Annotated in this window: 111 protein-coding genes (2 of these 111 cut by a window edge); 65 read left to right on the top strand and 46 right to left on the bottom strand. The window is 38.2% G+C overall.

Features of this window, described 5'->3' with window-relative positions; all coding sequences use genetic code 11:
- A protein-coding gene (locus tag ABJH90_RS02760) for a hypothetical protein (RefSeq protein ID WP_348142113.1) crosses the window boundary here: on the top strand, positions 1-62 show its final stretch. It extends 160 nt beyond the left edge of the window; 62 of the gene's 222 nt are visible here — the last part of the coding sequence; its start codon lies off the left edge, out of view; it ends in the stop codon at positions 60-62.
- A gap of 58 nt (positions 63-120) precedes the next feature.
- Here ABJH90_RS02760 and ABJH90_RS02755 read toward each other — a convergent pair whose 3' ends face one another.
- On the bottom strand, positions 121-729 hold the full coding sequence (locus ABJH90_RS02755) for a hypothetical protein (protein ID WP_348142110.1): 609 nt from the start codon (positions 727-729) through the stop codon (positions 121-123).
- Between the two features lie 134 nt (positions 730-863).
- Positions 864-2,108, bottom strand: a complete 1,245-nt coding sequence (locus ABJH90_RS02750; protein WP_348142107.1) for a mechanosensitive ion channel domain-containing protein — start codon at positions 2,106-2,108, stop codon at positions 864-866.
- A 255-nt stretch (positions 2,109-2,363) separates the two neighbouring features.
- Between ABJH90_RS02750 and ABJH90_RS02745 the strand changes: the two genes are divergently transcribed.
- The 4 genes from ABJH90_RS02745 (at position 2,364) to ABJH90_RS02730 (ending at position 4,852) form a co-directional block, all read left to right on the top strand.
- A complete protein-coding gene (locus ABJH90_RS02745) occupies positions 2,364-3,113 on the top strand; it encodes an SDR family oxidoreductase (RefSeq protein WP_348142104.1) in 750 nt (249 codons plus the stop codon).
- A 136-nt stretch (positions 3,114-3,249) separates the two neighbouring features.
- Positions 3,250-3,783 carry a BLUF domain-containing protein gene (locus tag ABJH90_RS02740; protein WP_348142102.1) on the top strand — a complete coding sequence of 178 codons (534 nt, stop codon included), beginning with the start codon at positions 3,250-3,252 and terminating at the stop codon, positions 3,781-3,783.
- 186 nt (positions 3,784-3,969) lie between these two features.
- Positions 3,970-4,470: a hypothetical protein gene (locus ABJH90_RS02735; protein ID WP_348142099.1), complete on the top strand. Its 501-nt coding sequence runs from the start codon at positions 3,970-3,972 to the stop codon at positions 4,468-4,470.
- 10 nt (positions 4,471-4,480) lie between these two features.
- Positions 4,481-4,852 (top strand): GerW family sporulation protein, encoded by a 372-nt coding sequence (locus tag ABJH90_RS02730; protein WP_348142096.1) that lies wholly within the window; start codon positions 4,481-4,483, stop codon positions 4,850-4,852.
- 97 nt (positions 4,853-4,949) lie between these two features.
- On the opposite strand, the gene ABJH90_RS02725 is transcribed toward ABJH90_RS02730, so the two are convergent.
- Positions 4,950-6,443 carry an aminotransferase class V-fold PLP-dependent enzyme gene (locus ABJH90_RS02725; RefSeq protein ID WP_348142093.1) on the bottom strand — a complete coding sequence of 498 codons (1,494 nt, stop codon included), beginning with the start codon at positions 6,441-6,443 and terminating at the stop codon, positions 4,950-4,952.
- Positions 6,444-6,710: 267 nt separating this feature from the next.
- Here ABJH90_RS02725 and ABJH90_RS02720 point away from each other — a divergent pair, with 267 nt between their 5' ends.
- Entirely contained in the window at positions 6,711-9,503 is a 2,793-nt protein-coding gene (locus ABJH90_RS02720) for a prolyl oligopeptidase family serine peptidase (protein ID WP_348142090.1), read from the top strand.
- A 10-nt stretch (positions 9,504-9,513) separates the two neighbouring features.
- Here ABJH90_RS02720 and ABJH90_RS02715 read toward each other — a convergent pair whose 3' ends face one another.
- Entirely contained in the window at positions 9,514-11,706 is a 2,193-nt protein-coding gene (locus ABJH90_RS02715; RefSeq protein ID WP_348142087.1) for an amino acid permease, read from the bottom strand.
- 230 nt (positions 11,707-11,936) lie between these two features.
- Here ABJH90_RS02715 and ABJH90_RS02710 point away from each other — a divergent pair, with 230 nt between their 5' ends.
- From ABJH90_RS02710 to ABJH90_RS02690, 5 genes are all read left to right on the top strand, one after another.
- On the top strand, positions 11,937-12,863 hold the full coding sequence (locus ABJH90_RS02710; RefSeq protein ID WP_348142084.1) for a nuclear transport factor 2 family protein: 927 nt from the start codon (positions 11,937-11,939) through the stop codon (positions 12,861-12,863).
- A gap of 313 nt (positions 12,864-13,176) precedes the next feature.
- Positions 13,177-14,055, top strand: coding sequence for a DUF4382 domain-containing protein (locus tag ABJH90_RS02705; RefSeq protein WP_348142081.1), 879 nt, complete (start codon positions 13,177-13,179; stop codon positions 14,053-14,055).
- Between the two features lie 186 nt (positions 14,056-14,241).
- Positions 14,242-15,279, top strand: a complete 1,038-nt coding sequence (locus ABJH90_RS02700; protein ID WP_348142078.1) for a zinc-dependent alcohol dehydrogenase family protein — start codon at positions 14,242-14,244, stop codon at positions 15,277-15,279.
- 110 nt (positions 15,280-15,389) lie between these two features.
- The gene (gene lpxD, locus ABJH90_RS02695; RefSeq protein ID WP_348142075.1) at positions 15,390-16,379 is read left to right on the top strand and encodes a UDP-3-O-(3-hydroxymyristoyl)glucosamine N-acyltransferase; all 990 of its coding nucleotides are present in this window, start codon (positions 15,390-15,392) and stop codon (positions 16,377-16,379) included.
- Between the two features lie 97 nt (positions 16,380-16,476).
- Complete coding sequence (locus ABJH90_RS02690) at positions 16,477-17,901, top strand: arylsulfatase (RefSeq protein WP_348142072.1); 1,425 nt, start codon at positions 16,477-16,479, stop codon at positions 17,899-17,901.
- A gap of 95 nt (positions 17,902-17,996) precedes the next feature.
- On the opposite strand, the gene ABJH90_RS02685 is transcribed toward ABJH90_RS02690, so the two are convergent.
- The 5 genes from ABJH90_RS02685 to ABJH90_RS02665 form a co-directional block, all read right to left on the bottom strand.
- On the bottom strand, positions 17,997-18,830 hold the full coding sequence (locus tag ABJH90_RS02685) for a sugar phosphate isomerase/epimerase family protein (RefSeq protein WP_348142069.1): 834 nt from the start codon (positions 18,828-18,830) through the stop codon (positions 17,997-17,999).
- A gap of 80 nt (positions 18,831-18,910) precedes the next feature.
- Positions 18,911-19,708 (bottom strand): SDR family oxidoreductase, encoded by a 798-nt coding sequence (locus ABJH90_RS02680; protein WP_348142066.1) that lies wholly within the window; start codon positions 19,706-19,708, stop codon positions 18,911-18,913.
- 6 nt (positions 19,709-19,714) lie between these two features.
- Entirely contained in the window at positions 19,715-20,740 is a 1,026-nt protein-coding gene (locus ABJH90_RS02675) for a zinc-binding dehydrogenase (protein WP_348142064.1), read from the bottom strand.
- A 36-nt stretch (positions 20,741-20,776) separates the two neighbouring features.
- Complete coding sequence (locus tag ABJH90_RS02670; protein ID WP_348142061.1) at positions 20,777-21,469, bottom strand: orotidine 5'-phosphate decarboxylase / HUMPS family protein; 693 nt, start codon at positions 21,467-21,469, stop codon at positions 20,777-20,779.
- 6 nt (positions 21,470-21,475) lie between these two features.
- Entirely contained in the window at positions 21,476-22,294 is an 819-nt protein-coding gene (locus tag ABJH90_RS02665; RefSeq protein WP_348142058.1) for a DUF1080 domain-containing protein, read from the bottom strand.
- A 386-nt stretch (positions 22,295-22,680) separates the two neighbouring features.
- On the opposite strand from ABJH90_RS02665, the gene ABJH90_RS02660 reads away from it, so the two are divergent.
- The 3 genes from ABJH90_RS02660 to ABJH90_RS02650 all read left to right on the top strand — a co-directional run bounded on the left by ABJH90_RS02660 (position 22,681) and on the right by ABJH90_RS02650 (position 24,350).
- The gene (locus ABJH90_RS02660) at positions 22,681-23,136 is read left to right on the top strand and encodes a cold shock domain-containing protein (protein WP_348142055.1); all 456 of its coding nucleotides are present in this window, start codon (positions 22,681-22,683) and stop codon (positions 23,134-23,136) included.
- Between the two features lie 437 nt (positions 23,137-23,573).
- Positions 23,574-23,699 (top strand): hypothetical protein, encoded by a 126-nt coding sequence (locus ABJH90_RS02655; RefSeq protein WP_348142052.1) that lies wholly within the window; start codon positions 23,574-23,576, stop codon positions 23,697-23,699.
- Positions 23,700-23,705: 6 nt separating this feature from the next.
- The gene (locus ABJH90_RS02650) at positions 23,706-24,350 is read left to right on the top strand and encodes a head GIN domain-containing protein (RefSeq protein WP_348142049.1); all 645 of its coding nucleotides are present in this window, start codon (positions 23,706-23,708) and stop codon (positions 24,348-24,350) included.
- On the opposite strand, the gene ABJH90_RS02645 is transcribed toward ABJH90_RS02650, so the two are convergent.
- Positions 24,340-24,945 (bottom strand): pseudouridine synthase, encoded by a 606-nt coding sequence (locus ABJH90_RS02645; RefSeq protein ID WP_348142046.1) that lies wholly within the window; start codon positions 24,943-24,945, stop codon positions 24,340-24,342. The two genes, ABJH90_RS02650 and ABJH90_RS02645, sit on opposite strands and share 11 nt — an antisense overlap.
- A gap of 190 nt (positions 24,946-25,135) precedes the next feature.
- On the opposite strand from ABJH90_RS02645, the gene ABJH90_RS02640 reads away from it, so the two are divergent.
- From ABJH90_RS02640 to ABJH90_RS02615, 6 genes are all read left to right on the top strand, one after another.
- Positions 25,136-26,263, top strand: a complete 1,128-nt coding sequence (locus ABJH90_RS02640; protein WP_348142044.1) for a nickel-binding protein — start codon at positions 25,136-25,138, stop codon at positions 26,261-26,263.
- A 240-nt stretch (positions 26,264-26,503) separates the two neighbouring features.
- Entirely contained in the window at positions 26,504-27,901 is a 1,398-nt protein-coding gene (locus ABJH90_RS02635) for an FAD-binding oxidoreductase (protein ID WP_348142042.1), read from the top strand.
- Positions 27,902-28,093: 192 nt separating this feature from the next.
- Positions 28,094-30,034 (top strand): hypothetical protein, encoded by a 1,941-nt coding sequence (locus ABJH90_RS02630; RefSeq protein ID WP_348142039.1) that lies wholly within the window; start codon positions 28,094-28,096, stop codon positions 30,032-30,034.
- 315 nt (positions 30,035-30,349) lie between these two features.
- A complete protein-coding gene (locus ABJH90_RS02625) occupies positions 30,350-31,417 on the top strand; it encodes a uroporphyrinogen decarboxylase family protein (protein ID WP_348142036.1) in 1,068 nt (355 codons plus the stop codon).
- A 69-nt stretch (positions 31,418-31,486) separates the two neighbouring features.
- On the top strand, positions 31,487-32,479 hold the full coding sequence (gene mgrA / locus ABJH90_RS02620; RefSeq protein ID WP_348142033.1) for an L-glyceraldehyde 3-phosphate reductase: 993 nt from the start codon (positions 31,487-31,489) through the stop codon (positions 32,477-32,479).
- Between the two features lie 111 nt (positions 32,480-32,590).
- Complete coding sequence (locus ABJH90_RS02615) at positions 32,591-34,144, top strand: amidohydrolase family protein (RefSeq protein WP_348142030.1); 1,554 nt, start codon at positions 32,591-32,593, stop codon at positions 34,142-34,144.
- 81 nt (positions 34,145-34,225) lie between these two features.
- Here ABJH90_RS02615 and ABJH90_RS02610 read toward each other — a convergent pair whose 3' ends face one another.
- The gene (locus ABJH90_RS02610; RefSeq protein WP_348142027.1) at positions 34,226-34,726 is read right to left on the bottom strand and encodes a hypothetical protein; all 501 of its coding nucleotides are present in this window, start codon (positions 34,724-34,726) and stop codon (positions 34,226-34,228) included.
- Between the two features lie 418 nt (positions 34,727-35,144).
- Here ABJH90_RS02610 and ABJH90_RS02605 point away from each other — a divergent pair, with 418 nt between their 5' ends.
- Genes ABJH90_RS02605 through ABJH90_RS02595 form a run of 3 tightly spaced genes read left to right on the top strand, consistent with a single transcriptional unit; the run spans position 35,145 to position 37,942 of the window.
- Positions 35,145-36,242, top strand: coding sequence for a Re/Si-specific NAD(P)(+) transhydrogenase subunit alpha (locus ABJH90_RS02605; protein ID WP_348142025.1), 1,098 nt, complete (start codon positions 35,145-35,147; stop codon positions 36,240-36,242).
- 12 nt (positions 36,243-36,254) lie between these two features.
- The gene (locus ABJH90_RS02600) at positions 36,255-36,563 is read left to right on the top strand and encodes an NAD(P) transhydrogenase subunit alpha (protein WP_348142023.1); all 309 of its coding nucleotides are present in this window, start codon (positions 36,255-36,257) and stop codon (positions 36,561-36,563) included.
- The gene (locus ABJH90_RS02595) at positions 36,563-37,942 is read left to right on the top strand and encodes an NAD(P)(+) transhydrogenase (Re/Si-specific) subunit beta (RefSeq protein ID WP_348142022.1); all 1,380 of its coding nucleotides are present in this window, start codon (positions 36,563-36,565) and stop codon (positions 37,940-37,942) included. Before ABJH90_RS02600 ends, ABJH90_RS02595 begins: the two co-directional genes overlap by 1 nt.
- A gap of 23 nt (positions 37,943-37,965) precedes the next feature.
- Here ABJH90_RS02595 and ABJH90_RS02590 read toward each other — a convergent pair whose 3' ends face one another.
- Genes ABJH90_RS02590 through ABJH90_RS02555 form a run of 8 tightly spaced genes read right to left on the bottom strand, consistent with a single transcriptional unit; the run spans position 37,966 to position 46,568 of the window.
- Positions 37,966-39,912, bottom strand: coding sequence for a glycoside hydrolase family 3 N-terminal domain-containing protein (locus ABJH90_RS02590; protein ID WP_348142020.1), 1,947 nt, complete (start codon positions 39,910-39,912; stop codon positions 37,966-37,968).
- A gap of 17 nt (positions 39,913-39,929) precedes the next feature.
- Positions 39,930-41,051: an ABC transporter permease gene (locus tag ABJH90_RS02585; protein WP_348142018.1), complete on the bottom strand. Its 1,122-nt coding sequence runs from the start codon at positions 41,049-41,051 to the stop codon at positions 39,930-39,932.
- Positions 41,051-42,157: an ABC transporter permease gene (locus tag ABJH90_RS02580; protein WP_348142016.1), complete on the bottom strand. Its 1,107-nt coding sequence runs from the start codon at positions 42,155-42,157 to the stop codon at positions 41,051-41,053. Before ABJH90_RS02580 ends, ABJH90_RS02585 begins: the two co-directional genes overlap by 1 nt.
- Before the next feature lie 13 nt (positions 42,158-42,170).
- Positions 42,171-42,899 (bottom strand): ABC transporter ATP-binding protein, encoded by a 729-nt coding sequence (locus ABJH90_RS02575; protein ID WP_348142014.1) that lies wholly within the window; start codon positions 42,897-42,899, stop codon positions 42,171-42,173.
- On the bottom strand, positions 42,899-43,801 hold the full coding sequence (locus tag ABJH90_RS02570; protein WP_348142012.1) for an ABC transporter ATP-binding protein: 903 nt from the start codon (positions 43,799-43,801) through the stop codon (positions 42,899-42,901). The genes ABJH90_RS02575 and ABJH90_RS02570 overlap by 1 nt, the downstream gene beginning before the upstream one ends.
- Positions 43,801-44,703: an HlyD family efflux transporter periplasmic adaptor subunit gene (locus ABJH90_RS02565; protein ID WP_348142010.1), complete on the bottom strand. Its 903-nt coding sequence runs from the start codon at positions 44,701-44,703 to the stop codon at positions 43,801-43,803. The genes ABJH90_RS02570 and ABJH90_RS02565 overlap by 1 nt, the downstream gene beginning before the upstream one ends.
- Complete coding sequence (locus ABJH90_RS02560; protein ID WP_348142008.1) at positions 44,700-45,953, bottom strand: TolC family protein; 1,254 nt, start codon at positions 45,951-45,953, stop codon at positions 44,700-44,702. Before ABJH90_RS02560 ends, ABJH90_RS02565 begins: the two co-directional genes overlap by 4 nt.
- A 3-nt stretch (positions 45,954-45,956) precedes the next feature.
- Positions 45,957-46,568, bottom strand: a complete 612-nt coding sequence (locus tag ABJH90_RS02555; protein ID WP_348142006.1) for a TetR/AcrR family transcriptional regulator — start codon at positions 46,566-46,568, stop codon at positions 45,957-45,959.
- A 140-nt stretch (positions 46,569-46,708) separates the two neighbouring features.
- Here ABJH90_RS02555 and ABJH90_RS02550 point away from each other — a divergent pair, with 140 nt between their 5' ends.
- The 22 genes from ABJH90_RS02550 to ABJH90_RS02445 all read left to right on the top strand — a co-directional run bounded on the left by ABJH90_RS02550 (position 46,709) and on the right by ABJH90_RS02445 (position 69,782).
- Positions 46,709-47,749: an MBL fold metallo-hydrolase gene (locus ABJH90_RS02550; protein WP_348142005.1), complete on the top strand. Its 1,041-nt coding sequence runs from the start codon at positions 46,709-46,711 to the stop codon at positions 47,747-47,749.
- A gap of 49 nt (positions 47,750-47,798) precedes the next feature.
- Positions 47,799-48,170 carry a TfoX/Sxy family protein gene (locus ABJH90_RS02545; RefSeq protein ID WP_348142004.1) on the top strand — a complete coding sequence of 124 codons (372 nt, stop codon included), beginning with the start codon at positions 47,799-47,801 and terminating at the stop codon, positions 48,168-48,170.
- A gap of 31 nt (positions 48,171-48,201) precedes the next feature.
- On the top strand, positions 48,202-49,113 hold the full coding sequence (locus tag ABJH90_RS02540; RefSeq protein ID WP_348142003.1) for a sugar phosphate isomerase/epimerase: 912 nt from the start codon (positions 48,202-48,204) through the stop codon (positions 49,111-49,113).
- 111 nt (positions 49,114-49,224) lie between these two features.
- Positions 49,225-50,031 (top strand): DUF6503 family protein, encoded by an 807-nt coding sequence (locus ABJH90_RS02535; RefSeq protein ID WP_348142002.1) that lies wholly within the window; start codon positions 49,225-49,227, stop codon positions 50,029-50,031.
- Between the two features lie 205 nt (positions 50,032-50,236).
- The gene (locus ABJH90_RS02530) at positions 50,237-51,157 is read left to right on the top strand and encodes a M23 family metallopeptidase (protein ID WP_348142001.1); all 921 of its coding nucleotides are present in this window, start codon (positions 50,237-50,239) and stop codon (positions 51,155-51,157) included.
- Positions 51,158-51,333: 176 nt separating this feature from the next.
- The gene (locus tag ABJH90_RS02525; RefSeq protein WP_348142000.1) at positions 51,334-52,251 is read left to right on the top strand and encodes an EamA family transporter; all 918 of its coding nucleotides are present in this window, start codon (positions 51,334-51,336) and stop codon (positions 52,249-52,251) included.
- Between the two features lie 194 nt (positions 52,252-52,445).
- Positions 52,446-54,668, top strand: coding sequence for an adenylate/guanylate cyclase domain-containing protein (locus ABJH90_RS02520; RefSeq protein ID WP_348141999.1), 2,223 nt, complete (start codon positions 52,446-52,448; stop codon positions 54,666-54,668).
- Complete coding sequence (locus ABJH90_RS02515; protein WP_348141998.1) at positions 54,665-55,852, top strand: hypothetical protein; 1,188 nt, start codon at positions 54,665-54,667, stop codon at positions 55,850-55,852. Before ABJH90_RS02520 ends, ABJH90_RS02515 begins: the two co-directional genes overlap by 4 nt.
- Positions 55,853-55,971: 119 nt before the next feature.
- Positions 55,972-56,517: an RNA polymerase sigma factor gene (locus ABJH90_RS02510; RefSeq protein ID WP_348141997.1), complete on the top strand. Its 546-nt coding sequence runs from the start codon at positions 55,972-55,974 to the stop codon at positions 56,515-56,517.
- 5 nt (positions 56,518-56,522) lie between these two features.
- Positions 56,523-56,909, top strand: a complete 387-nt coding sequence (locus ABJH90_RS02505; protein WP_348141996.1) for a hypothetical protein — start codon at positions 56,523-56,525, stop codon at positions 56,907-56,909.
- A gap of 136 nt (positions 56,910-57,045) precedes the next feature.
- On the top strand, positions 57,046-57,912 hold the full coding sequence (locus ABJH90_RS02500; RefSeq protein WP_348141995.1) for an AraC family transcriptional regulator: 867 nt from the start codon (positions 57,046-57,048) through the stop codon (positions 57,910-57,912).
- A gap of 90 nt (positions 57,913-58,002) precedes the next feature.
- On the top strand, positions 58,003-58,521 hold the full coding sequence (locus tag ABJH90_RS02495) for a DUF1772 domain-containing protein (RefSeq protein ID WP_348141994.1): 519 nt from the start codon (positions 58,003-58,005) through the stop codon (positions 58,519-58,521).
- Positions 58,522-58,546: 25 nt separating this feature from the next.
- The gene (locus ABJH90_RS02490) at positions 58,547-59,392 is read left to right on the top strand and encodes an NAD(P)H-binding protein (protein ID WP_348141993.1); all 846 of its coding nucleotides are present in this window, start codon (positions 58,547-58,549) and stop codon (positions 59,390-59,392) included.
- A 42-nt stretch (positions 59,393-59,434) separates the two neighbouring features.
- On the top strand, positions 59,435-59,830 hold the full coding sequence (locus tag ABJH90_RS02485; protein WP_348141992.1) for a DUF5367 family protein: 396 nt from the start codon (positions 59,435-59,437) through the stop codon (positions 59,828-59,830).
- A gap of 171 nt (positions 59,831-60,001) precedes the next feature.
- Positions 60,002-61,648 carry a tetratricopeptide repeat protein gene (locus tag ABJH90_RS02480; RefSeq protein WP_348141991.1) on the top strand — a complete coding sequence of 549 codons (1,647 nt, stop codon included), beginning with the start codon at positions 60,002-60,004 and terminating at the stop codon, positions 61,646-61,648.
- A 391-nt stretch (positions 61,649-62,039) separates the two neighbouring features.
- On the top strand, positions 62,040-62,984 hold the full coding sequence (locus ABJH90_RS02475; protein ID WP_348141990.1) for an aldo/keto reductase: 945 nt from the start codon (positions 62,040-62,042) through the stop codon (positions 62,982-62,984).
- Between the two features lie 96 nt (positions 62,985-63,080).
- Complete coding sequence (locus ABJH90_RS02470) at positions 63,081-64,151, top strand: SMP-30/gluconolactonase/LRE family protein (protein ID WP_348141989.1); 1,071 nt, start codon at positions 63,081-63,083, stop codon at positions 64,149-64,151.
- Between the two features lie 173 nt (positions 64,152-64,324).
- The gene (locus ABJH90_RS02465; protein WP_348141988.1) at positions 64,325-64,516 is read left to right on the top strand and encodes a cold-shock protein; all 192 of its coding nucleotides are present in this window, start codon (positions 64,325-64,327) and stop codon (positions 64,514-64,516) included.
- Between the two features lie 215 nt (positions 64,517-64,731).
- Positions 64,732-65,487, top strand: coding sequence for a LytTR family DNA-binding domain-containing protein (locus ABJH90_RS02460; RefSeq protein WP_348141987.1), 756 nt, complete (start codon positions 64,732-64,734; stop codon positions 65,485-65,487).
- A 151-nt stretch (positions 65,488-65,638) separates the two neighbouring features.
- A complete protein-coding gene (locus ABJH90_RS02455; RefSeq protein ID WP_348141986.1) occupies positions 65,639-66,103 on the top strand; it encodes a (2Fe-2S)-binding protein in 465 nt (154 codons plus the stop codon).
- Positions 66,103-67,599, top strand: a complete 1,497-nt coding sequence (locus tag ABJH90_RS02450; RefSeq protein WP_348141985.1) for a CRTAC1 family protein — start codon at positions 66,103-66,105, stop codon at positions 67,597-67,599. The genes ABJH90_RS02455 and ABJH90_RS02450 overlap by 1 nt, the downstream gene beginning before the upstream one ends.
- Positions 67,596-69,782, top strand: a complete 2,187-nt coding sequence (locus ABJH90_RS02445) for a molybdopterin cofactor-binding domain-containing protein (RefSeq protein WP_348141984.1) — start codon at positions 67,596-67,598, stop codon at positions 69,780-69,782. Before ABJH90_RS02450 ends, ABJH90_RS02445 begins: the two co-directional genes overlap by 4 nt.
- A gap of 217 nt (positions 69,783-69,999) precedes the next feature.
- On the opposite strand, the gene ABJH90_RS02440 is transcribed toward ABJH90_RS02445, so the two are convergent.
- Positions 70,000-72,195, bottom strand: coding sequence for an amino acid permease (locus tag ABJH90_RS02440; protein ID WP_348141983.1), 2,196 nt, complete (start codon positions 72,193-72,195; stop codon positions 70,000-70,002).
- A 184-nt stretch (positions 72,196-72,379) separates the two neighbouring features.
- Between ABJH90_RS02440 and ABJH90_RS02435 the strand changes: the two genes are divergently transcribed.
- The 4 genes from ABJH90_RS02435 to ABJH90_RS02420 all read left to right on the top strand — a co-directional run bounded on the left by ABJH90_RS02435 (position 72,380) and on the right by ABJH90_RS02420 (position 77,307).
- A complete protein-coding gene (locus tag ABJH90_RS02435; RefSeq protein WP_348141982.1) occupies positions 72,380-72,793 on the top strand; it encodes a c-type cytochrome in 414 nt (137 codons plus the stop codon).
- 154 nt (positions 72,794-72,947) lie between these two features.
- On the top strand, positions 72,948-74,303 hold the full coding sequence (locus tag ABJH90_RS02430; protein ID WP_348141981.1) for a DEAD/DEAH box helicase: 1,356 nt from the start codon (positions 72,948-72,950) through the stop codon (positions 74,301-74,303).
- Between the two features lie 87 nt (positions 74,304-74,390).
- Positions 74,391-75,944 carry an FAD-dependent protein gene (locus tag ABJH90_RS02425; protein ID WP_348141980.1) on the top strand — a complete coding sequence of 518 codons (1,554 nt, stop codon included), beginning with the start codon at positions 74,391-74,393 and terminating at the stop codon, positions 75,942-75,944.
- Positions 75,945-76,032: 88 nt separating this feature from the next.
- Positions 76,033-77,307, top strand: coding sequence for a DEAD/DEAH box helicase (locus tag ABJH90_RS02420; RefSeq protein ID WP_348141979.1), 1,275 nt, complete (start codon positions 76,033-76,035; stop codon positions 77,305-77,307).
- A gap of 32 nt (positions 77,308-77,339) precedes the next feature.
- Here the strand turns inward: ABJH90_RS02420 and ABJH90_RS02415 are convergent, their stop codons facing one another.
- A complete protein-coding gene (locus tag ABJH90_RS02415) occupies positions 77,340-77,543 on the bottom strand; it encodes a hypothetical protein (RefSeq protein WP_348142792.1) in 204 nt (67 codons plus the stop codon).
- Positions 77,544-77,790: 247 nt separating this feature from the next.
- On the opposite strand from ABJH90_RS02415, the gene fabD reads away from it, so the two are divergent.
- The 3 genes from fabD (at position 77,791) to ABJH90_RS02400 (ending at position 81,100) form a co-directional block, all read left to right on the top strand.
- On the top strand, positions 77,791-78,666 hold the full coding sequence (fabD, locus tag ABJH90_RS02410) for an ACP S-malonyltransferase (RefSeq protein WP_348141978.1): 876 nt from the start codon (positions 77,791-77,793) through the stop codon (positions 78,664-78,666).
- Positions 78,667-78,914: 248 nt separating this feature from the next.
- Positions 78,915-80,006 carry a type 1 glutamine amidotransferase domain-containing protein gene (locus ABJH90_RS02405; RefSeq protein WP_348141977.1) on the top strand — a complete coding sequence of 364 codons (1,092 nt, stop codon included), beginning with the start codon at positions 78,915-78,917 and terminating at the stop codon, positions 80,004-80,006.
- Between the two features lie 176 nt (positions 80,007-80,182).
- The gene (locus tag ABJH90_RS02400; RefSeq protein WP_348141976.1) at positions 80,183-81,100 is read left to right on the top strand and encodes a helix-turn-helix domain-containing protein; all 918 of its coding nucleotides are present in this window, start codon (positions 80,183-80,185) and stop codon (positions 81,098-81,100) included.
- 91 nt (positions 81,101-81,191) lie between these two features.
- On the opposite strand, the gene ABJH90_RS02395 is transcribed toward ABJH90_RS02400, so the two are convergent.
- Positions 81,192-82,193 carry an aromatic ring-hydroxylating dioxygenase subunit alpha gene (locus ABJH90_RS02395; RefSeq protein WP_348141975.1) on the bottom strand — a complete coding sequence of 334 codons (1,002 nt, stop codon included), beginning with the start codon at positions 82,191-82,193 and terminating at the stop codon, positions 81,192-81,194.
- 160 nt (positions 82,194-82,353) lie between these two features.
- Positions 82,354-82,569, bottom strand: a complete 216-nt coding sequence (locus ABJH90_RS02390; protein ID WP_348141974.1) for a hypothetical protein — start codon at positions 82,567-82,569, stop codon at positions 82,354-82,356.
- Between the two features lie 498 nt (positions 82,570-83,067).
- Here ABJH90_RS02390 and ABJH90_RS02385 point away from each other — a divergent pair, with 498 nt between their 5' ends.
- The 5 genes from ABJH90_RS02385 to ABJH90_RS02365 all read left to right on the top strand — a co-directional run bounded on the left by ABJH90_RS02385 (position 83,068) and on the right by ABJH90_RS02365 (position 87,392).
- Positions 83,068-83,559 carry a MarR family transcriptional regulator gene (locus ABJH90_RS02385; protein WP_348141973.1) on the top strand — a complete coding sequence of 164 codons (492 nt, stop codon included), beginning with the start codon at positions 83,068-83,070 and terminating at the stop codon, positions 83,557-83,559.
- Positions 83,556-84,293 (top strand): hypothetical protein, encoded by a 738-nt coding sequence (locus ABJH90_RS02380; RefSeq protein ID WP_348141972.1) that lies wholly within the window; start codon positions 83,556-83,558, stop codon positions 84,291-84,293. Before ABJH90_RS02385 ends, ABJH90_RS02380 begins: the two co-directional genes overlap by 4 nt.
- A 30-nt stretch (positions 84,294-84,323) precedes the next feature.
- Positions 84,324-84,713 (top strand): RidA family protein, encoded by a 390-nt coding sequence (locus tag ABJH90_RS02375; RefSeq protein WP_348141971.1) that lies wholly within the window; start codon positions 84,324-84,326, stop codon positions 84,711-84,713.
- 415 nt (positions 84,714-85,128) lie between these two features.
- Complete coding sequence (locus ABJH90_RS02370) at positions 85,129-86,838, top strand: GMC family oxidoreductase (protein WP_348141970.1); 1,710 nt, start codon at positions 85,129-85,131, stop codon at positions 86,836-86,838.
- Positions 86,835-87,392, top strand: a complete 558-nt coding sequence (locus tag ABJH90_RS02365; RefSeq protein WP_348141969.1) for a gluconate 2-dehydrogenase subunit 3 family protein — start codon at positions 86,835-86,837, stop codon at positions 87,390-87,392. Before ABJH90_RS02370 ends, ABJH90_RS02365 begins: the two co-directional genes overlap by 4 nt.
- Before the next feature lie 5 nt (positions 87,393-87,397).
- Here the strand turns inward: ABJH90_RS02365 and ABJH90_RS02360 are convergent, their stop codons facing one another.
- Positions 87,398-87,784 (bottom strand): hypothetical protein, encoded by a 387-nt coding sequence (locus ABJH90_RS02360; RefSeq protein ID WP_348141968.1) that lies wholly within the window; start codon positions 87,782-87,784, stop codon positions 87,398-87,400.
- 635 nt (positions 87,785-88,419) lie between these two features.
- On the opposite strand from ABJH90_RS02360, the gene ABJH90_RS02355 reads away from it, so the two are divergent.
- Both ABJH90_RS02355 and ABJH90_RS02350 read left to right on the top strand, forming a co-directional pair.
- The gene (locus tag ABJH90_RS02355; RefSeq protein WP_348141967.1) at positions 88,420-88,881 is read left to right on the top strand and encodes a hypothetical protein; all 462 of its coding nucleotides are present in this window, start codon (positions 88,420-88,422) and stop codon (positions 88,879-88,881) included.
- Positions 88,882-89,176: 295 nt separating this feature from the next.
- Positions 89,177-89,632 carry a hypothetical protein gene (locus tag ABJH90_RS02350; RefSeq protein ID WP_348141966.1) on the top strand — a complete coding sequence of 152 codons (456 nt, stop codon included), beginning with the start codon at positions 89,177-89,179 and terminating at the stop codon, positions 89,630-89,632.
- A gap of 139 nt (positions 89,633-89,771) precedes the next feature.
- Here ABJH90_RS02350 and ABJH90_RS02345 read toward each other — a convergent pair whose 3' ends face one another.
- The 7 genes from ABJH90_RS02345 to ABJH90_RS02315 all read right to left on the bottom strand — a co-directional run bounded on the left by ABJH90_RS02345 (position 89,772) and on the right by ABJH90_RS02315 (position 96,328).
- Positions 89,772-90,341 carry a DUF4251 domain-containing protein gene (locus tag ABJH90_RS02345; protein ID WP_348141965.1) on the bottom strand — a complete coding sequence of 190 codons (570 nt, stop codon included), beginning with the start codon at positions 90,339-90,341 and terminating at the stop codon, positions 89,772-89,774.
- A 93-nt stretch (positions 90,342-90,434) separates the two neighbouring features.
- Positions 90,435-91,292, bottom strand: coding sequence for a DMT family transporter (locus ABJH90_RS02340; protein ID WP_348141964.1), 858 nt, complete (start codon positions 91,290-91,292; stop codon positions 90,435-90,437).
- An 87-nt stretch (positions 91,293-91,379) separates the two neighbouring features.
- On the bottom strand, positions 91,380-92,597 hold the full coding sequence (locus ABJH90_RS02335) for a hypothetical protein (protein WP_348141963.1): 1,218 nt from the start codon (positions 92,595-92,597) through the stop codon (positions 91,380-91,382).
- Positions 92,598-93,110: a redoxin domain-containing protein gene (locus ABJH90_RS02330; RefSeq protein WP_348141962.1), complete on the bottom strand. Its 513-nt coding sequence runs from the start codon at positions 93,108-93,110 to the stop codon at positions 92,598-92,600.
- 81 nt (positions 93,111-93,191) lie between these two features.
- Positions 93,192-93,512, bottom strand: coding sequence for a hypothetical protein (locus ABJH90_RS02325; RefSeq protein ID WP_348141961.1), 321 nt, complete (start codon positions 93,510-93,512; stop codon positions 93,192-93,194).
- 142 nt (positions 93,513-93,654) lie between these two features.
- Positions 93,655-95,955 (bottom strand): FdhF/YdeP family oxidoreductase, encoded by a 2,301-nt coding sequence (locus ABJH90_RS02320; protein WP_348141960.1) that lies wholly within the window; start codon positions 95,953-95,955, stop codon positions 93,655-93,657.
- 4 nt (positions 95,956-95,959) lie between these two features.
- Complete coding sequence (locus ABJH90_RS02315) at positions 95,960-96,328, bottom strand: hypothetical protein (protein ID WP_348141959.1); 369 nt, start codon at positions 96,326-96,328, stop codon at positions 95,960-95,962.
- 151 nt (positions 96,329-96,479) lie between these two features.
- On the opposite strand from ABJH90_RS02315, the gene ABJH90_RS02310 reads away from it, so the two are divergent.
- The 4 genes from ABJH90_RS02310 to ABJH90_RS02295 all read left to right on the top strand — a co-directional run bounded on the left by ABJH90_RS02310 (position 96,480) and on the right by ABJH90_RS02295 (position 99,968).
- On the top strand, positions 96,480-96,668 hold the full coding sequence (locus ABJH90_RS02310; protein WP_348141958.1) for a hypothetical protein: 189 nt from the start codon (positions 96,480-96,482) through the stop codon (positions 96,666-96,668).
- Positions 96,669-96,709: 41 nt separating this feature from the next.
- Complete coding sequence (locus tag ABJH90_RS02305) at positions 96,710-96,847, top strand: hypothetical protein (RefSeq protein WP_348141957.1); 138 nt, start codon at positions 96,710-96,712, stop codon at positions 96,845-96,847.
- 79 nt (positions 96,848-96,926) lie between these two features.
- Complete coding sequence (locus ABJH90_RS02300) at positions 96,927-98,138, top strand: multidrug effflux MFS transporter (RefSeq protein WP_348141956.1); 1,212 nt, start codon at positions 96,927-96,929, stop codon at positions 98,136-98,138.
- Positions 98,139-98,309: 171 nt separating this feature from the next.
- A complete protein-coding gene (locus tag ABJH90_RS02295; RefSeq protein ID WP_348141955.1) occupies positions 98,310-99,968 on the top strand; it encodes a hypothetical protein in 1,659 nt (552 codons plus the stop codon).
- 105 nt (positions 99,969-100,073) lie between these two features.
- Here ABJH90_RS02295 and ABJH90_RS02290 read toward each other — a convergent pair whose 3' ends face one another.
- The gene (locus tag ABJH90_RS02290; RefSeq protein WP_348141954.1) at positions 100,074-103,316 is read right to left on the bottom strand and encodes a glycosyl hydrolase; all 3,243 of its coding nucleotides are present in this window, start codon (positions 103,314-103,316) and stop codon (positions 100,074-100,076) included.
- A 253-nt stretch (positions 103,317-103,569) separates the two neighbouring features.
- On the bottom strand, positions 103,570-103,935 hold the full coding sequence (locus tag ABJH90_RS02285; RefSeq protein ID WP_348141953.1) for a hypothetical protein: 366 nt from the start codon (positions 103,933-103,935) through the stop codon (positions 103,570-103,572).
- A 137-nt stretch (positions 103,936-104,072) separates the two neighbouring features.
- Here ABJH90_RS02285 and ABJH90_RS02280 point away from each other — a divergent pair, with 137 nt between their 5' ends.
- Positions 104,073-105,029 carry a TerC family protein gene (locus tag ABJH90_RS02280; protein WP_348142789.1) on the top strand — a complete coding sequence of 319 codons (957 nt, stop codon included), beginning with the start codon at positions 104,073-104,075 and terminating at the stop codon, positions 105,027-105,029.
- A 9-nt stretch (positions 105,030-105,038) separates the two neighbouring features.
- Here ABJH90_RS02280 and ABJH90_RS02275 read toward each other — a convergent pair whose 3' ends face one another.
- Positions 105,039-105,380: a hypothetical protein gene (locus ABJH90_RS02275; RefSeq protein WP_348141952.1), complete on the bottom strand. Its 342-nt coding sequence runs from the start codon at positions 105,378-105,380 to the stop codon at positions 105,039-105,041.
- Positions 105,381-105,641: 261 nt separating this feature from the next.
- Positions 105,642-106,001: a hypothetical protein gene (locus ABJH90_RS02270; RefSeq protein WP_348141951.1), complete on the bottom strand. Its 360-nt coding sequence runs from the start codon at positions 105,999-106,001 to the stop codon at positions 105,642-105,644.
- A gap of 150 nt (positions 106,002-106,151) precedes the next feature.
- Between ABJH90_RS02270 and ABJH90_RS02265 the strand changes: the two genes are divergently transcribed.
- The gene (locus tag ABJH90_RS02265) at positions 106,152-106,658 is read left to right on the top strand and encodes a YceI family protein (RefSeq protein WP_348141950.1); all 507 of its coding nucleotides are present in this window, start codon (positions 106,152-106,154) and stop codon (positions 106,656-106,658) included.
- A 47-nt stretch (positions 106,659-106,705) separates the two neighbouring features.
- Here ABJH90_RS02265 and ABJH90_RS02260 read toward each other — a convergent pair whose 3' ends face one another.
- From ABJH90_RS02260 to ABJH90_RS02210, 11 genes are all read right to left on the bottom strand, one after another.
- Entirely contained in the window at positions 106,706-107,137 is a 432-nt protein-coding gene (locus ABJH90_RS02260) for a hypothetical protein (RefSeq protein ID WP_348141949.1), read from the bottom strand.
- Between the two features lie 2 nt (positions 107,138-107,139).
- Positions 107,140-107,394 (bottom strand): phosphopantetheine-binding protein, encoded by a 255-nt coding sequence (locus ABJH90_RS02255; protein ID WP_348141948.1) that lies wholly within the window; start codon positions 107,392-107,394, stop codon positions 107,140-107,142.
- A gap of 9 nt (positions 107,395-107,403) precedes the next feature.
- A complete protein-coding gene (locus tag ABJH90_RS02250; protein WP_348141947.1) occupies positions 107,404-108,678 on the bottom strand; it encodes a beta-ketoacyl-[acyl-carrier-protein] synthase family protein in 1,275 nt (424 codons plus the stop codon).
- Positions 108,668-109,123, bottom strand: coding sequence for a hydroxymyristoyl-ACP dehydratase (locus ABJH90_RS02245; protein ID WP_348141946.1), 456 nt, complete (start codon positions 109,121-109,123; stop codon positions 108,668-108,670). The genes ABJH90_RS02250 and ABJH90_RS02245 overlap by 11 nt, the downstream gene beginning before the upstream one ends.
- Before the next feature lie 3 nt (positions 109,124-109,126).
- Positions 109,127-109,918 carry an SDR family oxidoreductase gene (locus tag ABJH90_RS02240; protein WP_348141945.1) on the bottom strand — a complete coding sequence of 264 codons (792 nt, stop codon included), beginning with the start codon at positions 109,916-109,918 and terminating at the stop codon, positions 109,127-109,129.
- An 18-nt stretch (positions 109,919-109,936) separates the two neighbouring features.
- Positions 109,937-110,992 carry a type III polyketide synthase gene (locus ABJH90_RS02235; protein WP_348141944.1) on the bottom strand — a complete coding sequence of 352 codons (1,056 nt, stop codon included), beginning with the start codon at positions 110,990-110,992 and terminating at the stop codon, positions 109,937-109,939.
- Entirely contained in the window at positions 110,985-111,713 is a 729-nt protein-coding gene (locus tag ABJH90_RS02230) for a methyltransferase domain-containing protein (RefSeq protein WP_348141943.1), read from the bottom strand. The genes ABJH90_RS02235 and ABJH90_RS02230 overlap by 8 nt, the downstream gene beginning before the upstream one ends.
- Positions 111,710-112,858: an NAD(P)/FAD-dependent oxidoreductase gene (locus ABJH90_RS02225; protein WP_348141942.1), complete on the bottom strand. Its 1,149-nt coding sequence runs from the start codon at positions 112,856-112,858 to the stop codon at positions 111,710-111,712. Before ABJH90_RS02225 ends, ABJH90_RS02230 begins: the two co-directional genes overlap by 4 nt.
- A 58-nt stretch (positions 112,859-112,916) precedes the next feature.
- Positions 112,917-113,591 carry an OmpA family protein gene (locus ABJH90_RS02220; protein WP_348141941.1) on the bottom strand — a complete coding sequence of 225 codons (675 nt, stop codon included), beginning with the start codon at positions 113,589-113,591 and terminating at the stop codon, positions 112,917-112,919.
- 27 nt (positions 113,592-113,618) lie between these two features.
- Positions 113,619-114,128, bottom strand: coding sequence for a hypothetical protein (locus ABJH90_RS02215; protein WP_348141940.1), 510 nt, complete (start codon positions 114,126-114,128; stop codon positions 113,619-113,621).
- Positions 114,129-114,208: 80 nt separating this feature from the next.
- Positions 114,209-115,343, bottom strand: partial view of a dehydrogenase E1 component subunit alpha/beta gene (locus ABJH90_RS02210; protein WP_348141939.1) — the 3' portion only. The gene runs 842 nt beyond the window's last position; the window shows 1,135 of its 1,977 coding nt (coding positions 843-1,977); its start codon lies off the right edge, out of view — the gene reads right to left on this strand; its stop codon occupies positions 114,209-114,211.

Here is a 115,343-nt window from a genome sequence, read left to right as displayed (position 1 = left end):
AGCGTTTAACAGTTCTTAAGAAAAAGCTGGAAAAGCGACTTAAAGGCAGACCAGATGTTTAATATTTCTCATTTTTTCGATCTGCCACTGCAATATTGAATCTGTAATCAGAATCCAATTTCACTCTTTATACATTTGTTCTATTAGCAGTTGATAGGTAATCAAATTAGTATACAGTTTTCCGGCGAGATTTACGATTGGAGAATTAAGTGAATCTATTGGTGTTTCCTTACCAAATGCAACTTGTAGTTGCTCCTGTAATTCCGGTTTTTCATCGAGTTTAATAAGGTTGAAAAGGTATTTGCTTTCACTCAATGGAATTACCAGACTATCACATTGCTCACATTTATTAGGAACATAAACCGTTATTTGTTTAGGAGGCTTTATCTTGATTTGTTCAGATTCCTTAACTAACGCTCTGGTTGAAAGACTATCGTTCACTTTTAACTCATAGGTGTATGAAGGACTCTTTCCTCTTAAAAGAACTATAGTCTTCATATGTACTTTCGAAGTGGCCGGAACCCTTATATATCGAGGTCTTGCGCTGCTTTGCCTAAAATTGGTTCCGGATAAGGTAAACATCACATCTAGATCCTGTTCATTTTCGTTAATGGCATAAAATGAGATCCGGTTAGGAATATCTTCGGTAATTATTTTTATTTTCTTTTCTTGAGTATAACCATACACTATGGTAAACAGCAAGGCCAGGAAGAGTACTTTTTTATACACAGAATTTTTTTTGGATAAACAAGATAGACAAATATTCTCGTTCACTTGATATTGCATCTATAGATTTGGTTTTTGGCACTAAGTTGTCCTAACCAATTCTTTAATAAACTCAATATTTTTATTAGTACTATGCATCAACTTTTTTGGAGTGAAGTGGGCAGCTCAAATACTTCGAGATCAAAATAGGAAACCGCCGCTAACAAATGATCAAAAATATCCGACATAATATATTCATAGTTCTTCCATCGTTTATCACTACTAAAGACGTATACCTCAATGGGGATCCCTTGAGGAGTTGGTTCGAGTTGTCTGGTCATCATTGTCATGTTTGTGTTCAAAGCACTATGATTACTAAGATAAGACTCAATATATTTACGGAAAACACCAATATTGGTCAGATTTTGACCATTCAAAAGCAGGGTTTTATCAATATTATTTTCTTGGTTATAAGTTAATATTTTTTCATTTCGCGAATTCAAATAATTAGTTATGAGCTGTATTTTTTTTAGCTTTTCAATTTCTGCACTGTTTAAAAATTTTATATTCTTCTGCTTAATAATCAATGCGCGTTTTATTCGCCGACCACCGGATTCCTGCATTCCCCTCCAATTTTTGAAGGAGTCTGTAATTAGGGCATAAGTGGGAATTGTTGTAATTGTCTTATCAAAATTCTGAACTTTTACAGTGGCAAGATTAATTTCTATTAGGTCGCCATCGGCACCGTATTTATCAAAAGTGATCCAATCCCCAATCCGAACCATATCGTTCATACTTACCTGAATACTGGCAACCAGGCCAAGGATAGAATCTTTGAACAATAATAACAAAACCGCTGAGGCGGCTCCCAGTGCCGTAATAAACTTCCAGATAGTAGTATCTGTAATAATTGCAAAAATGGTCATTATGGTCAGTATCCAGCCAATAATCATAAAGACTTGTATATAACTGTCAATAGGCTTATCATTATAGCGTGGAAGTGTTTTTAGGTAATCCCGCACGCTGCGTAGAATACTTTTTGTAATGTTCAGTATTAGAATGATAGCTATAATATTTCCAAACTTCAAAGCCATGCTACCCAAATATGCAAAGTCTGTAAAAACAACTGGAATTAGTTCAATAGCTAGCAGCAGAGGAAAGATATGCGCTAATAGTCTTGGAAGTTTATTAGTTATGGCGATATCGTCCAAATTGGTTTTGGTCTTACGGGCAAATAAGATGGAGGTTTTTCGGATGACCTTTTTTATAATGTAGTCAAGAAGACCTACGACAATAAGCATCGCAAGAAATAATCCGACGAGATTTATATATCTCGCTAATGATTCGGACATCCCCAGTTCAATCAAATAATTATATAAGAGGTGAGCAATATTTTTATTCATGACATTTGGACATTTGTGCAAAATTACAGCCAAAATTTTATTTAATGCCCCAAATAATCATTCTTTGAACTACTAATCCCGGAAGCACCTAATCCATGCATGTTCAAAAAAAGTATACATCGCCATTTTAACTCCTTTGAATAAAGAGGCGTAAACTTCTAAAATGTTAACGACTAAAAATGGTGAAGGCAGCTTGGAAAAATTGGAATTCTTTGAGATTCTCAATACTTTCACTTGTAATTCGTATAAACTATAATGAATCTAAAAGGGCAAAACATTTTGGTCACTGGTGCCTCCAAAGGCATAGGAAAGTCAATTGCCATTCATTTACTTAAAGCAAATGCACAGGTAGGGGTGCATTTCAATAAAAGCAGAACAGGTGCTAATAAAATAAAGGATAAATATCCTCTTTCGGAAACTTTTCAAGCAGACCTTGCCCAGTCAGATGAGGTTCAACTACTTTTTAAGAATGCAATTGAACATTTTGGAAATTTAGATACTATTATTCTGAATGCCGGCGTATTCTCTCCACAGCCTATTGAAGATTCCACCGAGAAATGGCTTGAAATATGGCGACAAACAATGGCTATTAATCTTGAAGCGGCGGGACTAATAACCAAATTGGGTATAGAACACTTTAAAACTCAAGGTGGGGGCCGATTAGTTTACATTGGTAGCAGGGCAGCATTCCGTGGAGAAACGGAGGAATATCTGGCATATGCCGCCTCTAAAGGCGGACTTACATCCCTTGCGCGAACAGTAGCCAGATCTTTTGGCAAATACAATATCAAATCTTTTGTTATAGCCCCGGGATTCACTCGAACTGAAATGGCAGAGGATGTTATAAATAAAATCGGTGAAGAAAAAATACTGAATGAAATGGCCCTAAAAGAGTTAACCACTCCTGATGATATAGCCCCACTTGTAGTGCTAATGTGCAGTGGACAGATGGACCACGCCACAGGTTCCACAATAGATGTCAATGCAGGAAGCTATATTAGATAATTTAAAGAATTAACTGTGCTACATCGACAATTATTCCAGATTTTACCCCAAAAATTATTTACTTGGTCCTGGACATGTAAAAAGCTAAAAATATTTTTATATACGACAAGATATATCAGAAAAACCCTACATATAGATGGTTGCAGCGATTTTTCTCAACTTAATTGTAGAATATGAAACTTTAAATAATTACTTTCAATTACAAACAGTACACCACCATATGGTATTTCAGATTACGTACAGTTCGGTAGCTAAGACAGGACTTTCCATTACAGAAATTGAAGAAATCATTTCACAGGCAAAACAATATAATACAGCTCACGACATAACGGGTTGTCTGATTTATAATAAGGGATATTTCCTGCAGATTCTTGAGGGAGAAAAGCAGCTTGTTATGAATTTAATTAATAGTATAAAATTGGATGATCGCCATGATCACTTTACTGTTCTTTCAGAGGGTCAAACGAATACGCGAACATTCAAGGAATGGGCAATGGCCTATTATCACAATCCCTTAAATGCCCAATTGAATAATGAGGTGCAAGAAATTAAGGAATCTCTTTTGGAGCTTTCATCCAGTTCAAAAAAACCAAATTTTGCTTTGAAAGTTTTTTGGTATAATGTTAAGAATCTTCTGACTGAGAAGGGATATTATAAACCTAACTTATAATATAATCACGACCCGAAGCAGGTGCTAGTATTATGTTAAACTTCACTTATGCTGGTTTACGCTAGCTTAGCCAGTGACCATAGACAGTAACTGCTCATCAAACTTTTTATGAGATAGTTGCATTGCACTGATTCAAATCATTGCCAAAAAATGTTCTTTGTATTTCCTTTGCATAAAAATTAAATAATGCTCTGGACTGTTTTCGGGATACTTCTATTTCTGTTTATACTGTATCTTTTATTTGTCCCTCTGGACATCGTAATAAACATTACTAAAAACCAATACTTTGTTCGAATTCGGGGTTTGGCCAAAGCCGCCGTAGAAGGTCATGATAAAGAATTCTTACGAATAAAGCTAAACACATTATTTACCAGGTTTTACTTCTATCCTTTAAGAAAAAAGAAAAAAGAACAGAAGAAAAAGATTGAGACAAAATCTAGGAAGAGGAGAAATTTTAAGTCAAATTTTAAACGAGGGTTACAAGTAATAAAAGCGTTTGAAGTAAAGATATTGATATTAGATTTAGATACCGGTAATTGTATACAAAATGCAAAATTATATCCTGCATTTGCTTTTTTAAATCACCATCTGGGCACTTTTCACATAAATTTTGAAGGCAGAGTGAACATGGTTTTACACATGCAAAGCAGGCCTATAAACATTATAAAATCATTTATTAACTTTTAAAAAATTTACCATGGAATTACATTTTGAAGAATTTTTAGGTAAAATCACAGATTTTATCAAAACAGAAGCAAAAACTGAAACTGTTGTTGGCGAACAATTTCAATTAGGAGAATTTAAATGTGTACCTGTTATTAAGGTAGGCATGGGATTTGGATCTGGTGGAGGAGAAGGTATGGAAGCAAAAGCTAAAAAAGGTCAGGGCATGGGTGCCGGAGCCGGCGTAGGAATTGAACCATTAGGCTTTTTGGTAACAAAAGAAAATGAAATTTCCTTCCTAGAGGCGGGAAAAGCTCATGGTTTAGCCGCCGCTTTTGAAAAAGTACCGGATTTAATAGATAAGTATGTCGAAACCATGAAAAAGAAAGAAGAAGAATTGGTTTAACATAGTCTAAACAGCTATCAACCGAAACATTTGCTAAGTCTGACTTAGTGCTGAAACTGGGTAGGTTTCCATTTTATATTGAGAATCCTGCTCAGTTTTATTTTATATTAAACCATTCAGCTGTAATTTTTCTTTCTACAGGTTCTTCGTCCTTATATATAAATTCATTCTTCAGGTTATCATACTCATAATCCTTGCCCCATTCGTTATGATTTAAGGAAACTTGCTTAATAGCCTCACATATAAAATCTATTTCCATATCAGTCATTATCGGATGGACAGACATGCGCACCCAACCTGGTCTCTCAATGAGGCAACCTTCCAGAATCTTTTGTTCAATGGCTTTTGAAGTAAGCAGGTCAACATTTAACAAATAATGGCCATATGTGCCGGCACAGGAACATCCACCACGGGTCTGTATTCCATATCGATCATTGAGCAATTTAACGACCAAATTATAATGGGCATCATCTACAAAAAAAGAGAATATCCCTAATCTGTTTCTATGCCTTTGGGCTAGTATATGTATATTCTGAATATTTGACAATTTTTCAAATATTCGGTCAACGATCTGATGTTCCCTCGCCATTATATTTTCTGTTCCCATTTGCTCTTTCAAGCGTATAGCCAATGCAGTCTTTATGGTTTGAAGAAAACCTGGAGTACCTCCATCTTCTCTCGTTTCAATATCGTCTATATAATCATGGTCCCCCCATGGGTTTGTATAGGCTACCGTTCCGCCTCCGGGATTATCCGGAACCAAATTTTTATACAATTTTTTATTAAAAATTAGAACCCCTGAAGCTCCAGGTCCGCCAAGAAATTTATGTGGAGAAAAGAAAATAGCGTCCAAATAAGCATCTTTCTCCTTTGGGTGCATATCAATTGGCACATAGGGCGCAGAGCAAGCGAAGTCGACAAAACATAACCCATTATAACTATGAATAAGCTTAGCAACTTCATAGTAATCCGTAATAATACCAGTAACATTTGAGCAGGCTGTAACAGATGCTATTTTTATTGGATGCTGCTCATATTTCAAAAGAAGTTCCTGAAAACTATCTAAACAAATAAGACCTTCAGAATTACATGGTATTACCTCTACCTTAGCTATAGTTTCTAACCAAGAAGTTTGATTAGAATGGTGTTCCATGTGTGAAATAAAAACTATCGGTTTAATAGCATCAGGTACCTTTGTATGTTCTTTGAGATTTTCTGTAACCTTCAATCCTAAAATTCTTTGAAATTTATTTATCGCTCCTGTCATTCCCGTCCCAACAGTTATTAGAATATCTTCTTCTGAAGCGTTTACATGCTCTTTAATAATGGTACGGGCATCTTTATAAGCCAGAGTCATAGCCGACCCGGTAACAGAGGTTTCCGTGTGAGTATTGGCTACAAATGGTCCAATTTGATTAAGTAACTTTTCTTCAATTGGACGGTATAGCCTTCCACTTGCAATCCAATCTGCGTAAATGATTTTTTTAATTCCAAAAGGAGATTCAAAACTTTGATCTATGCCAACAACCTGTTTTCTAAAAGGTTGAAAATAAGCTTCTAAAGTACTTGATGTTGAAAGAGTCGCTTTCATTTTATATTGCTATTATAACACTTTGTGCTCTACCATTAAATAATAAACCTCTTAAATTCTGAGAATTAAAGATATTAAAACAATCCTACTTCAAAGAGTACTGATCATATTATTAGTCTAATTGGATAGTTTTCGGATGTAATAAGATATTGTCTCGTTTTCCATAAACAATTTTTAAGCATTTAAGCAGAGACACAGGAAAACTTGATCTACCAATAAATAAAAGAATTTTCCTAGTATATTTAAGCTTCGAACTTAAACCAGATTATGAAATCAATTCTCACTATTTTATTAATATTATCCTGTTCTGTAATTCTAGCTCAAAAGAAGGTTTTGGAGCATTCAGATTTTGAAATCTGGAATTCTATAAAAAACAAATCTATTTCCCCGGATGGTAATTATATTATGTATTCCCTTGAAATGGGAGAAGCGGATCAGTATTTGAAAATAAAGGACAGTAAGGCAAATATTGTGTTTCAATATGACCGAGGTTCAAAAGGTCGGTTTACCTATGATTCTAACTATGCCGTTTTTACCATTAATGCCTGGAAAGATAGTGTGCTGGCAATGAAAAAACGCAAAATAAAAAAGAAGGATTTGCCGAAGGACAGCCTGGGTATATTAGATCTAAAAAATAATTTGCTCATCAAAATAGGCAATGTAAAATCGTACAAGATACCTGAAAAATGGGATGGCTATTTAGCTATTCAATTGGAGGAAATAAAGAAAGAAAAGGACACTACAGAAGAAAAGGAAAAGGATGTTAATGATAAAAAGAAAAAGGTTGGGAAAAAGAATGGCTATCACTTGCTGGTTCAGAATATACAAACAGCGCAAAAGGATACCTTTAAATTTGTTACAGATTATGTATTTGCAAAAGAGGGTAAGCGATTAGCTTTTACCTCTACTGGAGAAGATAAAAAAGATAGCTCCAGCGTTTATATACTAGATTTTGAAATACCCAGCCTGGCACAAGTTCATACTGCTAAAAAAGCAAAGTACTATCAGTTAAATTTTAGCGAATCTGGTAATAATCTGGGTTTTATTGTTGACAATGATACTACCAAAGTACAGGAAAGACCAACTGAGTTATATCTATGGCGTAAAGGGCAGGATAAGGCCCAAAGAATAGCCGAAGCCTCTTTGACTCCGAACGCATACCATCCCTCTTCTAACGCAGAGCTTTTATTTTCGAAAGATGAATCGAAATTGTTTTTTGGCTTGTCGAAACCACAAATTATTAAGGATACAATGCTTACAGAAGACGAAATTGTAAATGTTGAAGTATGGACATATAATGAGCCCAGGCTATATACTGTGCAAGAATTGCAACTTAAAAAAGATACTATCCAGTCATTCAAGTCGGTAGTACTCCTAAAAGATGATTTCAGAATTGTCCAACTGGGTTCAGAATCATTTCCAGAAGTCGAGCTAGGAGATGAAGGAAATGCGAAGTTTGCATTGATAAAGAGATCAGAGCCTTATGACCTGGAAAGGCAATGGACTGGAAGAAGGGCACGTGATTACACTATTATAAATACTTTAACGGGTAAGTCTAAAGAGGTACTTACCAAAGTTTCGGGAGAAGTAAACTTAAGCCCGGGAGGTAAATTTATTTATGGTTATAATTCTATGACGGAAACCTGGTTTGTTTACAACATTGAAAGAGACGCTTATTTGGATTTGACCAAAGGCAAAGTTTTTTATGATGAACTACATGATTCCCCCAGTCCCCCTGAACCTTATGGTGCTGCTGGTTGGACTGAAAATGATCAAGCTTTACTTCTGTATGATCGTTTTGATATATGGAAATTTGATCCTAACTCTGGTTTAGCTGATCGATTAACAAATGGCAGGGAAACTGTGACCAGGTATCGTTATGTGTCACTAGACAAAGAAGTAAGGTATATGGACACCAATAAAAAATGGTTGTTTACTACTTTTAAAGAAACCGATAAGAGTGGTGGATATACCAAATTTAGCCCCAAAGATAAAACCTTAAAAACTTTACTAAAAGGGCCTTTTCGTTATAGAAATCCAATAAAAGCTCAATTAGATGATGCGCTTATTTATACCAGAGAGTCTTTTAAAGAGTTTCCTGATATTCGTTTCTCTGATCTCAGCTTTAAAAACGTAAAGATTATTTCCGATGCAAATCCCCAGCAAAATAATTATAATTGGGGTACTGTAGAATTAGTTAACTGGACCTCTTTGGATGGGGATGAATTAACAGGGATGTTGGTAAAACCTGAAAATTTTGACCCGACAAAGAAATACCCAATGATCGTAAATTTTTATGAAAAGAGTACTGACAGGTTAAATTATCACAGGGCGCCAAACCCGGGACGTTCCACTATAAACTATAGTTTTTACGCCAGCAGAGGATATCTTATTTTTAATCCGGATGTGAACTACCGCATAGGTTATCCGGGAGAAAGTGCATATAACTGTGTAATACCCGGAATTACATCCTTAATAGAAAAAGGTTTTGTGGATAAGGATAATATTGGTGTACAAGGTCACAGTTGGGGAGGATATCAAATAGCCTATCTGGTGACAAAAACTGATATTTTTAAAGCAGCTGAAGCAGGAGCTCCAGTACCTAATATGATTAGTGCCTATGGTGGAATCCGATGGTGGACCGGCTTAAGCAGACAGTTTCAATATGAACATACGCAGAGTAGGATAGGAGGGACACCATGGGAATATCCGATCAGATATATGGAGAACTCACCCATCTTTAATATTGATAAAATTAATACTCCTCTTTTAATTATGCACAATGACGCGGATGGTCATGTACCATGGTATCAGGGTATTGAGTTCTTTGTAAGTTTAAGACGATTGGGTAAGCCATCCTGGTTCCTCAATTATAACGGAGAACCACACTGGCCGCTAAAATTACAAAACCGCAAAGATTTTAATATTAGAATGGCCCAGTTTTTCGATCATTATTTAAAAGGCGCTGAATTGCCCGTATGGATGGATCGAGGAGTCCCGGCAATAGAAAAAGGGGTAAACCAGGGATATGAATTAATGAAAAGTTCTGATGGAAATTAGATAAGAGTATTTAGGCAAGTATGCTTTCATGACCGGAGTCTTTAACAAAAAGACAGGAACTGTTGGTGCTTAAGGTCATTTCCTTAACAAATTCAAATCTTAGATTTTCGTCCATCCCAAAAATATTAAGGTCCGCCGAAGGTGCGTTTGCCACCGTATCCTTAAAATTTCCGACTCTAACTTCAGTAAGTGTTTCGGGTAAACGGGCCAGGTTAATCAACAATTTCAGAAACTTCTGGGCATTCTCTCTTTCTTCTTCGTTTTTTATAACAATAATCAATCGAATTTTTGCCTCCCAATTTTTTTTAAGTTTATACGCAATTAAGACAGACAAGTCTAAATTACCAATATCCCATCCCATATCCCAGTTGTTAGTCCGGTCACTGACCCAGACGTTAATCATGTTTCTTCTACCTAATAATGCCGTAGGGTGCGATGAGTATAATAAAACCCCAATTTCCAGACGGATAGATTCTTTAATAACTGGTCTAATCTCCGTTTCATAATTGTCATGCTGCTGTAGATTCAAAAAAACAATATTAGGTCTAAAGAAAGCTCCTTTTAAAGCCTGATTACCATAATTAACCCCTTTTGCAAAATCATCAGTTTTAATTACTGTCCATGAAGAAAAAACATCTTTAATTCTAAAGGCTTCTGAAAGAGAAGAAAGTTCTTTGTCCAACTTACTATCTGCCTCGTTTGGCTCTATTCCCAAGAGCTTTATAGATCCTTTGGGTCTGGCAATATTCCTTAAAAACTGAAAATTCCCTTTTGCACCTACCACATCTCTTACCGGGACCATCAGGTTTGGTTTCCATGCCCTTTGCTGCATGGTTTTCATGCCCCAGGTATGCTTGGCCGCCCATTCTGCAAATGAAACAAAGAGCCCCGACCTAACATCTTCAAAAGGCGTTTCAATGTTTTGTCGGGATAAAAACCAATAGACCACGAAAACAATACTGATGGATATAAGACTAATCGTTGGGTTAATAATAAACATTGCTAATACCGAGGATGCTAAACCTATCCAGGGAACCCATTTATTTATCTTAAACAGCGGCCTGTAACTTATTAACCCCAAATTTTGTTCAATAATTACAACAACATTTATCATTGCATAAGTAATAAGAAAGAATAGCGTTACTAGAGGTGCCACTGCATTAAGGTCGCGAAGTAACATGGTAATAAAAATCATAATACCGGTTACTATCATTGCGTTTCTGGGCTGACCGTTTGCACTTTGCCCTGCAAGAAATTTACCATAGGGCAATACCCGGTGTTCCCCCATAGCAAAAAGGATACGAGAGGAGCCAACAAGAGAGGCCAGGGCAGAAGAGAAGGTGGCACCAAGGATACCTGCAATTATTAAGGGTCCAAAATAAGCCTTGTCAATTATAATATTATAGTTAGAGATTAATTCCTGTTCGGTAGCAGATCGAGCTAACCAAAAGGCTAAAACCATATAGATTACAAAGCTTATCCCAATTGCCCATAAAGTGCCCAAAGGAATACTCTTATTGGGATGTTTTAACTCACCAGACATATTGGCTCCGGCCATAATACCGGTTGAAGCCGGAAAAAACACGGCAAACACAATCCAGAAAGTACTGCCACTAAAATCATTTTCGGGTGAGCCCTGAAATGTTCCCCATCTGATAGCATCTTCCGTTGGAATGGTCATGGATCCATAATATGCAGCCATAACTATAGATATGAGCGAAAGAATAATAATACCCATTATAAAGAATTGAGTTTTAATTGCGAGGTCTGCACTTATGTATGCTATGGTTAGTAAAATTCCAAACACAATTATATCAATCAAAAAAGGGATATGATGTGGAAAAATACCAAGCCAGCCTTCTCTAAAACCAAAGATATACATGGTAACAGCCAGGCCCTGGGAAACATAACGCGGAATACCAAGGCTTCCACCCACTTCCAGTCCCAGTGCCTGCGAAATTATAGCATAAGCACCACCCGCGCCGATACGAATATTGGTTGTAATCGCTGACATGGATAAGGCCGTAGTCAAGGTAATAAGAAATGAAACAATAATTATTAACCAGGCCCCCAGAAGTCCTGCATTACCAACAACCCAACCCATTCTCAGGTACATTATTACACCAAGAATAGTTAAAAGAGTGGGGGTGAATACACCTGCAAATGTCCCAAATTTCTTACCGTTGGTTGGTTGTGTTTCCATAGTACAATAAGTAATTCATAATTTGTGCAGAAGATAACAATTATGCACCAATTATGGATAAATTTTATAAGGCAGAATACAAACTATAAGTTTCAAAACAAAGATTGATATTTTCTTTCGATCAGTAAACAGCGATATTCGGACAGTTATTCGCTATGTTCGTCCTTTTGGTGTTGGTACTTCTTAACGGATTATTTTTATTCGCAGCCATAACCATTTAAATTTCAAATATGAAAAATGTATTACTTATTGCCCTGATGCTTTTTGTAGCTATGGGTTTTTCTCAAAAAAACAACGGCAAAGTATTTAATGAACATCCGGCTATTGATATAGTCAATGGTATGCTTGAAGCATTCTTTGCGGGGGATACCGCTAAAGTGGCCTCATACCTGGCAGAAGATTTTAAATCTTATAACGGTACAGGCATTAATAAAGATAACAAAGGTAACTCTAAGAAGCAGTTTGTGGGCCAATCTAAATTTTGGAAGGAAAACCTTTCCTATATTTCGTTTAAACCCACTAGTGGTGCCTATCCTGACGCTATTGAATATAAAGATGGTGGAATCTGGGTTCAGACTTGGAATCATTTAAAGGCCATGCATAATACAACCGGAGTAAAAATTGATATGCCAACCCACCGGTTGTTTAAGTTGAATGATGACAATAAAATAGAAACCATGATCAATTATTTTAATGAACGTGTTTTCTCGGAAATAAGACAAAGCTTTGAAGATAGAAAAAACGGGACCATTTATAATCATCATGACAATATTAATTCAGTTCGGAAGATGATGAATGCCTTTGAAAATATGGACCTTGAAACTGCCTATAGCTTTTTTAAGGAAGATGCCCGCTTTAATTCTTTAGAATTGCCTGATGGAGAAACCATGAGCCTTGAAGAAGTAAAAGAACGCAATAGTAAAATCATGGAAGATTTTGAGATAAGCAGTATAGACGTTGTTGGCTATCCGGATTATCTGGAATACGATTTGCGTGATGGCAGAGCGGTACAATCCTGGTGGAAATTTAGAATGACAAGAAAAGCTGACGGCAAAAAAATAATTCTCCCTGCCTTATATATTCACGACTTTGATGAAGACGGTAAGATTGTCAGATCTAGTTCATATATAAGTACCAAGGTTCTCGAGGCAAAGTAAATTAACCTACCTAAAAAACCCTTAAAAGAGCGCTATATGCGCTCTTTTTTGATTTCTGTACTCCTGAAGGTAAAAACGTAAAAAAATCTATTCAATTTTAAATTATAAAACACTTATAACCAGTATTTTATACATTAGACACAACCCTATAAAAATTGCATTGAATAGGCTTGACACGTCATGTATTACATCGAAAAAATAACGAAAAATGCAATTCTTACTTTTAAAATAAGGAAATTAGCACTTTAAAATGGTATGGATTAATAGAAAATAATTATTTCATAATACTTCTCATACAAAATCATATCCCCTTATGAAAATTAAACTTTTATCCACTTTTATCGTTCTGGCGTCACTGTTTTATTTAGGTTGCTCTGAAGACTTGAGCACGGAGGAAAACATGGGCAGACTTACAGTGCATTTAACGGATGCTCCATTTCCCTATGATCTAATCGCAGAGGCTAATGTTACTATTTTTAAGGTAGAAGCACGTTATAAAGGCGATTCGATGGAAGGTGATGAGAATACTGAAGATGATGGTAATTCTTTTATAGTTTTAATGGAAGAAGAAAGGGACTTTAATCTGTTAAGCCTAACTAATGGAATTACTGAGACATTAGCAGATATTGATGTTCCTGCAGGTTCATATGATCTTATCCGAATTTATGTCAAAGGGGTTAATGTTGTCCTTAAAGACGAATCTAAATATGATTTAAAAGTGCCTAGTGGGGAACAAACTGGTATTAAGGTATTTATTAAACCTTCAATTGTAGTAAGTGGGGAATTAAGTTCAGATTTACTTTTAGACTTTGACGTAGGCAGATCTTTTATACCAAAGGGAAATATCAAAAACATTTCTGGTATTAATGGGTTTAACTTTAAACCTGTTATCAAAGCAAGTAATCTGTCTTTTGCAGGTACTCTAACAGGATTGGTTTCAACTATGATGGAAGGCGAGATAATTGGGTTAGAGAATGCTACGGTATCTGTATTTGAAACAGGCACTACAGTTGATCCTATTATGACCGCTCCTACAGATGAGAATGGTAATTATACCGTAATGGGGCTTAATGCAGGTTCATATGACGTGATGGTAGAACTCGAAGGGTATGAATCACAAATTGTGGAAGAAGTAACTATTGTGGCTGGGAATAAAATAATTCAAGACTTTGATTTGGTTCCTGTGCCATAAGGAACAGTGGTTAAGTCCGAAAGGCGGAATAGTGATATTCCGCCTTTTTTATTAGAAACACCTAACTAAGCGTTTACTTCAAATTCAGAATTCCATTCTTTATAATTGGTAAAAATCACTATTTTAGTTTGTAAAAGGCTGTAAACCCATGAATTAAGTTCTTTGGTTTTGCTTATATTTTCAATTATGAAAGTTGCTATATACAACGAATTTCAGGGGCCAATTTCAATAGCAAATGTCAGTGATCCAAACCCTTCAGAGTTTGGTGTGGTTATTAAAGTAGAAGCCTGCGGTTTATGCCTTAGTGACTGGCATGGCTGGATGGGACACGACCCGGACATTGTATTGCCGCATGTTCCGGGTCATGAGTTGTCTGGTACCATAATTGAGATAGGCAGGAATGTCAAAAATTGGTCTGAAGGTCAACGAGTCACTGTCCCCTTCGTTGGTGGATGTGGATCCTGTACTTATTGCCTCGAAGGTAATCAACAGGTTTGTGACTTTCAGTTTCAACCGGGGTTTACAGCCTGGGGCTCTTTTGCGGAATATGTTGCGATTGATTATGCGGATGTAAACCTGGTAGAGTTACCCGATGAGATGAATTTCCTTGAAGCTGCAGGATTGGGCTGTAGGTTTATTACCGCATACCGCGGTGTTAGGGAGCAGGGTAAATTAACCTCAGATCAAACTATTGCAGTTCATGGATGTGGTGGGGTAGGACTTTCTGCAATTCAAATTGCGAAAGGTATTGGAGCAAGGGTCATTGCTATCGATATAAGTGATGAAAAATGTAAGCTGGCCAGGGAACTTGGTGCCGACTTTATCATTAATGCGACTACAACGGATGTAGTACAGGCCATAAAAGAATTAAGCAAAGGAGGTGTGCATGTCTCTATGGATGCCTTAGGTCATAGTACAACCTGCTTAAATTCTATCAACGGACTTCGGAAGCGAGGGAAACATATCCAGATAGGGTTAATGACAGAATCACATGCTGCACTTCCAATACCAATGCCCCTGGTTGTGGCAAACGAATTGGAGATCCTGGGAAGTCACGGGATGCAGGCCCATAAATATCCGGAAATGTTTAATTTTATTAGTACAACCGGAATTATTTTGGGTAATATGATTACGAAAACTATTTCCCTGCAAGAAGTACCTTTTCACTTACCAAAGATGCATCAAAATAGTTCATCAGGAATTACAGTAGTCAATTCTTTTTAATATAGTTTGGCGTGCATTTGTTAAGTCCATTAAAATAAATCCTCTCAATATAAATTCTATCTTTGTCAAATCCGATATATTGTCACATAAAAAGCTAACTGCCATAACATATGAAATCATTTACAATTCAGGAAATTAATGCGATTCTCGAAGGAGAACTTGTGGGAAATACAGATCAAAAGATATTAGGTTTAGAAGAAATTGATAAAGCAGGAAATTCGCAAATCACTTTCATTGGGAGTAGAAAATATGCTCAAAAATGGGAAAATTCCAAGGCAGCAGCGGCAATTATTAACGAAGGACTCAAAGCTGAGCCACGAGAAAACAAGGCGCTGATTAAAGTCAAAAATGCCGATTTAGCAATGGCGAAGTTATTGGAAGTTTTTATTAAGGAAACACCGCATTTTGATGTTGATATACATCCTACTGCTGTAATTCATGAAACAGCCATAATAGGTGAAGGAAGTAAAATAGGAGCAGGGTGTTATATAGGAAAAGATGTTGTTTTGGGAGCAGCGGTTATTATATATCCTAATGTTACTATTCTGGATGAAACTACAATTGGTGCTCATACAGTTATATGGTCTGGTACAGTTATTAGGGAACGGACTGAGATAGGTGCTTACTGCATTTTTCAAAATAACGTTAGTATTGGTGGTGATGGCTTTGGATATCGTCCGAGGGAAGATGGACGAGGGCTGGTAAAAATTCCACATATCGGGAATGTGGTTATTGGGAATGACGTGGAAATTGGAGCAAATTCATCGGTTGACCGTGCAAAATTCAGTTCCACTATATTAGGCGACGGTTGTAAGATTGATAACCAGGTTCAGATTGCACATAATTGTATTTTAGGGCGTTCTTGTATCATGGCAGGTGCCAGTGGATTAGCCGGATCTGTGACCCTGGGAGATGGAGTAGTTATTGGCGGTAGTGCATCGATAAAAGATCATACTACCATTCATTCCGGTGCGACAGTAGGTGCAGGTTCTGGAGTTTTGGCAGACGTACCGGCCGGCAAAACTGTATTGGGCTATCCCGCTGCAGATGCCCGGGAGAAGCTTAAGGAATGGGTAGCCACCCGTAATTTGATTAAGTAAAAGGCGAAGCTAATTTTTGGTATATAATGAATACCTGAAGAAATTATTTAAGCAAGAAAAGGTACGAGCTGTTGTAGAGAATTAAAAAAATCTCGACATGAAAAAAATTGAACTATTATTCTTGATAATGCTGCTTGTTATTAGCAATATCCTGTTGGCTCAAGAAAAGCCAAATGTTGTGCTAATTTTTATGGACAACTATGGTTGGGGAGAACCTGGTTGCTATGGTGGAGGAATACTAAGGGGAGCACCTTCACCTAACATTGACAAACTTGCAGACCAGGGAATGAAACTACTTAACTTTAACGTTGAGGCGCAGTGTACTCCAAGTCGTGCCGCTATTCTTACAGGACGCTATGCTATTCGAACAGGGAATGCAAGTATTCCCATAGAAACTCCTGTATATGGACTAACACAGTGGGAATATACAATGGCAGAGTTATTTTCTGATGCAGGTTATTCAACAGGGATGTTTGGCAAGTGGCATCTCGGACATACAGAAGGAAGATACCCAACTGACCAAGGATTTGATGAATGGTACGGTATTCCAAATTCTAGCGATGAAAGCGCTTGGCCGGATGACACTAGATTTAGAGATGGAGTTCATCCATTTGCTGTTTCTGAATACACAATGGAAGGAAAAAAAGGAGAACAACCTAAAAAAATTAAAAAATACAATACTGAAGCACGCAAATCTATTGATGGTGTAATAACACAAAAATCTCTTGATTTTATGGAAAGAAAAGCTAAAGCTAAAGAGCCTTTCTTCGTTTTCATTCCTTACACTCAAACGCACATGCCTGTGATCCCTTCTGATGAATTCAGGGGCATCTCTACTAATGGTGATTTTGCCGATGTGCTTGTGCAAACAGACAATTACGTTGGCCAATTAATGAAAAAGGTTGAAAACTTAGGAATTAAAGAGAATACAATTTTCATTTTTACATCTGATAATGGTCCTGACCCAACAACGCCACATTCGAGTTTTTCTGGTCCTTGGAGTGGTTCTTACTTTACTGGAAAAGAGGGATCCCTAAGAGTTCCATTCATCATCAGGTGGCCAGGAAAAATTCAAGCAGGGAGTTCATCTAATGAAATTGTCCACGAAATGGATTTAATGCCTACGTTTTCAAATATCATTAATCACCAATTACCCGAAGACAGAATTATAGATGGTATTGACCAAACTGATTTTTTCATGGGGAAGCAAGATACTTCAAACAGAGAATCCGTGATAGTTTATGTGGGAAATGAATTATATGGAGTTAAATGGAGAAACTACAAAATGATGAGCAAAGAAATAGATAAAGCCTTTGCTGACCCAACCAGAAGCTATGGAGTTCCATTAATTTACGATTTGCACGTTGACCCAAAAGAAGAAAATCCTTTGAACTCTCAATGGTATCACAATGGCTGGATACGTTGGCCTGCCGGAGATGTGTTGGTAAAACATCTAGCAACCTTTGCGAAAGAACCACCTATTAGAGCAGGAACTACTGACCCATATCAACCAAAGAAATAAAACTATCCATAACATTGTATAAAGGGCAATAAAACGCCCTTTTTACATACCGTTATTTATAATAGCCGGTAATGCCCCATTGTTAAGATGTTTACTTATTCTAATTCAGGCCAGTACACCGCGATCTTTTTTCTTAGAAAAGCTACACTTCGCACTAACTGATCCATTCCGTCCACGCCGTCTTCTATGCTGATCCACCCATCAAAATTTACTCTTTTCAACTCTGTGAAAATGGCGTCATAGTCATTTAAACCTTTGCCAATTTCTCCATGACGAAGTCTTTTAGCATAACCCAAAACACCGTCTTCCTCATTTCGGAGATCATCTAAGGTTCCTTCAAGAAGATAGCGATCACTTGCATGCATGGTTACTACTCTGGAGGAAACTCTTTTCAATAATTCCATAGGGTCTTCCCCTGCCAGAAAGGCATTACTGGGATCATAATTAACCCCAAAATTAGGATGGTCTAGATAAGACACAAGCTTACAAAAAACCTCCATTTTCTGTGCAAATTCAGGATACTCCCAAAAATCATCTTTGTAGTGGTTTTCTAAAATTAAAGTAATTCCTAGTTCGCTGGCATAGGGTAAACAGGCTTCAATACTTTCTGCAGCCAACTTTATTCCTTTTTCCATAGATAACTCCGGACGTTTTTGGCCAGAAAGGACCCGACAATAAGATGCGCCCAGGGCGTGTGACATTGCAATCCAGTTTTTTTGCTTTTTGATTTCGTTTTGCCGGAAAGATTTATCAGGGTGAGTAAAATCTGGCGAACAACAGAGCATTGGAATCTCTTTTCCCTTTTCTTCCACTCTTTTTCGGAATAATTCCCAATTAGAGTTATCTGCCATTTCCAGGAAACCCGCATACCATTCCAAACCATCGACCTCCAAAGACGCAGCTAAATCAATCCACTCCGCTACTTTCATAGCACCTGTTTTACAAAGATCTTGCATATAGGCTTTAGGGAATACGGCTAATTTCGGCACTTTTTGTTTTATTTATGATGCTATTTATTGCGAAATCCGCTCCAATTCTTTGGTAGATTGCGGCCTATCATAGGGAATTGTTCCAGCTCTAGTACCTGACCACTAACAGGGCCGCATTCATCGGATAATAAATAAATAGCTCCGGATGCTATCTCTTGTGGCTCAAAAATACGTTGGGCTGGCGCAAACAGGTTTGGTAATTCTTTATACCAATCATCATTCATTCCCTGTTGCTTCTGGTTTATTTTTTCGTTTTCTGTCAACACCCATCCCGGATTAATTTGATTCACACGTACCCCGTGATCACGAAACAAACTATCCCCAAGATTTCGACTTAGGGTCATCAAAGCACCTTTAGATATGCTATATGCCAATAAATTAGGTTCTCCGCTCCAGGCGTTTATAGATCCAATATTTAGCACACAGCCATTGGTTTCCTCAAGGTGTGGTAAAGCAGCCTGAATTATTGCAAATGGCGCCAGGGTATTTATGGCCAGCATCTTTCTCATAAAAGAAAGATCTGTAGTATTAATATTTGAAGAAACGATCATTGCAGCATTATTGACCACAGCATCCAGTTTGCCAAACTTCTTAACAGCCTCATTTACCAAAATTTGTGGAGTATCCTCTTTTGTTATATCCATGGTAATTGCAACGGCACTGTTAATGCCTAATTCCTCCACCAATTCCTGGCCCTTTTCATTGCGTAATCCATTTAAAAGGACTTGAGCACCTTCTTTCACGCATGCCCTTGCAATGGCTCGCCCAATGCCGGTATAACCTCCGGTAATTAGAATAACTTTGTTCTTTAAACGCATACTTTTTTAATTAGGTTTCAAAATACTCTTTACCACTTTTCCGGAATGCATGGCTTCAAAGGCTTCATTCCATTGCTCCAAAGGCCATATGCCGCCAATTATTGGTTTTACATCCAATCGACCTGTTGCCATTAAGGAAAGTACCTTCTCCCATATGGGCCAGTTATGGCTAAAACTGCCTTGCAAAGTCACATTTTTTTGTACAAGGGGATCAAGCGAGTAATTAAAAGGTTGGGGCCCCCAACCAACTTTAGTGATATGTCCATTAGGCCTTACCCATTTTAGCGCCAAATTAAGGGTTTCGCTTACCCCTGCTGCATCAATAGCACAATCCACCCCAAGGCCATCACGTTCAAGTGCCCATTGAGTAGCATCACCCACAATTATATCAAAACCGTATTGCTTGGCAATTGATAATCTCTCAGCGTCTTTTTTCAGACCAACCAAAGCCACATGGGCTCCACATAATTGAGCCATAGCCGCACACAATATTCCTATTGTCCCGGGGCCCAAAACAATAACACGGTCGCCGGGACGTATTTTTGAATTGGTTATTACAGCATTATAGGCAACCGAGCAGGGCTCAGTTAAACAAGCCTGTTCAAAAGATAGATTTTCAGGTACGCTATGAAGACATCTTGCTGGAACCTTAACAAATTTGGTCATTGCCCCGTTGACTCCGTACCCAAACCCCTTTCGATCTGGGTCCAGATTGTAGAGCCCCTGTCTGGACAGTGGACTTTGGGCATTTATAACTGCAGCAGTTTCACTCACTACGGCATCACCTTCTTTCCAATCCTTGATACCTTTACCAATTTCAGCAATATGGCCTCCAAATTCATGTCCAAGAACGACAGGGTAATTTACAGGCCAGCTGTGATCTGCTGTCCACTGGTGCAAATCACTCCCGCAAACCCCTACATTAGCCACTTCAAGGAGAACTTCGTCATCACTGATAGCAGGCCTGTTTATTTCTCTGATTTCTACACTACCTTTTTCCGGAGCATAGTTCACAACGGCAATAGAGTTCATTTAACTATTTATTTATCTTTAATATACGGTTGATTATCATATATCCTCGTATGCGTGTATTCTGTCACATATTAGTTTTAATGATGCTTCAAGATCTCCATCGGCGGTTCTAAATGATTCGGCATCTATGGTTAAAGGAGCTCCCAGAACAACAAGGGGAGCCCCGTATTCGGGACAACGAATGGCTTGCTCCAAAGATAGGCCACCTACCGCTTGCACAGGTACATTCACTGCAGCTACCACCTCTCGCAACTGATCAAGAGGACTTGGCATGGAAAAACCCTGAGCGGCTATCCCTCTACGTTCATCATAACCGATGTGATGAATGACATAATCGCAACCAAGTTCTTCCAATCGTAGGGCACCAGCCACCATATCCGGACAGCCAAGATTATCGCCCATTATTTGTATTCCAAAATCTTTTCCTGCTTCAACAACAATCTTAATGGTTTCTTCATGTGCCCTGGCCATGACCACTACATGGGTAGCGCCGGCCTTTGCCATCATTTCGGCCTCCAGGTAACCCCCATCCATAGTTTTCAGGTCTGCCACAATGGGTACACCCGGAAAGTTTTCACGTAATTTTTTTACGCCGTGCAACCCTTCAGCCAATAGTAGGGGAGTCCCTGCCTCCAGCCAATCCACACCAGCCCTCATTGCCAATGCGGCAGTTTCTAAAGCCTCATCAATATTTGTAAGATCTAAGGATATTTGTACTATGGGTTTCATATCTGCTTAGAGTTCCTTTAATTTTATATTTCTGTATTCTACCTTCATTGGTGGCCCCACGTGTACCTGTAAGCCTAGAAAGCCAGAAGATTTCCGGTTAATTGAATCCAGATCAGTTACCTCACTCATTAATATTTCATTTATAAAATGCTGCATACGATTGTCTTTAATTATTAAATGGCAGCTATTCCAATCTTCTGTTTTAATCTTGGATTTTAAACTGTCTGTGTTCCCAAGATATTCTGTTACCTCCCTGTTCTGCCAGGCATTGTTTTTCACATTTGCCCACAGAGAACCTGGTTCATGTGGGCTTTCTTGCGATTTAATTAACACTTTTTCTCCCCTATAAGCGAGGGTGGTGCGTTTTCTTTCTTCATAATTCTGACCCGTATAGGTGTTTTTGCCATCAATATCGGCCTGATATCCCTTTAGGGCATAAGGAATAGTGTCAAGGCGTTCACTTCGATAATTAATACCACTGTTCCCGGCCTCAGCAATGCGAAATTCCAACTTTAGTTCAAAATCTGAAGGCTGCCCGCCCTGCCAAATAATAAAAGTATTGCTTTCCAAAGGTGTTTCGGGCGTGACTTCTCCAATCAGTACGCCATTAGATGCACGCCAGTATGCCGTGTCTCCTTCCCAGTTATCTAAAGACTTACCATCAAATATTGGAATAAACTCCTCCATTGAGTTTGAAAGAAATATGGCTTCCTCTTTGGACTGTTGGTGCTGTTTTTCTTTACAGGAATGAAAACACCATGACAAACATAAACATAGCAATACGGTCAAGGATAAACGATGTAATCTAGTGGTTATAAAACTCATAAGGCTACTTAAATTAACTAAATAAAACTAGTGCCTAAAAAATATCAGTCTGTGGCTTAAAAGTTGTATTTAAAAATACACATTTACAAAACAATATGCATTCTGTTTTTCAATAAACAAATAGACTATGGAATATCTTTAAATGCCAGCTAATTTATGAGCGATATTTGCAGTAAAGAACAAGCTTTCCATCCCTTTTAATTGTAAATTAAAATGCAAGGTGTTATCTTCGCAATAGTTTAATGAGATGACTACCGACCTATAGTAACTATCGCTCTGGCTAATTTTTTGGAGTATTCACAGTTCCACACTTACTTTTCCAAGCGCTCATTTCTTAATCAAGCTTCTTTTTAAACTAAACTATAATATCCAAATAAAAAATATTAATGGCAAGATCGCAACAAACTTATAGCAAAGGCGAAAAAGAAAAAAAGCGTCTCAAAAAGCGGGAGGATAAACAAAAGAAGAAAGAAGCACGCAAAGCAGCCGCCAAAGAAAAGGGTGGTGGTATTGAATTTGCTTATGTAGATCATAATGGGAATTTAACAGATACTCCTCCGGATCCTTCTCTGAAAGTGGAAATTGAGGCTGAAGATATTATCCTTGGTATTCCAAAGAAGGAAGAAGGCGATATAGAGGAGGTAGATCCTGTAAGAAAGGGCAAAGTGTCATTTTTTGATTCATCTAAAGGGTTTGGCTTTATCATTGATTCTGAAAACAATGAAAAATATTTCTGTCATGTAAGTGGCTTGATCGATGAGATTGTAGAAAATGATAAGGTGTCATTTGAACTGGAAAAAGGGATGAAAGGGCTTAATGCCGTTCGGGTAAAGAAAGTTTAACTTCAGACTTTCTTCTAAAAACATCCATTTCCCCATTTATTTTTAAATTTTCTTGATTTAATTGTGATTTTTTAGTGTTTGGCTTTACTAATAGTTAAATAGTAAATACAACACAAGATGAAATCAAACAATAAGTATTCAGATTTTATAGAATTGATCTGTAAGTTCTATCAATGTGAGGTTCGCATGTTTAAAAGAATCTTAGGTATAAAATAGGCTCTTCACATTTTGCCACCTCTTTCGCGGGCATATTCGGTATTCTTTCTTCAAGATTTATTCAGCAAATACCAATAATTAACTTCTATCCCATTTTTGTAGTAGCCCATATTAAGGTCTAAGGTCATTGCAAAACAATTACTTCGATTTATGTTATGATGTTGTAACAAAAAAGAAACCTGGACGTCTATTAAGTGTACATCAATCAAAAAACGATCATCATGAGAACACTTGACATGAATTATATTAAACGGACCTTAAATTATCATATGGGTTATGGATGGAGTATGAGTAGAAGTCATTCTTCAAAAAGAACAAAAAGAAATAACATTACTTCTTATATCTAATATATCATGAGAAGATTATTTCTAATAGCTATCACGGCAATAACAATAGCCTCCTGTTCCAAAGATGATTATACGGGATCAGGAAATGCGATTTCAGAATTCAGAGACGTAAATCTATTTACCAAAATTAGTAGTGAAGGGACTTTTGTAGTTAATATAACTCAGGGGCCGACACAATCTCTGGAAATTATAGCTGATGACAATATTATTAGCAGAGTAAGAACCACAGTTTCCGATGGCCGATTAAAGATATACCTGGAAGATGGTAATTACAAAAACACCTATTTGGAAGCCAATATTACGGTGGCAGATCTAAATGAAATAAAAAACGAAGGTACAGGAGATATTACTGTATTCGAATTACAAAGTTCCGGGACTATGGAAATTGAGAATATAGGGACTGGAAATATAGCCGTTGCCGGTTACACAGATAACTTAACTATTCTCAATGTAGGCTCCGGAACCATTAATGGCGCAGAGTTTATGGCGGCCAATGTAGAATTACGTATTGAAGGCTCAGGAGATTGTGAAGTCTATTGCACAGAGAGTTTAAACGTGAATATTGAAGGCAGTGGTAATGTTTATTACAAAGGCAGTCCCTCTGTAACTATAGATATATCCGGCTCGGGACAGGTTATTCCTATGAATTGAATTGTTCACATGTCGCAGTGAGATTTGTCAAAAGTTTTACTTCCCCCGGCGACAAATTTTCTAAAGACATATCCCCTATACGGATCCTGATTAGACGTAGAGTTGGGAAACCAACTGCCGCGGTCATTTTACGAACCTGCCTAAATTTACCCTCAGTAAGCGTAATACTAATCCAGCTGGTTGGCCTGTGCCGTCCTATTCGAAGTTTCTTATCGGCCTCAGGAAAGTTTGGCAGCGTACTTAATTTCTGTGTCTTACAAGCTTTGGTAAGGTATCGTTTTCCTTCAAATCCAATTTCAACGCCTTTACGCAAAAGAGTAAGCGCTTCAATTGTTATTTCCCCGTCCAGTTGTGCATAATACTCTTTTTCTAAACCGGAGCGATTTATATCATCGCATAGTTTGCCATCTGTGGTAAGAAGAAGCAGACCTTCGGATTTCTCATCTAGTCGACCTATTGGCATCACGCCTTTAGGAAAATCATAAAGCTCATTTAAAAACTTCTTTTTCCGTAATTCCCTTGGGTTTTTAGAATTAAGCTGACTTATTATACCACAGGGTTTATAAAGCTTAAAGTGTAGTGCTATATTATCCATTTGAGTTGGCAAGGTAACAAAGTCTTGTTGCACGTGTGTCTCGTCTCAATTTATTATTGAATAATTAAGTGACTTTTATAATACAATCTCTGTTGGTTTATTTCCCCCAATATGATTTCTTTCACTTGGGTTTAGTTGAATTGGCTGGCCGAAATAAATCGGTAAAATTTAATTATTTTTCTTAAATTGTATGAAAACAAAGCCGATGCCAATATACATGGACCGTCATGATATCCCGAAAGAAATTACTGCAGAGCACGTTGCTCAAATGCACCAGGAAGATCTGAAAGTAGAGCATTTATATGGGTGTAAGGGTATGACTTATTGGTGTGATACTAAACGGCATACTGCTTTCTGTTTGATAGAAGCACCTAACAGAGAAGCCATTCAAAATATGCACAACCACGCACACGGCGAATTTCCTCATGATATCATTGAGGTAGATGCGCATTTGGTGGAATCATTTCTTGGGCGAATTGAAGATCCTCAAAAGGCTGAAAATGAGGAATTAAATATTATAGATGATCCTGCCTTTAGAGTGATCATGGTTCTGGAAACTTCCGATTATCTTCACAGGCTGGATACTCATCAACTAAGCATGTTCACTCAGAAATTTCATCGTAGTGTTGCGAAATCTGTTAAACATTTTGAAGGAAGCATCATTCGGGAAAATGATAAATCATACTTAATCTCTTTTAAATCGGTCACCAATGCAGTATTATGCGCCTTAAAGATTCAGGATAGTTTTAAGTACAGTTATCCTAAATTGGAAAGGGATAATCAGAGACTTAAAATAGGACTAAGTACGGGTATACCTGTGACTTCAAATGATGGTGATGGTATTTTTTCAGAATCCATTTTCCTTGCAACGCAGATGTGTGAAATTATCAGGGGCCAAATCGTTATTTCTTCTTCTATTAAGGCATTGTATGAAAACGAAAATCGAAATGCTGTTATTGATGATCAATTAATCCGAACCTTGACCCCTCGGGAAGAGCTATTCGTTACTCAACTGGTACAATTTTCTGAATGTACCTGGAATAAATCAAATTTTAATATTAACACTCTAAGCAAAGAACTTGGACATAGTAAATCCCAATTATATAGAAAAATTAAGAAACTTACCGGTAAATCACCTATCACCTTCATTAGAGAATACAGGTTACATAAAGCATTGGAACTTATCCATGACCAACAGGGGAATATTTCTGAGATTGCCTTCGAAAGCGGATTTAATAGTCCTGCTTATTTTTCAAAATCCTTTTTCGAGAAATTTGGTATCCTGCCTTCAAAATATGCCCAAATGTATCAGAGTTAAAACCTTTTTCTTTTAAGATCAGGATGAATTAAAAGTGTAATTTTTTGAATTAATAGTAGCTATTAGCCTGTTTTGGTCTATCTAACTTTACGTTAAATCCTTAATACAAGTAATATGATTACAACACCTTAGGCAAGAAAACACCAAAAAAGAGGTACTCCCCACTCTTTGTTCCTTAAAGGAAATATGCTATCAAAAAAATATAACAACCTATTAATAACTAAAACAATGTCGAATACAATGGAAAAAAAAGAAACTATTAAAGATTTATCAACTTCATTAATCGAAGACTTTAAGTTGAACCTTAGGGGAGAAATTGTACAAGCTTCGGATTCAGACTATAACGATGCCAGAAAAATTTTCAATGGAATGATTAATAAACACCCAGGAATGATCGTTTACTGCACAGATGTTGCAGACGTGATAGCCTGTGTTAATTTTGGCAGGGAAAATAATCTTCTAGTTGCTGTCAGGGGAGGTGGACATAACGGCGGAGGCCTTGGCCTATGCGAGGAAGGTTTGGTTATTGATTTATCTGGACTTAAGAGTGTACGGGTTAATCTAGCGGATCAAACAGTACGGGTCGGAGGTGGAAACCTCTGGGGTGAAGTAGATCACGCAACACATCCATTCGGGTTGGCAGTTCCGGCTGGTATCATTTCATCAACAGGAGTTGGAGGATTAACCCTTGGGGGAGGTGTAGGCCATCTATCCAGAAAATACGGTCTTACCATTGATAATCTTTTAGAAGCTGACATGGTTTTGGCAGATGGTTCCTTTGTTACGGTTAATTCAAATAACCATCCAGATTTGTATTGGGCTATACGCGGTGGTGGTGGAAATTTTGGAGTGATAACCTCATTTAAATTCCAGGCACATCCTGTGAGTACCGTTATTGGTGGCCCCACCTTATGGCCTATAGAAAAAACAGAAGAAATTATGTCATGGTATCATGATTTTATTTCAAATGCACCAGATGACTTAAATGGTTTTATTGCTACCATGGTTATCCCGGGACCACCTTTCCCTGAAGAACTACACAATAAAAAGTTTTGTGGTATTGTATGGTGTTATACCGGAGAGCCGTCAGACTTTGATAAACTATTTCAAGAAGTCAGAGACAAAAATCCTGTATTTGAGCATGTTGGGGAGATGCCATACCCTGCCATTCAAACTCTTTTTGACGGATTATTTCCTTCGGGCTTACAGTGGTATTGGAGAGCAGATTTCTTTAATGACATTAGGGAGGAAGCAAGGGCAGCTCATTTAAAATATGGATCCATTATTCCAACCCCATTGTCGCAAATGCACTTATATCCCATAACTGGAGCAGCTAGTAGAGTGGGCAACGAGGATACTCCCTGGGCTTATAGGGATGCCAAATACGCCGGAGTCATTGTAGGGGTTTCCCCCGAGCCGGAAGACGCTCCGAAGATCACCAAATGGTGTAAGGACTACTGGGAAGCATTGCATTCATATTCTGCCGGGGGGGCATATTCCAATTTTATGATGGAAGAGGGACAGGAAAGGGTTCAGGCTAGTTATAAGCACAACTACAAACGTTTGACCGAAATCAAAAAAACCTATGATCCAAATAATCTCTTTAGGGTAAACCAGAATATAAAACCTAAAGAGTAGCATCCTTATTTAAAATTCCTCATATCTTCTTTGATAGAACAGTAGGGATTTAAGATAACCAGGGGAAGATAAAGTGCCAGTTACTTTACTTCCCCATTTTTGATGTATAAACTCAACACCTTAAGTTTACAATAAATTGGAGATGGAAGCGTTTTTATTCCACAAGTAAAATCAACCCAAATACCTACCAAAATGCTTAAAAAAATTATTGGATACACATTCGTTTTAATCAGCTTTTCCTTGTTCGCTCAATCGGAAGAAACATGGACCTCAACTTTTGATAATGAGGTTAATTGGCAGACTGTTAGTGCACTGGGAAATTATATAGTACAAACAAATTCTGGCTTATTCGGAATTGATAATAACAGCGGGGAGGTGATCTGGAGCGATATAACTTTTGGCCGTTTGGATGAAAATTCATTCATGGAACTTGAAAATTCGCCCTTTGCTAAAATTGAGACAGAAAAAGGGTTATTTATAATTAATCTGTTTGACGGGACTAAAGTATTCAACTCTTTTGAGCATGGAATTAAAAATGTGAAACAGCACTTTGTCCTGTACCAATCTAATGCCATAGTTGTAACAGGGAAATCTGTATCAGGTGAAGATATGGCTCTTTCAATTGATATTTCTTCCGGTAAAGTACTCTGGAGTAAAGAAGGTAGTTTTGGTAAATTAGTAAATCTGGTTGAGTTAAATGAGGATGAATTGTTGGGTATAACTTTGCTGAAAAATGTAAAAATTAAATCAAAAACGGGTGATGTTATCTGGAGCAATGAAAATTCAAGTGAGGCCAAACAACTTAGTAAAATGGGGGCCTTTGGCAATCTGTTGAAGGAAGTAGCCGAAGTTGCCGCAGAAGGCATCGAGATTAAACTTGATTTTAAGATGCATCCATCAGGAAAGTATTTTATCATAGGCACAGAACAAAGAAATGAAAGTCAATCCATGACCTCCAATGGTAATGCCCTTATAACCTATACCTCTTCCTATAGAGCATATGATGTTGCAAATGGAGAACTATTTTGGAAAGATCCGATTCAGGTTAAGGGAGAGTTGGGGCTTACAGCTTGGATAAGCAACAATCTATTGGTTCTGCCGTATGGAAAGCAAAATTCCAGAGTAAATCTATATTCTATGGAAGATGGTTCCGGATTATGGGGTAAAAAAGGAAAAGGCATCAGTATAAAAGGAGGAATTTATGATTACACTCCTACCGAAAACGGAATGCTGGTAATCACCACTAGAAATGAGAAGCATTTTTTAAATTATCTCGATACCAAAAACGGCCTCTTCACATTTGATAAAACTATTAAAGTTAAAGGTCATGTAGGCTATACACTTACCACAGAGCTAGGAATACTTTATGCCACTGCTGAAGAAATGAATATTGTAAATACTGGTACCGGAGAACTTTTATGGGACAAAGATCTAAAAACCCATTATAAGTTAGTAAACCATAATGGGAACCATTTATACACCTATGATTATAAAGCCGGGGCTGTAATAAGTGTTAATCTTGCCAATGGGGCAATTGATATGTCTGGTTTAGAACCTGTTAAATTTGAAGAAAATGAATCCCCTAATACTTTGGAGTTAAGAGAAAAAGGTATCCTCTTAAGCTCTGATCAAAATTTTGCTATGTACGATTATAACGGGGCTCTTTTATATCAAAAATATTACGCCTCACCAAGAGAAGAAGGATGGAAACGAGCATTGCTTTTCGCAGGTGCAGTTTATGCTGGTTATGTCTCTGTAGCAAGTACAATGGCTTCGGGAGTGCTGCAGGAAGCAGGAGCTCAACAAGGACTGGATACTGTTGAAGGGCAAACATTTGCGGAGTTGGGAGCTGCCTACAATGAAATGGGTAAATCGGCAGGTAGTGCAGCTGGATTGGCTTTTAATGCTGCTAATAAAAGATTCAAGGCCACAAAAGAAGCAAGAAATTATTGCATGGTCCTTACTAAAAGTGAAAATGGAATTGAACTTTTAAAAATTAATAAAGATACCGGTGAAAGTGAAAGCAGTATTCCTCTTGGAAAAAACAGGAAGCCAAATTATGCCATTGACCTGGTTGAAGGTGAAGTCTTTCTAAAACATGATTCCAAGATGGTGAAACGGTTTATTTTATAGTTTACTTTTAAAATACCTCTCTTACTATTTTTTTGATGCTGCTTTTTTGTTTTGAAGTGGCAAAATCATATATGACCAGACTTCTAATTGACACCATATAATCTTTGAACATTTTGCACTATATTTATTGAGATTTGCATAATCAACTCTGTAAGTATAGATGAATCAAACCATCCTCGAAAAAATATTAAATTCCACTTTTGAGCAAATCTTCTATTTGTATACCCTTGATAAAGGACAGATGAATTATGATTATCTTTCCTTTGAACTTAAAAAAACAACTAGCAAGAATTCATAATTTTAAAATTCTGATTTATGGACATACAAACTATTAAAAGAAGGGATTTTGTCAAATCTCTGGGTCTTATCTCAGCTGGAACATATGCAGCAGGTCTGGGAGCTTTTGGCCTTGGTTCCTGCCAGCCTTCGCCTGTATTCAACAAAAGGGAAGCTGTTTTAAATCTGTTGACATCAACCGGAAAACAGGACTATATCCCTAGCGGATTTTTCGTTCATTTTGGTGAAGGGTATCAATGGGGTGATGCCGCAGTAGCCAGGCATCTCGAATATTTTAAAGCTATTGATATGGATTTTATCAAAATCCAGTATGAAGCGCTGTTTCCGGCTATCGATACCATAAAAAAACCTGAAGACTGGGCCAATATGCCATTTTACGGGAAAGATTATTACGAAAAGCAGCTTTATGTGGTTAAGGAACTTGTAAAACAGGGTAAAAAGTTAGCTCCTGTCATTGCCACTTTTTATTCGCCATTCATGTGCGCCGGTCATAGTGTTACAAGCCAATTGGTTACCGAACATTTAAAACAAGATCCTGAGAGTGTTAAAAAGGGTCTTGAAATTATCACAGATAGTGTAATGATCTTTTTGAAAGAATGTAAAAAACTTGGTGTCGATGGATTTTTAGCACCAACACAGGGCAATGAAGCTTTTAGATTTCAGGATCCGAACATATTTTTGGATTATATTAAACCTACAGATATGGTGGTACAGAATGAAATTAATGATGGCTGTATCTGCAACGTACTACACATATGTGATTACGAAGGTCCTTATGACGATGTGAGCCCGTTTGTTGATTATCCGGGTCATATTGTAAATATGAGTGATGTGATAGCAGGTAAAAGAGTTCCCTTAAAAGAGTTGTATACTATGTTTGGCGAACGGCCTATAATGGGTGGCCTGGAGAAAAGAGGCCCAATCCTTACCGGTACAGATCAGGAGATTCAACAACAGGTAACTGCAGTTCTTGAAGAAGCTCCGGATCGTTTTATCTTAGGCGCGGAATGTGCTTTATTAGGCGAGGTGGATTGGAAGAAAGTACGAACCGCTGTAGACGTGGGTCATACAATTACTAACAAGTGATGCTTCCATCTTTTTTAGAATTACCTCGAAATTTAAGTCAAAAATTACACCGATAATAGGTTTTTACATATGAAATATACAGCGGACAACGAAAGATATGACAAAATGAAATACAATCGTTGTGGTAACAGTGGTTTATTACTGCCTGCAATATCTCTGGGATTGTGGCATAACTTTGGAGGGATAGATGTTTATGAAAATGGCAGGAATATGGTGCGGAGGGCATTTGATCTTGGGATAACTCATTTTGACCTTGCCAACAACTACGGGCCCCCGTATGGCTCTGCAGAAGAGACTTTTGGCAGAATTCTAAAGGGGGATTTAAAATCCTATAGAGACGAATTGATTATCACTTCCAAAGCAGGTTATGACATGTGGCCCGGGCCATATGGTGAATGGGGTTCCAGGAAATATCTGATTGCCAGTTGTAATCAAAGTCTGAAAAGAATGGGGCTCGACTATGTGGATATTTTTTATAGTCACAGGCCCGACCCAAATACACCTCTTGAAGAGACCATGATGGCCCTGGATCAGATTGTACGATCTGGAAAAGCGTTGTATGCAGGTATTTCTTCCTACGACCCGGAACAATCTCAGAAAGCAATAGATATTTTGAAAGAACTGGGTACACCATGCCTGGTTCATCAACCATCGTATAGTATGTTCAACAGATGGGTAGAGGATGGTTTATTGGATGTGCTCGGAAAAAATGGTGTTGGTTCGGTAGTTTTTAGTCCCTTATTTCAAGGGTTATTGACGAATAAGTACCTAAATGGTATTCCAGAAGGTTCCAGGGCATCCAAGGCGCATAGCTACCTGCAATCCTCAGATATCACACCAGAAAAGATAGCCAAAGTTAAAAGGCTAAATGAAATCGCTGAATCCAGAGGTCAAAAAATGGCTCAACTGGCACTTGCGTGGGTTTTAAGAGACAAAAGAGTTACTTCAGTAATAATAGGTGCCAGCAAGGTATCGCAAATTGAGGATGCAGTTGAGATTCTGGATAATATGGAATTTACCCCGGAGGAATTAAAATCAATTGAAAATATTTTACAAGACTAATGGCTAATCTTATCTGATTAATTATTGATGTAAATTTGTCTCGGGCCTAATTAAATGAATAGTTAATTTACTTCCACCCGTAACAAAAATTTTCTTTTGAGACATATAGGCATGACCAGAATATTAATTATTGCCTTATCACTATTTTGCACCCAAATTCTAGCACAAAGTGATCCCCAGAAGTTGCTGATAAAGAATATCACCATAATTTCCGCTAATAATGGAGGTGTGACCAGCCAGGTAGGCCATGTCGTAATTGCAGATGAAAAGATCAATTACGTGGGTACGAAAAAACCAAAAAAGTCAACCCTTTATGAAGTTATAGACGGGAGAGGAAAATTTCTTATCCCGGGCTTGATAGATTCTCATGTTCATCTGGCCAATACTGCGGGATTTAACGGATCCTTGAAAAGCAAATACCCTGAGTTAATGCAGCTTTATTTTGAACAATTGCCCAGAAGTTATCTGTACTTTGGTTTTACTACTTTAATCGATGTAAACAACTACCATCCCAAATTAATCAACCAGCTATTGGATGCGAATATCCGTCCAGATATTTATACCTGTGGAGAACAGGTTGTGGTGATGGATGATTTCAATATGGAAATGGAAGGTTATTCTAGCCAAGAAAGATATGATTCTAATTTTTTGAACGATACTTACAATTCCAAAATAAACTTGCCCGATACTATTTCTCCTAATGAGCATACTCCGCAAAAAATTATTGAAAATATCAGGGAACAATCAGGTATCTGTGCCAAATTAGTTTATGAAGATGAGGCATCGGGTTTAGCCGTAAGCTGGTCTAAACCCAGCACGGAGATATTAAGAGATTTAATAGCTGAAGCTCAGAAATTTCAACTGCCATTAATTTTACACGCACCATCTTTGGAAGGCCATCAGATAGGATTAGAAACTGGCATTCAAATATTTGCTCATGGGCTATGGAATTGGAGTGCGGATCCCAAAGACTTCAGGAATCGAGACTTAAGTGAGGCGCATAAACAGGTACTGCTCCAAATAGCGCATAATGACGATATAGCATATCAGCTTACATTTAGGACAATCACCGGAGAACAAGATTTGATTTCTGCTGATTTTTTAAAGGATAAAAACCTGGAGCATGTTTATCCAAAAAGCTATATGGATTTACTGAAAACGGAAGAAGGACAGTGGGGGAAAAATAAAATCTTCGGTCGATCTGAATTTTTGAAGAAAACAAATCCTGAATTTTATAACGCGTTACGGGCTAATCACACAGATGACCAAAAGATGTGGGAAAAGGCATTTGAAATTTATAGGCATCGACTTAATACTGTTGCCAGGTTTTTAGCTCAGAACAATGCCAACCTTATCTTAGGTACAGATACCCCCGCAATGAATATGTACACAAATCCTCCTGGCTATAACGGAATAATGGAAATAAGACATTGGTATGAAGCCGGGATTCCGTTAGAACGCATTTTCTCTGGAGCCACTTTTAATAATGCTGCTGCCTTTAATCTCCAGAATTTATATGGAAGTGTGGAAAAAGAGAAAATTGCCAACTTACTTATATTAAACTCCAACCCCTTGTTAAATGTAGAAGCATATAACGATATCGATATGGTCATTATTAGGGGAGACCTAATTGAAAGGAATCAATTATCCGCAGCAGAATATTAGTGTTCAGATGTGAACAAGCAGGGCTTGGTAACCATGGTTTATTTTAAAGTTAATCTCTCGTTCACTTGAAGGAGACCCTAACTAAAATTCAAAAGTATGCAAGAATCCCAGGGAAACTGTATTCCAGGTTCTGTTTTCTAATTGTATTCCGGTATAGGAAAGATTTATTTCAGTCAAAGGTCCCATTAAGTAGCCTATTATAGGTCTGTAATAGATTCCGCCTTCGTTGCCTTTATTCAATCCAATGCCATAGCCCCCATCAACACCAAAGGAGAACGAATTTGAAGGCCATATTCTTAAGGAAGCAGCAAGTGGGACAAACTGAACATCTGTAAGTCCTTCTGCAATAATATCAGATTGAAAAGATTCCTTAAATCCATAGATAAGCCCTGTACTTACACCCAGGTCTACTACTTCTCCAAGAGCCCACATATAACCCAGGTCTATACCTGCCATCAGGCTTATCTCATCATTAAAATCATCAATAGGCAAACCTGCGTGTATTCCTACCTTTAAACCTTCTTGCGCATACAATCCCATTCCTAAAAATGTGAAAGCTAATGCTAATATTGTTTTTCTCATTTGTACCGATGTTTCTTTATACAACGCCAAATCTAGCAGCTTCTTTAAAGTAGAACTCATTTTTGTTGCCAAACTGTCTTATATGGTTGTGAAAATCAAATAAAATTTTTTAAGGATCAGCTCAGTTGGTCTAATCCCAACTATTAGCCTATTAAATCTGGGTATTTCTAATAGCAACTATGTAAAAAGAGTTTCGGTACACTTTTTCCATGATTTATGCAGAATTCAAAAAAAATAGCATATTTTCATTGCTTCTTAAGAACAGTTTTTTTATATCGGATATATATCGATAACTAATAATTGTTAGACGATTTTATTAGTCTACAAATCCTGAAATAGATAGTTTTATTTTTAATAATAGCCTAAATTTACAGACCAATACCAAAAATTAAAATTCGGGAATAAATCAAAAGCTACTATGATAATAGGGATATTGAAGGAAACTCAAAAAGGTGAAAAACGTGTTTCAATCTCTCCTGGGATTGCTAAAAAATTAACTGATAAGGGTTTTGAAGTAGTTGTGGAAAAAGATGCAGGTGCCTATTCTGCTTATAAGAATTCAGATTATATAGATGCTGCAGCAAGAGTAGAAAAGAGAGAATTAGTTTTTAAAGACTCTCAAATGCTAATAAAAATTAATCCCTTTAATGAAGAAGATTTAAAATTAGTTAACAAGGAGCATGTTTTGATAAGTCACTTGTATCACAAATCAAGACCGGAATTAATCAAAAAAATCGCAGCTAAAGGAGCATCCGCTTTTTCTATGGATGCCGTACCCCGAATTTCCAGAGCACAGGACATGGACGTATTGAGTTCACAGAGTAATTTGGCCGGATATAAATCGGTTATTCTTGGGGCCTATGAAATGAAAAAGATATTTCCATTGATGATGACCGCTGCCGGAACAATTAAACCAGCCAGGGTGTTGATATTTGGAGTAGGGGTTGCAGGTTTACAAGCCATAGCAACGGCTAGACGCCTGGGTGCTATGGTTAAGGCTACCGATATAAGACCAGAAACCAAGGAGCAGGTAGAATCCCTGGGAGCAAAATTTATTGTGGTTGAGGGAGCCAACGGGGAATCTGAAGATGGTTACGCCAAAGAAGCTTCAGAAGACTATATTCGCAGACAAAAAGAAGCGGTTAATAAATCACTATATAAAGCAGATTTAGTAATAACAACTGCCGGTATCCCTGGTAAAAAATCACCACTTTTGATCACCAAAGAGCAGGTTCTGAATATGAAAAACGGAGCGGTTATTATTGATTTGGCTGCTGCGCAGGGAGGAAATTGTGAAATAAGCCAGTTAAATAAAACGGTAACCTTAAATGGTGTAAAGGTAATTGGAACGAGTATCGCACCAGAAAGTGTTTCAACAAATGCAAGTGAATTGTACGCAAAAAACATGTACAATTTTATTAAACATCTTACTAAGGACACGAACCTGAAATGGGATATTGAAGAACAGATTACAGATGAGACTTTGATTGTACATAACGGAACCATAAGAAAATAAAAAGCAATTAAAATGAATGGATTACTAGAATTTATCAGTAATAATCTCGAAATGATTTACATCCTCATCCTCTCAGTATTTGTTGGGGTAGAGGTCATTAAAAATATTCCTGCTGTTTTGCATACCCCATTAATGTCTGGCGCTAATGCATTGAGTGGGGTAGTGGTTGTAGGAGCCATATTGGTAATGCTAAATTCTGATCCTGAGGATTATTTTTCCTTAACGCTTGGATTTATTGCCGTAGTATTAGGTATTTTAAATGTAGTTGGTGGCTTTGCAGTTACAGGGAGAATGCTTCAAATGTTTAAAAAGAAAAATTAATGAACATCTCATTGAGCATTATATATCTGATAGCTACAGTATCATTTATAGTGGGGTTAAAGAAATTAGGCAATCCCACAACAGCAAAAAATGGAAATTTAATCGCCGCTGCAGGAATGGGGTTGGCCATTGCAGGGACAATTTTTATTCATGATTTTGAAGTACCTCCCCTAATTTATATTCTTATAGGTTTAGCAATTCTCACAGGGTCTATAATTGGTGGGTTAATGGCGTTCAAAGTAAAAATGACAAAGATGCCAGAATTGGTTTCTTTGTTCAACGGCTTTGGCGGATCTAGTGCAGCCTTAATTGGATTGGTAGAATTCAGCCGGGATGCAGGTGATAAGATGCAGGCTACGACAATTGTCTCAGGAATTATTATTGGGGCAATTACTTTTTCAGGAAGTATGATTGCCTGGGGAAAACTCAACGGATCGCTAAAAAGCGTAGTAAACATTCCATATCACAACATTGTAAACAACCTATTTTTAATTGGGGTTATCGCTTTTGCTGTCTTCATGGTATCAACAGGTGTTAACGATCAGGTTTTGGTAGGTGCTTTATTAGCATCAGGATTAATATATGGAATCTTATTTGTACTTCCCATTGGAGGTGCAGACATGCCGGTTGTAATTTCCTTATTGAATTCTTTGACTGGTATTGCTGCTGCTATTACTGGAGTTTTATATTCCAATATGGTGATGCTGATAGGAGGAATTCTGGTAGGTTCTGCGGGGATTATACTTACCATAGCTATGTGTAAAGGAATGAATAGAACCTTGGGAGCTGTTATTTTTGGTTCTTTTGGCGGAACAGATTCTGCATCCGACGAGGATAGAAGATTAGGATCCATAAAGAAAACAAACCCAAGTGATTCTGCAATTATGATGAATTATGCGTCCAATGTCATTATAGTGCCGGGTTACGGTCTCGCGGTGGCACAGGCTCAACATGTAATTCATGAACTGGAAGAGTTACTTACCAAGAAAGGGGTTGATGTGAAATATGCTATTCATCCCGTAGCCGGACGTATGCCCGGGCATATGAATGTATTGCTGGCAGAAAGCAATGTGGACTATTCCCTGTTGGTAGAAATGGAAGACATCAATTCTCAGTTTAAAAATACGGATGTTGTCCTGGTAGTAGGGGCAAATGATGTTGTAAACCCCGCAGCGCATAACGATCCTTCAAGTCCAATTTATGGAATGCCTATCCTTGATGTTGAAAACGCAAAACATATCATCGTTAATAAGCGTACCATGAACGCAGGATATGCCGGGATTGAAAATGAATTATTCTACAACGATAAAACGGTAATGCTTTTTGGAGATGCAAAAGCAGCCCTGACAAGTCTGGTTAGTGAATTAAAGAACATGTAATAAACTAATCCAAAGCTTTGTAATTAATCAAAAGACAAACCATGGCCAAAAGGGTATAATGGGTTTTTTGAATCATAAGGGACATCTTCTTTTTGATTCTCTACCGCTTCCATAGATGATGGTATTTCAATAGGAAGTTTGCCACTTGGATTGAACTTTCCAAAAATCAGTTCGAGAATTATTTCATCTTCACATTCAAAATCTGCTATTACGGCTTTACTGGCTGCATTAATATCAGGAACCACTGGTGGCCTTTCCATAGCAAGAACGGTTATCGTGGGTTTCGTATTCGCCAGCTTCAGAATCTTGTTTTTCTCCTTTTCCTCAAAGTCCAGCCGACCCTGATGGATAAATCGTTCTAAAAAACTTTCCCCGGTTGGCGGAGAAAAAGGTGTTTCCAATTTTTGAATGACAACATCGGCATCAGCTATATTCGAAACTATTTGGGGGAATTTATCTTCCAGACCTTCGCCCATTCCTTCAATGTATATTTTTTTGTCATTGGATAGCGGTAAAATATTGTTTTCATTTTTCAAAAGAACCAGTGCTTTTCGCTGTGCCTCTTTTCCTTTTTCAACAAAACCAGGGTTGCCAACGATATCCAAATTTTCCTCATCCACATATGGGTTTTCAAAGAGTCCCAATCGGAATTTATCCCTTAAAATCCTTCTCAGGGAACTATCTATTCTATCTTCAGAAATAGCACCTTCCTTTAACAGTTCCAATACAAGATCTGTTCTGGATTCACCACCCATCATATCGCAACCAGCGTCCAATATTTTCTTAACTCGTTCCTTTTCACTCAATTGTTCAACACCCCAGGCCGAGGCATCCTTTACGGGCATGTCTGTTACAATAGCCCAATCTGTACATACCACTCCATCAAATCCCAGAGAATCCCTCAATAATCCAGTAATGATATCTTTATTATAAGAAAAACCTACATCTTCACTCGTTTGTCCAATCGGAATTCCATAGTATGGCATAATCTGAGCCGTATTAGCCTCAAAAGCACCTTCGGTAAAGGGTATCAGATGATAATCAAAATTGTTGCCAGGGTAAACTTGTCCCTTTCCACTGGCAAAATGGGCATCAAGTCCACCTTCCTGCGGGCCGCCTCCTGAAAAGTGTTTGGTCATACATGCCACGCTTTTTTTACCCAGGCTATCACCCTGAAAGCCTAAAACATATGCTTTGGTAAGCTTTGCTGCTAAATGGGCATCCTCGCTAAAAGTGCCTTTATTCCTTGCCCAACGGGGTTCCGTAGCTAAATCGGCCATAGGATGAAGGGCTACTCTCAGGCCCAGGGCCACATATTCCTGCCGGCCAATATCTCCAAATTCACGTACAAGATTAGTATCGCGTGTAGCTCCCATACCTAATGGAGAAGGCCATCTGGAAAAAAATCTCGTCCCAACACTTGTTCCAACATTAAAGCCTTTGCCATGTCTTGGGTCTGTGGCTATGGTGACAGGAATCCCCAAACGGTTTCTTTCTGCCATTTTCTGTAATTTATTATTCCATTTTGCCGTTGCCAGAGCGGTGGGGGTTTCCATAATATTAAAATGGGTCATTTTCTTTTTGGCAACCATAGAAGATGCAGTCTCTAGCATCATAGAAAACGGATTGCCCAGGGATGGTATTTCACTTAATTCACCATCCTCTTCCATCATCAGCATATGAATGAATAGAAGACCTGATTTCTCTTCCTGATTCATCTGTGAAATTAAATTTGTTATCCTGTATTCAATGTCCGCCCGGCTGTCTTCATAGACATCCAATTCCCCATTCTTATTAAGATCACGGTAGGTATGTCCTTCGTAGGTTAGGGTAGGGGCTTCTTCTCCAAGCAAGTCCATATTGGCCGAAGATTCGCGGTGCCATTTAACGGTAAAAAACAAATAAGCAAGTAGAAGTAACAAAGCGATACTTCCTAGTATAATGCCGGTAATTTTTAAAACTTTTTTCATGATTCCAGGATTTAATTTTATTCTTGTTTTTTGTAACTCCAGACAGCTAATCCATTCATAACAAGTGCATAGAGTAATGTTTTTAGCATCTGGGGCAAAATATCTGTAAAAGATGATCCTTTGAGCATTACCATCCGCATTACCTCAACAAAATATTTGATGGGGTTAAACTCTGTAATGGCTTGTGCCCATTGAGGCATACTCTCTATGGGTGTAAATAACCCACTCATTAAAATAAAAATAACCATAAAAAACCAGGCTATAAACATGGCTTGTTGCTGGGTATTTGTAAAATTGGAAATAAATAAGCCTATCCCTAAAACAACAAATATATATATGGATGTATAGGCGTACATCAGGGCTAAACTTCCCACTATTGGAATGTCAAAAACAAGTCTGGCAATGATGAGTCCTATGGTTAATAAACCTATTCCTATAACCCAAAATGGAAACAATTTTCCGATGATAAACTGCTTTTTTTGTATAGGTGTAACATTTATTTGTTCCAGAGTCCCGATTTCCTTTTCCCGTACAATATTCATCCCGGACAGGAACAGGGTAATCATTGTAACCAGTAATACCAATATGCCGGGGACCATAAAAGTTTTATAGTTTAAGGTTTCATTATACCAAAAGGAAGGAATTGTTGTGATCTGTAAGGGACTATTAATTTTATCTGAAGACTGCATCAATTCAGTTCTTAGATTCTTATTAAAACTTTGTATAATCTGGCTTACGTAAACGCTTTCCACACCAGCTGTTGCGCCATCTATTGCATTTATGGTCAGTCCTAATACATTTTGTTTTTCCTTAATCAAAACCCTTTCAAAATAGGGTGGTATTTCTAATACCACATCTACATCACCATTTAGCATTGCAGAATTTGCCTGTTTTTCGGAAGCATAATCAGTGAGGACATTAAAATAGGTTGATGCGTTGAATTTTTCCAGTAATGCACGTGAGGTTGGTGTACGATCATTATCCAGATAAGCAAATTTGATGTTCTTAATTTCAAATGTTGCCGCATTTGCCAGGATCAACAGCTGAATTATGGGCATAACAAAAATTATAGGCAGCATGCCCTTATTTCTAAAGATCTGCTTAAACTCTTTTTGTATGATGTATCCAATGATCTTCACTATTCCAATCTAATTTTATATTTCTTAACACTTACCCCAATAAAAAACACCGTCATTCCTAATAATATTAAAGTTTCTTTCCAGATATACTGAAGCCCTACACCTTTAAGCATGATCCCTTTTATAATGATGATAAACCATTTAGCAGGTACTATGTTGCTGATAAGTTGAAGGATGAAAGGCATGCTTGATATGGGGAAAATAAATCCAGATAACAAGATTACAGGAAGCATAAGCCCCATTAAAGATATCATCATGGCTGTTTGTTGCGTCTGGGCAATTGAAGAGATTAAAATGCCCAGGGCTAAGGCGGTAATAATAAATAAAACACTTTCCAGGCCCAATAAAATCAAACTTCCCTCAACTGGCATTTTAAAAATAAAGATGCTCAAAACAACAATTACTATGGCGTTTATTACCGAAAGAAAAATGTAGGGTACTACTTTTCCAACAATAACCTGAAAGGGTTTTAAGGGAGAAACCAGGAGAATTTCCATTGTACCTAATTCTTTTTCCCTGGTGATTGAAATAGAAGTCATCATGGCCGATACCAGCATTAAAATAATAGTCATAACGCCGGGTACAAACATAAAAACACTTTTTAGTTCAGGGTTGTAGACCATCCGTGTTTGCGGAACTATTTGATAGGGAACCCCCCCGGATTCATTCTGGCTTTGCTGGTATTTTTGAAGTATTGCCGTTACGTAATTATAGATTGTGTTCGCCGTATTAGGGTCTGTGGCATCCGTGATTATTTGCACATGAGCTTTGCCATATTTGATTAATTTTTGACTGAAATCTTTTTCGATATTTAAAACAGCCTTGACTTTACCTTGTTTAAAAGCAGTTTCTATATCTGCTTCTCTCTCAATAAACTGATCTATACTAAAGTATTCAGAAGCCGAGATGTTATTAATAATTTCCTCTGTTGTTGCATCTTTGGAATGATCTAAAACTGCTATGTCCACATTGTTGATTTCATTGGTAATAGCGAAACCAAACAGCAAAATTTGAGCAACCGGCATTCCAAACAGAATAAACAGCGACCGCTTATCCCTGAAAATGTGATAAAACTCCTTAATGATGAATCCTCTGAAACGTTTCATATCATTTCTGTTCTTATCCTCTTGCTAATTTTAAAAACACATCATTCATTGTTTTGGCACTGTACTGTTCTTTCAATCTTTTTGGAGTATCCAAAGCCTCAATTTTACCATTTACCATAATAGACACCCTATCACAATATTCTGCCTCGTCCATATAATGTGTTGTCACGAAAATGGTGGTGCCCTTGCTTGCTGATTTGTAGATCATTTCCCAAAACTGCCTTCTGGTAATAGGATCTACTCCACCGGTTGGCTCGTCTAAGAATACAATTTTTGGTTCGTGTAACAGAGATACGGAAAAGGCTATTTTTTGTTTCCAGCCCAGGGGTAATGAACCTACTAATTTATCAGTGTGATCCTGTAATCCTAATTCTTCAATAAGTTCACTTGTCTTTTCTTTGATTCTTGCTCTCGTAAGACCATAAATACCCCCAAAAAACGTAATATTTTCTTTTACGGTTAAATCGTCATACAAGGCAAACTTCTGACTCATATAACCAATGTTCTTCTTAATGTCTTCGGCTTCTGATGCTACATCAAAGCCCGCAACTTTTGCCTCACCTGCTGTTGGTTTGGAAATTCCAATCAACATCTTCATGGCCGTCGTTTTACCGGCTCCATTCGCCCCCAGAAAACCAAATATCTCACCTTTTTTTACATCAAACGTAATAGCACTAACAGCCGTAAAGTCACCAAACATCTTGGTTAATTCTTTAGCTTCTATGACGCTGTTTTTTTCCATTATTTAGCTAATTCCATAAAAGCATCCTCTATGGTGGGTTGTGTAATTTCTATTGCAATATTGGCTAATTGTTTTTCCTCTAAATAAAGCTTCAAATGATCCGGATTAAAACCGGTTCTTTTATCAGTATAATGAACAAATTCACCAAAAGGATAAACACTATGGCTATGTTCGTAAGCTTTTAAACTTTGAATTAATTGATACATATTATCCCCACGTACGTTATAAATAGATTTTGGATATTGTTTTATAATGGCATTGGGTGAATCTATTTGCAGTATAATCCCATCCTGAATCAATGCAATCTGATCACATAATGCCGCTTCATCCATATATGGTGTGGACACTAAAATGGTTATCCCTTTTAGTTGTAAGCGCTTAATCATTTCCCAGAATTCCTTTCTGGACACCGGATCTACTCCTGTAGTTGGCTCATCTAAAAAAAGTACTTTTGGTTTATGGATAAGAGCGCAACACAACGCCAGCTTTTGCTTCATTCCACCAGAAAGTTTCCCTGCTCTGCGGTTCTTAAAGGGTTCTATCTGCACATATATGTCTTTAATTAAGTCGTAGTTCTCTTCTATGGTCGTCCCAAAAATCGTTGCAAAGAACTTCAGATTCTCTTCCACTGTCAAATCCTGGTATAATGAAAACCTGCCTGGCATATAACCCACGCTTTCACGGATAATTTTATAGTCTTTTACAAGGTCCAAACCTGCAACACTGGCTTGTCCTTCGTCTGCAAACAAGAGCGTGGTTAATACTCTAAACAAAGTGGTTTTACCTGCGCCATCAGGGCCAATTAAACCAAAGAGTTCACCTTCTTTGACCTCAAATGAAATGTTGCTTAAAGCTTTTACGCCTTTATAGGATTTGGATATGTTAGAAACAACTATACTCATTAGTTGTTATCAGTAGTCATCCATACTTCTGCAGGCATTCCTATTTTTAGGCTTCCATCATTAGGTACATCTACCTTTATAGCGTATACCAGGGCCACACGCTCCTCTTTGGTTTGAATGATTTTTGGAGTAAACTCGGCTTCTGAAGCTACCCAGCTAATTGTACCAATATGAGATTGCATAGCATCTGCATCATCAATTTTAACAGTAACTTCCTGTCCTATTTTTAGTCCGGCCAATTGGGTCTCACTTACATAGGCCCTTAATTTCATAGTACTCAGATCTGCTACTTTATAAAGCGGTTTACCAAAAGAAGTGATTTCACTGGCTTCGGCATATTTAGTTAAAACCGTTCCATTAACCGGATTAATTATTTTACTCTTTAAAATTTGATCATCAATCTGCCTTAATTGTATATCAATGCTTTTTAGTTCGTTAACCACCGGGGCATTCTGGATTTCAACACTTAAAATTTGTTGTTTTATCACATCTATTTCGCCATTAATATCATCTAATTGTTTTTGGGTACCCGCATTGTCTGCAATAAGATTTTCTGCCCGAAGTTTGTTCGCATTAGCGGTTTTAAGTTTTGCGTTTAAAACAGAAATTTGGGACAATACACTTTTGGATTGTGAAGAGACCACAGCTTTGGATGATAACATTTGTTCTCGTTTCAGGGAGAGTGGAATGGTATCTATATAACCAATAAAGGCCCCTTTTTCAAGAAGGTCACCTTCTTTTACATTAAACTGCATGAGTTTGCCGTTGTTCTCTGCAGAAATAGTTATTTCTGTGGCTTCGAAATTTCCATAACCATCTGCTTTGCCGTTATCACCGCCGCATGATGACATACTTAACACGAGTGTGATTATTCCCAGTATATACGCCGTTTTATTTTTCATTTTTGACCTTGAATTATATTATAGTTTGCCTTTGCTAGTTCCAATTGAATTTTATGAGTAATTAATGTGTTTTCGTCTGTGAAAAGATTTGTTAATTCTGTGATATAGGCCGAGGAAGTTATCACCCCGTTTCTCAATTGTGAATCTGCCGCATTAAGTACTTCTTTTCGCAACTTAATAATTTCTATATCTGAAGCAATAAATCCGGAAATTTTATCGATTTCAGATTGTTGCTGCCGGAGTTCTATGCTGGTGTTCAAATTAAACACATTGGTTTCTGTATCTATGATGTCTTTGTTAATAGACAAGGACTCACGCTGTTTTTTATTGGCATTCCAATCAAATACATTCCAGTTGACTTTTAAGCCAACAACATAAAACGCCTGAAAGGAATTATCTAAAGGGTTTAACCCCGGATTTCCATAGCCACCATCTGCAAAACCATACACTTTAGGCAGATTTTGCCTGGATAATAATTGATCTGAAGTTTCTATTTGCGCTTTCTTAAGCTGAAATAATTCCAGTTCGGGTCTGAATAATTGGGGGCTTAAATCTGTTGTGATCTCCGGGTTCTGCAGGAGGGTAGATGAGGAGATCTCTCTGCCAATAAGGGATCCTAAGGTTTGAAGCAAACTAGCCCTGTTTAAATCCAATTCTATAAACCCCTGATTAATTTTTAATAGCTCTGCTTCCAGCACTTTATCTGAAGCGGGTAGCAGTGTACCATTCCTGATACCGGATTGCACCTCTTTTAGCTTTGCTTCGAGTTGTTCTCTTTTAGCTACTAACAGTGCCCTGTTTTCCTGTTGTAATAAGATGGAAAAATAGAGTTGGTTAAGCTGTTTTTTTAATTGATATAAATTCACTTCCACCTGTTTTTGTTTGGTCCTTAAACTGGCCGATTCCGCATCTATGGAAGTATTAATTAACCCGCCTCCATAAATTAACTGATTCACCGTTAGCGTTGCACGGTACTGGTCTTTATTGGGCGGCACAATCCCAGTATCCGGCAGGGGAATTACAATTACATCGGACTGGTAGGTTGCCTGGGCATTCAAATTTAATTTTGGCAGTCGTTCGGTTTCAATAGCTTCTATATCTATGGCATTTTGTTTTTCAAAAAGCTCAGATTGCTGCGCTAAAGGATAGTTGGTATCTACCAAATCATAACAATCATTTAAGGTGAGCTGTTCCTGTGCAAAAGCACCCAAGGACATTAGTACTATCAGATAGTTACTTAATTGTTTCATGAGCTAAGCTTTTATGGAATTAATAATGAAGTCGGCGACTTCTGTTTTTCTGTCTTCCACAAGTTGTTTAAAAGCTTTGTCATCTATATTTACAAAGGCCTTTATTAAAGGGGAAGCCACAAATGGAAATATATTCAAAGCCATAATGTTTATGAATAACTGTTCTCCTTTTATGGGCTTGAGTATTCCATTTTGGATTTCGAGAGCTATCTGTTTTTTAAATTTTTCAATATTTGGAAATCCTTTCTTCTCCTTCATTTTTAAAACAAAATTGGGATTTCTGTTGAGCTCCTGGATAATAAAAGTAGGCAGATAAGGGTGCTTGCTGATAAATGAAATATAATTTGAGGTGAAGTTTCTGATCTTTTCTTCCACTGAGGAATCATCGTTTAAAATAGCGTTTAACTGAGGGGCCAGAAGGGCGAAAGCAGTACTAAAAACAGCTTCAAAAAGCAGTTGTTTGCTGCGGTAGTAGTAGTGCAGCATAGCTTTATTGATGTTCGCTTCATCTGCTATTTCCTGCATTCTGGCACCGTCCATTCCTTTGTTTTGAAATACACGTTTTGCCGCTTCTAATATGATGTGCTCGGTTTTGGAATCTTTGGTCTTGGACATTGTCAACTATTTAGTTTAACCATATGGTTAGCAAATATATAAAAAATCGATATTCCAATCTAACTACCTTAAAATTTGTTTTTATAATTTCACATTCAGTAAAGTACACCACTACTTAATATTCCCAAATTAAATTAAATATGAGAAAACAATTTGGTGCAAGAGCCTCAAAAGCAGATTTAGAAAAATATTCCCTATCCAATCATTGGGATGGAACAAAGTTTGACAATCTGGAAGTCACGACAATGGACATTAATTTTCAAAACATACCTAAATTACTCTATAAACAGTTTTGCGAAAAGGAGGGAAGGGCACCCCAGAATAAATTGCCCATCAAAGCATTTGATAAAGAAGCCTTTTTAAAACCATCGGTACAAACAAAGTTTGTTTGGTACGGCCATTCTGCTGTATTACTAAGAATGAATGGTCTCACTTTATTTATAGACCCTATGTTGGGGCCTAATGCAGCGCCAATTGCCCCGTTTCCTGTAAAGCGCTTTAGTGATAAGACCCTGAATTTGATTGATGGATTACCTCAGATAGACCTCCTCTTGCTTTCTCATGATCATTATGACCATTTAGATTTTGAGAGTATTCAGAAATTAAAACCGAAAGTGAAACACTATTTTGTGGCACTGGGAGTTGCCCGTCATCTGGTTAAATGGGGTATCCCCAAAAATGATATTACAGAATTTGACTGGTGGGGTAACCAAAGTTTTAATACCATAGATATAACCTTTACACCAACAAGACATTTTTCCGGGAGAGGTCTTACAGACAGGGCAAAGTCTCTTTGGGGAGGTTGGGCTTTTAAAACGGTTACAGAAAATATATGGTTCAGTGGCGATAGTGGTTATGGTGGACATTTTAAGGACATTGGCACTCGACTGGGGCCATTTGACTTTGCTTTTATGGAATGCGGACAGTACAACAAAAACTGGCACCAGATTCATATGTATCCAGAGGAAAGTGTACAGGCTGCCTTAGATGCCGGAGTTACTAAAATTATGCCTGTACATTGGGCCGGATTTACTTTGGCACAGCACAGCTGGACCGACCCTGTTGATAGATTTGTGAAAGAGGCGGCAAAGCAACAAATATTATTTAGTAACCCTGTCCTTGGGAGCTTGCATACGCATCACGAGGAGATAAGGCATAGGTGGTGGGACAAAATTACCTAAGCTTTTGTTTTTTATTAGGTAACTTAGTAAAACAAAAATTGGAAGCGCTGTGGCCTACGATGAATACTTAGCGGATAGAATAAAACAAATCCTGAAAAGTCTTGGAGTAGCCCATACCACAAAAAAAATGATGGGCGGGCTATTATTCTCTGTAAACGATAAAATGCTTTGTGGCATCCATATCGATAAAAAATATGGCGACAGTCTGCTGATGGCCAGAATAGGTGAGGAAACGTATACGAAAGAAATAGAGAAAGCAGCATGTCTGCCCATGGATTTTACAGGAAGACCCATGAAAGGTTATATTTACGTAACCCCGGATGGCTGGGACCTGGATAAAGATTTGGAGTATTGGTTAAAGCTTACCCTGGCATTTAACCCTCTGGCCAAAGCGAGCAGGAAAAAAGCCAGGAGGAAATAATCAATCATTTTAAACTTATTCTCATAACCCGATGCAACAGCACAAAGGTATTAGCCGAAGAAAATTTATTGTTCAATCCGGTTTACTAATTTCAGCCTCAATGGTTACTCCTTCAGGATTTGCCTTATCTGGTTCAAGTAAATATAAAATGGGACTGCAGCTCTTTACTATAAGAGACGCCATGGAAAAGGACCCGCTGGGTAGTTTAAAACAAGTACGATCCCTGGGCTACGAAGACCTGGAGATCTATGGTTATGATGGGGATACGGGTAAATACTATGGTTTTAAAGCTACCGAATTCAAAAAAGTACTGGATGACCATGACCTTACCACCTCTAGTGGGCATTACAACTTACCGGCTTATTTTGACAAGTCTGAGGCAGATCTTATGCGTTATGTAGACCAATGTATTGAAGGTGCCCATATTTTAGATCAGGATTTTATAACCTGGCCCTGGCTCGCTCCAAAATTCAGAACAATGGAAAATTATAAAATACTTGCCGGCAAACTGAATCTGATAGGAGAGCGTGTCAATAAATCCGGGCTGGGTTTTGCATACCACAACCACGATTTTGAATTTCTGGATCATCATGGAGAAAACGGTTACGACCTCATTCTGAAGGAGACAGACCCTTCTCTAGTAAAGTTGCAGGTAGACCTGTATTGGGTGATGCATTCTTCCATGCTGAGTCCGGCAGAATTATTGAATAAACAACCTGGGCGATTTGTGATGTGGCACATAAAAGATATGGATAAAATTACCAGAGATTATACTGAATTGGGTAATGGGTCTATAGATTATATAAGCATGCTGCCAGAGTTATCGCTTTCCGGGCTTCAGTATTACTACATAGAACAGGGAGGTAATTATGCCGTTAATTCCATGCGTAGTATTGAGGACAGTGCGGTGTACTTTAAAAAATATCTTAAAAAATTCCTCTAGTTCAATAACGAATCCGTTTTTGCAATTAAACGGCATAAACTGAAAGCTATAGCCCATTATAACGACGAAGAGGCTAATTATAAAAATCGGTATCAAAAAACACCAAAAAAAATGAGAACAAAATTCATGAAGCAAACGGCCGTACTATTCACACTGGCGCTGGCCATAGGATCCGGTAATCTCCTTAGCGGGCAACAAGTCGATGCTAAATCTAAAGAGTTGGTAAACGCTATGACAGAGGTTAATGGGGGCTATCAAAAGATTGCCGCAAAAAAAGATGTGCAGTTTACTTATATCTATGACAATATGGATAAGGGGCGAGATGTTTCTACCGAACGGCATATTTTTAACGGAGAACATTCGTGGGGTTCTTACAAAGAGCATAAGCGCAATGTATTACCCAATAAGGAAGGGGTAGCCGTACAATCATTGGTAAGTGGCAAACCTGCACTAACATTGGACGGTAAGCCAATTACAGACCAAAAATCACTTGATGGAACCGTTTTTTTACGAAAAGTGAACTTCTATTGGTTTACTATGATGTATAAATTAAAAAACCCGGGAACCAATTACAGTTATTTAGGAACAGAAAAAGTAAATGATATTACCTATGATAAAGTAAGCCTGACTTATGATGCTGATATTACAAAGAAAGAAAAGAACGATGAGTACATCTTGTATTTCAACCCCGACACCCATTTAATAGATCTTTTCTATTTTTCATTACCGGATTGGGGAATAAACGAGCCCATTTTAAAGATGACCTTAGCCTATGAAATCATTGATGGCATTTATCTGACTACGGTACGGGAGTCTTACGGCCCCAATGAAAAGGGAGAGTATCTTTTAAATGGCAGGTATACTTTTAAGGATATAAAATTCAACAATGGATTTAAAGTGGAAGATTTTAGACTTTAGAGTTCATTCCAGACCAGGTATCTTAATTTAGAGCTTGCTTATCTGTTTACTTCTTACCTATCCTTTTGATGACAGGGCTTCTTTCAGGCAAGAGCATACCAACTATGGTATTGGTTGAGAATTGACTGCGGAAGATTTGGACTGTAACAATTAGCAAATAGCTTTATCTATACTTTAAACGTGGGCCGTTTAAAGCATTATTTTTATGGAGAAGATCGTATTTGCCTTTATTCACCTTGGGTTACCCTTATTACTGCTTACAGATTTTTTATTACGAAAGCCTAAAAGTACGATTGGTTTAATAACAAGGACCATATTATACACTGCTATTCTCTTTTTTCTTTACCTGTGGGGGCAATGGCCTTTGGTAGGCAGCTATTATTTTAGATATCTACTCCTGCTTCTCATTATCTGCATTGTTGGCAGCGCTATTGTCCGGTTCAGATCAGCCAACTTGGATAAACCTAAAAGTATCTTTAAGAAGATAAGTATAGGGATAACCATTGCAATTTCACTCCTGGTTATAATGATGGTTTATAATGCATTACGGGGCCAGTTTTATACTGATCAGGCAATTGAATTGACCTTCCCTTTAAAAGGGGGTACGTATTATGTTTCCTCTGCAGGGTCCCATAAAATAATCAACAATCACATTCGGGATATTCCCACAGCACAGCACTACGCCATGGATATCAACAAGTTAGGCGCCTATGGTGGTGCCTCAAAAAAAATCCTATCGGCCAGAAATACAGATCACCATATTTTTGCGGACACCGTATATTGCCCGTGTGATGGTATTATTTTAGATACAAAAACCACTGTCAAGGATAATGAAGGCAGTAGTATGAATGTTAGCGCTGAGGATGGCACCGGTAACTATGTGGAATTAAAATGTGATGGTGCTTATATTTTTATCCCCCATTTTAAACAACACGGGATCTTTGTTTCCAAAGATAGTTACGTAAAGCAGGGAGCACCCCTGGGTTTGGTAGGCATTTCAGGGTTTTCCCAGGAACCCCATCTTCATTTTCAGGCTGCAGCTTACGATAAAGATTCTGTAATGGTAGGAATTCCCATTAAATTTAATGGAAATATTTTATCCCGAAATGACTTGTACAGCAATTAGCCAAACTTACTTACCAATACTTAAGATAATAACCTATAATATATTACATATGTGCATGTTGGATTTATTTTATTTAGGCCAATTAAATAATTTTAAAGCCATCCACGCATAGTTTTGGGTAAAATTCTTTAGGATGTACTTCCAAAAAGCTAATATTGCTCTCTATTGTAAAGCATATGGAGCCTAAACGAAATGTACCCTTAATTATAAGTGCCTTCTTCGCCATTTATGTGATTTGGGGCTCAACCTATTTGCTCAACAAAATTGCAGTAGCAGAATTACCGCCCTTTATGCTGGCAGGCGTTCGTTTTACGGCAGCCGGACTCTTAATATTTGGCATTGCGGCTATTTTAGGTAAAAGCCTTCGAATTACCAGAAAACAACTAGGGAATACAATCCTTGTGGGCTTCTTGTTTTTGAGTTTTGGGAATGGGGTAGTGGTGTGGGCCCTGAAATATGTGGACAGCAATTTTGCGGCGCTGGAGATCTCTGCCCAACCCCTCATAGTCCTTTTAATGATGTGGATCCTTCAGGGGAAGAAAATACAAACTACCTCTTTAGTAGGAATTTTTCTGGGGATCATTGGCATGTACTTACTTATCAACCAGAAGGCAGTCCTCCAGCAGGAAAATGCTTTGTTGGGCATTGGTATGATCTTTTCGGCTATGCTGGCCTGGGCATATGGCAGCCTTTTTGTGGGCCGGGCCGATTTCCCGAAAAACTTTTTTGTAAATACCGGCTACCAGATGTTTACCGGGGGCCTTATGCTTGGTCTTATGAGCCTGGCTTTTGGCGAAACCTGGAGCCTGCCAAATACCTGGAGTGCCAAAACCAACTGGTCCATGCTTTTACTCATCATTTTTGGCAGCATTGTGGCTTTTACCTCCTTTAATTATCTGCTGAAAACAGTTTCCCCGGAAAAGGTGGCCACCAATACCTATGTGAACCCCATTGTTGCTATGTTCCTGGGTAGTTATTTTTTGAATGAACCAATTAGCCTCCAATCCATTGCTGCAGCTAGTATATTGCTTACAGGCGTTTACTTTATAAATACAAGGAAAAAAATAGTTCTTTTGGGAAGATTTAAAAAATAAATACTTTACCATTACATGTATTTTTAGAACAGCATGATGATGTGACAAATGCGCATTGAAACTTACTTTATAAAGCCCATAGGCAGCTAGTTTCTAAAAAGCTGCCTTTACAACATGACGGAGGATACTTTTTCAGATTACTTAGAAATGTAAAGTCAATAAACTTCATTAAATTTAATATCAATTTTTTTGTGATGAATCAAAGAATTCTTTCTGCGGTCATGTTCACCGATATTGTGGGGTATTCTGCCCTTTCGAGCCGAAATGAGGAAGAGGCTTTGGATCTGGTACGTATTAACAGGAATCATCAAAAGCCCATTATTGAAAAGTATGGTGTTTTCGTTAAGGAAATGGGCGATGGTATGATGGCCAGGTTCTCAAGCGCCTCTGATTCTGTATTGTGTGCTATGGAGATACAGGATACTGCACCTAAAGAATTAGCTGAAAAAATTAGAATAGGAATTCATCTCGGTGATGTGACCGAAAATGACGGGGATATTTTTGGTGATGGAGTAAATGTGGCATCTCGTCTGGAATCAAAAGCAGTAGCTGGTAGAATATACATGAGTGATTCTGTTCATAACGCTATCAAAGGTAGGGGAGACATCATCACCAAATATGTGGGCACATTTAAATTAAAGAATCTAAGGGATCCTATCAAAACCTATGTAGTTGTCAAAAAAGAAGAACAACACAAACGCTCACAATTTAACAAAGCAAAATGGTGGAAGGCATTACTTTATGCACTGGTCATTGTATTGTTGGCATCTTTTCTTATCGAATTGATAGCTTTTCTGGTTAAAAAAAATAACATGGATGAGGGACTTGTAGATATCGCAACCTTGGTTTTGGTATTTTTAATAACGGGCTATTTTATTTTTGTTTTATTAAGGGGTAAACGGGTCAAACTTATTTTAGCTCTGGTTGGGAATCTATTGATTGGAATCATTACAATAGTATACTTCCTTATAAATCCGTTGACTTTTAATCCAGGTTCGCTGAGATTGGTGAATTTAGACTGGGGAACCCAGGATAAGGATTTCCAAAATTCTGTTGTATTACTGCCAACTTCCAATTATGTAAGTGAAGAAAAAAAATATGAGATTGCTGGTATACATGAAGGTTTAATAAATGAAATTGGGAAACGAGGATCTGTTCGTGTCATCTCAAAGACTTCCTCCTTACCATACTCAAATACTACAAAGTCCTTAAAGAACATTGCGCAAGAACTGAATGTTGAGATGCTTGTTGAATCTTCTGTTAGTGTAAAAGACACCTTCACTGAATTGACAGTTAAACTCATAAATCCGTTTCCTGAAGAAAAAACATTATGGCTAAATACCTATAGTGTTTCAATTCCCCAAATTTCTCAATTATATAACGAGGTTGCTACCAACCTTATCTCAAAAATTAATGATGTAAATCTTCCTTCCAATCAAACAGACAAAACCTCTTACAAAAAAATAAATTCTGAAGCCTGGGAATATTATCAATTAGCTACTTATTTTGTGGGCAATATGACCAGAGATGGATTTGACAAAGCGGAAGAATATTTAAACAAATCAATTGAGATAGATTCCACTTTCTCAGCAGCATATAGCGGGTTATCATTTACATGGATGTCTAGAAAACAAATGGGTTTGATATCTCCAAAAGAGGCAAATTCAAACATAAGAAAATACGCTGCTACGGCAATGCAACTAGACAACACCAACGATGTAGCATGGGCCGCGCAGGCCGGCCTTGCTGTGTGGACTGACTATGACATGGAGCTCGGGGAAAAATCTTTTCAAAAAAGTATTGCCTTAAATCCGAATGCATCCATGACAAGAGCTGGATATGCGCATCTGCTGATGATCTTAAACCGCTGGGATGAAGCCTGGGAACAAATGAATTATGCGCTAGAAATTGATCCACTAAACCCTTTAGTTATTTCATTTAGTGGTGCAATGTACTTGATGGAAGGAAAATTTCTAAGTGCAACCAAAAAATTTGAAACAATCACTGCCATGGTTCCTGATCATAGAATGGCAAATAGCTGGCTGCTGCAGAAATATGCGAGAACTTTTCAATACAAAAAAGCATTAACTGAATTGAAAAAATTTATTGATGTTGAAAAATTTCTGGGCCTGGAGGAATCTATTGACGAGGTTGCCAAACAAAGTGGGTTTAATGCTGCCTTGAGATATACGGTAGAGGAATTGTCAGAACAGAGTGAAATAAGATATATTCCCGCCGGTAAAATGAGCATATTGTATACATTATTGGGAGATACGGAGGGTAGGATTTTTTGGCTTGAAAAAATGTATGAAGACAATAGTGGCGATCTGCCATATTTCGCCATTAGAAATGATGATCCTATACAGGAAGATCCCCGATATATCGCTGTCATGAGAAAAATTGGTCTGTGGCCATGAGGCTCATTTCCTACCTTTTCGTACTGGCGCTCTTTTGTCAGGCAAATGCACAGCAGGCTTTTGAAGCAGGCAAGCTAACAGATTCCATTCCTGTCGCCAATACCACCAATGAGACTTTTGCACTATACCTTCCCACATCTTTTGAGGCTTCTCAACCTTCGGCGATACTTTTTATTTTTGAACCAGGGGGCAGGGGAAGGCTGGGCGTTGAAACTTTTATAGAGGCTTCTGAAACATATGGTCATATCCTGGTATGCTCCAACAATTCCAGAAATGGTCCTTATGAACGAAATTTTAATATAGCAGCCAACCTTTTCGATCATGTTTTTTCCAGTTTTAATATCAATGGAGGTCAGTTGTATTTCGCTGGTTTTTCTGGTGGCTCTCGTTTAGCCTGGGCCATAGCGTTGGCAGCCGGGAACATAGCCGGTGTGATTGCATGTGGGGCCGGGTTTTCGAAAACCCCATCATCAATTCTCGCAAAACAGGAATTCTCTTATGTAGGCATATGTGGGAATAGAGATATGAATTATCGTGAAATGCTGGATGTCGAAGCCTATCTGGAACAAACAAACCAAGATCATACCTTAATTACGTTCGAAGGTGGTCATAGTTGGCCACCTGTGGAAGAGATTATTAAGGCCTTTGATTGGCTGGATATCGAGGCTCATAAAAAAGGAAAAATTATAAAAGCAAACAATGAAATATACAAAAGCTACAAACAAAATTTTGAAATCGCAGAAAAAGCTGAGATCAATGGCCATATGTTGAAAGCAGCGGAAAATTATGAGCGTGTCCTAACCACTTATGGTTCCATATATACGCTGGATACTGTTATGGCCCGTTTAAATATCCTTAAAAAAGGGAGATCTTATAAAAGAGCCTTAAGTGACAGAACTTTGGCTTTCGAAAAAGAAAAGCAATGGACCAGCACTTTTTTTAAGCGTTTTGCGGAAGACTATAACCAGCCAAAAAAAATTGATATGCAATGGTGGAGAAAAAAAATAACCCAACTAAATGACAAATACGCTGACGCTGGTATTGAATTTCAAAGAATGCTGGAGAGGGTGCAGTTTAATCTATACGCAATTGCCTTTTCAAGAATGAATCCTTTACTATATCAATCCAGTGAAGAGCAAAAGAGTTTTTGTACTGCGCTCGGCAAACTGGTTTATCCGGATTAAGATTGGCGTTTTTACCATATTACCCTCAATAATTCTTTTTGAAACCATAAATTTAAAATGCAATAGATTCTAAATGCTTCGTCTCTATAAATGAGGAGCATTTTTAAGAGCGCTCTTGTATGGCTAAAAGCACTGAAAATAAAACGAACCTGAAGCAATTTTTTAATGCAGAGTATCATGTACTTAAAAATTATGTTCGATCAAAAATTGAAGATTCTGCAGACAGGGATGCAGAGGATATCCTTCAGGACGTGGCGTTAAATATATTTTCCAGGGAAGATCACCTGACTCCGATAAACAATATCGCTGGTTTTGTATACCGATCCATACGCAATAAGATCATAGACACTATGCGAACCAAAAAGGTAAGACTAGACCTGGATGAGTCTTTCGAAGAGAGTTTGGCAGAATTAGCTGAATTATTTCACGGGGATTCCTCATTCGCAGATGCCGATGAATTAAAAGCGCAATTAAAAGAAGCTATCCTTCACTTAAAACCAAATTATAGGGAGGTTATACTGGCCATCGACTTTGAAAATCTCAGCTATGCTCAGCTGTCATTGGATTCGGGAGTTCCCCAGGGAACGCTAATGTCAAGGCGTCACAGAGCACTCTCCTTACTATATAAAGAATTAGAAAAAAATAGAATAACAAATAAAAATTAAAAGGAATGACACATTCAAACACACAAAGGAAAAAGATTAAAAAGATAGTCACCGTGATATTTTGGGTAATATTTGGAACAATCGCTATGGCGGCATTCGCCCTCGTATTCGGTTATGTAACAATGCTTTTATGGAATTGGCTTATGCCGGCCCTTTTCGGACTGGGTACCATAGGATTTTGGCAAGCGGTAGGTATATTGGTTCTAGCCAAAATACTTTTTGGCGGTTTCGGCTCAAATAAATTTGGAGGTAGATCTGGAAGAATGAAGTCGCGTTTTAAAGAAAGGTGTCGAGAAAAAGGATTATCTAAATGGCAACATTATGACAAATTCTGGCAGGAAGAAGGGAAAGCGGCTTATGAAACATATAAAGAGCGCCTGGAGAAGAATTGAGCTGTGCCTTCAAGCTGTTTAGCTGCCTGGTCTTACATATCATTACTTTGAAGCTTTGGTATTAAACCTTGGTTCAAACTGTCTAATAGCAGTGGAATGGTTTTGAATAGCCTAATATAGTATCTTAGTATTTATTATGACTAGAGATTTCGTAGAAATAAATGACTTCGTAGTTCTTTTGGAATATGCCGATTCTAAAAAAGAGACTATTGATAAATGCGGATTTGATGAAGACGTAATTGCCTTTGCCTTTTATGGTTCGGGCAATGTAGAATTAAATATAGCATACGGTAGTAATCAAAAAAAATACAACAACACCATGGGGCTGGCAATGTCCTTTTTTGCAAATAAAAACGTTGATTTTATACATACCGTTTCAGAATCCAAAAAGTTACATTGTGTGGTCATCCTGTATAGTCTTAAGAATTTAAATAAATTACCGGATGGCGAACGCCAAATCTATGCAGATTACTTAAATGAACTTATCAACCCCACCAGTGATTACGTAGAGGGCCCCACCTTTTTTATGGACCATAATATGCAAAATGCGGTCGATAAAATTTTTACAAATACCTACGAAGGTCCGGCCAGATCACTTTTTCTAAAAAGTCAGGTTACAGAATTGCTATCTCATTTCTTTGCGAAAGTTTCCACCTTGGAAAAGGATAATAACACCTCTATAAAAGATAAGGACCGCGAAAAATTATATCAGGCCCGGGAAATACTCTCCAAAAATATGGAGACCCCTCCATCTATATCAGAACTTTCAAGACTCATTGGACTCAATGATTTTAAGCTTAAAAAGAATTTTAAAGAACTGTTTGGTTTTCCTGTTTACAAATACCTTCAGAATGAACGGTTAATTAAAGCCCACGATCTTTTGAGCACTCAGGATGTCAGCATTCAGGAAGCAGCCTGGTCTGTTGGTTATGAAAGTCTGAGTTCTTTTTCTAATGCTTTTATCAAAAAATATGGCTTTCGACCCAGCGAGGTAAAGTCATAATCCTTTTGGAACAAATTTCAATACTTTTCAAACAAATAGGTCATTTGGTTTAGTTACAAATTTGCATTGTAATCTTAAAACAATGTAAGAATGGCAACTCTAAATTTTGATACACAAACCATAGTAGTAGTACTGGCAACACTTTTAACCGGACTTATGGCAGGGCTTTGTTTTACCTGGAACAATGCGGTTACACCAGGGATTGGACAATTGGTTGATATGGGTTATCTACGCTCTTTTCAGGAGATGAATAGGAGCATTATTAACCCCACATTTATACTCATATTCTTTGGGCCGCTTTTCTTACACCTGGCAAATGTCTTTTTACTTAAATCCTCTTCCAGTGACATTTTGTGGATAGTCATTATTTCAGCCGCCCTCTATATTGTCGGGGTAGTATTGGTTACCATTTTTGGAAATGTACCCTTGAATGAGCTATTGGACAAAACAGATTTAATGCAGGCCAGTGCAGAAGAATTACAACTCCTACGGGATAAGTTTGAAGTAAAATGGAACAGGTTTCACCTTATCAGAACTGTAAGTTCAATCCTATCATTCTTATTACTGCTTATCCTATGTCTTAGTAAAACAAATACAATAACTACATAATCTATAAATTTTAAAAATCAACATCATGAGAAAAAAACAAAACATTTTAGTATTGGGCGGTAAAGGAAAAACAGGTCGTCGCGTTGCAAGCAGATTAATTGAAAAAGGGCAATCCGTAAGAATAGGGTCGCGCAGTGAAGAACCTTCATTTGATTGGGAGAATCCAAATACCTGGGAAGCTGCTTTAGAGGGGATGGAAAGTGTGTATATCACATTCCAGCCAGACTTGGCAGTCCCCGGAGCGAGTGACGCTATTAAAGGGTTTACCAGCCGGGCTGTGAAGTCAGGAGTTCAAAAATTGGTGCTTCTTTCAGGAAAGGGCGAGAAAGAGGCAGAAAAATGTGAAGAAATAGTAAAAAACTCCGGATTGGAATGGACCATAGTCAGGGCCAGCTGGTTTAATCAGAATTTTAGTGAAAGTTTCTTCCTGGATCCTATTCTTGCCGGACATGTGGCTTTGCCAAAAAATGAGGCCAAGGTTCCCTATGTAGATGCCAATGATATTGCAGATGTAGTTGTTGAAGTATTGCTCAATGCAGCTCATAATGGGTATACATATGAACTAACGGGGCCACGTACATTGACTTTTTCGGAGGTAACACAGGAAATTTCTACTGCAACAGGAAGGGACATTCAATTTACTCCTATAAGTATGGAAGAATACAATGCCATGATGCAGGAATTTAATTTACCGGATGGCTACCTCTGGTTAATCAACTATTTATTTGAAAAAGTTTTGGTTGAAAGTAATGCTGTGATCAGCAATGATATAGAAAAAGTATTGGGAAGAAAACCCACAGATTTTACGGAGTATGCAAACGCTGCTGTAAAAACGGGGGTATGGAACCCCGTAGCGGTAGGGCATCAATAGAAATGATTAAATACATCTAACAAACCTAAAAACAAAGAAATAATGGAAATCAAGAGAGCAATAATAGCTACAGCAATAGTTTGGACCTTGGGCGTTACGGCCTTTATTTTATCTCACTATGTGAGGCTCATGGATAACCCGGAACTTCAGGCAAATGTGGTCCTTATTTTAGTTTTGATACCGAGTGTGATTCTTGGAACTAAATTTTATTATAAAAACGGAGCACAAACAAATGGGTTTAAATTAGGCCTTTTTATGTTTTTGATTACCATTTGTTTAGATGCAATCATAACAGTTCCTGTATTTATTATCCCAGCCGGGGGAGATCATCTTTCTTTTTTTAGTGCCCCTGGTTTTTGGTTTATTGGACTGGTATACATCCTGGTAGTGCTTCTTTACGCAGGCTTTAGATCTAAAATGAGAACCAGTAAACTATAAATCGCTAGAACCCTTTCAAAGAAGATAAGTTCTTATGTGTAAGCAATTGAAATGGAAGGTAAAATTTTAAATTCAGACAGAAACAAAGGTTTACTGTAACATTTAGCAAAAAATTTTGTCCTATAAAGAGTATATTTTGCTCTTTATGCCTAACCTTTTAACAAAACGACGATGAAAAAACTATTCTTTTTAGCTGCTTTTTTACTTCTCTGGCAATTACCAGCGCAACAAAAAATCTCGAGTACACAATGGCAGGAGGACTTGCGTTTCCTTCAGGAAACCGTTCATAAGGATTATTCGTTCCTTTTTAAAAAGGTCACCGCTGCTGCTTTTGATGAGGCTGTTGAAGAATTTCATAAGGAGATCCCCCAAATGCAGGATCATGAGGTACTCGTAGGTTTTGGCAGGATCATAGGGATGTTCAAATACGGGCATACAAGCGTAAGTTTTTCAGAAAGTCCTGTGACCTATCACAAACTACCCCTGAATCTTTACCAATTCCCTGATGGCTTATATATTACAGGGGCTTATAAAGATTATGCGTCTTTGGTTGGTGCTAAAATAACCGCCATTGAAGGCATGCCCACGAAGGAAGCATTAAAAGCTATTTACCCTGTGGTTCCTGTAGAAAATGAACAATTCTTTAAAGCATATGCTGGCCTCTATATGGTAATACCTGAAGTACTTCATGCCCAGGGAATCACCGAAACCTTAAAACAGAATATTAGCCTAAGCCTCGAAAAAGATGGCAAGTCTTTTAATTCTGTTGTCAATTCCGATGGCAATCTTGATACCCCGGTTCAATATGGCGAACTGAAACCTGAAAGTGATTGGGTAGGAGTGAGGGATCAATCTCAAAATCCGCTCTACCTTAAAAACCTGGATAAGATCTACTATTATGAATACCTGCCGGAACAAAAGGCGGTTTATGTTCGCCATAGTCAGATCCAGGACGATCCCTCAGAGAATATCCCCTCATTTTACAAACGTCTGTTTGAATTTATCGACAGTAATGATGTTGAGCGTTTAATCCTGGATGTCCGTTTAAATGGTGGTGGAAATAACTATAAGAATAAGCCCATAGTTACTGGTATCATTGAGCATCCAAAAATCAATCAGATCGGGAAATTTTTTGTTATCATAGGTCGTAGAACATTTTCTGCCTGTCAGAATTTGGTAAATGAACTGGATAATTATACCAATGCCATCTTTGTAGGGGAACCTACCGGTGAAAATATTAATTTCTATGGCGACAACCGCCGTGTAGAACTACCTAATTCCAAGATGCCTGTTTACCTCTCCTTTGCCTGGTGGCAGGATAAGCCCCAATGGGAAAATGGAGAATATACGGTGCCTCATTTAGCGGTAGAATCCACCTTTGCAGAATATAGTGCCAATGAAGATCCGGTTCTGGAGACCGCCTTGAGTTTTTCTTCGGATAATTTTATCATAGATCCCATGGGTTATCTCACACAGCTTTTTATGGATGAAAAGTATGAGTTGTTGGCTACAGAAGCCCAACGTTTGGGGAAAGATCCTACCTATAAGTTTTTTAATTTCGAGGCTGAATTCAATAAAGCTGGTTACCAAATGATGAATGCTGGCCAATTAGAAGGTGCCGTTTTTGTATTTGACATGAATACCAAACTTTTCCCGGAATCTGCAAATGCCTGGGATAGCCTGGCTGAAGGCTATTGGAAGTCTGGAGACCTTGTCAAGGCTAAGGAATATTATAATAAAGCTATTAGCTTAGACCCAAATGGGCCTACAGGTGACAATGCGAGGCGGATGTTGAGTGAAATGGAAGGGGAACATTAGTCCAATGTAATTTACTGATATTAAAAACAAATAGCTTTGCCAGACCATCTAAAGTTACTGACAAGCTAGTTCCATAATACTTTGTAAATTACGTACTTTTCAAAATAATTCTATACTGTCTTATGGTTTGTAATGGAAGTGTTTAAGTACATACAAAAAATACCAGAAGGCTATTCTGAAGGAACTTACAATGCAAAAAAGTATAGTATTACAAAAGAAACCTTTAATAATGGCAAGTCTTTCAAAATTTATGGCAAGGAATTACAAGGTAATGATTTAATAAGCTTGAATTACTATATTACTTCGCACAAAGAACTCTTAAAACCTTGCGAAATGCCGGAGCAGAAAGCGATTCACTTTTTGGAGAACATTAAAATTTTATAAATAATACATGCAATTAGGATTAGGAACTGCCGCTTTAGGACGGCCACAATATATTAACCTGCGCCAGGAGAAAGCTAAAGGACAAGATTTAGAGACTTTTAAGGAGCAAGGTTGTTCTGTTTTAGAAAAGGCCTATAATCTTGGCATTCGCTATTTTGATACCGCTCCGGGTTATGGTTTAGCTGAACAGTTAGTATTAGAATGGCTCCAAACTAAAAAGGATCCCAGTATACAAATTGCCACAAAATGGGGGTATACCTATGTGGCTAATTTTGATGTAAATGCCACTATTCATGAAATAAAAGAACACAGTTTAAAGAAACTAAAGGAACAATGGGATGTTTCCAAGGCATTCTCACCACATTTAAGGGTGTATCAGATACATTCGGCTACACTGGAATCCGGAGTATTGGAAAATAAAGCAGTACTAGATCATTTAGCGTTTATAAAACAGGAACATCTTTTAGAAATAGGTATTACTGTAACAGGGGCAAATCAGCTAGCCATCATTAAAAAAGTGCTGGATGTCACCGTGGGAGGTCAACAGCTGTTTGATTCATTTCAGGTAACCTACAATATGCTGGATCAAAGTTTAAATGAGATATCAGGGGAACTTGTACGGCAAGAGAAAAAAATCATCCTAAAAGAGGCCCTGGCTAATGGCAGGGTTTTTAGAAACAAGACCTATAAGCATTATAATAATCTATATGATAAACTGGAGCAATTGGCTCGCAATTATGGGGTAGGAGTAGATGCCATAGCCTTACAATTTTGTGGGCAAAAAAATCCCTCCGGTATTCTTTTAAGCGGAGCAAGTAATATCAAACAATTGCAGGAAAATTTAAAATTTAATACTTTCCGTCTTTCTGAAGATGAGTTACAGGAATTGGCTGCGTTTAAGATAGATCCAGCTACGTATTGGGAAGAGCGAACCCAATTGAAATGGAACTAACAGAATCAGTTAGAATCAAACATTTCTTTGAATACAAATTCCCCTAATCTATTAATCCAAATTCCTATATCTTTATAAATATCAAACCACTCAATTATGAAACTATCCATTTACACTTTATTTCTTTTCGCTTTTACTTTTATTGGCTGTAATACACCTAAACCGGCCGATAAGATTAGTGATAAAGAAGAATCCACAAAACCGCTCCCATATTTAACGTTTCAAAAAGAAAATATGTTTCCCGGAGATGGTAGCTTACTTCGGGCTGAGGATGGTGTTTATTTGGAGGATGGACGTATTGTAGTAGTAGATCAGGCCAAGGGTCTCAGACTAATTGACAAAGACGGTTCCAATCGCCCATTTGGTAATTTCGCAGCAGCCGGTTTTGTGCACCTTCCACCAGAGCAGACTGCATCGCCTAATGGCATGGTTCTGGAATACGACGGTAAACACATTTTGATGTCTGATGTTGCAGACGGAAAGATTTACAGAGTAAATATAGATTCGGAAAATGTAGAAATGATCTATGATCATCCTTATGGTGTTAATACTATTTATAGGGATAAAACAGGAGCATTATGGTTTTCCCAATCTACAGAGAGCACTAATTTGGAAGAAATGTTTCGCGATGTAAATATTCCCGTACCACATGGAGCCGTTTTCAGAATGGCCGACTTAAAAAGTCCGCCTGTTAAAATTATGGACAGTCTTTATTTTGCCAATGGTATTATCATGGACAAGGACGAAAAGCATCTTTATATTTCTGAAACTATGATGGATAGAGTACATAAATTTGAAGTAGATACAAATAGTGGTTCGGCCAAATATGCCGGAGTAGCTGCGAATGTCGGAACTCCGGATAATTTATTAGTAGATAGTGAAGGTCGGTTAATCGTAGCTTCACCGCTCTATAATCAAGTGATTGCGGTAGATTTTGAAAATCATTCGCAGCATGTAATTTTTGATGGTTCAACAAAGGATAATCTAAAGATTACAAACGAATGGAATAGAAGGAGTCATTTGGGATTGGAAAGACTAGAATTGCTTTCACCAGATCTGTTTCATCCACTTCCGGGATTACTTACAGGTATGTTCTTCTCTAATGATGGCCAAACACTTTATATAACAAACCTGGGTAATGATCTTTTGAAATATGACTTTAATTAAATATGTGCGTGGCAACTCAAAACCGATAAAAACACTAAATAAAGCAGTAATACGCGGTTTTAATGGAGTATAAATGATCTAAAACTATAATTTTATCTACTAATTTGTTGGATTTTAAATTTTTGGTACCATCTTTGCAAAATAAAAAGTATTATAAATTTAATTAAATTACAATGAGTAAAGGAACAGTAAAATTCTTCAACGATGCCAAAGGTTTTGGGTTTATCACTGAAGAAGGTGTAGAAAAGGATCATTTTGTACACATTTCCGGATTAATAGACGAAATTCGCGAAGGCGATGAAGTTTCTTTTGATCTACAGGAAGGAAAAAAAGGATTAAATGCAGTAAACGTAAAAGTTATTTAACATATACGCTTCTAATTCAACACAAAGGCTCATCATAATTGATGGGCCTTTTTTATTATCCGAAAAAGGGGTTTGATATTGAAAGTCCGATCTTTCTCTACTATAGACTACTAATAAATTATAAAAGGTAGGTGTGGATTAATCGAGAGCATTGATTAACTTTATTAAGAAATATTTAGAGGTCAAAAAGTATCTTTTCATTACCTTAATATTCTATGAAGACCAGAAATTTTGTAGCCATAACAATATCTATAGCTGTAGTAATTGGTCTGCTGATTTATTTGAGAGAAAATGCTACTCAAGATCAAGTCACTCTTTATAGTGTATTGCTATGGCAACTTGGAATCTGGATTCCATGGATTATTGGTTTTAAGATTTTGGAAAGAACTTTCAAAAAAATTCATAAAACCAAATTTGGGAATTTTTTGTTATTGGGTTCCGGCATAATTTGGGTGGGTCTGCATTTTGGATGGTTCTTTTTTCTAAGTTCTACTTATAGCCCGTATTTAGGATTAACTGGTTCCAGATTTGGGGTATACCGTTATTTCTTTATTTTCTGGACACTAATAGATGTCGGACTCATCTGGTTTATCATAGACAAACTAAAGGGAGTTGAAAAGGAAGAATTGCCCCCACCATTATTATTTGAGCTGACCCGGGGAAGCAACAAATACTTTTGTGAGCCAACACAAATTCAGTTATTGGTTTCTGAAAACTATTATACCAAGCTCTATACTACCCAAGGTATTTTTGTAATGCGAAAACCCTTAAAGTCTTTTCAAGATGTCCTCCCTCAAGATATCTTTAAAAGGATTCACAGGTCTACAATTATCAACGTAAATTATGTTTCTGAACTTGCCAGGGTTGATTACAAGAGTCTTGAGGTCATTATGAAGGATGGAACCAGGAGAAAGGTCAGCAGAAATTTTGTCAAAGAAATTAATCTTTATTTTAGAAATAGGACTTCCTAGAACCATTCACTATCAAAACCTTACACATTCACTGCAAAGTGTCTTTTTCGTCTGCTTTATTGGTTAATTTTATGAAGTGGGTTTATATCCAGCAATCTAAGTTTATTGGTCAATTAAAATTTTGTCAAATCACCATTAAAAAAACAGCTATATGCCATCTTTTACATTAACTATCAATAATGACAAAAAAGTCATATCAGCCGAACCCGAAACCCCATTGCTATGGGTTCTTAGGGATATTTTAGATTTAACTGGTACCAAATTTGGCTGTGGAAAAGGGCTTTGTGGTTCTTGCACGATACTTTATAAAGGCAATTCGGTTCGGTCGTGTACATTAACTATAGCCGCTGCCTTGGAAGGCAACATCACAACGATTGAAGGCTTATCTGAAGAAGGCCTTCAACCAATTCAAGAAGCTTGGATGGAACTAGATGTACCACAGTGTGGATACTGCCAATCTGGACAAATTATGGCCGCTTCCGCATTACTTTCCAAAAATACCAGGCCCTCGGATGACGAAATAAACAGGGCTATGGCTGGAATTATATGTCGCTGTGGAACTTATGTGCGAATAAAAAAGGCTATACAACTGGCCGCAAATAAATTAGAGGAATAATGCAATTGCTACTACTTTTTTTATTGGCATGTCCAATGCAGAAAACCAGTAGTCAAGAACTGCGATTTGACCATCTCAATTTGGATGATGATCATCAGGGATCGAGAGGTGTATCTGTGGCCGATCTTGATGGTAATGGGTATCTCGATATTGTTGTGGCGAATCAGGTTGACTCATTACGACTTTTAGGAAATACCATATATTTTAATCATGAATACGGGTATCGGAAATTTGCGGTTGCAGATAATGATATGGACGCATGGAGCGAGTCTGTGCATACCGTCGATATTGATAATGATAGTGACCTGGATATCTTTTTTACTACCCAGTTTGGAGTGCCCAACCTACTTTATATAAATGATGGTTCGGGGAAATTTTCATTGCGAAAAGCAGGGGATTTGACAACAGATAAAACCAATTCCCCCGGTGCCTGCTGGTGCGACTTTGATTTGGATGGCGATTTAGATGTTTTTATTGTGAATCGGGACAGGGAAGATGATAATTTATATATTAATAATGGCAAGGGAATTTTCGCTCGAGCCGTTAATGGACCATGGGTAGGAAATAAGGGAGATGGTAGATCCTGTGCTTGGGGCGATATTAATAGTGATGGAAAACCGGATCTGTATGTGGCAAATTTTGTGATGAAGAACAATGGTCAGGTAAAAGGAAAACACAGAAACTACCTTTATTTGAATTCCGTAAATGGTAATTTTAAAGAACAAAAGCTAGGTGTGCATGTTGAAGAGCAGAATGCCTCCTATGGGGTCACATTTGTTGATTTTGATTATGACAAAGACCTTGATATTTATATAACCAATGTATCGGTTACCGATGTAAATGCACTGTATGAAAATTTGGGAACAGGTATTTTTAAGAAGTTGACAGACAGTGAAAGTGTCTATAAATTACATCGTCCATCCAAAGGGCAGACCTGGGGAGACTTCAACAACGATGGCTGGTTAGATCTTTACATAGCCAATGGCACCGAAGGATATCCAGAGGTTCAAAATTTTTTCTTTTTGGGGAAACCCGATCATGGCTTCAATCGAGTTTACAACACCCTTCCTGCGGTTGAAGGCCATATATCGGCGGGGACTGCTTCCGGGGATTTTGACAATGACGGTGATCTAGACCTGTATCTTTGCAATTGGGGCGGTGATGCCGAGGCCAATGATTACTATATCAACCAAAATCAATCCAACAATTGGATCAAGTTTCAATTGAAGGGAAAAGAATCCAACAGCTATGGTATAGGCAGTTGGATAACACTAACACTTGATAATGGTACAGTTCTGACAAGATATTTCTCTAGGGAAACAGGCTACGGAAGTGAAAATGCACCTGAAATCCACTTTGGTATTGCTACTTCAGCAAAAGTTAGTCTAATTGAGGTAGAATGGCCTTCTGGTAGAAAGCAATCGGGATTGGACTTAGAGGTAAACTCCGTGTATGAAATAAGTGAAGGAAAAGAAATCAAACGAATTGGAATATGATAAACACACTGGATAGACGAACTTTTATCAAACTTACTGCTTCGGCTAGTGGTGCACTAGTTGCCGGGGTGTCCTTTCAATCATGCGCCCCTGAAAAATTACCGGCAACGGCTCATGAGTTCTCGCCGCTTATAAAAATTGATACCGACGGCTGGATTACGCTCATTGCTAAAAACCCTGAGATAGGACAGGGAATCAAAACCGCCCTTCCTATTATATTGGCAGAAGAGCTTGGAGCCAACTGGAAAAAAGTAAAGGTAGAGCAAGGCGATTATGATAAAGGTTACGAAGAACAGTGGGCTGGAGGCAGCTATGCAATTATTCTGAATTGGGATTTGATGAGGACAGCCGGTGCCAAAGTAAGGCATGTGCTAATTCAAGCTGCTTCAAACAAAATGAATAGACCAGTATCGGAACTATCGACAATCAATAGCGAAGTACTACATATTAAATCAGGAAATTCATTGCCTTTTAAGGAACTAATTGCTGAAGCTTCGCAAATAACATTACCGGAATCAGTAGAATTTAAGCCAATTACCTCTTTTGAAATTGTGGGCAAAAATATTCCCCAAGTTGATTTGTATAAGCAGGTGAGCGGGGAAATTAAATATAGTATCGATGTAAAATTACCCGGAATGGTCTATGCCACGGTCTCGAAAAACCCTGTTTTTGAAGGAGGTGTAAGCAGCTACGATGATACCGTTACTAGGTCGGTAAATGGCGTCATTGATATCATTGAACTTGACAATAAAGCCTATGGAGGAAGACTCATTGGTCCTAATAGCCCCAACTTTGTGAATGGGATTGCCGTAATAGCTAATTCTACTTGGTCTGCGTTCAAAGGCGCAGAAAAACTAAAAGTAGAATGGAACAATGCGGATTCCAGAAAGGAAAATACTGAAGGAATATTCGAGGGTTTTCATTCACAATTGACTAGCACTTCTATAGAAAGAAAGGATGGAAATATCGATATCGCAAAAAGAAGGGCAGTTTCAAATGTAGAAGCTGTTTATGAAGTTCCTTTTCTGGCTCACGTAACTATGGAACCTATGAACTGTACCATTGATTATAGAGATGATTTTTGTGAGGTTTGGGCCCCCACCCAAAATCCCGAAGCGCTCCAGGATGGATTGATTAAATTATTTGGATTAAAACCGGAACAGATTAAAATTCATCTACCGCGAATAGGCGGTGCATTTGGAAGGAGGTTTTATGTGGATTATGCCATGGATGCTGCTGTGCTGTCAAAGAAAATGAAAAAACCTGTTAAGCTAACATGGACAAGGGAAGAAGACATAAAACACGATTGGTATAGACCCGCAAGCGTGCATAAAATGAATGCCTCACTTGATAAAAAAGGTAAGGTAACTGGCTGGCAGCACATTCTGTCTAATGCCTCCCGCAAAACTTCGCTGGGAAGAGAAGGAAATCCGGCTGGAACAGAAATAGATGAATACGAGTTCCCAGCAGGGTTTATCCCTAATCTGCAATTGGAATACGGTCACGTATTAAGCGATGTGCCATTAGGTCAATGGCGTGCTGTGGGACATTCTGCAACTGCTTTTGCCGTACATAGTTTTCTAGATGAATTGGCAATCTTGAATAATATGGACACTATTGATTATTTTCTGGAATTCCTTGGTCCTGCTAGAATGGTTCCCGTAGTTGATGATTACAAGTTTGATCTGGAGCGGTTGATTTTGGTTATAGAGAAAGTGAGGTTAAATAGCAATTGGGACACAGTCTTACCCGAAGGTCATGGAAGGGGCTTTGCGGCATGCAAAGATTCTGGATCTTTTATTGCCGAAGTAGTTACCGTGCGTGTGGATAAGAATGGAAAAGTAAAAATTTTAAAAGTTGATGCTGTAGTTGATTGTGGAATGGTGATCAATCATTCAGGTGCTGAGGCACAGGTGCAAGGTGGGATCCTTGAAGGACTTTCTGCGGCACTTTATGGGGAAATAACGGTAAATGAAGGGGCTACACTACAATCCAATTTTCACGACTACCAATGGATGCGCATGGGTGAGGCTCCCGATATACATGTCGAGTTTATTAAAAATGAGTTGCCTCCAAGAGGTCTTGGAGAGCCTCCCTTACCACCAGCAGCACCTGCTTTGGCAAATGCCATTTTTGCAGCCACAGGACAAAGGATAAGAAAATTACCTATAAATAAGTCATAAAGGGATTCATATTATTAATGGTTGAAATAAAATGCTGGACTTTGTTACGGCTAAAATGATGTAAAATATGCAGTCTAAGGGGTTACATTATAAATATATAGAGCCCCTTAATCACCCATAGATGGACTCTAAAAGCCATGAATAAATAACAACCGGATGTGGCTTCGTAAAGGTATGGTGTGATAAATTAGATAAAATATTGAAATTAAACTCGGCTTTATATAACTTCGGTATTCGCCTCGATAAGATTTAAGTCAAGTTCATTAAAGTTATTAGCAGCTTTTACCAGTAGGGTAGAGCCTATGGTTTCAAATAATTGGTTGGTTTTTATTACAAATTCGGCCTGTTTTTCAATTTTGAAATTTGGTATCCCCACCAGGGTCAGATCAGTAGCTGCAGATTGTTGTTCAATGATATTATAAAAAGGTTCTTGCTCTACGGCATTATTAATAATTTTAATTTCAACATTAACCCTTAAATCCTCAACAAGTTTAGAAATTTTAGAATGTATTAGGTTGCTATCCACATTATTGTTATTCACGAATAAAACCCTAATAATTGTATTGTTCCATTTAGGCGAAGCAATTATAAATCGTGCAATATTCAGCATCATCTCGGCATTCTTGCTGTCCGTTTCCCTCCACCAGAGATCTACTGTGCTGTAGTTGCCAAATCTAGTTTTCCTATCAAAATCCAAATACAATAAATTGTAATCCAAATACAACAAGGTCTCGGTCATCTTGGCATATTCCCCTGAATTTTCTAAACCTTTAGGCCATCCCATCATTATGGTATTAGGTTCCACCCCTGAAAACCCAAAAACTGTGGCAATATTCGTAATACCGCTATAGATGTTATCCACTTTTACCTGCCTCCCAAAAATACCAAGTTCCTTGAGGGATTCATCCCTTACAATTTGCTCTGTTTTTTTCAAAGGTGTATCATCTTTGGTGTCAACGATAAGCTTAAAATTAGTAACGATCCCGGTACGTCCCGAGACCGTTTTACATAATTCCAATAAATAGTTTTGATGATCGCTTTTACCACTAAAGAGGATAATATTTGGATTCCAATTGGAATTTTCGTCCACCTGGGCATCTATCTTTTTTAGTCCTTTGTTTACTACATTTTCCCAAACACTTCGCCATACGTCATTCGATTGCAGCTTTACTTCCTTTCGCTGCAAGCCAAAATATAAGCCTCCGATTACAGCCAATGCCGCTAACATGGCAATCATATCCAACTTAAACATAACCCCAAAGCAGGCAACAAAACCAAGCAGACCGATCCAGCGCTTAATTTTAAAGCTTGGCTGAAAATCAGGATTCGCCCAACTTTCCAGGAAATAGGAAATATTGATAAAACCATAAGCGGTCAGATAAAACATGGAGACTACCCGCGCAATAACGTCCAATTCCCCTATAAGAATACCCGCCTCCGCAATAATAAAAACCATTAACAGGGCATTCACCGGTTCATTATTGGTTCCCTTTTCTTTACCAAATATTTTAGGGGTTACCTTATCGATGGACATGGCCTGCAAAATTCTTGGTCCTCCAAGTATGCCTCCTAAGGCCGAAGAAAGGGTAGCGCCCCATATTCCGGCAACAACGGCAGGTGCAAACACGGCAACCTTCATAAGAATGTTATAGTCTGTTTTCAAAACATCCGAATTGATGGTAAAGGCCATAAAAACAGCAAGTACGAGATAGACTACAAGCCCTACACCAATAGCACTCAAAGTTCCTACGGGGATTGATGTTTTAGGGTCTTTTAAATCCCCGCTCATAGCGATGCCAGCCGTAAAACCTGTAACCGCCGGAAAAAATATGGCAAAGACCACCTCAAGGGGTACGGAACCTTCGGTTGATAACAGGGGTACAGATTCCGGTGCAAAATCAGATGATCCGGCAAAGATAGCTATCAAGGAAACAGCAATAGCAGCCAAAATAAAATATTGTGCTTTGAGAGCCAAAGACGTACTTATTAACGCAATCACAGTTAATGTTAACAATGCAATGGTTCCTGTTATTCTGATATCATTGACCGACATGCCAAATCCGAAATACGCATTAAAACTTTCTGAAAAACCCACCAAATAGAGGGCAATAGAAAAGGCGGTGCCTACAGCTAAAGCGATTCCAATTGAGCCCCCGATAGGAATTCCCATACTCCGTGATAGCACATAATAAATGCCTCCGGCACCAATCTTTTTGTCAGTCGCTACAGAAGATACGCTTAAACCCGTAGTCACTGCAATTAAATGGGCAATAATGATTATGACAATGGCACCCAACAAGCCAGCATTGCCCACAACCCAGCCCAAACGCATGTACATGATTACCCCTAAAATAGTAAGTATAGAAGGGGTAAAGACTCCTGCAAAAGTTCCAAACTTCTTCTTTTCTGCCATGGGTTACTGACGGTTGCTTGTGAAGAATCACAAAAGACGTGTAATATAGCCAATATTTTTATATCTCATCCAATGAAAAACATACAGGAACTCCATTTATAACAAGAGAAAAAAGTTGAATAAATGGAAAATAAAGCACCCTTTTCACTATATTTAGTATTATCATAATTTATTTCTCAAACCTATGCGTTTTGGTTCATTTTTTATAGTATTTCTTGTGTTGTGTAGCTGTAAAGTGGATAAAAAATCTATAAATAATATAGATAAAGCTATACCCCAGCGTGGGGAATTGAGCTGGGACTCCCAAATTTTTCTAGGCAATAGACTGTTTTCAGAAAAAACCTGTATTACCTGTCATGAAGTAAACAAGAAAAAAATAGGACCTTCAGTCAAAGAAATCATGAATATATATAAAGAAAAAAATGGAGATATAGTCGCATTTCTAAAGGGTAAGGCTAAGCCCATCGTAGACACCACCTCCAGCCAGGTGGCCATCATGCAGGCTAATATTGACGGTTTTTTAAAAGATATATCTGATGAAGAACTGAAGACCATAGCTACCTATATGCAGCATGTTGATGAATTAAACACGGATTAGTATCGTTTGAAGAGGTAATTTCGGCGTAGTAGGAAGGAAGAGGGGTGTAACACTGAGGAACGAGTTGCATGAATTCCTATTATAAAGTGACCAGCTATGAATAAATACCTGCCAGTAGCTGTAATACATTACTTTTGCATATAAATTGATGAAGATGCAATCGTTTGATGAATTTAAAATCTCTAACCAACTGCGTTCGGCTATAACCGATTTAGGTTACACGACTCCAACTCCAATTCAGTCTCAGGCCTTTCCGGTAATTTCATCAGGTAAAGATGTTTTGGGTATTGCGCAAACAGGAACTGGTAAAACGTTTGCCTATATGTTACCCATTTTACAAACGCTTACATTTTCAAAAGAAAAGCATCCAAGAGTTTTAGTGTTAGTGCCCACGCGCGAATTGGTAGTACAGGTAGTTGAAGAGATTAAAAAATTTAGTAAATACAGTAATAATAGGGTAGTGGGGGTTTATGGGGGCACCAATATAAACACTCAAAAAGCATTGTTAGAGGAAGGTCAGGACATAGTTGTAGGAACCCCTGGCCGCTTATACGACTTGATTTTAAGTCGTGCATTGCAACTAAAATTGATTAAAAAGTTAGTAATCGATGAAGTTGATGTCATGCTCGATTTGGGGTTTAGATTTCAGCTTACCAATATATTCGATTTATTGCCAACAAGGCGTCAAAATATTATGTTTTCGGCAACGATGACGGAAGATATAGAAGATATAATTGCTAAATTTTTTATTGCAACAGAAAAGATTTCTGTCGCTTTGAGCGGTACGCCTCTAGAAAATATTACGCAAAGTAGCTATGCCGTTCCTAACTTTTATACAAAAGCGAATTTGCTCGGACACTTGTTAAAAGAAGCAACCACCTTTAAAAAAGTACTGGTTTTTGTAGCAAATAAACGAAGCGCCGATCGATTGTTTGAAGAATTACAAGAGTTATATAGTGAAGAAATTTGCGTAATTCACTCTAATAAAACGCAAAACTATCGAATGCGGTCTATTAAACAGTTTGATGAAGGCATAAATAGGATTTTAGTAACCACCGACGTAATGGCGCGTGGTCTCGATTTAAGCGAAATAACTCATGTTATAAATTTTGACACCCCGCATTTTCCTGAAAATTATATGCATCGTATTGGTCGTACTGGTCGCGCAGAAAAGAACGGAGAAAGCCTATTATTTTATACGGAGAAAGAAATTGACGATAAAAATGCTATTGAAACCCTTATGAATATGGAAATTAAACAACTTTCTTTTCCAGGGGACGTAGAAGTATCTAAAAGGTTAACCCCGGAAGAGCAACCTAAAGTCAAAGAACCTGATAATCCCCATAAACAAAGTAATGAGCATGAACCTGGAGCAAGTTTTCATGAAAAAGCGGAAAAAAATAAGAAAACAAATGTAGGAGGATCTTATAAGCGCATGATAAAAGCCAAATATAAAAAACCAAAAACCAGAGGTGATAAGAATTATAATAAAAGTAAAAGAAGAAAATAACTATTGTATTTAATTGATTTATGGTTACAAGTCCTTATAGTTACAATTACGTCAAACACACTACTTTAATTTGAACTTTTTGTCTCCATGATCAGAAACATCCAGGTAAGGATACCATTGAAGGAAGAAGGCCAGGAAGGCATCCTTATGCGCAAAGCTGCCAAAACCCTGGGGTTTCCTGAAAATCATTTTACAATAAGGGTGCTCCGGAAGTCCATTGACGCGCGAAAACAAACCATTTATTTCAATTACAAGCTTGCCATTTACATTAAGGAAAAACCTCCTGAGAGTTCTACCTATTCCTTTGATTATAAAGATGTTTCAAAAGCCAAACCCGTTCATATCATCGGTTTTGGTCCGGCGGGTATGTGGGCCGCATTGAGGTGTTTAGAACTTGGCTTTAAGCCCATTGTTCTGGAGCGGGGGAAAAATGTGCAAACTCGTCGCAAGGATATAAAAGCAATCAACCAGGACCATATTGTAAACGAGGATAGCAATTACTGTTTTGGGGAAGGTGGTGCAGGCACCTATTCCGATGGGAAATTATATACACGGAGTCTAAAACGTGGTGATGTCAGACGCATTTTTGAAAGCCTGGTACACCATGGTGCAACAGAGCAAATTCTTATTGATGCACATCCACATATTGGTACAAATAAACTCCCGAAAATTGTTCAGAACATTCGGGAAACAATACTTAGATATGGTGGGGAGGTACATTTCAATACTAAAGTAAATGATTTTATAATTGAACATAATCAATTAAAAACCATTATTTTACAAGATGGTAATGCAATGAATGTGTCCAGAGTTATTCTAGCAACTGGTCATTCTGCGCGTGATATTTTTTACCTTCTTCAAAAAAAGAAAATTGCCCTAAAAGCCAAATCTTTTGCAATGGGGGTTCGTGTAGAACATCCACAGCAAATTATTGATTCCATTCAATACCATTGCAAAGGGGAGAGAAATGAATTGCTTCCGGCGGCATCCTATAGTTTGGTAGAACAAGTAAAGAATCGCGGAGTGTATTCCTTTTGTATGTGCCCGGGTGGTTTTATCGTTCCGGCGGCAACATCACCAGGAGAAGTGGTTGTCAATGGAATGTCGCCCTCAAAAAGGAACAACCTTTTTGCGAATTCAGGCATTGTTGTTGAAATAAACGTGGAGGAAGATATACCCAAATACGAGAAGTACGGGGTTTTAAAAGGATTGGAATACCAAAAAGATTTAGAGCGGTTGGCCTTTACTGCTGGTGGAAGGACCCAGGCGGCTCCTGCCCAACGGTTAACGGATTTTGTTGAGGGTAACTTGTCTCCAGAATTAAACCCAACGTCCTACCAACCGGGGCTGAAATCGGCACCCTTGCATTCGTTACTTCCCAGGTTGATTGGAAGCCGTTTAAGAACCGGGTTTACCGAGTTCGGGAAGAAAATGAAAGGCTATTACACTTCAGAAGCCAATATTGTGGGAGTAGAATCGCGAACTTCATCTCCGGTAAACATCCCCAGAAACGAACAATTAGAGCATCCTGAAATCAATGGTTTGTTCCCTTGCGGAGAAGGTGCTGGTTATGCAGGTGGCATTGTATCAGCTGCCATGGATGGTGAGCGTTGTGCAGAAGCCGCTGTTGCCGGGTTATAAATTATTTTCCCTTCTCCCGATAGTTATAGGGATCTAACTTCACCGTTCTCTGCTTAAATAAGCGTACCTTCGCGGCTTATTTATCAAAATGACTTTCAAAGAACTCGGCCTGGCCGACCCTTTACTTAAAGCACTTCAGGCAGAAGGCTACGAAAACCCCACCCCAATTCAAGTACAAGCGATTCCCATTCTCCTCAAAGGCAAAGACCTTTTGGGTGTAGCACAAACGGGGACGGGTAAAACCGCAGCATTTGGAATTCCTATACTTCAGCATTTGTATAATTCGCAAAACGGACAAAAGGGTAAACGACGGATAAAGGCCCTGATTGTAACTCCAACGCGCGAACTGGCCATACAAATAGGCGAAAGTTTAGCGGCTTATGGAAAATTTACAGGCTTGCGAAACACCGTTATTTTTGGTGGTGTCAAACAAGGGAAACAGGTAAATACATTAAGAAATGGCGTTGATATCCTTGTGGCCACGCCAGGCCGGTTACTCGATTTGACGAACCAGGGTTTTATATCTTTTCGGGACTTAGAATTCGTAGTACTTGATGAAGCAGACCATATGTTGGATATGGGCTTTATTCATGACATTAAGAAGATCATAGCCAAGCTACCTCCAAAACGACAATCGCTATTCTTTTCGGCAACCATGCCCAAAGCTATTGTAGCACTTTCAAGAAAAATACTGGGCGATTATGAGCGGGTGACCATAAAACCGAAACAAGCTACCGCTGAGAAAGTAGAACAGGGTGTCTATTTCGTAAGTAAGGGCAACAAGCCTAAATTAATGGTACATCTTTTACAGGGGAGACCTGCTGATTCAGTTTTGGTGTTTTCCAGAACAAAACACGGTGCCGATAAAATCGTCAAAAAATTAAGGCAAGCCGATATAAGGTCGGCGGCCATTCACGGTAATAAATCACAAAATGCCAGACAGAAGGCCTTAGGTGACTTCAAGGATGGAAAACTAAAAGTATTGATCGCTACTGATATCGCTGCAAGGGGCATCGATGTAGAGGAACTTTCATTAGTCATCAATTATGACCTTCCCAATGTTTCAGAAACCTATGTGCACCGTATTGGGCGAACAGGTCGTGCGAGTGCCAGCGGGATCGCATTATCTTTTTGTGACCTGGAAGAACGACCGTACCTTCGGAATATTGAAAAACTCATCAAACAGGAAGTCCCTCGCATGCCGGAACACCCATTTATAGATGAGGAAGACAAAGTTGAGACCAAAACGGAGCAAAGGCAACAACGATCTTACAACTCAAATCGTAACAGAAATCGAAACTCAAATAGTAGCGGAACTCAAAATAACCATAAGAACAGGAATAGAAGTCGCCGTAGGTATTAGATTTGAATTTTGAAATTAATTCCATAGTTTTTTTAATAGTCCAATTTTTGTTTTTTCATTGCCCTGCGATAGTACATAGCTACTACATCAAATTTCAAATGAAGTTCTTCAATATAATCAAAAGGTACTTGTTTGGGTCTTTGTGATTCTACCACGCGTTTATCCTGATCAATTATAACTTGTTCAAAATCCTGTAATATAGACTCGGGTTCATCCTGGTCATAGTTACGTCCAATATGGAAGAATAGTATGTAACGTAGAATGTTGTTCCGGTTTTATGAAATTTTAAAAGAATTAGAACATTATTCTGTATTAAAGTCTATTTTTATACAATATCTGCCAGTTTAATATCCTATGATTATCATTTTTAGTTCTTGACAGGTATAAATAAGATTCCAGTTATCAATAAGGTGTTTATTTTCTTATCGGTTCTGTTTCTGATCAAAATTGATTTGTTAAAACTTTTAATAATCTATCGTATTTATGCATGCGTACTTATTCCCTGGTCAGGGCACACAATTCCCGGGGATGGGAAAAAAATTATATGAAAAATCTGAATTGGCTCAGGACTATTTTAACCGCGCTAATGAAATATTAGGATTTTCTATTTCCGATGTAATGTTTGAAGGATCTGCTAAGGATCTGAAACAAACCAAGTATGCTCAGCCTGCTATTTTTTTACATTCCTATATTCTTGCAAAAACCATGGGTACCGATTTTAAGCCCGATATGGTCGCCGGGCATTCCCTGGGCGAGATCTCAGCTCTCGCTGCCATTGATGCCTTAGATTTTGAATCGGCCCTGAGGCTAATCTCCAAGCGGGCTTCGGCTATGCAGAAAGTTTGTGAAGTTGAAAATACCGGAATGGCGGTGGTGGTTGGCTTATATGATGTTATTGTTAAGAATATCTGTGATCAGGTAGATGGGGTAGTGGTCCCTGCAAATTATAATGCACTACAACAGGTGGTGATCTCAGGAGAAAAGAAAGCACTGAAAGAAGCCTGTGAAAAATTAAGGCCAGGCGCCGCTAGAGTTGTAAACTTACCGGTAAGTGGCGCATTTCATTCACCCTTTATGGAGCCCATTATTGAAGAGTTCAGCAAGGCCATAGCGGAAACAGAATTTAATAAACCTATTTGTCCTATTTATCAGAATATTGCCGGAAGACCAACAGAAGATGTGGATCTGATCAAGAAAAACTTAATTGATCAATTAACACACCCTGTAATGTGGAGGCATACTATTCTCCATATGATTGAAGATGGGGCCACTGAATTTACAGAGATTGGCCCCGGAAATTTCTTAAGGGGACTGGTGCTGCAAATCAATAAAAAAATGGTTACACACGGACTTTCATAAACAGCATCCTTTGGTTTCTTCAATCAGGCAAAGAAAATGAACAGACACCCACTATTGGTGTGCAAACTTATTATGTGACATCACCATAGGTGAGGAGAAAGCAGAGCTTCATATTCATAACGGTTTGGATAATTCTCAAAACCTTAATCTATCCTACAGAATAATTTTCACTCTGACGAAATTATCATTTCAACAGTCTTTGTAAGCTACTTTACCTTATTTAGCCCCATAATTATAAAAGAAATCTTATGTTTAAAAAATATCGAATCCTTAAATGGACAGGAATCACTTTACTTGGTTTAATTGTTATAATCTTTTCTTTTGGACTTTGGTTTAAGAGTCTCATACCACCAAAGAATACAACACTAGAAACTATACAAGTTAAAGATTTACCCTACTTGGCAGAAAACGTTCAACCTTTACGGGGCAAAATTTTAGCTGTAGTTACAAGTACGAATACCATGGGAAATAGCGGGAAAAGCACTGGTTATGAATTAACAGAATTGGCACGGGCTTATTATGTATTTAAAGCAAATGGTTTTGAGGTAGATATAGCCAGTCCGTTAGGAGGGAAGCCACCTGTAGTTATAGATGATGATGATATGGGTGCATATGACTTTGCTTTCTTAAATGACTCCATAGCGCAGTATAAAACAAGTAACACAATCCCGGTAAAAGATGTTGTTGCCGAAGATTATGAAGCTGTGTTTTTCGCTGGTGGAAAAGGGGCCATGTTTGATTTTCCAAATAATAAAGCCATCCAATCTATTATACGTGAGTATTATATATCCAACAAGGTTGTAGGCGCTGTATGTCACGGACCGGCTGCACTGGTTAATGTAGCTTTAGATAATGGTCATCAGCTTTTAGAAAATAAAAAGGTAAGTGGTTTTACTAATAAAGAAGAGTTACTCCTTATATCGGATGCAAAATCCATTTTTCCTTTTCTCTTACAAGATAAGTTGGTTGCACAAGGTGCAAGTTTTAATGAAGGAACAATGTATTTAGAAAATATTAGTCACGATAACAATTTAATTACCGGTCAAAACCCCTGGTCTACCTGGATTTTGGCTGAAACTATGATTAAGCAGTTGGGATACAAACCAAAATACAGGGAAATTACTGATGAAGAAAATGCTGTAAAAGTATTAGCAATATATGAAACCCAGGGATCTCAAAAAGCCAAAGAAATGATTAACAGAATGGTTGTGGTAGAAAAGAAACCCATCAATAGAGTACTTATAGCTATGCATAGTATTGTGGCTGCCATGAAAGGTGATGTTAACCGATTTTTTGATATCATTGGTTTGGTTTCGTACGCAAAAAAACATGACTTATAATTGAATAAATAATATTTAAATTTGATAAAAATATTTTATTGTCTTTTTCAGATATTCTTCTCATTATCATAAGTACTGCAGGACTTTTGCACGGGGTGTTATTTGCTGTTTATTTATGCTTTTTTAAGAAGAAGAGAACATTGCCAAATCTATTATTGGGGTTAATACTCATTTTTATGGCTTTCAGGATTGGTAAGTCGGTAATGTTGTATTTCGGGAATGATCTGGAACCAATTTTTATTTTTGCCGGATTAGCATTTTTGTTGCTCATTGGCCCACTTTTAAGATGGTATGTTTTAGCAATGACTCGCCATAATTTTAAATTTTCAAAGAATTACCTGGCAGAGTTAGTCCCTTTTTCGCTGGTCTTTGTGATGAGTTTTTTTGTATCCAGGAAGTGGTTTGAGACGAATAATAAGGAAGTAATTATTGTTTTTGCCAGTGCTCTTATTTTTATTTACCTGCATTTTGCATTTTATATTTTTCTTTCGGGCAGGTTGATACAAAAAGTAAAAAGAGCGTATAGGAACGTATTACAAACAAAATCTCAAAAAGCAATATTTGAATGGTTACGAGTAGTAATTATTGGTTTTATTGCTATTTGGATTTCCTACTTTTTAAATATTATAGAAGACACAGTGCCCTATATCGTCGGGCCAATTGTATACTCTGTTGTTATTTATTTTTTAAGCTATAAAGCGTTTCAATTAAAAACGACAGAAATTGATGGAGATGCGTTTAAGAAGAATGATAACGAATGGTTATACAACAAGATATCTGAATTAGTTATCAATGACAAACTATATCTTGAATCTGATTTATCGCTATCAAGTTTGAGCAAGTTGGTGGGGAAAAGTACTCAAAACACCTCAGAAGTTATTAATCAATACGCTAAACGAAACTTTAACGATTTTATAAATTATTATCGAATACAGGACGCAAAAAGAATGCTGTTAGATGTAACTACCAAAAACTATACAATTTCTACCATAGCCTTTGATGCAGGTTTTAGTACGTTGTCTTCTTTTAATAGCGCATTTAAAAAGTTTGAAGGCACAACGCCTTCTTTATACAAGAAAAGAGGTAGCAATTAACTTATCTGTGGATGTCTTTTAAGAACTATTGGTGCATTAATGTATCCAAAATTGTACATATGCTCTTAAAAATATGATTCAAAGTTATTTTTTATAAATCAAGTTTATGCTTTTTCATTGCCCTGCGGTAGTTCATGGCTACTGTATCAAATTTTAAATGAAGTTCTTCCGTAAAATCAAAAGGTACTTGTTTGGGTCTTTGTGATTCTACAACACGTTTATCCTGATCAAATATAACTTGTTCAAAATCCTGTAAAATAGACTCAGGTTCATCGTGGTCATAGTTACGTCCAATAATACAGTATCCACGGCAGCTGTTATGTGAAATGGGTTGTGAAGCAAAGAAATAAACCATCCCTTTTTCTCCTCCCCAACCCAGACGGAGAACAATTGTGTAGGGGAGGTGCAACTCATAAACACTGCGTCGCTCTGGTTTAACTATCTCCTCATTGGCAAAAATGGGAAAATCATCACTATTGGCAGCTTCTGGTCTTACTACCGAATAATGCAGCACAGCATCTTTTACTGTTACCTTACAATCGGGTACCACAGGCCGTTCCGGGTCTCCTAATAAGCCGGGATGTACCCATGGAAAATGACCAAAATCTGTAAAATTTTCAACCTGCCGGGAACTATCACTGTTCCAATCGAAGGGACCGGTATTTACCAATTTCCAGTCACTATTTTCATATTCAGGTATTTCAGGTAAATGAAATTCAGGCTTTTTCAGGGCAACCCATACCAAACCAAATTTTTCCTGACAATAATAGGTGGGGGTCTTTGCTTTACCCGGTATCTCGGCATCCGGAGCCTGAGGAATTAAAACACAAGCACCCTTTTTATCATATTGCCAGGCATGATAGGGACATACCAGACAATCCTCTTTAATCCAGCCTAAGGACAAGGCGGTTCCCCGGTGAATACACAAATCGCGCATAGCATGTGGGCGGTCATCAGAAGTTCTCCATACAACAATGGGTTCATCCAAAAGAACCGTTCCATAGGGTACATCAGCCTTTATTTCATGACTATATCCAATGGGGTGCCAGCAGGCAAATAGGCGCTCAGGAAAGCTTGTTTGCTTGGTTTTCATTTTAGAAATTGGATTTGGATTAACAGCCGTTTATGTAAATGTAAACAAAAGCAAAATATTTGTACAATATTCCAATATGTTCTGGTTGCTACATAGATAGATACATACAGCCGCCATGGAATATTATGTAACAGAGAAAAAGGATATACTGATTAGATAATTAAATAGCATCTTCCATAACTTCCAGCCATGATGGAATTTTTATGGGAGAAGATTTCAGATAGATAAAAAGGGTTTCAATTGCCAGGGTGTAAAATAAGAGGCTAAGATTAATCTCCATCGTACTGAACAAGCTTGTGTAAATGTCATAAACCGCAGAGGTAATTCCGAACACTTTGATCGCTTTGGTTATTATGAGGATTAACAGATGATACATTGGTCTTCTTTTTTGTTCTCTTTAAGGTATAGACGACAGAAAAATTATTTTGTTACAGTACTATGCATAAAAAGGTACTATTTTATGTAATTTTTAACATAATTTAACATATACTGATGGAAGGGAGGTGTGCGAATAGATCTATCTGGTGGATGATTATATGAGACGGCGGGTTCGTAAACTGGCGTAATTAGCACTTCTTTTTCATTGCCACCGCTCCGTCTCGCAGAAAAAAGTAATAAAACCCGGGTACGAGGTTCGTGAATACCTTAATGGAAAAATAGACAAGCACTAAACACTCATTATATGTCCCGATAGCTATCGGGAGGAGGGGAGTAAAACCGAAAAGCCTTTTTGCTTTGAGATTCATGAATTCCTTATTTAAAGAATACCCAGCTATGAATAAATGTGTATGAAATGAACATTATAAAAATATATTTAATCAACTATGTAGTTAACTAACTATATTTATTATATTTGTTATAATAAATATTGTAAATGGAAAAAGATTTCATAAAAGAGCTCGGTTACAGGGCTTTAGACAACAGATTAAAACGCATTAGCGATAGAATGTCTCATGACACGAGAAAGTTCTTCAAACAAATTGATATAGATGTTGAACCAAGTTGGCATTTAGTATTCAAATTATTGCGGGAATATGAAATACTAACAATGGTTGAAATAGCTCAACAGTTAGGTTATACACATCCATCTATGGTAGTTATGCTTAAAAAAATGACCGCTAAAGGTTATATAGTTTCTGAAAAGGATGCTATAGACAAAAGAAAACAAAATATAAAACTAACTCAAAAATCTATTGACCTGCTTCCTGAATTAGAACAAATATGGAACAGTTGCGAGGATGCTATATACAAAATGCTAAAAGAAGATTTATCTATTCTTAAGCATCTTGATGAAATTGAGGCATCATTAAAAACTACTCCTTTTAACGAACGCTTTTACAACGAATACAAAAAACAAAAAAGATGACAACTCTCAACAGCAATCAACAAAAAAATCCAGAGCTTACAAGAAGAGGAATGATTAAAACTTTAGGGTTAGGGCTCAGTTTTACAGCACTTCCTTCTTTTATGTCATCAGCAATGACAGAAGTATCTATAGATGCTTTAGATCATGGAGAACACATTATTCCGGTTAGGAAAAATGAATTAATTGAAATGCAAAAATTTATTGAAGAATGTATTGCTGCCAACAAAGAGTCTAATCCCCAGGAAGCGGTGAAAGAAGTTTTAGCCAGAGGTGTTTCTAATCCACAAGCAATGATGAAAGCGATTGGTGAACCGACAGAAGCAGGGTTGAAGGTGTTTCTACGCTCAAAAGACTTAACCATTTTTGCAGCTTCATGGACACCTCAAATGAACCTAATGCCACATAACCATCATATGTGGGCAAATATTGGAATATATACCGGAAGAGAAGACAATATAATATGGGAACGAAATAAGGGGAGTTTAGAAGCACATGATGTTCGATGTTTATTTGCCGGAGATGTCGCAACATTAAACACAAATGCCATACATTCTGTGACAAACCCACTACCTAGATTTACCGGAGGGCTTCACATTTATGGGGGTGATTTTTTTGCTACTGAGCGAAGCCAGTGGGATCCGGATACACTTAAGGAAGAACCCTCTAATGGTGATGTAATCCGAAATATTTTCAAGAAAGCTAATGAACAAATGCGTAGAATGAAAAACAATTAGTTTTAGTCTCAACTTTTAAAAAGTAATATAATGAAGCGGGAGTTAATTTCAAGTGGTAGTCCTTATGAAGATATCGTAGGATTTAGTCGTGCTGTACGTGTTGGACCATATATTACTATTGGAGGAACAGCTCCAATGGATACAAACGGAAATACAGTAGGAATTGGCGATATTTCAGCACAAACCAAACAATGTCTGGAAACCATTAAAATAGCATTAGAAAAAGCTGGATCAAGCTTAGATGATGTAGTTAGAACCCGAATGCTACTGATAAATATTGAAGATTGGAAAGCTGCTGCCGAAGTAAGAGCATCATATTTTAAAACTATTAAACCTGCTGATACAATTATGCAAGTTTCTCGTTTTATTAATCCCGATTGGTTAATTGAAATTGAAGTAGATGCTATTGCAACCTCATAAAATTTGAGTAATCCTGTACCGGGTGGTAAAATAGGATACGGGGTATCATATTAACGAAGGAGCCAGGTAGTGCTATGGCATATCATATCTTCATTGATTTTTTACTTTCTAAAAACTTCTTTTAAAAGGTAATGAAACCGCTTGCGGTTTATGAGTACCTATTTATTAAATAACGTGCGCGAATAGCACTTTTATGCCACCCGAAAGGGTAGGGGAAACCGAGCTTGCGAGATTCACAAATACCTTTGAAGAAAAATATTGCAACTATGAGTAATGCGGAGCACACGCAGCCATGGCGAAGATGAGTGTAGAATGAGATTAACTGACTAAGTTTTCTATCTTATTCAATGCCTGGATAAAATTTTTATTCCCTCTTTTTATTCCTAGTTTTACCTGAACACCTAATTTTTTACTTATGAACCTAAATACCAAATCAAAGCAACAACATACATACGATGCTATCGTCGTAGGGACTGGTATAAGTGGCGGCTGGGCGGCAAAGGAGCTTTCTGAAAAGGGCTTGAAGACATTGGTGCTGGAAAGAGGAAGAATGGTAAAGCATCTTAAGGATTACCCTACAATGAATCTAAACCCTTGGGAACAACCCTATGGCAACCGATTGACCCCTAAGGAACGCCGAGAAATTTACCCTGTTCAAAGTAGATCATCATATGCTATCGATCAATCAACGAAACATTTCTTTGTCAAAGACAATGAAAATCCATATGAGCAAAAGAAACCTTTTCTTTGGACACGGGGATATCAAGTTGGCGGAAGGTCACTCATCTGGGGGCGATGGGCTTATCGAAGAGGAGATTTAGAATTTGGTGCTAATGCTCGTGATGGCGTTGGTTTGGATTGGCCAATAAGATACAAGGATATCGAGCCCTGGTACGACTATGTTGAGTCGTACATTGGTGTGAGTGGATCAAGTGACGGATTACCTCAGGTACCCGATGGAAAGTTTCTACCGCCATGGGAAATGAACTGTTTGGAAAAGCATGTAGCAGGCAAAATTGATGAACATTTCACTAACCGTAAATTGACAATTGGGAGGACTGTCAACCTCACCAGGCCGCATGGTGGTCGTGGCAAGTGTATGGCACGTAACAAATGTCGAAGAGGTTGTCCATTTGGTGGTTACTTTAGCAGTAATTCGGTTACACTAATTGCTGCTGAAAAGACAGGCAACATGACATTGCGACCAAATTCGATTGTGCACACCATCCTGTATGACAAGCATACCAAAAAAGCCTCTGGGGTACAAATAGTAGATACCGAGACAAAAGAAACTATCAAGTACCATGCTAAAATCATCTTTCTATGTGCATCGACCCTTGGCAGTACCAGTATTCTGCTCAATTCAGTTGCCAATAGTTTCCCGGATGGTTTGGCGAACTCGAGTGGAGAGTTGGGACATAATCTGATGGACAATCATTTCCAGGTAGGTGCATATGGTACTTATAACGGTCTTGAGGATCAATATCACAAAGGTAGGCGTCCTGTAGATGTGTTGGTTCCCAGATTTCAAAACCTTGATGCTAAGACGAAAAGGAAAGACTATCTACGAGGATTCAGCACCTATGGCTGGTCTGGTCGCGAGGGGTGGGATAGAGGCTTTGGAGGCAATGATTTTGGAGCTGAATGGAAGAATGGTTTAACCAAACCTGGTCCCTGGACCTTTACATTTCTGGCCTTTGGCGAATGTTTACCCGATCATAAGAACAGAATTTATTTGGACCCCAACAAGAAGGATCCCTGGGGACTGCCGATGTTGGTCACCGATATGGAATTTGGTGAAAATGAATCAGTCATGCGAAAGGAAATGATGACTTCCAGTGCAGAAATGCTCGATGCTTCCGGATTCAAAGATATCCATACTTATGACGATCCAAGTGAGCCAGGTTTGAGCATACACGAAATGGGTACGGCGAGAATGGGTGTAAACCCGAAGACCTCTGTACTCAATAAATGGAATCAAGTACACGATATCCCGAACATTTTTGTGACAGATGGCTCATGTATGAACTCTAATGGTTGGGGGAATCCTTCACTGACTTATATGGCACTAACGGCCAGGGCATGTGACTATGCTGTAGATCAACTTAAAAAAGGAAATCTATGAGCTCAGATAAAATTAATAGAAGAAAGGCCTTAGAAAGGACTTCCATATTGCTGGGAGGGGTGTTAACTACTTCAATTTGGACAGGCGTACTTAGTGGCTGTGAAGCTCCAAAGGAACTTGACTGGTCGCCAAAATTCATGACCAGGGATGAGGCAATGTTAACAGAAATAATTGTTGATATTCTCATTCCGCGTACTGAAACGCCTGGAGCATCCGACGCATTAGTGCATCGCTTCATCGACGAAATGTTGGACGGGTATTTTAATCCAGGCGAACAAAAGACAGTTCGGGATGGCTTGACAGAACTACAAGAGACCGGATTTTCAGATTTAAGCAATAATAAAAGAATCGAGGTCTTACTAGATTTGTCCGGTAAGGCCGGGCAAGGAAGCCCGGAGTCTTTTTTTCAACTCATGAGGAGCACGACCTTATTGGGCTATTTCACCTCCGAGGTAGGGGCTACCCAGGCATTGGCCCATGATCCTATTCCAGGAACTTATGAAGGATGTATTCCAATAAACAAGTACGGCGGTAAATCCTGGTCTGAGAGTTAGGCTTATTATTTGTTATCCAATATTTTAATAGTACCCTCACCAGCGTACAACTCTCTACCAAAAAGTAAATGGTTAAAGACTTTTCCTTTCTTAAAATCCAGTACCTGACTTACACCCGTACCACTTTCCTCACCCCAGGTGATAAAAAGTTTGTCATTGGAGATCCATTCAGCGATATAAATTTCTTTCCCTTTAAGCCCTGCTTCATTTCCTTTCATTGCTTGCCAGTGCAATGTAGAATCTGTATCAAAAGTGAGATGATACACATTTTCATCATATTGATATTCCAAAGTGCGATTGATCAATTCCACTTTATCACCCTTAGTAGGCGTACAATGCATCAGCGGCAGTGTCAGAAGGCACAAAAGAAGGCTGTTTAATCCTTGTTTCAACTTCTTATCGTTTGTTAGGAGGGAAATCTAATCATAAGCCATGAAAGGAACAAGTGTTTTTGGTAAGAAAATCATTGAGGTATATTTTATAATTGAAATGCGAAGCATTCATGATCTCCTCAATAAGTAATAAATAATCCTCGTGAGTAATTATAGCTTACGAATATGAACAAACTTTCCAGTAAAACGGCTTTGACATACGCGAGAAAAAGTGATTGCCCTGAGGGTAATCACTTTTTTCGGCGAGCTGATGCGGCTGCGACGATATAAAACACTTACATGTTGTTATATCTACAATTATATCAATTACAGGATATGCGCCGATTTGCACATTAGTCATATTTGAACTATAATTTATATTATGTCAAATAGAATATTTCTGTTCTCCCCTTTATTAACATGTTTTGCTTAATTCCCAACCGCACCCTATCACCCTTATTTTAAGCCATTAACGGTTTAAATGCCACCAGGGATACATCCGCTTCTTACGTGTGCTGGCGAATAATCCTGCAAACTCTTAATATTACGTTAAACGAATTATTAATACAGCTCACCGAAAAAATCAATTCTTCGGATAATATTGCAAATTGCTTTATATAAATTCGTGTGAGAAAAGAACCCTTAAAAAAAAGAAAATGAAAAATGTCCCTTATTTTTTGATGTTATTCACTATGGTCCTGCTTACGAGCTGTAGCAGTGACGATAACATAGAACCAACTGGAGTAAATGAAATTATTGTAGATGAGCAGGCATATAATTTGACTGCCGTAAATGGCTCCGGAATTATTGGCACAGTTACCTTTACCAGAGATAGTAATGAGAATACTACGATCCTGATTGAGCTGACTAATACCAATACTGAAGAGCACCCGGCCTACGTCCGATTTAACAATGCCGCTGAAGGTGGCCCTATTGCCATTACCTTAGAACCTTGCACCTGTGCCGTAAGTACTACTGTTGTAACACAGCTTGATGATGGTACGCCAATTGATTTTGATAAACTTTTAAATTTGGATGGGCACGTAAGTATCCAGGAAAGTGTCACGAACCCAGATTTGCTAGTGTCTATAGCGGATATTGGGATCAACGCAAATTAAGTATCCCTTCCATAAAAAATATAAATATACCCTGACTTTAAAAATAGTCAGGGTTTTTGATTTTAAAGAAATCTTTTTAGGGCAATTCTGGAATTCAGTTAAAGTGAGTGCACAGTATTAGTGGTTAAAAACTACTAAAGTCAAATAAGTCCCTATCTAGAAGTAGATGCAGATATGAAATTTCCAATTGTCGGAATATTTGACTGTCTCGACGAAAAAATTAGTTTCTTCTATTAAATTTTAGTAATATTCCTTAATTTTGTGTAAGAAAATAACCCTCAAAAATTAATTCAAAATGAAAAATGCCCCTTTTCTATTGATAGTATTTGTTATTGCCCTGCTTTCCAGTTGTAGCGGTGACGATATTGAACCCACTGGCATAAATGAAATTATTGTCGACCAAATAGATTACAATCTGACTGCCATGAATGGCTCAGGTATTACCGGTAAAGCCACATTTACCAGAGACAGTAACGATAATACCAGCATTTTAATTGAGCTGGTCAATACAAATACCGATGAGCATCCCGCTTATGTAAACTTTAATAGTGCAGCTGAAGGTGGCCCTATTGCCATTACCTTAGAACCTTGCACCTGTGCCGTAAGTACTACTGTTGTAACACAGCTTGATGATGGTACCCCAATTGATTTTGATAAGTTATTAAATCTGGACGGCCATGTAACTATTGAGAATAGTCCTTCAAACGACGAATTAATTGCTGTGGTAGATATTGGTATCAACGCAAATTAAATATCCCTATATAAAACATAAAATAAAACCCCGGCAGTATTTAAAGTCAGGGTTTTATTTTTTGAGTAACTATCTTATTACTCAAAACTTTTTCCAGGCCCGGGAAACACCTAAGTTGATATTAGAAGATGTTATATTACTACAAACCCTCCGGGCTAACATCTTCTTTAGGAAGCTCCGAGACTTTTCCTATGTATCTGATAAAGTTGCGTTGTGAACTATTAATGTGGATATGACTGTTTAAGTTGTTAAATAGAGTTATTGTTACTTTGTATACTTCTGTCTTCTCTTTAATACTAAAAAGCAGTGTATAAGTGTTTTTGTTTGAATTCTTTGAACTCTTGAATTTATTGGGAACCCCTTTAAATTCAATGGCATTTCTATCACCATAACCTCCTGTCATCTGGCGCTCTCCAAAAAATGGTAAATACGCCGAAATAGTATCTCCTTCTACTTTTAGATAATTTGGATTTCCAATTAAACTTATGTTACTGCCGGAATTTCCCGGCGGCAATAACCCACTACTTGCAACGCTGTTCATCGCGTTCGTATTCATTGGTTGGGCCCATTCGGATTCAATGATAAACGATTTTTGCGCTACCAGATTATCAAGTACCTGATTTTGTATGCTCGTTGTTGCCGCTTTTTCAGAACTTCCACAGCTCCATAAAATCACCATTAAACCTAATATAACTAATCGATACCTCATCTCGTTTTGTTATAATATACTAATAATCAATAAGATATGAATTATAATGTATTTTATTATTAAAATTATTATAAAATTTATACCTCCCTCCTCTTATCCCAAACGTTTCCGAAGTAATCGCTGCTTGTACCAAAGGTTTAACACCAAACCCCCTATAATCATACCCATCCCCACAAAACTCCAGATAAAATATTCTTCACCTAAAAAAACCACCCCAACAATTACTGCAAAGAAGACTTCTAAATATTTTAATGGCGCAATCACATTTGTTTCGCTCATTTGAAATGCTTTGGTCATGAATAGCTGGCCAAAATATCCAAAAACACCGAGACTCAGCAATAAAAACCAATCGATTCCCACAGGAGTTTTCCAATCAAAAATGGATCCTATACCTCCTATCATTGTAGCTATACACATAAAATAATTTACAATAACCACCGGATGCTCCCTGCTACCAATTCGCCTAATAATGATATATACCAAACCACTAAAAACTGAGGATATAAGAACTAAACCCAAGCCAATAAATGGAATACTCCGGTCAAAACCTTTTAACACAATTACGCCTAAAAAGGAGATCAAAAAGAATAGCCATTGTATGGGTCTGACATTTTCCCTGAGCAATAAAATGGCGAAAATGGCCGCAAAAATCGGTGCAATATATCGCATTCCAACAGCAGAACCAAGAGGTATATAATGCAGGGCCATAAAAAATAAAACCATTGAAGTAGAGCCTACTAAACCTCTTAATACCAAAAGTTTACGATGGGTTCCCAAAATGGGTATACCCCTGCTTAACAAATAGCCAAAAGTAAAGAAAAGAGAACCGAGCGACCTAAAAAAAACCAATTGATAGGCACTGTAAGTAGTCAGGAATTTCAAAAGCCCATTCATGGCCGTAAAGGCCAGGGTGCTCAACAGCATAAAATAAACAGCCTTTTTGAAATCCATTAATGAGTTTAAACTGGTATGGGCAAAGATAGGATAAGTGGGTATTTCCACCTATATCTCTGGGGATGCCCCTGGTAGAAAGTTCCCTTAGAATTGCACTACCGAAACATAGGCAGTTTTTATCTTGCTAACATCTTTGGTAAAATCGGTCCAGGCAAAGTATACCTTATCACCTACCAATTCCATTTGAGGGAATCCTGAATTACGAGACCCATCCATTTGAGTAACTCTTATAGCTTCAGATTTCTTTCCGGTTCTGGCAATTTTTACTGCCTTTAATTGTGCCTTGCTATCTTTAGATTCCATCCAACTTACGATTGCCGTATCCGCATCCAGTAATACTATATCCACCCTTCCAATTGCATCGGCCTCATCTACCTGTATCGGAGGGTCGAAATGCTCTCCTCCATCATTTGAAAATACCAGATTTACCTTAGGCTGATCCCCGGCAGCCGTAAACCAGGCCACGGCCAGATTATTTCCCAAACTCGCTACCTTTGGGCCGTTTACAGGACATCCATTTATTTGCCAATTATCACTATGTATAACTTTAGGGGCTGTCCATTTACCTTCAACCTGTCTTACAATGCTTATATCCCTTATTTCTTCCTCAGAACGGTCTCTGTAGATCACCACGGGTCCATTGGTAGTGATTGCTGCTGTCGTCTGACAGCAATCACAGCTTCGGTTATCCAGGAGGGTGTCTTTACTAACTTCTCCCTTTTCAGAAACTATAGCAGCTCTTAGTGTCATGGCACCACGGGAGCCGTCCTCCTTTTCCAATGTATTACGGCCATCGAGCCAGGTAACAAAAAAGGAGCCAGCCTTACAGGGCACGGCAGTTACAAATCCATGTTCAGTCTGGGTGCCATCAGTATGTAAGGCTAGATTGGTAGCCCAGTTTATAGATCCCTTAGGGAGTACATTTAGCTTTACATCATAGGAATAGGTACCTGCAGACGATTTCTTTAATACATGTGACAATAAATTCCCTTGATTTTCAACAATCATTGGAAAATCGGCCCAATTTACAAACCAATCAGTACCTTGTAAGATTTCATGGGGAGTCTGCCACTCCCCATCTTTCAATTCTGCATAACGCAAGGAAACAAGGGTATCCCCCTTTTTTTCTACCCAGGACATCAGGGTCTTATCTCCGTTGGAAAATAAATTAGGTAAGGAACTATTTTCCCCGGCCGGTGAATCTATATGATTTACTAATTCCGCATCTCTTTTTAGGGGTTCTGAACAGGATATCAGCAAACCAATTAAAATGGCCAGCCCGCAAAAGGTGTAGCTTTTCATTTAATGAGTATCTTTTAATTTTTGAATCACTTCCGGGGAATCCCAGGTAACTCCTCCAACAATTTTTTCTACCTTCTCCCCTTCTTCATTATAAATAAATGTGGTTGGCAGGGAATTAATTTGTTGATCCGTCCACGAGCCGCTGTATTTAATAAATATAAAATCAAATTCCCGTTCCTCTTTAAACGCTTTAATAACACCCAAAGACTGGTCTGAGGCTAATAAGAAAATATAGTTTTCTTTTTCTAGTATAGCCTGTGAACGCAGCAGCGATGGCATCTCTTCTAAACAGGGCCTGCACCAGGTAGCCCAGTAATTAAGGAGTATTCTTTTTCCCTTATAATCTGAAATTGCAATCGGATTTCCATCGAGATCTTCAAATTGGCTTGCAGCTTCTGTAATTTTTTCGGAGTTATTGGCTTCTTTACGACTAGAATACTTGTCCTTAACGGCCTTTTTACAACTTATTAGAAGTGCAAGTATTGTTATAAATATGGAAATTCTTAACCGCATAAATTCCAATTATTTGGCCCGAAAGTAATTAAAAATAGGAACAATTGGAAAAGATTAGTTTCTTTAGGTAAGCCAAAGAAGTTACTCTTCAAACTTGTTGTTAGCCAACAAAATTTTATTAAGCTGTTTGGAGCCATTATTCTTATACAGATCACGTATAAGTTTTTGGCGTTTGTTCTCGGAAATCTCCAGAGAATCAATCAGGGCCCTCATTAAAAGAATTTCTTTTCGGCGTGCTTCCTCAGCAGCCAGATAATCCGGTTCGAATGTAAAGAGCATTGGGCCTTCTTCCTCTTCTGCCATTAATCTAGCCTCTTTTTGAGGCCTTTGCTGGGCAAGAAGATCATTTGTACTTAGAGCGCATAACCCCATGCAAAATAAAAGCAATTGAACTTTTTTCATTTTTAATGTCTCATGTTCGAATTCAAATTAAGCCATTTTTCTTAACTAACCATAAGTTGTGGTTGATAAAGCTTCTTATTCGATAAATAGCTCATTGTATCGATAAATGATCTGAGTTTTTTTATTTGTTTTTCCCAAATAATTACGTTTTAAGTACGCGTACTTTTATAGACTTACTAATTGGAGTTTGACTTCTATCCGCATAGTGATTATATGGCACCAATACATTCGTCTCGGGAAAATAAGCTGCCAAATTACCTTTCGGGATTTTATAAGGCAAAACCTTAAAGTTATAAGCTGTCCTGGTTGAAGAATCGTAAGTGCTGCTCAGATTTACAACCTCCATTTTCTCCAGGCCATTTTTCGCCATGTCCTCAGGGTTCATAAAGACTATTCTTCTCTCATTATATACCCCCCGGTATCTGTCGTCCATACCATATACCGTAGTGTTAAACTGGTCGTGAGACCTTATTGTCATCAGCATATACTCGTCGGCTTCCAGATTATGCTCCGGAAGTTTGTTAATTGTAATTTGTGCTCTTCCCCCTGATAATTTGCTAAAATCGAGTTCCCTCACATTATTTGGCAAATAATAACCCACTCCCTGGGCTCTTAATTCTGTGTTTTCAAAACCCCTGGCTACATTATCTATCATTTCCCTGATCCTGCGATAATCACTTCCCAGAGCCTTCCAGTCCATGACGTGCCTCCCTTTAAAATAGATATCTGCCAGTTTTGCAATCAATTCCGGTTCACTTTTCAATTGTTCCGAAGGCGCTTTTAGAACCCCCAATGAACGGCGTACCCTTCCCATGCTATTTTCCACAGTAACAAAACGGTCTTTGCCATCATTGTTTTCCTTTTCTGAACGGCCATATGTAGGAAGAATTAAGGCTACTTTTCCGGTAACCAGGTGACTACGATTTAATTTGGTGCTTACTTGTACCGTTAATTGGCACCTTTGGATAGCTTCGGCGGTATAATCAGTATCCGAGGCCGCCATTAAAAAATTTCCTCCAAGAGCCATAAATACTTTAGCTTTTCCCTCGTACATGGCTCTCATAGCTCCTACCACATCCAAACCTTGCTCTTCAGGCGGTGTAAACCCCAAATGGGTTTTAATTCGCTCATTAAAGGCTTTATCAACATAGTGCATAATTCCAACACTGCGGTCGCCCTGAACATTTGAATGCCCTCTTACCGGGCATGTACCACTAAAAGGCTTTCCAATAGCTCCTTTAAGTAATAGAAGGTTTACATATTCCCTAATTGTTTCCACCCCGTTTTTATGCTGAGTTAGCCCCATGGCCCAACAAACGATAATTTTCTGCTTATTGGCTAATAATTTTACCGCGGTATCTACACTTTCCATAGATACACCACTTAACTCCAAAAGCTTTTCATTGGTATAAGCATCCAGGTCAGTCAATAAGGCTTCTGCTCCCACGGTATACCTATCAATAAAGTCGTGATCGAATACATTTCCCTCAACCTTATCCAGTGCAGCCAGCTTTTTCAGAATCAATTTTAGTAAGGGAATGTCCTGGTTTATATTAACCGCAAGATGCAGATCCGTGATTTTCTCCCCTGAACCCAATAGACCCTTTAAGCTTTGCGGGTTTTTAAATTTCACAAGACCCGATTCTTCCAGGGGGTTTATACTAATGACGCTCCCACCGTTTTCTTTGCATTTTTCTAGTGCGGAGAGCATCCTGGGATGGTTTGTACCTGGATTTTGTCCGGCTACGATAATCACTTCTGCACCATACAAATCTTCCAGTTTCACAGATCCCTTTCCTATTCCCAGTGTTTCAGACAGGGCCACCCCACTTGATTCGTGGCACATATTGGAACAATCTGGTAAATTATTGGTCCCAAAAGCTCTTGCAAAAAGTCCATATAAAAAGGCTGCCTCGTTACTGGAGCGTCCCGAGGTATAAAAAATAGCTTCGTTAGGGCTATCTAAATTATGTAACTCATCCGCAATAAGCGCAAAGGCTTCTTCCCAGGAAATAGATGTATAATGCACACTTCCTGCTCTTAAAATCAAGGGTTCCGTAATCCTGCCAAGTTTGTTTAATTCATAATCGGTTCGTAAGGACAATTCTTCTACGGAGTGTTTCTCAAAGAATGCAGCTCCAATATGGGAAGTAGTTGCTTCATCTGCCAGGGCTTTTGCACCATTTTCACAGTACTCCCCTATTTTGGATGGTTTTTCAGGATCTGGCCAGGCGCAACTGGGGCAGTCAAAACCTTCTTTCTGATTCATACGCATTAAGGTGGTCATAGCTCGAAAAAACCCCATTTCCTTAAAGCTATGTTTCATGGCGGCCGAAATCCCTTCTTTTCCGGCGGCATAAGGCTTGGGTTCTGTTACTTTGATCTCTGAAAATGCATCCGGACCCCTGACGCAAACATTTCTTTTAGAATTGTTTTCTGCCATATACTTAAAGTAATTCTTTAGGATTAGGATAGTTATCGGACTGGTCCTCCTGACGCTCGTCCAGGCAGGTAAAATCCTTTTCTAATAATAGAAATAAACTGTCATTATTTTTAAATTCCATGGTTTCACTAAAACCAACCTGCTCTGTTTGGTGCCAATTATTTCCGAGGAATTTGGGAAGATTCAGGGAAATAGTATTGTTCTCAAATTGGGCGGTAAGTTGTTCAGTGTCCGCGACCAACTTTATGGCGTAGGTAAAGACTGTAGTATCAAAAGCGGTCCGATCCTCTATATACCCTTTGGTACAAAGCGTATCCACCTCTGAACGCGTAAGTCTGAAACGGACCGAATTGCCTAAAACCCTAATCTTCATGGTTGTACAGAATATCTCTTCCTAAATGTACAACATATTCGGATTTATACATCTTTTAACTGTTAAGAGATTAATTAAGAGAGGAAGCTGACAAATGTCATAGGTGATCTTCTTCATAGGAGAGAATTTTGTACTCTAAACTGATATGATTATGACTACTAAAAATATTACACAAACCAGCCATGCTACCAATGCTGTTTACGGTTTGGGCGTTGTAGGGGCTGCAGTGTATTATATTCAAATGGCCACAAGCTTTTGGGCCGGAGTCATAGGGTTTATTAAGGCCCTATTATGGCCCGCATTTATTGTTTATGAAGTCTTAAGGCATCTGGAATTATAAGCACAATTTTCGTATCTTAAGTTCCTTAAACATTGAATCTTATGAAGAATCTGGTTCGCGCCATTGTTGCCGCTATTGGTGCTAGAAAAATAGGAGGCGGACGATGTGGTTGTATTGGAACCGTAGTAGTATTTATTATACTGTATTGGCTGTTGGGTTATGTCTTTGAATTATTCTGAGTTTTATCCCATGAAATTATTCCTGTAGATCCCATCTATCTTATATGATTCTTTCTTGGGATTGGTGTATTTTTGCCGGATGGTAAAAAAAGAGCAATCCCAATTGGAATTTGTGGCCCTGATGGCAGCATTAATGTCTATTGCTGCCCTGGCTTTGGATGCCATCTTACCAGCCCTTGATATTATTGGAATTGCAGTAGGTGCAACAAATCCTTCTCAAAACCAATTACTAATTCTGTTATTCTTTCTGGGCTTGGGTGTAGGACCCTTGTTATTTGGCCCTATTTCAGACAGTGTTGGCCGTAAACCAGTTGTTTACATGGGTTTTGGGCTCTTTATTTTTGCCAGTCTTCTTTGTGTTTATGCACCAACCTTTGAACTAATGATCATAGGACGCATTCTGCAGGGCATTTCATTGTCCGCGCCACGTACCATAAGTATTGCTATGATACGAGATACGTACAGTGGTAATTATATGGCGAGGATCATGTCATTTGTTACTGTAATATTTATCCTTGTACCCATCATTGCTCCAGCAATGGGTAAATGGATCCTGGATTTTTACGGTTGGGAGGCAATTTTTCATGTACAGGTCTTTTTCAGTATTCTGGTTTCGTTTTGGTTTTGGAAGAGACAACCAGAAACATTAATTCCTGAGAAAAGAACATCCTTCCGTTGGGGTGTTTTTATTGACGGGTACCGTGAATTGTTAAATTACAGGCAGACCATGTTGTTTACTATTATCTGGGGCTTTATAACTGGCTCTTTTTTAGTTTACCTGAGTACCTCACAGCAAATTTTCCAGGAGCAATACGCCTTAAAAGAGTCTTTCCCATATATTTTTGCGGCTCTGGCAATTACTATTGGTGCTGCAACTCTGCTTAACGGCACATTGGTATTGCGTTATGGTATGCTTAGACTAGTAACCGTTGCTATGGCAGCCTCCGTGCTAATCTCTTTGGTCTATATTGTTTTATTTGCCAGAACCGGGAATCCCCCATTTGGAATCCTGCTCACTTTTTTTGCATTACAGTTCTTCGCAGTTGGCTTCCTATTTGGCAACCTGCGCTCCCTTGCTATGGAACCGGTTGGTCATATTGCGGGTATAGGTGCAGCTATTACAGGCTTTATTGCGACAATTATGGGTGTTGCTATTAGCGCCTATATCGGTCAATTTATAATAGATAGTGTTCTTCCAATGTTTATAGGGTTTTTGGCTTGCGGGTTAATCTCATTTGGAGTATTGGCCTATTTCTTTCTGGGGAAAAGAGGTGTTCCAAGCCCGTTTTAACTACCTAAAGTTTTGATCCCCCAGCGATCTGCTTTTGGGTTATAGGCTGACACCCTTGTTAAAGTCTCAAATTTTCGGTACCTTAAGAAGGCTTTTACACCACCCCGGTGTACCTAAGTTTCGTCTCATTCGAACAGCTCCCCTTTAATTTTGAAAACACAACTTTTGACTATGAAGAAAATATATCTTTTCGTACTTCTTACATTTATTGGTTTACACCTTACAGCGCAATATCAGGTTTCTACTTGTGAAGAACTCGAACTTCGCCCAATTACACCGACAACTGCAGATTCACCCGGTGAAGATATCTTGAAAATTTATTATGAGGAAGATGATGAAGGTATCGGAGGTCTTGGCTGCTATGCCCATCATCACCCCAATGGAAAGGATTTTGTAATAACTCCATACAGTTGGGGAAGAGAACCATCCTTAGCAAAAAAAGGTTTAATAAAAGACGCAATGGACGCCATAAGTGATGCAAGAGCAGAGTATGTAAATTATGGTACTATGGAAAATAAATTGTATTACCTACTGGATAACTTAAATTACAGCCATACCGGAATAGCTAAATGGATCGTAGATGACAGTTGCTGGATGAAATCTGGAGTTCCCACTCTGGAAGGAAGCACCGGGGATGCACGAAAATTAATCTTTGCGCACGAAATAGGACATTGCTTTGTCATGGAAAATGTCAGATACCTCGTGAAATTTTACAGGTCTTTGAATGCCTGGTTCGACGAAAGTGTTGCAGAGTATCTGGCTTCTGAAGTATACAAGGAAGTGAATACCGAACATAGCAGTGCAATATCGTTTGATCTTGATGGAAAAGCCTTTACGCAACCTTATGACGCCTATGTACTTTGGAAATATTACGCAGACAAATATGGTAAATCTGCTGTTGTCCCTTTAATGAACCAACTCACCCAAAGAACTACCCGAGGGGAACGGCTTGAATTTATGAGATCCTCAGATTTTGATCAGTTCTATCAACATTTTCTTTTTGACTTTTATCAACTCGCTATACACGACTCCGGAGGAGGTTACATTCCAAATGAAGGACCCACAGCTCGGTTACAATATGATCCTGTAACCAGCGGTTCCAGTATCTCATTACCAGATCTTGAACCGGAACGTCTTCAACTGTTTGAAATCATTATTCCCCCTGGACATCAATTGACCTTACACCCTCCCGAAGGGACAGATTATTCATATTTCCAGTCACTTGTTGTAGAAGGGGGTGTAGCGCTAAAGGACTGGAACTCAACCGTAACAATTGAGGGAGACTGTGCCTATTCTATGTCTATGCATGTTCTAATGTCTCATTTAAATAGTATTCCTTTAACTAATCTGGAGATAAATTATGAACTAAAGGCTAAAACGGATTGCTGCAGTGAATATTCCGGAACATTTGATGCATGTCTAATTGGCACTTGGGAGGTTGATATTGCCACTTTAGGAAGCACCTTGGAAAGGGATGTAACCGGAACTATTGAAATAACTTTTGAAGAAAACCCTACTGGGCAGGTGACCTCTGAATTTCAAATTAAAATTCCCCGACGTGAAAGTGCAAATTACAGGTCACACAAAGGAACGCTCTCTGCATGCATGATTCCTCTGGAAAACCCCGGCTCTATTAAACAGTTTAAACTTTCAGGTGCAACTTTGGGTTTAGCTAACACGCACATTAGATATAGAAGCTATAATGGGGAAGTTATTGATATCACACCGGATGTTATGGAATTCCTTGAAAGGACAACTTTTAGTTATAAAAATTGTACTCCTACCATGATGTTTGGCTGGAATGTAATAAAATTAAACAAGGTGCGATAAATATTCAGCTATAACCAGGAAATGACAATAACCAGTTATTGGAAAGATGATTAAATAGCCCATGGTATATTAATTACCACGGGCTATTTAAGCATGTTATTATTTTTAATTTTCAATCATTCCCTGACCTTCTATCCAGGGGGCTCCTGCTGCTTTCAGCTGGGCTTCGAGGGAAGGTAATTCTGAATTCACAAAGCCATTGAGATTTGCTTTAAGAGTCTTTAACTCTGACTGAGCCACTCCAAATGACGCTTTATGATTAGCGGTTGGACCATAAGTGCTTGTAGATAGGGCCCGGCGGCCAATGGAATTCCCTGAATTAGGGCTTGGCGCATTCCTTTCCCCAATTTCATTTTTAGCCGGATTACCATTTATCCTGGAATCCATTTTCTGAAGCATAGACCTAGCATCGTGCAATTTCTGAACCAGTTCAGCGGAAGGCGATGTTGCATTTTGTAAAGCGCGTTGCATGGCATTAACTTTCAGAGTACTCTCTTTTAAAACCGTTTTTGTAGCCTTCAGGTCTTGCTGAAAAGCCTGATACTTTTCTGTAAACGCGGCTATCTCTTCATAAGAAGCACCTTTTAGAGCCCCTTCGGCAAGAGGAACTACCTTAAAGTTCTTTGTACTGCCCAATTGTACCATCTGACCATCCACCATTTTTGATAAGGTAACGGAATAGTCACCGGGTGTAACCATAATACTACGGTCATAGTTGTTCCCTGTAGCCTTAGGCGGATTTAGGTCCTCCCCGCTTCTATCGGCGATATCCAATGCCCAGTTGACCTGGTTAAAACCTTTTTTGTTGGTTCCCTTTACCACTTTAACTACCTGGCCCTTACTGTTTTTTACGGTAAGGAACAAACCGGGTTTTTCCTGAACCTTTTCAGCTTCCAAAGCGTCCCATCCGGGAAAAGGAATCGAGGTTTTACCCTTTTCTGCAATTTTACGGGCAGACTTTAAAGAAACAAGTGAATCTTTTAGGTAATAGGTGAAAATAGCTCCAAATTCCGGATTTTTAGCCACGTACTGATTACTGCCTTGTGCGTAGCGCGCAGACTTGGGTACATACCAGTAGGCTGGTTTTACATCAAATAATGTTCCTTCTGCGTTTTTTACATTGTTGTCAAACTCCCGTAGCGGGGTAATATCATCCAGAACGTAAAAACCTCTTCCAAATGATGCGGCAACCAAATCGTTTTCCCTTCTTTGGATAGTAATATCACGTATGGCAATAGTGGGTAAACCTCCTTTTAACTGGCTCCAGCTACCTCCTCCGTTCGCAGTAAAATAGACGCCGTTTTCCGTTGCTGCAAAAAGTAAATCCTGTTTGATATGATCCTGTACCAAACGCCAGGTAAGCAGTCTCTTCGGGAGATTTCCGTTCATTAAACTCCAGGTACGACCCTTGTCGGAACTTTTTAACAAATAAGGCTTAAAGTCCCCGTATTTGTGATTATCTAAGGCTGCATAAACAATATTTGCATCAAACAGGTCGGCTCGTACATCATTTACAAATGGTGTTGCCGGTACACCTTTTATAGCGCTTAATTCAATCTTACGCCAATTAGTACCTCCGTCTTCTGACACCTGTATAATTCCATCATCGGTACCTGCGTAAAGTAAACCTTCCTGTTTAGGAGATTCAGCTAATGAAGTAATCGTGTTATAGTTAGACATGGCATTTACATCCCAGGCATTGTCCCAGCTCATTTGTCTGCCCATAATAGGAAGCGCCAGCCTCTCCTGATTGCGTGTAAGGTCTTTAGAAACAGCCTGCCATTCATCTCCTCTGTTCTCGGATTTCCAGACCCGTTGTGAAGCAAAATAGATACGGGTGGGTTTATGTGGACTTACCAAAATAGGTGCATCCCAGTTAAAACGCCCTGCCGGCTCTCCCAAAGCGGGTTGTGGTTGGATGAATACCGTCTCACCCGTGGTCTGATCTACGCGCCATAGAACACCCTGTTGAAATTCCCCATAAGTAATGTCAGGATTCCCGGGTTCTGTGGCGGATTGATGACCATCGGCTCCCAGCGTAATCCACCAGTCAGAATTTAAGATCCCGGCCTCATTTCTGGTTCTGGATGGACCACCATGAGACCCATTGTCCTGTGTTCCTCCATAAATATTGTAAAATGGTTTACTATCATCTACAGCCACCTTGTAATATTGGGTCACCGGAAGGTTTGAAACAAATTTCCAGGTCTTTGTAAGGTCAAAACTTTCATATAAGCCACCATCAGTACCAAATAGCACATAATTGGGATCAGAAGCCTTAAAGGCCATAGCATGACTATCTACATGTTTTCCTTTTTCGTTCATATTCACGAACGTTTTACCGTGATCATCCGATATTTTAACATAGTTGTTCATCAGGTATAACCTTCCTTCCTTATGTGGGGAAGCGTATAATTCCTGATAGTAATGCGGGCCGGTACCTCCCGAAACAGTATTGGATTTCTTGGTCCAGGACTGTCCCCCATTGGTGGACACAAAAACACCACCTGTAAGGCGTTCCAATTCAATGGCAGCATAGATCATATTATTATTAAATGGATTCATGGCCAGGCCAATCTTACCAAGTCTTACTTTTGGGATTCCGGTGGTCAATTTTTCCCAGGTCTCTCCCCCATCAGTACTTTTGTGAATTCCTGAACCGGGGCCTCCGCCCATATAAGCAGCAACCGTCCTGTGTCTGTCCCATGTTGCCGCATATAGCACATCAGAGTTTGTGGGATCAATCAGAAGGTCGGTGGCACCTGTCCATTCATCATTTCCCAGGGTTCTGTTCCATGTAGACCCGCCATCGGTAGATTTATATACACCGCGTTCCCCGCCTTTACTCCAGAGCGGGCCTTGTGCAGCCACCCAGATAATATTCGAATTTTCGGGATGAATTATGATCTTAGAAAGATGTTCAGATTTCTTCAGGCCCATATTTTTCCATGTCTTTCCGTCGTCGTGACTAACGTAAATACCATCGCCAAAACCGACATGACGGCCTCCTACATTTTCGCCTGAGCCCACCCAAATAGTACTGGGAGTAGATTGATCGATAGTGACACAACCTATGGAATAAGTAGTTTGCTTGTCAAAAACAGGTTTCCAGGTAGTCCCGGAATTAGTCGTTTTCCAAACCCCACCTGAGCCAATGGCTATATACCAAACATTCTCATTTTTAGGGTGAATAGCTATATCAGCCACACGGCCGGAGGTAAACGCCGGACCTAAACTTCGGAAATTTAATCCTTGATAAGGGTCTTCTTTAGCTTCCTGAGCCCGGGTGTTAAATACTAATCCCAGGCCAAAAATAAATGCAAGAGCATAACATCTGCTGATCTTCATAAATGTATAAGTTTTAGAAGCCCGAATGTAATTAAAATTTAATAAATTTTTCATCTTTAAGTATTAAAAATACGATGAAATAAAGGCATCTAAACATTCATTTAAAAGGCCAAAAGATGTATCCGCCAAAGGTGACTTGAAATAATTGGGGTTTTAAAAATAGAGAAGTTTTAATATATATAAATTAATATAAAATGCTATTAGTAAGTATTTTATATAATTACAAGATAAAAACTGAAGTTCTATTGCACTATTATTTGATTGGTTGCAATGTCTTTTTCAGTTTTTTATACTCTTTCATTTGTTTCGGGTCCAAAATGGTACTCATATATTCTGTTTCCTGCTTTGACAAAGCGGTAAGGCTTTTTTTCTTTTCTTCCGGAGTAGCCGAACTCTTGTTAATCTCGTTTTCCTTGACTATTGTCTCAGCAATCTTTTCATAAACAGCTGATGCCTGCTCAACTGTCATCCCTACGTCGGCCTGATAAGCTTGAACAAGTTTAGCAGCTTGCTTTTCCACATCGTTCTTGGGTACAAATTGAGCATTGGTGATATTACTAAACATCAGGGCAAGAATAATTGGCAAGCCCTTTATTAAATTTCTAAATACGTTTGTCATAATAGTGATTTTGTCTCCCAAGTTAAGAATTATAATCAGCTGAATCCTAATGGGAAGTTAACATAATTTTTATTATACAACTACCATTCCAAAAGTATAAAAACGATTCTTATATTAGCAACTAATTTGCTATGAGTATGCTAATCTGGGGTGCCTTTATCTTTCTTATTTTTATTTTCCTGGCACTTGATCTTGGTGTTTTCAACAAAAAAGATCATGTAATCCGTTCTAAAGAGGCTGGTATATGGACAGCTCTCTGGGTTACTGTTGCTATGAGTTTTAGCTGGATAATCTATTGGCTATTCTCGAGCGGTATTATTGATAATCCAACTGGATTAACCCCTGGAGATGCAGTTTTAAAATATATTACAGGATATTTAATTGAACTCTCATTAAGTATTGACAATGTCTTTGTGATAGCTGTGATCTTTACGGCATTGGGAATTCCTCCTGTTTATCAGCACAGGGTTTTATTCTGGGGTATACTTGGTGCAATTGTATTTAGGGCCTTTATGATCCTCTTTGGAGTTGCCCTAATAAATAGGTTTGAATGGATAATATATGTATTCGGTATTTTCCTTCTTTACACTGCATTTAAGATGTTACGCACGGGAAATACAGATTTTAACCCTAAGGATTCTTTTGTTTTTAAACAAATCAAGAAAATTTATCCCATCACCACAGTTATTAACGGGCATAATTTTTTTATAAAGAAGATGGGGTTAACCGTAGCCACCCCTTTGTTTGTGGCTCTTGTTGTAATTGAAATAACAGATGTTATGTTTGCCTTGGATAGTATTCCTGCCATTCTTGCAATAACGGCAGATCCTTTTATTGTCTTCAGTTCTAACATCATGGCGATATTAGGTTTGCGGTCTATGTATTTTCTGGTTTCAAGGATGCTTGCTAAATTTAGGTTCATCCACTACAGCCTGGTGGTGATATTAGCCTTCGTAGGATTTAAAATGTTGTTGTCTCATAAGTTTCACCCCTCAGAATGGGTTTCCCTTACGGTAATTGTTGTATCGTTGTTAAGTGGTGTTGTAACTTCTTTATTAATTCCCCAAAAAGAAGAGGTCACAGAAGACAACTAAAAATAGCCTTTAGCAGTGTAATTTGGCCATGCCAATATATTCGAACACTTTTAGCTCCAAAGATTTATAATTTACTAATTGTTCCCTAATGCGCTCTTTTGCATCTTCAAAAAACAGCGTATGATCTTTCAATGCCTTTATAATCTCCAGGTTTGAATTTTTTAAATTAGCCAGACTATGTTTTAATGATTCCAGTCGATTGTGAAGGCTGCGAGTTTTAGGCTCGCAGACATACGATTTTAATTTTTCCTCCAGTGATAGTAAACTTCGGTTGTTGCGTTCCAATCGCAATAAGGCATTAGTACTGCCAGAATTAGTGGGAACACGTGAAATGGGTCCTGTTGCAGTCATTATAATTTGATTTTGGGGGTACTCGATTTATTAATTGGTGGATTTAAGGTACGAAAATTTTGACAAAAAAGAGCGCCAAGGAATCACAAACTGGAATTTTAACTAATTTTTATAAGACTTAACTTTTTTATAGCTGTGGCAAAATATAAGTGAAGAAAAGGTTTTTAGAAGAATTTAAAAGGCCAATTTGGTTTAATCCTCGATTAAGCCCGTGCATCCGGTAACGTAGTTTTTAATTGGAATTTTTCAAAACTAAATAAACTAATGCGTTTCTTCCTCGAACTCCAGATCTACTATCACCTTGTTCCATTTGTCAGAAAAAGGGGAAAGATAGAGCTCTTTTAGCAACCTGCGCCTCTGTCTTTCAGAGATATTTAATGTGTCAATAATTTCCAGTCTCTTTTTAATAGTTGCAACCCGCTCCATTTTTAGTTTCATCCTCGCTTCTGGCGAAATGACGAGATCTGAATCAAATCGCTCAAGGACTGTTCTCTTTTCAACCGTAAGTTCGTTCTTATCCCAGTTTTTATTCTCCTTCTGACTATATCCTATAGTATGCAAAGTTGATAAAAAAATCAAAAGACCAAACTTTCTTAAAAGAGATATAGATATAAATTTCATTATTAGGGTTCTGTTTTGCAAAGTACTGATTTTTAGTGAAATGCAAGAGAATATATTTTTAGTTAATGAACCGAAAATCGATTTAAATTAGCACTTTAGCGTTTTTGTGATTTAATTACCTTTGAAAAGAGTCTAAAAATAAATTACGCTATGAAATTATATTCAAAATTCCTTATACTATTTCTGCTGTTAGCCAATGCCTTAAGTGCACAGCAATCTATTACCTCTGCGCGTATTGAATTTGTATTTGTTTCTAAGGATGTTGATGGAACTATTGAAGGATTTCAGTCTTCATCTAAAGTTATTCCTGAAGAGCTCACGAGTTCAGTATTCGAGGGATCCGTTGCTGTTAACACCTTAAAAACGGGTAATTTTTTGCGTGACTGGCATTTAAAAAACAGTAAATATTTTGATGAAGAAGCCTATCCGCTGATTACTTTTAAAAGTACGGAGGTTATCTACAATAAGACTGGTTTTGAGGTTAGTGGAACCATAACCATAAAGGGGATATCTAAAACACTAACATGGTATTTTGAGAAAGATGGAAATACACTTCGAGGATCTGCTACCCTTTTTTGTTCTGATTTTAATATCAATATAAAAAAGGGTCGTCAGGAAAATAAGGTAGAAATAAACCTAATTCTTGAACTTGGTTAGTATTCCTAATTTCAGAAGATATAAAATCCCTAAAAAAGCCCTTGAATTTATTCTTTTCCTTTAAAAATCAATTCATATATTTTACCTACGCCCCAATTTCCAATTGGAAAATAAAAGGCAAAGAAAAGTGCCATCCCCAAGGTAAAATTTCGAATCCCAAACATTTCATCCAGAATATTACCAGGAAAAGCATAGGAAGTTTTAAAAAAGTAACCGCCAAATTCTAAAAGACCCATAGCCACAAGTCCGTACGCATATTGCATATGAAAAGGGAATTTTCGCAACAATAAAGAGATGGGTACCATATAGAGAATATAGCAAGTTATTACCTGCCACCAGTAAGTAAACCTAGCAATTTCAACCTCATTGCCAAACCAGTTCATCAACATTCCCCATGTAAAATAAACTATGCAATATGTAAATATGAGCCTGCTATCTACCCTTAATTTGTTCAGGACCCAGGAATAAAACGATTCCATAGTTATTTTGAACTTCGTTTGTTATCAATAATGGCCATTGCGTCATTTACTGTCTGCATCTGGTCCATATCATCATTTTCAAGGGTAATGTCGAAAGCATCTTCAACATCCAGAACAATATCTACCAGGTTGGCAGAATTTATATTGAGTTCATTTATAAAATGACTGTCAGGTGATATATCATCTACTGTCATGTCCTCCGGTAAATAGGGTTTAACTATACCTTTCAATTGTTGATAATAATTTTCTTCTTTCATAGTGTTTTTTCAATCCATAAAGGTCCTAAAAATAACACAAGCATTTACATCTCCAAAGCCAAAACTAGCTTTTGCGATTGTTTTTGGTTTAAAATCTATTGTTTTTACGGGAATACGGGATTTATCTACTATTTTTTCTATTTCGGGATGCAAGTCTTCAACATTTACATTTCCAAAAATTTGTCCTTTTTTAAATTGCAATACTGCTGCTACACATTCCATACTTCCTGAGGCGGCAAGGCCATGCCCCATAATTCCTTTAAAAGAATTAATATATGGGAAATCGAGTCCTGATCGTTCCAGGGCCAGACTCCAGTTAAGCACTTCAACAGGGTCTTTTCCAGTAGCCGTTAAATGACCGTTTATGGCCTCAATATCTTTGCTTGCTATTCCAGAGTTCTTCAGGGCCATTTTTATACACCTCTGAACAGATATGCTATTAGGAGCCGTCATACTGCCACCTGCTCTTTGACCTCCACTGTTGATGGCTCCACCCAAAACTTCCGCATATATTTTTGCGCCTCTTTGTTTGGCACTTTGCAATGATTCTAAAACCAATGCCCCTGCCCCACTTCCGGGAACAAAGCCAGAGGCTGAAGCACTCAAAGGTCTGCTGGCAGTAGATGGTGTATCATTGTATTTTCTCGGGAGTATGCGCATAGCATCAAAACCACCCCAGACATATGGACCGCTGTCGCTGCAACTTCCGGTTAATATTCGTTTTGCTTTTCCTGCTTGTATACGATCATAAGCCATCATCAGGCCCTCTGTGCCTGTTGTACATGCCGACGAATTAGTTGTCACCTGGTTGCCGGAACCCAGTATACCACCCAAATAGGCGCTTATACCGCTTGCCATGGTTTGTATAACTGAAGTACTTCCCAACCTCCTGGTGTTTCCGGCATCTACCAAATGAATAGATTCTCGAAATTTATCCACCCCTAAAATACCTGTTCCAAAAATGATACCACTATCCCAATCTGGTTCATCTGCCTCTGCTTTACTTAAACCGGCATCAGTCCATGCATCTGTGCCTGCTATCACCCCATAAACCAGACCACTTGCATTTAAATCCCTTAGCTGTAAAGGGGTGAAGTATTTATTGATATATTCTGATGTAAGTTCCGGTTTTCCAGCAACATGACATCCAAAATTAAGATCTTTTAATTCTTGTTGAAAACTTATCCCACTGCTACCCTCCTGAAGGGTTTTTGTAAAGTCGGCAATTGTCACACCATTTGGGGCACAAATGCCTAAACCGGTAACCACTACTCTATGCTCCATTAGATGAATACTTTATTATTCCTGCCAACTCCCCTTTGCACACCAACTCCTTAGCTGCATTATGCATTTTTACCTTACACTTTAATTTATTGAATCTGAAGTAAAGCTTTTCTGAACTCACATATACTGTCTCTCCCGGGTATACCGGGATATAAAATTCCATTTGAGAACTGCTGAAGGCCACAGCAAGATCATTTATGTCTTTTTCCGGACTGTCCGAAAGCAAGAATATTCCCAGACAAACCAATCCTATTTGAGCACAACATTCGGTAAGTATAACACCGGGTGTAACCGGAAGTTGTTTAAAATGTCCTTCGTAAAAATCAAGATCCTTCTGAAAACAAAAACTACCTGCAGCACCACTACTATCGATGTGAGATAAACTGTCCACAAATAGAAATGGCTTAGTATACGGTAGTTTTTCTATGATCTTGTTAACATCCATAATTTATCTTAAACTTTCACCTCCATCTACTTTAATTACAGTTCCATTAATCCATTTTGCCTCTTCTGTACATAAAAGATAGGCCACATCAGCTACATCTTCTGGCGTGGTAAGGCGTGCGTTCGGATTCCGCAATTTAGCCTGCTCTAGAAGGTTCTCACTTCCGGGAATCCGCCTTAGGGATTCAGTATTTGTAACCCCCGCCTGTATACAATTGGTTTTTATGCCAAGAGCTGCAAATTCCAACGCCATATTTCTGGAAATAGCTTCCAAGGCGGCTTTTGCAGCCCCAACTGCACCATAATTATAAATAGCTTTCGAAGATCCCTCACTAGTAAATGCAATAATCCGTGAATCCTCTGCAAAAAGGCCTGCTTTTATTAATGCCTGTGCCCAATCATATAGACTTATAGCCATTGCGTTAATCGTGATTTGAAAATCCTGGTTGCTAAGTTCTTGTTCATTGGAAGAATACATTGGTTTTAGGTTACCCTTTGCAATACTGTGAACCAATACCTTGATCTTATGACCTTTGGGAAGAAAGTGTTGAATTTCACTTATTAACTCATCTCTGCTTGCCAGTTGTATAGCGTCTTTATTAAAATTTTTAAACAGCACTCCGGCTGAACTAATTTCTTTAAAGGTACTTTTTATGCCCGGCATATCCAGGTTACGATCCCGGTGGACAACCAGGATATTATACCCATTACTGCCTAGTTTTATGGCCGTTGCAAGTCCCAGGCCTTTACTTCCACCCAGAATTAACGCCCAATTATTTGTTTTTACTTTATCCACCTTGACTATTTTTTATATCTACCACTCCAACAAAACTCGCTGTGCGGAAAATCCGGGCCCAAAGCTTAAGATCAGTCCCTGCTCTCCTTTGGCTATTTCTTTGGATAGAAACCGTTCGAGCACATAAAGTACTGTAGCACTACTCATATTTCCATATAGCCTCAATGTTTCACGCGTATCATCTATATTTTTTCCTAATTTTCCGAACAATTCTTCAACGGTTTGCACAATCTTCTTTCCACCGGGATGAAAGATTAAATGATCTACATGATCAATAGACGTTCCGTTCTTTTTCAAAAACGGATGTACAATATCAGGAAAGTGCTGTGCTATGGTTTCAGGAACAGATGGATCCAGGATCATTTTAAGCCCGGTATTGGTAAGGTCAAAACCCATCAGATGCGTGGCATTTCTAAAATGATACATTTCCTCCGCAACGATAGCGGGTCCGACTGCGTCTTCTTCAGAAGACAGTAAAACACAAGCTGCCCCATCACCAAATATTGCAGCACTAACCATATTTGCCATGGAATAATCTGTGAGTTGAAATGTTGCCGTAGGGCTTTCCACAGCTATTACGGCAGCTCGTTTCCCAGGATTTGCCCTTAAAAAGTTCGCTGCGTATATAAGTCCCGAAACACCCGCTGCACAACCCATTTCAGTAACCGGCAACCTGATAATATTCTGCCTTAATTGAAGATCATTAACAATATAGGCATCTAAAGAAGGAATCATTATTCCCGTACAACTTACTGTAATTATATAATCCAGAGAATCGGGACTCCAATTACTATCATTGAGTGCGTTTCGAAGCACAGCTGTTCCCAATTTTTTTACTTCTCTTACATAAATGTCGTTTTTTGCTTCCAGGCTTGTGGCTGTAAATACATCTTCAATATTCATAATCCCATAGCGTCTGTCTACCGCGGCACCCTCAAATATCTTTATCACTTTTCTTCGAAATCTTTCTTCCTGTCCACTAAGCCATAGCTCAACAAAAGGCAAGATATCTTTAGTTTCTCTGCAATAAGGTGGCAATGCTTTAGCCACAGTTGCTATTCGTACACTATTCATATGATTGGCTTAATCGTGCGGTCTGCATCACCCATACATATCTGAATGCCCATTTCCAATTAATTGTATGAGTTGTATTAGGTAAATTTTTTGAAAAAGATATTAAGTCCTGTTTCTTAAATCCACTTTTAATAGAGATGAGACCATCGTGTTTCGCAATTTTTGTTTTTATAAAAATAGCACTAAACCCTTTAAAAAGATAATATGCAAGTGTACTTCTTTGTAAGTCGTTGATAATTACGCCAATATTGGCCAATTTTGTAAATTGGGATAAGAATAGTGGAATTTGTTCATTACTAAAATGATGCATAGTGAGCGTACACAACAGAATATCGCAGTTTAAATCTACTGGCTTCAAGGTTAAAATGTCTTGTTTTAAGAATGTAATCTCAGGAAAATCAACTGATAATGTCCGTCCAATTGATAAGGCATTTTCGCTAAGATCCAAACCTATTAGCACAACATCTATAGCTGTTTTTCGAAAATAAATTGCCAGTTTTCTTAGCGTTTCTCCGTCACCACAACCGATATCTACTATGGTATATTGCTTTTTAGGGAACTCTTTTATCAGCTCACGTACTTTACCCAAGCTTATTGAGTTACCCCCTAAAAGTCGGTTACTCTTATTGATATCCTTAAATACCAATTGCAGTGTTTCAATAGCCACATTTGGGTCGTCCATTAATTCGGATTCCGTACTTCTAGCTCGCAAATCTATCATAGCGATATTGGTTTGCCATGAGTGCTTTTAATAAGCAATCTGATCAGTCCGGGTGATTTTGTTATAGTTCCCATAAGCAGGTTGGAAGCCGGTGGATTCAATAAAACGGATTGTAAAATCCTTCCTGTTTGCAATCGTCGCTTAAAGGAATTGGTCCATTCTTTTTTGTAATCCGATTCCATTTCACTTCGTCCATATTCTGCATTCTTAAAATAATTATCAATCCTTTCTGATGCAATTTTGGCGCTATGAATCGCCATTGCCATTCCATTGCCGCAGAGCGGATGAATTAAGCCCGCAGTATCCCCGCACATTAAAATATGTTCCTCCACCAGCTGTTTGCGATCAAATGACACTTGTGCAATACTCATAGGCTCGTCAAAAAGTGGTTGTGCTTGCTCAAGGAACTGATTTAGGAATATGTTCTTTGCTACCACCTTCGAATTAAAATTTTCGATGTTTTTTTCGCGTTGAAAGCTTTTGTATGAGGCCAGATAACAAAAATTCACTGCTCCGGATTCTGTTTTAGATAAGCCTCCATATCCACCCTCAAAATTGTGCAGGGCTACCAGGTTGTCGGGGAATTCAGGAAATGCATAATGTGCCTTTACCCCTATCCAGGGAGCTTTTTTACCTATAAATTTTCGATTCAATTGTTTATCCAATCCCGATCGTTTACCATAAGCTCCTAAAGTTACTGAAGCTGAATAACTATTTCCCTTTTCTGTAAACACACTAAAGGTATCTTTTAAAAAAGTGACATTTTTTACAGTTTCAAATTTAACAGAGATTCCTAAAGACAGCGCTTTTTTATAAAGGGCTTGGTCAAAAGTATATCTGCTTATTCCGAAACCTCCCAAGGGTAATTTAGTTTGAAGTGATTTACCTCTTCGTGTTGACAACTGCAGGGTATCTATTGAAACTGTTTTGGGTAGTGGCACCTCCAAGTCTGCCAGATATGGCATTACTTCATTAGAAACATATTCTCCACATACTTTGTGGTGGGGATATTCATAGCGTTCGAGAAGCAGTATTTTATATTGCTCAGTCGCCAATTGTATTGCAGCGGTGAGACCAGCTAATCCACCACCTATTATAATAACATCATAGTTATCCACATTTGGAAGATAGGAGTTTTTAAACAAAAAAACCCGACTAACCAGCCGGGTTTAAACATTAAAACTATTATTTGTGAGTAATCAATTAATTAGCCTGAGCCTTTGCATCGTCTATCATTTGCTTATTAGCAGAAACTCCTATTTCAACTCTTCTGTTCCCAGCTTGCCCATCTTTAGTTGCATTGTCAAATCTTGGTGCTGCCTCCCCAAAACCCTCAACAGTCATTCTACTGGATGCTACACCTGCATTGGCTATATATTTAGCAACAACGTCTGCTCGTTTCTTTGATAATTTCAGATTATAATCATCATTACCTACACTATCTGTATAGCCCTGTATCATTAAATTCGTATCCGGGAATTCTATAAATATTTCAGCAACCTTATCTAAATTAGACTTGGCTTCTGCAGTTAAATCTGAACTGTCAAACGCAAAGTTCACACCACTTTTATCGTCAAAAATTATGTGAATGCCCTCGCCTACACGTTTTACATCTGCTCCTGGAATTTCAGTTTCAATTTTCTGGGCTTGTTTATCCATCTTATTACCAATAAGGCCACCTGCAACTCCACCAATGGCAGCCCCAATTAATGCTCCTCCAATATTACCCGCAATAAGCCCACCAATAAGCGCACCACCGCCACCACCAATAGCAGCGCCCCTTTGTGTTTTATTGGAGTTTTTTATAGCATTACAGCCAGTGTTTAAAGAAAGAAACATCATGCCTACTAATAGGAAACTCGTAAATTTTCTTGTCATCTCAATATTATTTATTATGGTTATGTTTTAAAGTGTTACATCCTTGGAGACTTTGTCTAAGGTCAGCTCTACATCAAAAGGTTTCCCTTTATAGTCTACCTCAACCATAAACACCGTCTTGGTTTCTGTCAGGCTTTTAATGATCATACGATAGCCGCTTTTATCTCCGCTAAGCGGTTTGTTTTTTGTATCCACTAATTTAAACTGAAGTTGTGTACTTCCATCACCAGTTTCATAGAAAGACCATAGAATGCGATGTGTTCCTTCCTGGCACCTATCGGTTCCATTGATGGAGAACCTTCCGGTTCCATTATTTGGGATAAACATCCACTCACCACCTTTATAGCAAGGAGAATCTGCAATACCAAATAAATCGGCTTTATAGAGTCCTTCTTCCCCAATAAAACGAATATCCGTCAGGGACCAGGTGCCTTTAAGCGTTTTTTTCTTCATTGCAGTTGACTGAGAAGTGGCTGAAGTCGTTGCTGAGCAAGAAACTATCAACATGGCCAGGACCAAATAAATTGTATTTTTCATAAAATAAATTTTGTAAATTTTTTCGAGTTACTAATGTAAAAAATATGCATGGTTTTCTAACATAAATGACCATAAAAATCTTAATATTCCAATAGTTCAATTAGTGCTGTCAAAAACCTTTCCTTTGGCAGATAATTATTTTCTAAAGATTTGGCAAATGGTACCGGAGTTTCTAAACTCCCAACCCGTTTTACGGGAGCATCTAAAAATTCAAAACACTCTTCCATAACAAGGGCAGATATATCACTCCCAATTCCCCCAAATAAACTGTCCTCCTGTAGAATAATTAATTTCCCGGTTTTTTTTACGGATTCAAATATTGAGGATGTATCCAAAGGTTGAAGCGTACGCAAATCCAATAAATCTGCTTCTATTTCCGGATTTTGCTCTAAACATTCTAATGCCCAGTGAACGCCTGCTCCATAGGTGACTATAGACACGTCTTTTCCTTCTTTTAGCAGAGCGGCTTCCCCAAATGGCAAGGTATAATATGCTGTGGGAACCTCCTGGTAAATGCTTCGATATAACGCTTTATGTTCAAAAAACATGACCGGGTTTGGGTCATCAATAGCCGTGGCTAAAAGTCCTTTTGCATCATAAGGGAAAGCTGGATAAACTACCTTAAGCCCGGGTGTCTTTGTAAACCACGCCTCATTGGTTTGAGAATGAAAAGGTCCGGCTCCTACTCCTCCGCCACAAGGCATTCTAATTACAACGTCTGCGTTCTCATTCCAGCGATAGTGAACTTTTGCCAGATAATTAACTATGGGATTAAAGCCCGAACTCACAAAATCGGCAAATTGCATTTCCATAACGCACTTCATTCCGTTAATCGATAGCCCCATTGCCGCAGATACAATTGCAGATTCGCAGATAGGGGTATTTCTCACCCGATCTGTTCCAAAAGCCTCAACAAAACCCTCTGTTATTTTAAAAACACCACCATAATCAGCAATGTCCTGGCCCAGTATCACCAAATCCTCATGCTTTTCCATGGATTGCTTTAAACCCTCGGAAATTGCATCAACCAGTCGTATGTTATGCCATTCATTATTTGGTTTAATTTCTTGATAATTAAACTCTTTATAAACATCATTTAATTCTTTACTTTCATCTAATTGAACTTGTCCTTCCGCAAAAGCCAACCGTAGATTTTCATCTATTTCGTGAATAATCTCCTTTTTGAATTCAACTTCCAATTCCTCAGATAAAACC

Source organism: Eudoraea sp. (assembly GCF_039969275.1).
In the GTDB taxonomy this organism is placed as follows: domain Bacteria; phylum Bacteroidota; class Bacteroidia; order Flavobacteriales; family Flavobacteriaceae; genus Eudoraea.
This window is presented reverse-complemented; position numbering and strand designations above follow the sequence as displayed.

What these genes read in the sequence shown, in the direction of transcription:
- ABJH90_RS02220 (WP_348141941.1), bottom strand. Translation starts at nt 113,591, where the DNA reads ATGACAAGAAAATTTACGAGTTTCCTATTAGTAGGCATGATGTTTCTT.
- ABJH90_RS02275 (WP_348141952.1), bottom strand. Translation starts at nt 105,380, where the DNA reads ATGACTGCAACAGGACCCATTTCACGTGTTCCCACTAATTCTGGCAGT.
- ABJH90_RS02690 (WP_348142072.1), top strand. Translation starts at nt 16,477, where the DNA reads ATGAAAAAAATTGAACTATTATTCTTGATAATGCTGCTTGTTATTAGC.
- ABJH90_RS02420 (WP_348141979.1), top strand. Translation starts at nt 76,033, where the DNA reads ATGACTTTCAAAGAACTCGGCCTGGCCGACCCTTTACTTAAAGCACTT.
- ABJH90_RS02280 (WP_348142789.1), top strand. Translation starts at nt 104,073, where the DNA reads ATGCTAATCTGGGGTGCCTTTATCTTTCTTATTTTTATTTTCCTGGCA.
- ABJH90_RS02245 (WP_348141946.1), bottom strand. Translation starts at nt 109,123, where the DNA reads ATGGATGTTAACAAGATCATAGAAAAACTACCGTATACTAAGCCATTT.
- ABJH90_RS02685 (WP_348142069.1), bottom strand. Translation starts at nt 18,830, where the DNA reads ATGAAAGTAGCGGAGTGGATTGATTTAGCTGCGTCTTTGGAGGTCGAT.
- ABJH90_RS02670 (WP_348142061.1), bottom strand. Translation starts at nt 21,469, where the DNA reads ATGAAACCCATAGTACAAATATCCTTAGATCTTACAAATATTGATGAG.
- mgrA (WP_348142033.1), top strand. Translation starts at nt 31,487, where the DNA reads ATGAAATATACAGCGGACAACGAAAGATATGACAAAATGAAATACAAT.
- ABJH90_RS02255 (WP_348141948.1), bottom strand. Translation starts at nt 107,394, where the DNA reads ATGAAAGAAGAAAATTATTATCAACAATTGAAAGGTATAGTTAAACCC.
- ABJH90_RS02335 (WP_348141963.1), bottom strand. Translation starts at nt 92,597, where the DNA reads ATGAAAAGCTACACCTTTTGCGGGCTGGCCATTTTAATTGGTTTGCTG.
- ABJH90_RS02490 (WP_348141993.1), top strand. Translation starts at nt 58,547, where the DNA reads ATGAGAAAAAAACAAAACATTTTAGTATTGGGCGGTAAAGGAAAAACA.
- ABJH90_RS02645 (WP_348142046.1), bottom strand. Translation starts at nt 24,945, where the DNA reads ATGGATAATATAGCACTACACTTTAAGCTTTATAAACCCTGTGGTATA.
- ABJH90_RS02720 (WP_348142090.1), top strand. Translation starts at nt 6,711, where the DNA reads ATGAAATCAATTCTCACTATTTTATTAATATTATCCTGTTCTGTAATT.
- ABJH90_RS02385 (WP_348141973.1), top strand. Translation starts at nt 83,068, where the DNA reads ATGGAAAAAGATTTCATAAAAGAGCTCGGTTACAGGGCTTTAGACAAC.
- ABJH90_RS02570 (WP_348142012.1), bottom strand. Translation starts at nt 43,801, where the DNA reads ATGAGTATAGTTGTTTCTAACATATCCAAATCCTATAAAGGCGTAAAA.
- ABJH90_RS02565 (WP_348142010.1), bottom strand. Translation starts at nt 44,703, where the DNA reads ATGAAAAATAAAACGGCGTATATACTGGGAATAATCACACTCGTGTTA.
- ABJH90_RS02745 (WP_348142104.1), top strand. Translation starts at nt 2,364, where the DNA reads ATGAATCTAAAAGGGCAAAACATTTTGGTCACTGGTGCCTCCAAAGGC.
- ABJH90_RS02675 (WP_348142064.1), bottom strand. Translation starts at nt 20,740, where the DNA reads ATGAACTCTATTGCCGTTGTGAACTATGCTCCGGAAAAAGGTAGTGTA.
- ABJH90_RS02370 (WP_348141970.1), top strand. Translation starts at nt 85,129, where the DNA reads ATGAACCTAAATACCAAATCAAAGCAACAACATACATACGATGCTATC.
- ABJH90_RS02325 (WP_348141961.1), bottom strand. Translation starts at nt 93,512, where the DNA reads ATGAAAAAAGTTCAATTGCTTTTATTTTGCATGGGGTTATGCGCTCTA.
- ABJH90_RS02430 (WP_348141981.1), top strand. Translation starts at nt 72,948, where the DNA reads ATGCAATCGTTTGATGAATTTAAAATCTCTAACCAACTGCGTTCGGCT.
- ABJH90_RS02485 (WP_348141992.1), top strand. Translation starts at nt 59,435, where the DNA reads ATGGAAATCAAGAGAGCAATAATAGCTACAGCAATAGTTTGGACCTTG.
- ABJH90_RS02595 (WP_348142022.1), top strand. Translation starts at nt 36,563, where the DNA reads ATGAACATCTCATTGAGCATTATATATCTGATAGCTACAGTATCATTT.
- ABJH90_RS02520 (WP_348141999.1), top strand. Translation starts at nt 52,446, where the DNA reads ATGAATCAAAGAATTCTTTCTGCGGTCATGTTCACCGATATTGTGGGG.
- ABJH90_RS02710 (WP_348142084.1), top strand. Translation starts at nt 11,937, where the DNA reads ATGAAAAATGTATTACTTATTGCCCTGATGCTTTTTGTAGCTATGGGT.
- ABJH90_RS02260 (WP_348141949.1), bottom strand. Translation starts at nt 107,137, where the DNA reads ATGGAATCGTTTTATTCCTGGGTCCTGAACAAATTAAGGGTAGATAGC.
- fabD (WP_348141978.1), top strand. Translation starts at nt 77,791, where the DNA reads ATGCATGCGTACTTATTCCCTGGTCAGGGCACACAATTCCCGGGGATG.
- ABJH90_RS02270 (WP_348141951.1), bottom strand. Translation starts at nt 106,001, where the DNA reads ATGAAATTTATATCTATATCTCTTTTAAGAAAGTTTGGTCTTTTGATT.
- ABJH90_RS02655 (WP_348142052.1), top strand. Translation starts at nt 23,574, where the DNA reads ATGAGAACACTTGACATGAATTATATTAAACGGACCTTAAATTATCAT.
- ABJH90_RS02540 (WP_348142003.1), top strand. Translation starts at nt 48,202, where the DNA reads ATGCAACAGCACAAAGGTATTAGCCGAAGAAAATTTATTGTTCAATCC.
- ABJH90_RS02315 (WP_348141959.1), bottom strand. Translation starts at nt 96,328, where the DNA reads ATGAAGATTAGGGTTTTAGGCAATTCGGTCCGTTTCAGACTTACGCGT.
- ABJH90_RS02345 (WP_348141965.1), bottom strand. Translation starts at nt 90,341, where the DNA reads ATGAGGTATCGATTAGTTATATTAGGTTTAATGGTGATTTTATGGAGC.
- ABJH90_RS02500 (WP_348141995.1), top strand. Translation starts at nt 57,046, where the DNA reads ATGACTAGAGATTTCGTAGAAATAAATGACTTCGTAGTTCTTTTGGAA.
- ABJH90_RS02575 (WP_348142014.1), bottom strand. Translation starts at nt 42,899, where the DNA reads ATGGAAAAAAACAGCGTCATAGAAGCTAAAGAATTAACCAAGATGTTT.
- ABJH90_RS02740 (WP_348142102.1), top strand. Translation starts at nt 3,250, where the DNA reads ATGGTTGCAGCGATTTTTCTCAACTTAATTGTAGAATATGAAACTTTA.
- ABJH90_RS02445 (WP_348141984.1), top strand. Translation starts at nt 67,596, where the DNA reads ATGATAAACACACTGGATAGACGAACTTTTATCAAACTTACTGCTTCG.
- ABJH90_RS02590 (WP_348142020.1), bottom strand. Translation starts at nt 39,912, where the DNA reads ATGAAAAAAGTTTTAAAAATTACCGGCATTATACTAGGAAGTATCGCT.
- ABJH90_RS02395 (WP_348141975.1), bottom strand. Translation starts at nt 82,193, where the DNA reads ATGAAAACCAAGCAAACAAGCTTTCCTGAGCGCCTATTTGCCTGCTGG.
- ABJH90_RS02285 (WP_348141953.1), bottom strand. Translation starts at nt 103,935, where the DNA reads ATGACAAACGTATTTAGAAATTTAATAAAGGGCTTGCCAATTATTCTT.
- ABJH90_RS02610 (WP_348142027.1), bottom strand. Translation starts at nt 34,726, where the DNA reads ATGAGAAAAACAATATTAGCATTAGCTTTCACATTTTTAGGAATGGGA.
- ABJH90_RS02435 (WP_348141982.1), top strand. Translation starts at nt 72,380, where the DNA reads ATGCGTTTTGGTTCATTTTTTATAGTATTTCTTGTGTTGTGTAGCTGT.
- ABJH90_RS02230 (WP_348141943.1), bottom strand. Translation starts at nt 111,713, where the DNA reads ATGATAGATTTGCGAGCTAGAAGTACGGAATCCGAATTAATGGACGAC.
- ABJH90_RS02305 (WP_348141957.1), top strand. Translation starts at nt 96,710, where the DNA reads ATGAAGAATCTGGTTCGCGCCATTGTTGCCGCTATTGGTGCTAGAAAA.
- ABJH90_RS02705 (WP_348142081.1), top strand. Translation starts at nt 13,177, where the DNA reads ATGAAAATTAAACTTTTATCCACTTTTATCGTTCTGGCGTCACTGTTT.
- ABJH90_RS02320 (WP_348141960.1), bottom strand. Translation starts at nt 95,955, where the DNA reads ATGGCAGAAAACAATTCTAAAAGAAATGTTTGCGTCAGGGGTCCGGAT.
- ABJH90_RS02380 (WP_348141972.1), top strand. Translation starts at nt 83,556, where the DNA reads ATGACAACTCTCAACAGCAATCAACAAAAAAATCCAGAGCTTACAAGA.
- ABJH90_RS02480 (WP_348141991.1), top strand. Translation starts at nt 60,002, where the DNA reads ATGAAAAAACTATTCTTTTTAGCTGCTTTTTTACTTCTCTGGCAATTA.
- ABJH90_RS02600 (WP_348142023.1), top strand. Translation starts at nt 36,255, where the DNA reads ATGAATGGATTACTAGAATTTATCAGTAATAATCTCGAAATGATTTAC.
- ABJH90_RS02390 (WP_348141974.1), bottom strand. Translation starts at nt 82,569, where the DNA reads ATGTATCATCTGTTAATCCTCATAATAACCAAAGCGATCAAAGTGTTC.
- ABJH90_RS02515 (WP_348141998.1), top strand. Translation starts at nt 54,665, where the DNA reads ATGAGGCTCATTTCCTACCTTTTCGTACTGGCGCTCTTTTGTCAGGCA.
- ABJH90_RS02630 (WP_348142039.1), top strand. Translation starts at nt 28,094, where the DNA reads ATGCTTAAAAAAATTATTGGATACACATTCGTTTTAATCAGCTTTTCC.
- ABJH90_RS02265 (WP_348141950.1), top strand. Translation starts at nt 106,152, where the DNA reads ATGAAATTATATTCAAAATTCCTTATACTATTTCTGCTGTTAGCCAAT.
- ABJH90_RS02735 (WP_348142099.1), top strand. Translation starts at nt 3,970, where the DNA reads ATGCTCTGGACTGTTTTCGGGATACTTCTATTTCTGTTTATACTGTAT.
- ABJH90_RS02425 (WP_348141980.1), top strand. Translation starts at nt 74,391, where the DNA reads ATGATCAGAAACATCCAGGTAAGGATACCATTGAAGGAAGAAGGCCAG.
- ABJH90_RS02665 (WP_348142058.1), bottom strand. Translation starts at nt 22,294, where the DNA reads ATGAGTTTTATAACCACTAGATTACATCGTTTATCCTTGACCGTATTG.
- ABJH90_RS02725 (WP_348142093.1), bottom strand. Translation starts at nt 6,443, where the DNA reads ATGAAAGCGACTCTTTCAACATCAAGTACTTTAGAAGCTTATTTTCAA.
- ABJH90_RS02310 (WP_348141958.1), top strand. Translation starts at nt 96,480, where the DNA reads ATGACTACTAAAAATATTACACAAACCAGCCATGCTACCAATGCTGTT.
- ABJH90_RS02550 (WP_348142005.1), top strand. Translation starts at nt 46,709, where the DNA reads ATGAGAAAACAATTTGGTGCAAGAGCCTCAAAAGCAGATTTAGAAAAA.
- ABJH90_RS02700 (WP_348142078.1), top strand. Translation starts at nt 14,242, where the DNA reads ATGAAAGTTGCTATATACAACGAATTTCAGGGGCCAATTTCAATAGCA.
- ABJH90_RS02355 (WP_348141967.1), top strand. Translation starts at nt 88,420, where the DNA reads ATGAAAAATGTCCCTTATTTTTTGATGTTATTCACTATGGTCCTGCTT.
- ABJH90_RS02350 (WP_348141966.1), top strand. Translation starts at nt 89,177, where the DNA reads ATGAAAAATGCCCCTTTTCTATTGATAGTATTTGTTATTGCCCTGCTT.
- ABJH90_RS02615 (WP_348142030.1), top strand. Translation starts at nt 32,591, where the DNA reads ATGACCAGAATATTAATTATTGCCTTATCACTATTTTGCACCCAAATT.
- ABJH90_RS02455 (WP_348141986.1), top strand. Translation starts at nt 65,639, where the DNA reads ATGCCATCTTTTACATTAACTATCAATAATGACAAAAAAGTCATATCA.
- ABJH90_RS02715 (WP_348142087.1), bottom strand. Translation starts at nt 11,706, where the DNA reads ATGGAAACACAACCAACCAACGGTAAGAAATTTGGGACATTTGCAGGT.
- ABJH90_RS02215 (WP_348141940.1), bottom strand. Translation starts at nt 114,128, where the DNA reads ATGAAAAATACAATTTATTTGGTCCTGGCCATGTTGATAGTTTCTTGC.
- ABJH90_RS02450 (WP_348141985.1), top strand. Translation starts at nt 66,103, where the DNA reads ATGCAATTGCTACTACTTTTTTTATTGGCATGTCCAATGCAGAAAACC.
- ABJH90_RS02300 (WP_348141956.1), top strand. Translation starts at nt 96,927, where the DNA reads ATGGTAAAAAAAGAGCAATCCCAATTGGAATTTGTGGCCCTGATGGCA.
- ABJH90_RS02295 (WP_348141955.1), top strand. Translation starts at nt 98,310, where the DNA reads ATGAAGAAAATATATCTTTTCGTACTTCTTACATTTATTGGTTTACAC.
- ABJH90_RS02405 (WP_348141977.1), top strand. Translation starts at nt 78,915, where the DNA reads ATGTTTAAAAAATATCGAATCCTTAAATGGACAGGAATCACTTTACTT.
- ABJH90_RS02505 (WP_348141996.1), top strand. Translation starts at nt 56,523, where the DNA reads ATGACACATTCAAACACACAAAGGAAAAAGATTAAAAAGATAGTCACC.
- ABJH90_RS02680 (WP_348142066.1), bottom strand. Translation starts at nt 19,708, where the DNA reads ATGCGTTTAAAGAACAAAGTTATTCTAATTACCGGAGGTTATACCGGC.
- ABJH90_RS02525 (WP_348142000.1), top strand. Translation starts at nt 51,334, where the DNA reads ATGGAGCCTAAACGAAATGTACCCTTAATTATAAGTGCCTTCTTCGCC.
- ABJH90_RS02555 (WP_348142006.1), bottom strand. Translation starts at nt 46,568, where the DNA reads ATGTCCAAGACCAAAGATTCCAAAACCGAGCACATCATATTAGAAGCG.
- ABJH90_RS02560 (WP_348142008.1), bottom strand. Translation starts at nt 45,953, where the DNA reads ATGAAACAATTAAGTAACTATCTGATAGTACTAATGTCCTTGGGTGCT.
- ABJH90_RS02465 (WP_348141988.1), top strand. Translation starts at nt 64,325, where the DNA reads ATGAGTAAAGGAACAGTAAAATTCTTCAACGATGCCAAAGGTTTTGGG.
- ABJH90_RS02660 (WP_348142055.1), top strand. Translation starts at nt 22,681, where the DNA reads ATGGCAAGATCGCAACAAACTTATAGCAAAGGCGAAAAAGAAAAAAAG.
- ABJH90_RS02440 (WP_348141983.1), bottom strand. Translation starts at nt 72,195, where the DNA reads ATGGCAGAAAAGAAGAAGTTTGGAACTTTTGCAGGAGTCTTTACCCCT.
- ABJH90_RS02365 (WP_348141969.1), top strand. Translation starts at nt 86,835, where the DNA reads ATGAGCTCAGATAAAATTAATAGAAGAAAGGCCTTAGAAAGGACTTCC.
- ABJH90_RS02625 (WP_348142036.1), top strand. Translation starts at nt 30,350, where the DNA reads ATGGACATACAAACTATTAAAAGAAGGGATTTTGTCAAATCTCTGGGT.
- ABJH90_RS02460 (WP_348141987.1), top strand. Translation starts at nt 64,732, where the DNA reads ATGAAGACCAGAAATTTTGTAGCCATAACAATATCTATAGCTGTAGTA.
- ABJH90_RS02750 (WP_348142107.1), bottom strand. Translation starts at nt 2,108, where the DNA reads ATGAATAAAAATATTGCTCACCTCTTATATAATTATTTGATTGAACTG.
- ABJH90_RS02650 (WP_348142049.1), top strand. Translation starts at nt 23,706, where the DNA reads ATGAGAAGATTATTTCTAATAGCTATCACGGCAATAACAATAGCCTCC.
- ABJH90_RS02530 (WP_348142001.1), top strand. Translation starts at nt 50,237, where the DNA reads ATGGAGAAGATCGTATTTGCCTTTATTCACCTTGGGTTACCCTTATTA.
- ABJH90_RS02470 (WP_348141989.1), top strand. Translation starts at nt 63,081, where the DNA reads ATGAAACTATCCATTTACACTTTATTTCTTTTCGCTTTTACTTTTATT.
- ABJH90_RS02580 (WP_348142016.1), bottom strand. Translation starts at nt 42,157, where the DNA reads ATGAAACGTTTCAGAGGATTCATCATTAAGGAGTTTTATCACATTTTC.
- ABJH90_RS02235 (WP_348141944.1), bottom strand. Translation starts at nt 110,992, where the DNA reads ATGAATAGTGTACGAATAGCAACTGTGGCTAAAGCATTGCCACCTTAT.
- lpxD (WP_348142075.1), top strand. Translation starts at nt 15,390, where the DNA reads ATGAAATCATTTACAATTCAGGAAATTAATGCGATTCTCGAAGGAGAA.
- ABJH90_RS02290 (WP_348141954.1), bottom strand. Translation starts at nt 103,316, where the DNA reads ATGAAGATCAGCAGATGTTATGCTCTTGCATTTATTTTTGGCCTGGGA.
- ABJH90_RS02250 (WP_348141947.1), bottom strand. Translation starts at nt 108,678, where the DNA reads ATGGAGCATAGAGTAGTGGTTACCGGTTTAGGCATTTGTGCCCCAAAT.
- ABJH90_RS02340 (WP_348141964.1), bottom strand. Translation starts at nt 91,292, where the DNA reads ATGGATTTCAAAAAGGCTGTTTATTTTATGCTGTTGAGCACCCTGGCC.
- ABJH90_RS02635 (WP_348142042.1), top strand. Translation starts at nt 26,504, where the DNA reads ATGGAAAAAAAAGAAACTATTAAAGATTTATCAACTTCATTAATCGAA.
- ABJH90_RS02475 (WP_348141990.1), top strand. Translation starts at nt 62,040, where the DNA reads ATGCAATTAGGATTAGGAACTGCCGCTTTAGGACGGCCACAATATATT.
- ABJH90_RS02535 (WP_348142002.1), top strand. Translation starts at nt 49,225, where the DNA reads ATGAGAACAAAATTCATGAAGCAAACGGCCGTACTATTCACACTGGCG.
- ABJH90_RS02375 (WP_348141971.1), top strand. Translation starts at nt 84,324, where the DNA reads ATGAAGCGGGAGTTAATTTCAAGTGGTAGTCCTTATGAAGATATCGTA.
- ABJH90_RS02330 (WP_348141962.1), bottom strand. Translation starts at nt 93,110, where the DNA reads ATGCGGTTAAGAATTTCCATATTTATAACAATACTTGCACTTCTAATA.
- ABJH90_RS02400 (WP_348141976.1), top strand. Translation starts at nt 80,183, where the DNA reads ATGGCTTTCAGGATTGGTAAGTCGGTAATGTTGTATTTCGGGAATGAT.
- ABJH90_RS02640 (WP_348142044.1), top strand. Translation starts at nt 25,136, where the DNA reads ATGAAAACAAAGCCGATGCCAATATACATGGACCGTCATGATATCCCG.
- ABJH90_RS02730 (WP_348142096.1), top strand. Translation starts at nt 4,481, where the DNA reads ATGGAATTACATTTTGAAGAATTTTTAGGTAAAATCACAGATTTTATC.
- ABJH90_RS02605 (WP_348142025.1), top strand. Translation starts at nt 35,145, where the DNA reads ATGATAATAGGGATATTGAAGGAAACTCAAAAAGGTGAAAAACGTGTT.
- ABJH90_RS02495 (WP_348141994.1), top strand. Translation starts at nt 58,003, where the DNA reads ATGGCAACTCTAAATTTTGATACACAAACCATAGTAGTAGTACTGGCA.
- ABJH90_RS02510 (WP_348141997.1), top strand. Translation starts at nt 55,972, where the DNA reads ATGGCTAAAAGCACTGAAAATAAAACGAACCTGAAGCAATTTTTTAAT.